Annotated in this window: 105 protein-coding genes and 2 pseudogenes (2 of these 107 cut by a window edge); 69 read left to right on the forward strand and 38 right to left on the reverse strand. The window is 43.6% G+C overall.

Annotated features, from left to right (window positions below; translation table 11 throughout):
* The 5 genes in view from AC3CID_RS19285 to AC3CID_RS19305 are tightly spaced (at most 19 nt apart) and all read left to right on the forward strand, a layout consistent with a single transcriptional unit that may run on beyond the window.
* Positions 1-364, forward strand: the final stretch of a protein-coding gene (locus AC3CID_RS19285; RefSeq protein WP_488527943.1) for a MotA/TolQ/ExbB proton channel family protein. Its footprint begins 1,013 nt before the window's first position; the window shows 364 of its 1,377 coding nt (coding positions 1,014-1,377); its start codon lies off the left edge, out of view; the stop codon is at positions 362-364.
* On the forward strand, positions 364-924 hold the full coding sequence (locus AC3CID_RS19290; RefSeq protein ID WP_010429842.1) for a MotA/TolQ/ExbB proton channel family protein: 561 nt from the start codon (positions 364-366) through the stop codon (positions 922-924). The genes AC3CID_RS19285 and AC3CID_RS19290 overlap by 1 nt, the downstream gene beginning before the upstream one ends.
* Positions 921-1,325 (forward strand): ExbD/TolR family protein, encoded by a 405-nt coding sequence (locus tag AC3CID_RS19295; RefSeq protein ID WP_004731145.1) that lies wholly within the window; start codon positions 921-923, stop codon positions 1,323-1,325. The genes AC3CID_RS19290 and AC3CID_RS19295 overlap by 4 nt, the downstream gene beginning before the upstream one ends.
* Before the next feature lie 19 nt (positions 1,326-1,344).
* Positions 1,345-1,965: an energy transducer TonB gene (locus tag AC3CID_RS19300; protein WP_488527944.1), complete on the forward strand. Its 621-nt coding sequence runs from the start codon at positions 1,345-1,347 to the stop codon at positions 1,963-1,965.
* Positions 1,962-3,140: a tetratricopeptide repeat protein gene (locus AC3CID_RS19305; RefSeq protein ID WP_428786030.1), complete on the forward strand. Its 1,179-nt coding sequence runs from the start codon at positions 1,962-1,964 to the stop codon at positions 3,138-3,140. Before AC3CID_RS19300 ends, AC3CID_RS19305 begins: the two co-directional genes overlap by 4 nt.
* 174 nt (positions 3,141-3,314) lie before the next feature.
* Here the strand turns inward: AC3CID_RS19305 and AC3CID_RS19310 are convergent, their stop codons facing one another.
* Positions 3,315-3,635 carry a hypothetical protein gene (locus AC3CID_RS19310; RefSeq protein WP_428786029.1) on the reverse strand — a complete coding sequence of 107 codons (321 nt, stop codon included), beginning with the start codon at positions 3,633-3,635 and terminating at the stop codon, positions 3,315-3,317.
* A gap of 399 nt (positions 3,636-4,034) precedes the next feature.
* Here AC3CID_RS19310 and AC3CID_RS19315 point away from each other — a divergent pair, with 399 nt between their 5' ends.
* From AC3CID_RS19315 to AC3CID_RS19355, 9 genes are all read left to right on the forward strand, one after another.
* Entirely contained in the window at positions 4,035-4,664 is a 630-nt protein-coding gene (locus tag AC3CID_RS19315; protein ID WP_428786028.1) for a PepSY-associated TM helix domain-containing protein, read from the forward strand.
* Positions 4,665-4,761: 97 nt separating this feature from the next.
* On the forward strand, positions 4,762-5,280 hold the full coding sequence (locus AC3CID_RS19320; RefSeq protein ID WP_061025159.1) for a DUF2271 domain-containing protein: 519 nt from the start codon (positions 4,762-4,764) through the stop codon (positions 5,278-5,280).
* Between the two features lie 100 nt (positions 5,281-5,380).
* On the forward strand, positions 5,381-6,217 hold the full coding sequence (locus AC3CID_RS19325; protein WP_065206166.1) for a DUF4198 domain-containing protein: 837 nt from the start codon (positions 5,381-5,383) through the stop codon (positions 6,215-6,217).
* A gap of 115 nt (positions 6,218-6,332) precedes the next feature.
* On the forward strand, positions 6,333-6,668 hold the full coding sequence (locus tag AC3CID_RS19330) for a hypothetical protein (RefSeq protein ID WP_488527945.1): 336 nt from the start codon (positions 6,333-6,335) through the stop codon (positions 6,666-6,668).
* On the forward strand, positions 6,665-7,258 hold the full coding sequence (locus tag AC3CID_RS19335) for a DUF6162 family protein (RefSeq protein WP_171312834.1): 594 nt from the start codon (positions 6,665-6,667) through the stop codon (positions 7,256-7,258). Before AC3CID_RS19330 ends, AC3CID_RS19335 begins: the two co-directional genes overlap by 4 nt.
* A gap of 49 nt (positions 7,259-7,307) precedes the next feature.
* Complete coding sequence (locus tag AC3CID_RS19340) at positions 7,308-8,243, forward strand: metal ABC transporter solute-binding protein, Zn/Mn family (protein WP_488527946.1); 936 nt, start codon at positions 7,308-7,310, stop codon at positions 8,241-8,243.
* On the forward strand, positions 8,243-8,977 hold the full coding sequence (locus tag AC3CID_RS19345) for a metal ABC transporter ATP-binding protein (protein ID WP_428784995.1): 735 nt from the start codon (positions 8,243-8,245) through the stop codon (positions 8,975-8,977). Before AC3CID_RS19340 ends, AC3CID_RS19345 begins: the two co-directional genes overlap by 1 nt.
* On the forward strand, positions 8,977-9,852 hold the full coding sequence (locus tag AC3CID_RS19350) for a metal ABC transporter permease (protein ID WP_488527947.1): 876 nt from the start codon (positions 8,977-8,979) through the stop codon (positions 9,850-9,852). The genes AC3CID_RS19345 and AC3CID_RS19350 overlap by 1 nt, the downstream gene beginning before the upstream one ends.
* 2 nt (positions 9,853-9,854) lie before the next feature.
* Positions 9,855-10,778, forward strand: a complete 924-nt coding sequence (locus AC3CID_RS19355; protein ID WP_488527948.1) for an ABC transporter substrate-binding protein — start codon at positions 9,855-9,857, stop codon at positions 10,776-10,778.
* A gap of 126 nt (positions 10,779-10,904) precedes the next feature.
* Here the strand turns inward: AC3CID_RS19355 and AC3CID_RS19360 are convergent, their stop codons facing one another.
* Positions 10,905-11,135, reverse strand: coding sequence for a DUF2986 domain-containing protein (locus AC3CID_RS19360; protein ID WP_065206160.1), 231 nt, complete (start codon positions 11,133-11,135; stop codon positions 10,905-10,907).
* Positions 11,136-11,232: 97 nt separating this feature from the next.
* Between AC3CID_RS19360 and AC3CID_RS19365 the strand changes: the two genes are divergently transcribed.
* Positions 11,233-11,748: a GNAT family N-acetyltransferase gene (locus tag AC3CID_RS19365; RefSeq protein WP_372244827.1), complete on the forward strand. Its 516-nt coding sequence runs from the start codon at positions 11,233-11,235 to the stop codon at positions 11,746-11,748.
* A 2-nt stretch (positions 11,749-11,750) separates the two neighbouring features.
* Positions 11,751-12,146 (forward strand): nitrous oxide-stimulated promoter family protein, encoded by a 396-nt coding sequence (locus AC3CID_RS19370; RefSeq protein WP_171312824.1) that lies wholly within the window; start codon positions 11,751-11,753, stop codon positions 12,144-12,146.
* Positions 12,147-12,304: 158 nt separating this feature from the next.
* On the opposite strand, the gene AC3CID_RS19375 is transcribed toward AC3CID_RS19370, so the two are convergent.
* Positions 12,305-13,702 carry an MATE family efflux transporter gene (locus tag AC3CID_RS19375; protein WP_428786336.1) on the reverse strand — a complete coding sequence of 466 codons (1,398 nt, stop codon included), beginning with the start codon at positions 13,700-13,702 and terminating at the stop codon, positions 12,305-12,307.
* 50 nt (positions 13,703-13,752) lie between these two features.
* On the opposite strand from AC3CID_RS19375, the gene AC3CID_RS19380 reads away from it, so the two are divergent.
* The 3 genes and pseudogenes from AC3CID_RS19380 to AC3CID_RS19390 all read left to right on the forward strand — a co-directional run bounded on the left by AC3CID_RS19380 (position 13,753) and on the right by AC3CID_RS19390 (position 15,636).
* A complete protein-coding gene (locus AC3CID_RS19380) occupies positions 13,753-14,646 on the forward strand; it encodes a helix-turn-helix transcriptional regulator (RefSeq protein ID WP_114635309.1) in 894 nt (297 codons plus the stop codon).
* 120 nt (positions 14,647-14,766) lie between these two features.
* Positions 14,767-15,153 (forward strand): annotated as a pseudogene (locus AC3CID_RS19385) (winged helix-turn-helix domain-containing protein).
* 147 nt (positions 15,154-15,300) lie between these two features.
* Entirely contained in the window at positions 15,301-15,636 is a 336-nt protein-coding gene (locus AC3CID_RS19390) for a winged helix-turn-helix domain-containing protein (RefSeq protein WP_017079269.1), read from the forward strand.
* 165 nt (positions 15,637-15,801) lie between these two features.
* On the opposite strand, the gene AC3CID_RS19395 is transcribed toward AC3CID_RS19390, so the two are convergent.
* Both AC3CID_RS19395 and AC3CID_RS19400 read right to left on the reverse strand, forming a co-directional pair.
* A complete protein-coding gene (locus AC3CID_RS19395) occupies positions 15,802-16,953 on the reverse strand; it encodes an MFS transporter (protein WP_017079268.1) in 1,152 nt (383 codons plus the stop codon).
* Between the two features lie 270 nt (positions 16,954-17,223).
* Entirely contained in the window at positions 17,224-18,249 is a 1,026-nt protein-coding gene (locus tag AC3CID_RS19400; RefSeq protein ID WP_017095742.1) for an AraC family transcriptional regulator, read from the reverse strand.
* 303 nt (positions 18,250-18,552) lie between these two features.
* Here AC3CID_RS19400 and AC3CID_RS19405 point away from each other — a divergent pair, with 303 nt between their 5' ends.
* Both AC3CID_RS19405 and AC3CID_RS19410 read left to right on the forward strand, forming a co-directional pair.
* Positions 18,553-20,154 (forward strand): long-chain-fatty-acid--CoA ligase, encoded by a 1,602-nt coding sequence (locus tag AC3CID_RS19405; protein WP_488527949.1) that lies wholly within the window; start codon positions 18,553-18,555, stop codon positions 20,152-20,154.
* Entirely contained in the window at positions 20,147-21,796 is a 1,650-nt protein-coding gene (locus tag AC3CID_RS19410) for a GMC family oxidoreductase (protein WP_488527950.1), read from the forward strand. Before AC3CID_RS19405 ends, AC3CID_RS19410 begins: the two co-directional genes overlap by 8 nt.
* 132 nt (positions 21,797-21,928) lie before the next feature.
* Here the strand turns inward: AC3CID_RS19410 and trxC are convergent, their stop codons facing one another.
* Positions 21,929-22,363 carry a thioredoxin TrxC gene (trxC, locus tag AC3CID_RS19415; RefSeq protein WP_488527951.1) on the reverse strand — a complete coding sequence of 145 codons (435 nt, stop codon included), beginning with the start codon at positions 22,361-22,363 and terminating at the stop codon, positions 21,929-21,931.
* Positions 22,364-22,485: 122 nt separating this feature from the next.
* On the opposite strand from trxC, the gene AC3CID_RS19420 reads away from it, so the two are divergent.
* The 5 genes from AC3CID_RS19420 to AC3CID_RS19440 all read left to right on the forward strand — a co-directional run bounded on the left by AC3CID_RS19420 (position 22,486) and on the right by AC3CID_RS19440 (position 26,558).
* Positions 22,486-23,583 (forward strand): beta-ketoacyl-ACP synthase 3, encoded by a 1,098-nt coding sequence (locus AC3CID_RS19420; RefSeq protein WP_488527995.1) that lies wholly within the window; start codon positions 22,486-22,488, stop codon positions 23,581-23,583.
* A gap of 22 nt (positions 23,584-23,605) precedes the next feature.
* On the forward strand, positions 23,606-24,070 hold the full coding sequence (locus tag AC3CID_RS19425; RefSeq protein WP_488527996.1) for a GNAT family N-acetyltransferase: 465 nt from the start codon (positions 23,606-23,608) through the stop codon (positions 24,068-24,070).
* A 99-nt stretch (positions 24,071-24,169) separates the two neighbouring features.
* Positions 24,170-25,402: a glycosyltransferase family 4 protein gene (locus AC3CID_RS19430; RefSeq protein ID WP_488527952.1), complete on the forward strand. Its 1,233-nt coding sequence runs from the start codon at positions 24,170-24,172 to the stop codon at positions 25,400-25,402.
* Between the two features lie 245 nt (positions 25,403-25,647).
* Positions 25,648-26,127, forward strand: coding sequence for a YeeE/YedE family protein (locus AC3CID_RS19435; protein WP_488527953.1), 480 nt, complete (start codon positions 25,648-25,650; stop codon positions 26,125-26,127).
* The gene (locus AC3CID_RS19440) at positions 26,127-26,558 is read left to right on the forward strand and encodes a DUF6691 family protein (protein ID WP_488527954.1); all 432 of its coding nucleotides are present in this window, start codon (positions 26,127-26,129) and stop codon (positions 26,556-26,558) included. The genes AC3CID_RS19435 and AC3CID_RS19440 overlap by 1 nt, the downstream gene beginning before the upstream one ends.
* A gap of 118 nt (positions 26,559-26,676) precedes the next feature.
* Here the strand turns inward: AC3CID_RS19440 and AC3CID_RS19445 are convergent, their stop codons facing one another.
* Entirely contained in the window at positions 26,677-27,552 is an 876-nt protein-coding gene (locus tag AC3CID_RS19445) for an endonuclease/exonuclease/phosphatase family protein (RefSeq protein WP_488527955.1), read from the reverse strand.
* Between the two features lie 303 nt (positions 27,553-27,855).
* Here AC3CID_RS19445 and nrdD point away from each other — a divergent pair, with 303 nt between their 5' ends.
* Positions 27,856-29,976 carry an anaerobic ribonucleoside-triphosphate reductase gene (gene nrdD / locus AC3CID_RS19450; RefSeq protein WP_248386904.1) on the forward strand — a complete coding sequence of 707 codons (2,121 nt, stop codon included), beginning with the start codon at positions 27,856-27,858 and terminating at the stop codon, positions 29,974-29,976.
* A 124-nt stretch (positions 29,977-30,100) separates the two neighbouring features.
* Positions 30,101-30,571, forward strand: a complete 471-nt coding sequence (gene nrdG, locus AC3CID_RS19455) for an anaerobic ribonucleoside-triphosphate reductase-activating protein (RefSeq protein ID WP_017632438.1) — start codon at positions 30,101-30,103, stop codon at positions 30,569-30,571.
* 165 nt (positions 30,572-30,736) lie between these two features.
* Here the strand turns inward: nrdG and AC3CID_RS19460 are convergent, their stop codons facing one another.
* A complete protein-coding gene (locus AC3CID_RS19460; RefSeq protein WP_473578233.1) occupies positions 30,737-32,164 on the reverse strand; it encodes an MATE family efflux transporter in 1,428 nt (475 codons plus the stop codon).
* 90 nt (positions 32,165-32,254) lie between these two features.
* Here AC3CID_RS19460 and AC3CID_RS19465 point away from each other — a divergent pair, with 90 nt between their 5' ends.
* The 4 genes from AC3CID_RS19465 (at position 32,255) to AC3CID_RS19480 (ending at position 37,103) form a co-directional block, all read left to right on the forward strand.
* Positions 32,255-33,115, forward strand: a complete 861-nt coding sequence (locus AC3CID_RS19465) for an AraC family transcriptional regulator (RefSeq protein ID WP_488527956.1) — start codon at positions 32,255-32,257, stop codon at positions 33,113-33,115.
* A 186-nt stretch (positions 33,116-33,301) separates the two neighbouring features.
* On the forward strand, positions 33,302-34,486 hold the full coding sequence (locus AC3CID_RS19470; protein WP_171328638.1) for an amino acid aminotransferase: 1,185 nt from the start codon (positions 33,302-33,304) through the stop codon (positions 34,484-34,486).
* 11 nt (positions 34,487-34,497) lie between these two features.
* Positions 34,498-35,184: a putative ATP-dependent zinc protease gene (locus tag AC3CID_RS19475; RefSeq protein ID WP_054546836.1), complete on the forward strand. Its 687-nt coding sequence runs from the start codon at positions 34,498-34,500 to the stop codon at positions 35,182-35,184.
* A gap of 311 nt (positions 35,185-35,495) precedes the next feature.
* Positions 35,496-37,103, forward strand: a complete 1,608-nt coding sequence (locus AC3CID_RS19480; protein WP_108209197.1) for an ABC-F family ATPase — start codon at positions 35,496-35,498, stop codon at positions 37,101-37,103.
* A gap of 205 nt (positions 37,104-37,308) precedes the next feature.
* On the opposite strand, the gene AC3CID_RS19485 is transcribed toward AC3CID_RS19480, so the two are convergent.
* Positions 37,309-37,833, reverse strand: coding sequence for a hypothetical protein (locus tag AC3CID_RS19485; protein ID WP_017087055.1), 525 nt, complete (start codon positions 37,831-37,833; stop codon positions 37,309-37,311).
* 99 nt (positions 37,834-37,932) lie between these two features.
* Positions 37,933-38,331 (reverse strand): YgiW/YdeI family stress tolerance OB fold protein, encoded by a 399-nt coding sequence (locus AC3CID_RS19490; protein ID WP_108209198.1) that lies wholly within the window; start codon positions 38,329-38,331, stop codon positions 37,933-37,935.
* Between the two features lie 296 nt (positions 38,332-38,627).
* Here AC3CID_RS19490 and AC3CID_RS19495 point away from each other — a divergent pair, with 296 nt between their 5' ends.
* From AC3CID_RS19495 to modC, 4 genes are all read left to right on the forward strand, one after another.
* Positions 38,628-40,100 (forward strand): cobyric acid synthase, encoded by a 1,473-nt coding sequence (locus AC3CID_RS19495; protein WP_237298141.1) that lies wholly within the window; start codon positions 38,628-38,630, stop codon positions 40,098-40,100.
* A 182-nt stretch (positions 40,101-40,282) separates the two neighbouring features.
* Positions 40,283-41,041: a molybdate ABC transporter substrate-binding protein gene (gene modA / locus AC3CID_RS19500; protein WP_237298140.1), complete on the forward strand. Its 759-nt coding sequence runs from the start codon at positions 40,283-40,285 to the stop codon at positions 41,039-41,041.
* Positions 41,042-41,740: a molybdate ABC transporter permease subunit gene (gene modB, locus AC3CID_RS19505; RefSeq protein WP_004731040.1), complete on the forward strand. Its 699-nt coding sequence runs from the start codon at positions 41,042-41,044 to the stop codon at positions 41,738-41,740.
* Positions 41,737-42,843 (forward strand): molybdenum ABC transporter ATP-binding protein ModC, encoded by a 1,107-nt coding sequence (modC, locus tag AC3CID_RS19510; protein WP_004731038.1) that lies wholly within the window; start codon positions 41,737-41,739, stop codon positions 42,841-42,843. Before modB ends, modC begins: the two co-directional genes overlap by 4 nt.
* A gap of 451 nt (positions 42,844-43,294) precedes the next feature.
* On the opposite strand, the gene AC3CID_RS19515 is transcribed toward modC, so the two are convergent.
* Complete coding sequence (locus tag AC3CID_RS19515; RefSeq protein ID WP_004731036.1) at positions 43,295-43,732, reverse strand: DUF3069 domain-containing protein; 438 nt, start codon at positions 43,730-43,732, stop codon at positions 43,295-43,297.
* A 131-nt stretch (positions 43,733-43,863) separates the two neighbouring features.
* Between AC3CID_RS19515 and AC3CID_RS19520 the strand changes: the two genes are divergently transcribed.
* Both AC3CID_RS19520 and AC3CID_RS19525 read left to right on the forward strand, forming a co-directional pair.
* Entirely contained in the window at positions 43,864-44,835 is a 972-nt protein-coding gene (locus tag AC3CID_RS19520) for a GGDEF domain-containing response regulator (RefSeq protein WP_017073502.1), read from the forward strand.
* Positions 44,836-44,912: 77 nt separating this feature from the next.
* Positions 44,913-45,923 (forward strand): Solitary outer membrane autotransporter beta-barrel domain, encoded by a 1,011-nt coding sequence (locus AC3CID_RS19525; protein WP_237290158.1) that lies wholly within the window; start codon positions 44,913-44,915, stop codon positions 45,921-45,923.
* Between the two features lie 32 nt (positions 45,924-45,955).
* Here the strand turns inward: AC3CID_RS19525 and AC3CID_RS19530 are convergent, their stop codons facing one another.
* Positions 45,956-47,197, reverse strand: a complete 1,242-nt coding sequence (locus AC3CID_RS19530) for a GGDEF domain-containing protein (protein WP_171308635.1) — start codon at positions 47,195-47,197, stop codon at positions 45,956-45,958.
* Between the two features lie 338 nt (positions 47,198-47,535).
* Between AC3CID_RS19530 and AC3CID_RS19535 the strand changes: the two genes are divergently transcribed.
* From AC3CID_RS19535 to AC3CID_RS19575, 9 genes are all read left to right on the forward strand, one after another.
* Positions 47,536-47,904, forward strand: a complete 369-nt coding sequence (locus AC3CID_RS19535) for a late competence development ComFB family protein (RefSeq protein WP_004731025.1) — start codon at positions 47,536-47,538, stop codon at positions 47,902-47,904.
* Positions 47,905-47,943: 39 nt separating this feature from the next.
* On the forward strand, positions 47,944-48,225 hold the full coding sequence (locus tag AC3CID_RS19540; protein WP_004731023.1) for an HlyU family transcriptional regulator: 282 nt from the start codon (positions 47,944-47,946) through the stop codon (positions 48,223-48,225).
* A 300-nt stretch (positions 48,226-48,525) separates the two neighbouring features.
* Positions 48,526-50,076, forward strand: a complete 1,551-nt coding sequence (gene pntA, locus AC3CID_RS19545; RefSeq protein ID WP_237288875.1) for a Re/Si-specific NAD(P)(+) transhydrogenase subunit alpha — start codon at positions 48,526-48,528, stop codon at positions 50,074-50,076.
* A gap of 10 nt (positions 50,077-50,086) precedes the next feature.
* Positions 50,087-51,466 (forward strand): Re/Si-specific NAD(P)(+) transhydrogenase subunit beta, encoded by a 1,380-nt coding sequence (gene pntB / locus AC3CID_RS19550; protein ID WP_017079246.1) that lies wholly within the window; start codon positions 50,087-50,089, stop codon positions 51,464-51,466.
* Between the two features lie 356 nt (positions 51,467-51,822).
* Positions 51,823-53,295 carry a sensor histidine kinase VxrA gene (gene vxrA, locus AC3CID_RS19555; RefSeq protein ID WP_102462008.1) on the forward strand — a complete coding sequence of 491 codons (1,473 nt, stop codon included), beginning with the start codon at positions 51,823-51,825 and terminating at the stop codon, positions 53,293-53,295.
* Positions 53,270-53,929: a response regulator transcription factor VxrB gene (gene vxrB / locus AC3CID_RS19560; RefSeq protein ID WP_009845363.1), complete on the forward strand. Its 660-nt coding sequence runs from the start codon at positions 53,270-53,272 to the stop codon at positions 53,927-53,929. Before vxrA ends, vxrB begins: the two co-directional genes overlap by 26 nt.
* The gene (locus AC3CID_RS19565) at positions 53,929-54,816 is read left to right on the forward strand and encodes a DUF2861 family protein (protein ID WP_017082176.1); all 888 of its coding nucleotides are present in this window, start codon (positions 53,929-53,931) and stop codon (positions 54,814-54,816) included. Before vxrB ends, AC3CID_RS19565 begins: the two co-directional genes overlap by 1 nt.
* Before the next feature lie 50 nt (positions 54,817-54,866).
* The gene (locus AC3CID_RS19570) at positions 54,867-55,997 is read left to right on the forward strand and encodes a conjugal transfer protein TraF (protein ID WP_145565385.1); all 1,131 of its coding nucleotides are present in this window, start codon (positions 54,867-54,869) and stop codon (positions 55,995-55,997) included.
* 41 nt (positions 55,998-56,038) lie between these two features.
* Complete coding sequence (locus AC3CID_RS19575) at positions 56,039-56,191, forward strand: YoaH family protein (RefSeq protein ID WP_004731009.1); 153 nt, start codon at positions 56,039-56,041, stop codon at positions 56,189-56,191.
* Positions 56,192-57,021: 830 nt separating this feature from the next.
* Here the strand turns inward: AC3CID_RS19575 and AC3CID_RS19580 are convergent.
* Positions 57,022-58,329, reverse strand: a complete 1,308-nt coding sequence (locus AC3CID_RS19580; RefSeq protein ID WP_488527957.1) for a GGDEF domain-containing protein — start codon at positions 58,327-58,329, stop codon at positions 57,022-57,024.
* 385 nt (positions 58,330-58,714) lie between these two features.
* Between AC3CID_RS19580 and AC3CID_RS19585 the strand changes: the two are divergent.
* The 3 genes and pseudogenes from AC3CID_RS19585 to AC3CID_RS19595 form a co-directional block, all read left to right on the forward strand.
* Positions 58,715-58,939, forward strand: a pseudogene (locus tag AC3CID_RS19585) (hypothetical protein); the annotation flags it as partial.
* A gap of 201 nt (positions 58,940-59,140) precedes the next feature.
* A complete protein-coding gene (locus AC3CID_RS19590; protein ID WP_473578218.1) occupies positions 59,141-60,232 on the forward strand; it encodes a nucleoid-associated anti-phage protein in 1,092 nt (363 codons plus the stop codon).
* Positions 60,233-60,237: 5 nt separating this feature from the next.
* Positions 60,238-61,533, forward strand: coding sequence for an anti-phage protein (locus AC3CID_RS19595; RefSeq protein ID WP_488527958.1), 1,296 nt, complete (start codon positions 60,238-60,240; stop codon positions 61,531-61,533).
* 1,062 nt (positions 61,534-62,595) lie between these two features.
* Here the strand turns inward: AC3CID_RS19595 and yciH are convergent.
* Both yciH and AC3CID_RS19605 read right to left on the reverse strand, forming a co-directional pair.
* Positions 62,596-62,907, reverse strand: a complete 312-nt coding sequence (gene yciH, locus AC3CID_RS19600; protein ID WP_009845368.1) for a stress response translation initiation inhibitor YciH — start codon at positions 62,905-62,907, stop codon at positions 62,596-62,598.
* A 3-nt stretch (positions 62,908-62,910) separates the two neighbouring features.
* The gene (locus AC3CID_RS19605) at positions 62,911-63,279 is read right to left on the reverse strand and encodes a DUF3319 domain-containing protein (RefSeq protein WP_004730993.1); all 369 of its coding nucleotides are present in this window, start codon (positions 63,277-63,279) and stop codon (positions 62,911-62,913) included.
* Between the two features lie 100 nt (positions 63,280-63,379).
* Between AC3CID_RS19605 and AC3CID_RS19610 the strand changes: the two genes are divergently transcribed.
* On the forward strand, positions 63,380-64,348 hold the full coding sequence (locus tag AC3CID_RS19610; protein WP_488527959.1) for a tyrosine-type recombinase/integrase: 969 nt from the start codon (positions 63,380-63,382) through the stop codon (positions 64,346-64,348).
* 221 nt (positions 64,349-64,569) lie between these two features.
* Here AC3CID_RS19610 and AC3CID_RS19615 read toward each other — a convergent pair whose 3' ends face one another.
* Both AC3CID_RS19615 and AC3CID_RS19620 read right to left on the reverse strand, forming a co-directional pair.
* The gene (locus AC3CID_RS19615; protein WP_065206115.1) at positions 64,570-65,565 is read right to left on the reverse strand and encodes a D-alanine--D-alanine ligase; all 996 of its coding nucleotides are present in this window, start codon (positions 65,563-65,565) and stop codon (positions 64,570-64,572) included.
* A 179-nt stretch (positions 65,566-65,744) separates the two neighbouring features.
* Positions 65,745-66,308, reverse strand: coding sequence for an SPOR domain-containing protein (locus AC3CID_RS19620; protein WP_004730988.1), 564 nt, complete (start codon positions 66,306-66,308; stop codon positions 65,745-65,747).
* A 216-nt stretch (positions 66,309-66,524) separates the two neighbouring features.
* On the opposite strand from AC3CID_RS19620, the gene AC3CID_RS19625 reads away from it, so the two are divergent.
* The gene (locus AC3CID_RS19625) at positions 66,525-69,206 is read left to right on the forward strand and encodes a bifunctional acetate--CoA ligase family protein/GNAT family N-acetyltransferase (RefSeq protein ID WP_237288879.1); all 2,682 of its coding nucleotides are present in this window, start codon (positions 66,525-66,527) and stop codon (positions 69,204-69,206) included.
* Here the strand turns inward: AC3CID_RS19625 and AC3CID_RS19630 are convergent.
* Positions 69,198-70,085, reverse strand: coding sequence for a LysR family transcriptional regulator (locus AC3CID_RS19630; protein ID WP_237288880.1), 888 nt, complete (start codon positions 70,083-70,085; stop codon positions 69,198-69,200). The genes AC3CID_RS19625 and AC3CID_RS19630 overlap by 9 nt on opposite strands.
* 224 nt (positions 70,086-70,309) lie before the next feature.
* On the opposite strand from AC3CID_RS19630, the gene AC3CID_RS19635 reads away from it, so the two are divergent.
* Positions 70,310-72,445 carry a TonB-dependent hemoglobin/transferrin/lactoferrin family receptor gene (locus AC3CID_RS19635; RefSeq protein WP_237288881.1) on the forward strand — a complete coding sequence of 712 codons (2,136 nt, stop codon included), beginning with the start codon at positions 70,310-70,312 and terminating at the stop codon, positions 72,443-72,445.
* Positions 72,446-72,800: 355 nt separating this feature from the next.
* Here AC3CID_RS19635 and galE read toward each other — a convergent pair whose 3' ends face one another.
* The 4 genes from galE to AC3CID_RS19655 all read right to left on the reverse strand — a co-directional run bounded on the left by galE (position 72,801) and on the right by AC3CID_RS19655 (position 78,462).
* Positions 72,801-73,814: a UDP-glucose 4-epimerase GalE gene (gene galE / locus AC3CID_RS19640; protein ID WP_237288882.1), complete on the reverse strand. Its 1,014-nt coding sequence runs from the start codon at positions 73,812-73,814 to the stop codon at positions 72,801-72,803.
* A gap of 85 nt (positions 73,815-73,899) precedes the next feature.
* Positions 73,900-75,873, reverse strand: coding sequence for a diguanylate cyclase domain-containing protein (locus AC3CID_RS19645; protein ID WP_237288883.1), 1,974 nt, complete (start codon positions 75,871-75,873; stop codon positions 73,900-73,902).
* Complete coding sequence (locus tag AC3CID_RS19650) at positions 75,873-76,409, reverse strand: YfiR family protein (RefSeq protein WP_237288884.1); 537 nt, start codon at positions 76,407-76,409, stop codon at positions 75,873-75,875. Before AC3CID_RS19650 ends, AC3CID_RS19645 begins: the two co-directional genes overlap by 1 nt.
* Complete coding sequence (locus AC3CID_RS19655) at positions 76,399-78,462, reverse strand: TonB-dependent receptor plug domain-containing protein (RefSeq protein WP_488527960.1); 2,064 nt, start codon at positions 78,460-78,462, stop codon at positions 76,399-76,401. Before AC3CID_RS19655 ends, AC3CID_RS19650 begins: the two co-directional genes overlap by 11 nt.
* A gap of 170 nt (positions 78,463-78,632) precedes the next feature.
* On the opposite strand from AC3CID_RS19655, the gene AC3CID_RS19660 reads away from it, so the two are divergent.
* The 3 genes from AC3CID_RS19660 (at position 78,633) to AC3CID_RS19670 (ending at position 81,263) form a co-directional block, all read left to right on the forward strand.
* Positions 78,633-79,376 carry a 5-oxoprolinase subunit PxpA gene (locus AC3CID_RS19660; protein WP_017064591.1) on the forward strand — a complete coding sequence of 248 codons (744 nt, stop codon included), beginning with the start codon at positions 78,633-78,635 and terminating at the stop codon, positions 79,374-79,376.
* A 176-nt stretch (positions 79,377-79,552) separates the two neighbouring features.
* Positions 79,553-80,320: a 5-oxoprolinase subunit B family protein gene (locus AC3CID_RS19665; protein ID WP_237288887.1), complete on the forward strand. Its 768-nt coding sequence runs from the start codon at positions 79,553-79,555 to the stop codon at positions 80,318-80,320.
* The gene (locus tag AC3CID_RS19670; protein WP_488527961.1) at positions 80,313-81,263 is read left to right on the forward strand and encodes a 5-oxoprolinase subunit C family protein; all 951 of its coding nucleotides are present in this window, start codon (positions 80,313-80,315) and stop codon (positions 81,261-81,263) included. The genes AC3CID_RS19665 and AC3CID_RS19670 overlap by 8 nt, the downstream gene beginning before the upstream one ends.
* Before the next feature lie 219 nt (positions 81,264-81,482).
* Here AC3CID_RS19670 and AC3CID_RS19675 read toward each other — a convergent pair whose 3' ends face one another.
* From AC3CID_RS19675 to AC3CID_RS19685, 3 genes are all read right to left on the reverse strand, one after another.
* Positions 81,483-82,937: an FAD-dependent oxidoreductase gene (locus AC3CID_RS19675; protein WP_488527962.1), complete on the reverse strand. Its 1,455-nt coding sequence runs from the start codon at positions 82,935-82,937 to the stop codon at positions 81,483-81,485.
* A 532-nt stretch (positions 82,938-83,469) separates the two neighbouring features.
* On the reverse strand, positions 83,470-85,908 hold the full coding sequence (locus AC3CID_RS19680; RefSeq protein WP_488527963.1) for an ABC transporter permease: 2,439 nt from the start codon (positions 85,906-85,908) through the stop codon (positions 83,470-83,472).
* Position 85,909: 1 nt separating this feature from the next.
* On the reverse strand, positions 85,910-86,584 hold the full coding sequence (locus tag AC3CID_RS19685; RefSeq protein ID WP_004730959.1) for an ABC transporter ATP-binding protein: 675 nt from the start codon (positions 86,582-86,584) through the stop codon (positions 85,910-85,912).
* Between AC3CID_RS19685 and AC3CID_RS19690 the strand changes: the two genes are divergently transcribed.
* The 5 genes from AC3CID_RS19690 (at position 86,583) to mrdA (ending at position 94,493) form a co-directional block, all read left to right on the forward strand.
* Positions 86,583-87,200: an arylesterase gene (locus tag AC3CID_RS19690; RefSeq protein WP_004730957.1), complete on the forward strand. Its 618-nt coding sequence runs from the start codon at positions 86,583-86,585 to the stop codon at positions 87,198-87,200. The genes AC3CID_RS19685 and AC3CID_RS19690 overlap by 2 nt on opposite strands.
* Before the next feature lie 81 nt (positions 87,201-87,281).
* Positions 87,282-88,481, forward strand: coding sequence for an enoyl-ACP reductase FabV (fabV, locus tag AC3CID_RS19695; RefSeq protein WP_171314447.1), 1,200 nt, complete (start codon positions 87,282-87,284; stop codon positions 88,479-88,481).
* A 178-nt stretch (positions 88,482-88,659) separates the two neighbouring features.
* Positions 88,660-90,567 carry a bifunctional diguanylate cyclase/phosphodiesterase gene (locus AC3CID_RS19700; protein WP_488527964.1) on the forward strand — a complete coding sequence of 636 codons (1,908 nt, stop codon included), beginning with the start codon at positions 88,660-88,662 and terminating at the stop codon, positions 90,565-90,567.
* A 119-nt stretch (positions 90,568-90,686) separates the two neighbouring features.
* On the forward strand, positions 90,687-92,342 hold the full coding sequence (locus AC3CID_RS19705; RefSeq protein WP_237288892.1) for an ABC-ATPase domain-containing protein: 1,656 nt from the start codon (positions 90,687-90,689) through the stop codon (positions 92,340-92,342).
* A gap of 252 nt (positions 92,343-92,594) precedes the next feature.
* Positions 92,595-94,493, forward strand: coding sequence for a penicillin-binding protein 2 (mrdA, locus tag AC3CID_RS19710; RefSeq protein WP_488527965.1), 1,899 nt, complete (start codon positions 92,595-92,597; stop codon positions 94,491-94,493).
* A 90-nt stretch (positions 94,494-94,583) separates the two neighbouring features.
* Here mrdA and AC3CID_RS19715 read toward each other — a convergent pair whose 3' ends face one another.
* A complete protein-coding gene (locus tag AC3CID_RS19715; protein ID WP_065206102.1) occupies positions 94,584-95,204 on the reverse strand; it encodes a DNA-J related domain-containing protein in 621 nt (206 codons plus the stop codon).
* A gap of 308 nt (positions 95,205-95,512) precedes the next feature.
* Positions 95,513-96,352, reverse strand: coding sequence for an isopenicillin N synthase family dioxygenase (locus AC3CID_RS19720; protein ID WP_004730947.1), 840 nt, complete (start codon positions 96,350-96,352; stop codon positions 95,513-95,515).
* Between the two features lie 202 nt (positions 96,353-96,554).
* On the opposite strand from AC3CID_RS19720, the gene AC3CID_RS19725 reads away from it, so the two are divergent.
* Entirely contained in the window at positions 96,555-97,163 is a 609-nt protein-coding gene (locus AC3CID_RS19725) for a DUF2238 domain-containing protein (RefSeq protein WP_488527966.1), read from the forward strand.
* 98 nt (positions 97,164-97,261) lie between these two features.
* On the opposite strand, the gene AC3CID_RS19730 is transcribed toward AC3CID_RS19725, so the two are convergent.
* From AC3CID_RS19730 to AC3CID_RS19750, 5 genes are all read right to left on the reverse strand, one after another.
* On the reverse strand, positions 97,262-97,513 hold the full coding sequence (locus AC3CID_RS19730) for a hypothetical protein (protein WP_017082269.1): 252 nt from the start codon (positions 97,511-97,513) through the stop codon (positions 97,262-97,264).
* Between the two features lie 21 nt (positions 97,514-97,534).
* Positions 97,535-98,443: a DMT family transporter gene (locus tag AC3CID_RS19735; protein WP_488527967.1), complete on the reverse strand. Its 909-nt coding sequence runs from the start codon at positions 98,441-98,443 to the stop codon at positions 97,535-97,537.
* Positions 98,444-98,508: 65 nt separating this feature from the next.
* Positions 98,509-100,200 carry an SgrR family transcriptional regulator gene (locus AC3CID_RS19740; protein WP_488527968.1) on the reverse strand — a complete coding sequence of 564 codons (1,692 nt, stop codon included), beginning with the start codon at positions 100,198-100,200 and terminating at the stop codon, positions 98,509-98,511.
* A 154-nt stretch (positions 100,201-100,354) separates the two neighbouring features.
* On the reverse strand, positions 100,355-100,588 hold the full coding sequence (locus AC3CID_RS19745; protein ID WP_004730938.1) for a DUF3389 domain-containing protein: 234 nt from the start codon (positions 100,586-100,588) through the stop codon (positions 100,355-100,357).
* A 77-nt stretch (positions 100,589-100,665) separates the two neighbouring features.
* On the reverse strand, positions 100,666-101,091 hold the full coding sequence (locus AC3CID_RS19750) for a hotdog fold thioesterase (RefSeq protein ID WP_004730936.1): 426 nt from the start codon (positions 101,089-101,091) through the stop codon (positions 100,666-100,668).
* A 188-nt stretch (positions 101,092-101,279) separates the two neighbouring features.
* On the opposite strand from AC3CID_RS19750, the gene AC3CID_RS19755 reads away from it, so the two are divergent.
* Positions 101,280-102,068: a M48 family metallopeptidase gene (locus tag AC3CID_RS19755; RefSeq protein WP_065206097.1), complete on the forward strand. Its 789-nt coding sequence runs from the start codon at positions 101,280-101,282 to the stop codon at positions 102,066-102,068.
* Positions 102,069-102,153: 85 nt separating this feature from the next.
* Here AC3CID_RS19755 and AC3CID_RS19760 read toward each other — a convergent pair whose 3' ends face one another.
* Positions 102,154-103,236, reverse strand: a complete 1,083-nt coding sequence (locus AC3CID_RS19760) for a site-2 protease family protein (protein ID WP_372243735.1) — start codon at positions 103,234-103,236, stop codon at positions 102,154-102,156.
* Positions 103,237-103,592: 356 nt separating this feature from the next.
* Here AC3CID_RS19760 and AC3CID_RS19765 point away from each other — a divergent pair, with 356 nt between their 5' ends.
* The 3 genes from AC3CID_RS19765 (at position 103,593) to AC3CID_RS19775 (ending at position 108,049) form a co-directional block, all read left to right on the forward strand.
* Positions 103,593-104,840 (forward strand): porin, encoded by a 1,248-nt coding sequence (locus tag AC3CID_RS19765; protein ID WP_104215379.1) that lies wholly within the window; start codon positions 103,593-103,595, stop codon positions 104,838-104,840.
* Between the two features lie 14 nt (positions 104,841-104,854).
* A complete protein-coding gene (locus AC3CID_RS19770; RefSeq protein WP_488527969.1) occupies positions 104,855-107,260 on the forward strand; it encodes a VolA/Pla-1 family phospholipase in 2,406 nt (801 codons plus the stop codon).
* Between the two features lie 231 nt (positions 107,261-107,491).
* On the forward strand, positions 107,492-108,049 hold the full coding sequence (locus tag AC3CID_RS19775) for a PhnA domain-containing protein (protein WP_004730927.1): 558 nt from the start codon (positions 107,492-107,494) through the stop codon (positions 108,047-108,049).
* A gap of 72 nt (positions 108,050-108,121) precedes the next feature.
* On the opposite strand, the gene AC3CID_RS19780 is transcribed toward AC3CID_RS19775, so the two are convergent.
* Positions 108,122-109,036 carry a LysR family transcriptional regulator gene (locus AC3CID_RS19780; protein WP_171310532.1) on the reverse strand — a complete coding sequence of 305 codons (915 nt, stop codon included), beginning with the start codon at positions 109,034-109,036 and terminating at the stop codon, positions 108,122-108,124.
* Positions 109,037-109,267: 231 nt separating this feature from the next.
* Here AC3CID_RS19780 and AC3CID_RS19785 point away from each other — a divergent pair, with 231 nt between their 5' ends.
* Genes AC3CID_RS19785 through AC3CID_RS19795 form a run of 3 tightly spaced genes read left to right on the forward strand, consistent with a single transcriptional unit; the run spans position 109,268 to position 111,720 of the window.
* The gene (locus tag AC3CID_RS19785) at positions 109,268-109,480 is read left to right on the forward strand and encodes a DUF1656 domain-containing protein (RefSeq protein WP_054546893.1); all 213 of its coding nucleotides are present in this window, start codon (positions 109,268-109,270) and stop codon (positions 109,478-109,480) included.
* Positions 109,481-109,490: 10 nt separating this feature from the next.
* A complete protein-coding gene (locus tag AC3CID_RS19790) occupies positions 109,491-110,351 on the forward strand; it encodes an HlyD family secretion protein (protein WP_488527970.1) in 861 nt (286 codons plus the stop codon).
* A 13-nt stretch (positions 110,352-110,364) separates the two neighbouring features.
* Positions 110,365-111,720 carry an FUSC family protein gene (locus AC3CID_RS19795; protein WP_488527971.1) on the forward strand — a complete coding sequence of 452 codons (1,356 nt, stop codon included), beginning with the start codon at positions 110,365-110,367 and terminating at the stop codon, positions 111,718-111,720.
* Positions 111,721-111,810: 90 nt separating this feature from the next.
* Here the strand turns inward: AC3CID_RS19795 and AC3CID_RS19800 are convergent, their stop codons facing one another.
* The 4 genes from AC3CID_RS19800 to AC3CID_RS19815 form a co-directional block, all read right to left on the reverse strand.
* Positions 111,811-113,097, reverse strand: coding sequence for a DEAD/DEAH box helicase (locus AC3CID_RS19800; RefSeq protein WP_004730920.1), 1,287 nt, complete (start codon positions 113,095-113,097; stop codon positions 111,811-111,813).
* Positions 113,098-113,240: 143 nt separating this feature from the next.
* A complete protein-coding gene (locus AC3CID_RS19805) occupies positions 113,241-113,981 on the reverse strand; it encodes a DUF1223 domain-containing protein (RefSeq protein WP_488527972.1) in 741 nt (246 codons plus the stop codon).
* Positions 113,982-114,196: 215 nt separating this feature from the next.
* Positions 114,197-114,385, reverse strand: coding sequence for a hypothetical protein (locus tag AC3CID_RS19810; RefSeq protein ID WP_488527973.1), 189 nt, complete (start codon positions 114,383-114,385; stop codon positions 114,197-114,199).
* Between the two features lie 312 nt (positions 114,386-114,697).
* Positions 114,698-115,343, reverse strand: partial view of a TerC/Alx family metal homeostasis membrane protein gene (locus AC3CID_RS19815; RefSeq protein ID WP_029222116.1) — the 3' portion only. The gene runs 356 nt beyond the window's last position; 646 of the gene's 1,002 nt are visible here — the last part of the coding sequence; its start codon lies off the right edge, out of view — the gene reads right to left on this strand; the stop codon is at positions 114,698-114,700.

Here is a 115,343-nt window from a genome sequence, read left to right on the forward strand (position 1 = left end):
CGTCGTTGATGAACAGACTCATTTAGAGAAAGGTTTATCGATGCTAAAACTTCTAGCAGCACTCGCACCAATGTTGGGTCTTTTAGGCACCGTAACCGGCATGATCGAAACATTCCAAGTGATCACACAGTTTGGTAATGGCGACCCTAAAGTTATGGCTGGTGGTATTTCGATGGCGCTTGTAACAACGGTACTTGGCCTAGTTGCTGCAATGCCATTGCTATTGGCACATAACATTCTTAGCACTCAGTCAGAGAACATTCGTAATATTCTTGAGAAGCAGGGTATTGGCCTTGTTGCTGAGCAGGCAGAGAAAACAGTTGAATCAAAAGCTGTCGTTTCACCAGTTGGGACTGCTGCGTAATGGATATTTTGTCGGGTTCTCTATTACCAGCGAGTTGGTTAACGAGTGACTGGCTGCTGTCTTTATCAAGCTTTATGGAGCAGGGCGGTTTTGTCCTGTGGTGGCTAGCGGCTGTTGTCCTAGTGTATTGGGTGCTTGTGGTAGAACGCGTGCTTTATCTTGCGTTCTATTTTCCAAAGCAACGCCAAGCTTGGATTGCAAAGTGGCATGAAAGAGAAGATCACTCTTCTTGGCATGCTAAAGCCATTCGTGAAGGTTGGTTAGGCCAAGCGAGTATCTTACTTAACCAAAACTTGAATTTTATTAAGCTGTTAGTCGCTATTTGTCCGATGTTGGGCTTGTTAGGCACCGTAACCGGTATGATCTCTGTTTTTGATGTCATGGCGACTCAAGGAAGCAGCGATCCTAAATTGATGGCTTCAGGCATCTCGTTGGCAACGCTGCCAACCATGGCGGGTATGGTTGCTGCACTAGCGGGCATGTTTGTTCACGCTCGCTTAGCGAAAGTGTGTAACCGCTTAGAATTGAAATTAGAAAAATCTTTAAGGAGTCAACGATGAGACTCGGTCGACGTCATTCAAAAAACGAAGAGGCTCAAATAGACCTTACTTCGATGCTTGATATTGTCTTTATCATGCTTATTTTCTTTATTGTGACCAGTTCATTTGTTCGTGAATCAGGGGTTGAAGTCAATCGCCCACAAGCGTCTAACGTAGTAAGCCAAAAGGATGCGGGTATCTTTGTTGCGATTACTTCTGCGAATGACATCTTCATAGATAAACGTGTTGTAGATGTTGAACGTGTTCAAGCGACATTAGAACATTTATTGCTAGAACAACCTGATGCTTCTTTGGTTATTCAAGCGGATGAGCACGCTTACAACGGTACTGTTGTTAAAGTGATGGACGCCGCTAAAGGTGCGGGTGTTAAAAACATTGCGCTTGCTGCTGAAAAGCGATGATCTTGGAGGATCTTCATAAATGATTCGCCTATTTCTTGCTTTACCGCTAGCGGGGGCATTGGGTCTAGCGCTGTTTTCTTTCATGGCTTGGATGGTTGATAATGGCCACCAACGTTCACCAGATAACAGTGAAACGTTAAGTTTCAACATGGTGATGGTTGAAGCTGAACAAGAAGTCCAGAGAAGACAACGTGCAGTTCCTGAACAGCCAGAAATGCCAGAGCCGCCACCAGAAGCGCAAACGTCTCAGTCACAAGCTGAAGTCACGCCTTTGAATTCGATGTCTTCGCTGCCTTCATTGGATTTGAATACATCGATTGATGGCCTAGCGATTAATGCGCCGACATTTTCTGATTTTGGGTCAAACCAACAGGCTATGCCTCTGTATCGAGTAGAACCTCGTTACCCAGCAAAAGCGCTTAAGCGTGGCGCTGAAGGTCATGTCATTATGTCTTTTACTATCGATGAGACGGGGCGCCCAGTTGATATTCAAGTCACTGACGCAAACCCACGTCGTATGTTTGAACGTGAAGCGATGAGAGCACTTAAAAAATGGAAATATCAACCGAAAGTCGTCGATGGAAAAGCGATAGCTCAGGTTGGTCAAACCGTGAAACTAGAGTTTAAGTTGACAAAATGATGAAACAGATATGGATATTAGTGGGCTTGTTGTTAATGCCCCTTACAACACAAGCAAAAGAGCTAACTCAATATACTGCTATTCGTGTTCAAAAAGCGCACAAGCTTGCTCAAGATGAACAGGTTAAACAGGCGATTGACGTTCTTGCAGGCTTGGAGCTTTCTAAAGGCTACGACAAAGCGTACGTAGCTCGTATGCTTGGTGTGTTTTACTGGCAAGATGGCAAAACCGACACGGCAATTAAGCAGCTTACTTATGCGGTCGACAGCAATTTGCTGGTTGATGAACAGGCTTGGATAACGAAACGCATGCTGGCTGATTTGTTGTTGAACGATCAGCAGTTTAAAAACGCGCTTCCGCACTACTATCAGTTAGTGAAAACAGCGCCAGAAAAAGAAAAGAAAGATACGCTTTGGATGCGAATTGCACAAGCTGAATACCAAATTGAAAACTGGTCGAAAGTCCTAGTTGCCATCGGTAATCGAGACAAATTCAATTCAAAAGCAGAGTTGTCGCCTCTATCGCTAAAATTGGGCGCACAGCTTCAGTTAAAACAGTGGAAGCAGTCTATTCCGACACTGGAAAGCCTCATTGAACTTCAACCAAAGAAAGATAACTGGTGGCGTCAACTTGTCGGTATTCAGCTAAGATTGGAACGTAATCGTGATGCATTGAACACGTTAGCACTGGCTGATTTACAAGGCGTTGAGCTTAAAAATTCGGATCGCCGTTTATTAGCACAGCTTTATGCCAAACGAGGTATTCCAGAGCGAGCTGCTGAAGAAATAAGTAAGTTAGATGACGCGAACAGTGACGTTCAACTTCTGGCTGAGCAAGCAACTTACTGGCAGCTAGCTAAAGAGTGGGACAATGCCATTGAAGTGTGGACATTAGCGTCTAAAAAGGACAATCAATACCACTGGAATGTGGCACAGCTATTGGTTCAGCAAGGTTACTACGACCGAGCGCTTGTTGTTTTAGACAAAGTGAAAGACAAAAACAAACAGGCCGACGTTGCATTAGCAAAAGTGCGCTCATGGTATAAGTTAAAGAACTTAGATAACGCCCTTGCTCAAGCGAAGCGTGCGAACAACATTGAACCATCTTCTGAAGCAAAAGGTTGGATTAAATATCTGACTCAGCTAAGAACTGTGAGTGGTAACGGAAACGTCTAACTGCTGATAGCTAAAAAAGAAGATAAGAGACAGCACATAGAAGCTAGAAATAAGAAAAGCAAAAGGGTGTCATTTGATCGTTCAAATGACGCCCTTTTTTATATATTGAATAAAATTGAGCCTTAGTGCTTCATTAGGCCTTGGTGTTTGATCGAGGTATGAGCAAAGGCAAAACTAAGGGCTACACATCTCGCCACTGTGCGATCCCGCGATGATCATTCCTTTTTGGTCAGCAACCCAGTTGATAGTGCAGTCACGATAGGGATTTTTGAAAGCATGTTGTGTTTCGCCATTCTCGAGTGGGGTTTGAGTTTCTACCCAAGCAAACGTTCGCGACTCCCAAAATGAAACAGCTTGAGAGTGAGGCGTTAAATATAACTTTTGGGCGTCGGCAATATTGGAGCCGATATAACTCTCGATATGTTCGTCAGTGCCGATAATTTGGCTAGTACAAGCCGTTACCAACATGGCAAAAACTAAAATAATAATACGCATTTCAAAATCCTTTTAAACATGTATCGCCATGCTCGTTTTATAGACAATAAGCTTAAACTACTCTTGAACAGATCGTGATGTTAATGATCTTGATAGTGATCTCAGTTCTAAATACTTCCAGTTTTCCTTCCTTGAATGCACGGTGTATCCACCTACTGGTTTCTATCTATGATCTTTCGGCTGAATCAGATTGACGTTTTAACCAGTTATTACCGCCAACTCTACTCTGTTAACAAGATTTACATGTTAACAGAGTAGATAAACAGTTCGATTACTTCCCATGTAATGTTATGTAAATTTCCTTACGCTGCTCGGCAAACGTAAACAATGTAAATTGAATGCCAATACGAATGATTATCAACTAAATTGACGCCATAAAATTTATAGGTATTGGTTTGTATGTCGTTAAAAAGTAGGGCGGTTCAATCATGGGCTCGTCGACTTCATGTTTATATTTCAATGGCGCTTCTGTTCGTTGTTCTTTTCTTCTCAGTGACAGGCATCACCCTTAATCGCCCTGAGTTATTTGAATCAACACAACCCAATATCCAACGGTCTACGTTAACGCTTCCTGCGAATTTATTCACGATACAAGAAGGACGATTGAAAGCCGACGAAACGACCTTTGAAACGTTTTTGTTTGAAGAAGCCAACTTATCTGGCGTTCCTTCAGGTTTAGACATCTACGCAGAGATTGAAAACGGTGAGTTGCTCATCGGCGAAGTGTCTATGGACTTCAAAGGACCAGGCTACAACGCCTCTGTGTTCGTTGACGTGACGTCTGAAATGGTGGAAGTCGAAACCACCAATTACGGCATTATCGCGCTTTTGAACGACCTACACAAAGGCCGTAACAGCGGTGAAGTTTGGAAGTGGTTCATCGATATCACTGCTCTGCTGATGATCTTTTTTGTGCTGACTGGCGTGTGCTTATTGTTACCTAAGAAAAAAACGCTCAATACCTCCATTAAATGGACGGTGTTTGGGTCTGCAATCTCTCTTGCTATCTATTTTGTCGCCGTACCTTAATTCTTAATTAGCTTGATCAATCAGGTTGATGAGTCAGCTTGGTGAATCAACTTGAAGAGCGAATTAAAGGTTAAACGGATTTAAAAGGTTGTTAAACATGAAAAAAATGAACTGGAGCAAGGCGCTTCTTGCATTATCTCTTTTGCCAAGCCTAGGTATGGCACAAGCGATCCCTGATACGGCAAAACTTGATGTGAACTTTAAGCTTCCAAAGATTGATACCTCTATGTACGCACGTCCTTATGTGGCGGTGTGGGTAGAGAACAGCGAACGAAAGTCAGTGAAAACCATTGAGCTTTGGGTCGGTAAAGATGAATGGCTTAAAGATTTACGTAGCTGGTGGAGAAAGGTTGGGCGTTACGATCGTGAATTGGTTGATGCAGTGACGTCTGCAACGCGCCCTGCTGGCCAGTACCGCTTCGTTTGGGATGGTAAGAGCGATGATGGCCAAACTCTAGAACAGGGCGAGTACACGGTTCATATCGAAGTTGTTCGCGAACACGGTGGCCGTAATTACCTTCGTCAAAAAGTATCGCTAACAGATTCAAACGCTTCTTATGAGCTAAAGGCGACGGAAGAGACGGGTGAAATCACTCTGAACTACATCGCTAAATAGTAAGCACGAATAGCAAAAGCAAACTGAACAGAATAGACAGCAATCATCGTAGGCTCAGATAGAGCGACACGGCTAACAATTATAAATAATGGAATTGAACATGATGAAACAAACAAAAATCAAAGCACTTGCTCTAGCGGGTGTGATGGCATTCGGCCTAGCCGCAACGACAACAGCGCAAGCTCACCCGCGTTGGATACTACCATCTCACTTTACTGTATCGAAAGAAGGCGGTGACTGGCTAACGTTCGACGTGACTGCATCTCACGGTACGTTCGTTTTCGATAAGCCAGCAGGCAGTGAAAACGCTCATGTCATCATGCCAGACGGTCGCAGCGAGCGTCCAAACTTTGTTGTTCGCGGTAAACGTCGTTCAATCTTCGACTTCTATTTTGAAGAAGAAGGCACACACAAAGTGGCGATCAACAATGAGCCTTCTTACTACACGCAATACAAAGCGGGTCGTCGTGACACAGTGAAATGGATCAAAGCAAACAAAGCGGAACGTGATTCAGTTCTTCCTGAAAAGTCGCGTGACGTGGTAACACAAATCAGCTTCACTCGTGCAGAAAGCTACATCACAGTGGGCAAGCCATCGGATTCAGTCTTCAAAATTGAAGGCAAGCTACTTGAAATGAAGCCAGTAACGCACCCTTCAGACATCATTGAAGGTGAACCAGTGACTTTCCAATTCTTCTACAACGGTGAAATCCAGAAAGACGTGAAAGCGGAGATCACTCGAGAAGGCACGCTTTACCGTAACCACCAAGAGCAGATTGATGTTGTGAGTAACGAGAACGGTGAAATTACCTTCACTCCAGACGTAGCGGGTCGTTATGTAATGAAAGCGAACTACAAAGGTGAGTTGATTGACAACCCACTGGCAGACAAAGCAAGCGCGAACGTTCACCTAACGTTCGAAGCATTGCTTCAATAATCTGTGATATCGGGGCTCGATTCCTGATTAAGCAACTAAAAACTTAAGGGCTCATTTGAGCCCTTTATCGCTCAGTTAACTTCTGAGAATTTGCACTGTGGCTAGGGTACGAACCATGACAATAAAAACAAAACTAAAATCGATAATCATTCCATGCTTGGCACTGGGACTTGGTTTCGCGGCATTACCTGCGCAAGCACACTTTCCACTGATGAGTTGCTGGTTTGAAGGCAAAACCGTGGCCTGTGAAGCGGGTTACTCTGATGGTAGCAAAGCGATTGATTACGCGGTTGAGATGTACGACTACGAAGACAACTTGATTGCAAAAGAGATGACAGATAAACGCTCTATCGTTGAATTCCCAAATCCTGACACTGAGTTCTACCTTGTATTCGATTCAGGCCATGAGTTTCCTGTTGAAGTCGATGTTGTTGAGATCAGCGAGAAATGATGATTCAAGGCGTACGTGCTGACACGGGTGGCAGAGAAGGCAAATGGGTAGGGCTTATCATTGTGTTCATTCTGAGCTTTGCTACGGTCGCTATTCCATTTCATCAAGCAGAATCCCACGTAAAAGCGGTACTTGATCATCAAATTCTGGTGACCGATGTTGAACAAGAAAACTTGGCAATGTTGTCAGAGCTGCGTTTAGCGCATGAAGAGATTCGCGACCTGCGTATGGACTCTGATGGCGAATGGCCAAGTGTCGTATCACTTAAAGATGAATGGGTCGCGCCATTTGTTGAAGACCAGAGTTGGAAACGTAAAGGTTCTCATACTTGGTTATTGGACGAGCGTGGTTACTACTTTTCTACGCCAAGCGAATACGCGACACCAAGTGAACAAGCTGCACAAAGCGATCATGGCTTTGCTGATTCCTTTATTTTAAACGCGAACATCGTTTCTCCTGAAATCTGGATTTTCTTTGGTGGCGTAGCAAGTCAACCGACTAATTTTGATGAGAACACACTGGAATCTGCAGGCTGGAAAATGGTCGTCAATGAATCAGAAGTTGAGCAGCATGATGCTTCTTCACATTAATCCCGGACTCTCGAAAAACAAAATGCTCACTAATAATAAGAGATTTACTATGCGAATTATGACTCTGTTCATGTCGTTATTGGCGGTGTTCATGGCACCCAATGCATTGGCAAAAGAATACAAGATCGACAGCGACAAGCTGACGATTGGCATAACCCTTCAGCCTTACTACAGCTACGTAAAAGCGGTGGTGGGTGACAAAGTGAACATCCTTCCATTGGTTGATGCTGGCTTTAATCCGCATAACTACTTGCCACAACCGAATGATTTAAAGCGATTGAGCCAGATGGATGCGATCGTGGTAAACGGTATTGGTCACGATGACTTCGCGCTTAAAGTGATTTCAGCCGCGCAACGTGATGACTTAGTGGTGATCGAAGCGAACAAAGAAGTGCCTCTACTTCCAGCATTAGGTCAGTCTGTTGGTCAAGGTGCAGTGAACCCGCATACGTTTGTTGGCCTTTCTACAACGATTCAAAAGGTTTACACGATCGCGAGCGAAGTATCTAAGCTCGACCCTGACAACGCGGCGTTTTATCGTAAGAACGCGCGTAAATACGCCAAGAAATTTCGCTTTATGAAGCGTGATGCGATGTTGTCATTAGGTGAACTCGATACATCAGGCATGAAAGTGGCGACCACGCACAATGCTTATGGGTACATTCTGCAAGAGTTTGGTGTTGATGTCGCGGCGGTGATTGAGCCAGCACACGGTGTTGAGCCAAGTGCGAGCCAACTGCAAGATACGATCGAAAAGATCCGCGCTTCGGGCATTGATGTTCTGTTCTATGAGCTCAACATGCCAAACCGCTTTGTTGACACCATTGAAGCGGAAACAGGTGTTCAGCTTTACCGTTTTTCTCACATGACGCATGGCGAATATGAAGACGATAAAGTGGAAGTTGAGATGAAGAAAAACCTAGAAACGTTAATCGAAGCAATGAAATTTGCGGCGGCGAACCAAGTTAAAAGCGGGAACGCATAATGTTAGGTCCATCAATCTCAATTAATAAACTCGGCCTGCAATACGATAACAATGTGATTCTTGATGATATCTCGCTAGAACTTAAAGCGGGTGAGTGTCATGTGATTATGGGACCAAACGGTGGAGGCAAAACTTCTTTGTTGCGATCTGTACTTGGACTTACGCCTTTCTCTGGTCAAATCAATATCCACTGGCCAGAAAAGCCAAGTATTGGTTACGTTCCTCAAAAAGCGACCTTCGAATCGAGCTTACCTCTGACGGTCATGGACTTCGTGTTGCTTAACCAAACTCGAATTCCGCTATTTTGGCGTCGTAAGTCCAAGCAATTGGATCTTGCATTAGCACAATTGGATCGCGTCGGTATGGCGACACGTAGCGATCGCCGAATGGGACAGTTGTCGGGTGGTGAGCAGCAACGTGTGTTGTTTGCTCAAGCGTTGTTGGATAACCCAAGCTTACTGGTGTTGGATGAACCAACGACCGGTATGGATGAGCAGGGCGTTCGTTATCTTGAATCTCTAATTCGTGAATGTGTTGATGAAGGCCGTACGATCCTTGCGGTTCACCATGATGTAACCGCAGTGCGTCGCCTTGAAGCGAATGTGCATGTTGTGAATCGATTCTTGGTGGATAGTGGTCCACATGAACAGGTACTACATCCAAGTAAGATTGAGAGTCTATTCCAGCACTACAGCAGTGGCGCAGCTATCGTTAAATCGAAGGAGGTTGCGTAATGGAATGGTTACGACAACTTGCCGCAAGTGGCGTTGAAGCGGGTTGGTTATCAGACAGCTTCATGTATGCGTTCATGGTGAATGCCTTGGTTGCGGCGCTATTACTTGGCCCGTTATTAGGTGGCCTTGGTACTTTGGTGATTGCAAAGCGTCTCGCTTTTTTCTCTGAAGCGGTAGGTCACGCCGCATTAACTGGTATTGCTATCGGTGTTTTGCTTGGTGAGCCACCAGAAAACCCAATTATTGGTCTGTTTAGTTTCTGTATGATCTTTGCTTTGCTTCTTCATTTTGTAAGAAACAGAACCAATGTGCCATACGATACTTTAGTCGGAGTTTTCCTTGCGCTAGCATTGGCAGTAGGCGCGGCATTGCTGATGTACGTAGCACGTAAGATCAATATCCACATGCTTGAGAACGTGTTATTTGGATCGATTCTGACAGTAACAGACCAAGATTTAGCAATTCTCGCAGGCAGCTGCGCGATCATCATTTTGCTCTTGATACCGACGTTCAACCGCATTCTTTTGACTTGTATTAGCCCCGATATTGCCAAGGTTCGTGGCTATAACACCAGCTTCTACGACTACCTGTTTGTCATGATGATCACTCTAGTGACGATTGCAGCGGTGAAAATAGTGGGTGCGGTTCTGGTTGGCGCGTTATTGCTGATTCCTGGAGCTACGGCTCGATTGCTGACTAAACGCATGGGCAGCTTTGTTTTGTTGTCTGCGTTACTGGCAACCATCGCGTGTTTGGTCGGAACAGTATTACCGATGGAACTTAAACTGCCAGTACCATCCGGTGCTTCAATCATCATCGTTTCTGCAACGTTTTTCCTAGCGGCAACGCTATACCGAATTGTAAGAAAGGCATAATCATGACTTCTTTAATGAATCGTATTTCAAGTTCACTAAAAGCAACGGCTCAAGTGAGTGCGGTCAGCAGCATGTTGTTAGGTGCCTCAATGGTGTCTTTCAGCGCTAATGCCGAAGATATCCTAACCAGTACGCCGGTGACCTATGCGTTGGCGACTGAGCTCACCAAAGGCACTGACATTACGACTGAATACTTACCACCAAAACGCTACGGTATTGATCGCTTGCCTAATTGGTTTGGCACTAAGGGGGCGAGCAAAGTCCTTCAATCAGGAGAAAAGGCGACCGTAGCATTAACGCTGTCATCTATCTGGCAAGCTGATCCTACATTTGTATACGCAAGACAAGGCAACATCCGTTTGGTAGAGGTGGATGCGGCTCAAGCGACTACTCCACGAGCACAAGGTGTCGCTGCGCTGACGTTATCAAATGGTGAAGTGTCTAAGTACGCGTGGTTAAACCCGACAAACTTAACGCGTATGGCGGCAATTGTGGCTGATGACTTTAAGCTATTGTGGCCAGCGCAAGCAAACACGATTGATAGCAACTTACAGCGTGTAATGCTTGATGTTCGTGAACTGATTAACAAACAACAAGCGGTATTACTGGATAACGACGTAGATTCAGTGTTGTTGCTTTCAGAAAGCTTGGAAGATTTTGCTTCGGGTAGCCAACTGTTTGTTGAAGCGCGTATGTTCAAAGCAGAACTGGAATGGACAGAGCAAGATAAAGCGAAACTCAAAGCGATGTTTTCAGAAGATGACGCGTTATGGTTAGTCACAGCGAAAAAGCCAACGACGTTGATTAAGTCGCTGGTACCGAATGAGCGAATTCTTGTTGTTGATTCCGTAGACCGTTGGGGAAGAGCAGGGATTAACGCAAAAACGCCATTTGCTCGCTGGGAAGTTGAGCCTTTCAAAGGTTAAGTGGTTAAAACAATTTAGCTAATAAACCGCTCGTTCAAAAAAGCAGCCCAAATAGAGGCTGCTTTTTTTGTTCTTGTCCGTTGGCTCTGGTCAGAGTGCTGGGCAAGAATACTGCGAGTTTAAAACTTACTCTGCAGCTTTTGTATCTTTAGTTTCGATACCAGCTTCTTCAGATTCAACAGAAGCTTCTACCGATCCTTCCGCTTGCTCTTGAGCGGCTTTTGCTTGCTCTTCAGCTTCCATTTTTGCGCGGTCAGCTTTAGAAATATAGCGAGGCTTGTTGCTACCATGCAGTTTAGACGTCGCCTGTTTCTGTCTTTTCTTTAGAATTTGATTGATTTTTTTCTTACGGTTCATTGCTGCATAGCCTTGTATTTAGTTTATGCGGTGGAGGATAATCATTTTAGATCTAGAACTCAATATTTACATGGTATTCAGCAAGGAAAATATCACTATGCAGGCAGTCGAGACCGCACGTTTAAGATTAAGAATGAGCACACCTCAAGATGCGGCGTTTATCCAACGATTATATGGCTCAGAAGATTTCCTGCGTTACATCGGAGACAAGGAAATTACAGATACTGGCAAGGCTGTTGAATACATCGAAAACAACATTCTTAAGATGTATAGAGAGAAGGGTGTGTGTTTACTGATGGTCGAAATGAAAGAGTCTTCAACGCCAATCGGTGTCTGTGGTTTGATTAAAAGAGACACACTAGAGGCGCATGATATTGGTTATGGTTTTGTCCCTGAAGTCTATGGGCAAGGTTTTGCATTGGAAGCGGCGCAAGCGATAATTGAACAAGCTCAACATAATGCTGATATCGATCATTTAGTTGCCATCACGACCTCTGATAATATTCGAAGCATCGCACTGCTGACTAAGTTGGGTTTTGTGTTTGAGCGAGTCGAGGACGTGTTAAGTGAAAACGTCAACCTCAACCTGTACGGTTTATCACTGAGTAATTAATCATGTTTCAACATAACAATATTCTGCAAGGCGAACTCGCAACCGAGTACAAAACTGTTATTGCGATGGTGCACATCTATTGCAAAGATCACCATGGTGCGGTTCGTCAAAATAACGCGTTATGTGAAGAGTGTGAGCAACTGTTGCGTTATGCAGAGACGCGACTTGATCGCTGTCCTTATGGTGAGGCGAAACCAACCTGCAATAAGTGTCCAATTCATTGCTATAAGCCTGACCCTAAAGAGCAGATGCGTTTAGTGATGCGATATGCTGGGCCAAGAATGCTACTCAAGCATCCGATTTTAGCGGTACGACATTTGATACATGAGAAGCGGAAAGTGCCAGAGAAGCCATTGCCGAATGTGTCGAACCGCCATATCCGAATGAATAAGAAGTAACACATTGTTTACTGTGTGAAAGTATGTGTAATGTGAAAGTAATCGAAACAAAAAAGGTCTGATTACTCAGACCTTTTTGATGTAGATACACTTCTATCTAAGCTTGAATGCAGCTAGGTAGCTAGGTAGCTAGGTAGCTAGGCAGGTAGACAGGTAACTTATGCCGCTTGAGGCTCGTCGTAGGTCACTGTGAGGTTGTTGATCCAGCGTCGGCTCAAGTATCGGTGCGAGCATATAGCTAACTTCACCACTTCTTCTACCAACATCAGACCATAGATGTATTTGAAATCCCATCCAGCGACAAACGCACTGTAAACACATACTGGAATACCCACCATCCACATCGCGATGAAATCCATTCGCAGGCAAAAAGCGTTATCACCACCAGCACGAATAATACCGTTAATGATCACCATGTTGAGCATGCGAATGACTACCGCAAAACACATAATAGTCATTGCAGGTGCAGCGAGTGGGTACAATGCATCGGTAGAAAGGTTTAGCCATGATAGAACATGTTCTTTACCCATAAACAGTAGCAACCCAACGACCGCGCCAAAACCAACGACGGCTTTAATGAATGTTAGACCCATGCTCATCGCGTCATCAAATTCATCACGGCCTAATGAATGGCCTAACAAAACAGAACACGCCACTGAGATACCAAAGAAGATCGAGTAACACAGCGATTCAAATGGTGCGAGCATCGAGAACACGGCAAGCTCAGTCGTGCCCATGTGACCGAAGATCATTTGATATGCCATGGTACCCATTGCCCACAACACAGCATTCATCGTCAACGGCAAAGCAATGCGACGGTAAGACAACCACAATGACGGGCGATGTGGTGAGCTCGGTGTCGTTAATAGCCAATGTTTACGCATACGCATGTAGCTATACATTAAGCCCACTTGAATCAATCGCGCTAAGGTTGTTGCCAATGCCGCACCTGCTACGCCCATTGCTGGAATGCCGAAAGCACCTTTAATAAGAACGAAGTTAAGCGCAATGTTGAGTGCGATGGTAACGCCACCTAATAATAGCGGAGTTACGGTGTCACCTGATGAGCGCATGCTAGCTTCTACCACGACAACAATGTGAGTCAGAAGTAGAACAGGGAAGCCATACCATAGGTAAGTCGCACCAAGTTCAATCACGGTTTGATCGCTGGTTTGCAACATCATTAAAAACTGAGAACCAAGAGTGATGATTGCAGTAACAGGCAACAGAACTTTTAAGCCAAATATCATCGCAATCGAGGATACTGTTCGTGCGCTTTTTCGGTCATTCTTTCCCCAGTATTGAGCGACTAATGTACCGTTTGCTGAGGCCAACCCTGCCATAATCATAATCGCAACGAAGTGCCATTTTGACGCAATTCCCACAGCAGCAGCTGCTTCCATACCATAATCACTGACCATTAATACGTCAGCAAGGGCAAGAATAGCGACAAGCGCACTTTGCAAAGCAACAGGCAAACCAAGTTTAACGATACGAGGTAAGATGCTCTCTGGCTTGTTATTCATAGATGAGTTAGGGTTGATGTTAGTTGTCATAAGCTCTCCGATTTATGGCAGAACTATAGTGTTTTGAGCGAAGTAACAACATGTTTAAAAAACAACAAAACCTGTGCGAATCCGTCATTGATTCAATGAGACCAAAATCAACTTGGCACGATGATGTTTTTCTCGCTGAACAGTGCAAAGAACGTTTTTTGACCGTTGAAGATATTCCAGAGATGAAAAGCTTTGGTGTCTATATGGGCGGCATGGCGAAGCTATATGATGGCTACTGGGTTGAGCGCGAATCCGTTAATGTTCATACGTTGATTTTTACTCAAGAAGGGGGCGGAATTCTAACCACTTCAACTTCGGTACAAGCGATTACGCCTTATACGCTGGTGGTTCTTCCTGCCGAAACCCCATTTCGTTTTGAGCTTGATCCTCAATACAACTATTGGAAAATGGCGTGGATGCTGACGCCCGATACGCAGCAATGGCAGCACATAGCAAGTTTAGGTCAGGGGATAGTGCCGTTCGGAGAGTGTGAGCAGATCTGGTCATTAATGAACTTGGTTTACTTTGAGATAGGCGGTAGAGCCAGTTACCGTAAGTTACTTTTGAGTGAAATCATCCGAACGTTGACGGGGTTTGAACCCAAATCGACCAGCACCACAGCACGTGTTCAAGCACTCTATAACGAGATTGAAAGCAGTCTGCACCAGCCATGGACCGTCGCAGGGATGGCCGAAAGGGTGTTCATCAGTGAAGAGCAGCTCAATAGAGTCACCAAGACGCTATTCAACCTGTCACCACGCAGTAAATTGATTCAATTACGCATGGATAAAGCCACCAGTTTGCTGAAATATCAAGATTGGTCAGTCTCTATGATTGCGAATCGGTTGGGCTACAAAGATCCTTATAACTTTTCACATCGTTTCAAAAAACATTTTGGTCTGTCACCCAGCCAGTATCGAAAAAGCCATCGACTTCTTGGTTAGCCTTGCTTATTTCCTCGATCAATTACGCAAGATCAAGCTTTGCAGTAATATTACCGTATTGAGCTATCTATCAATTTAGTATTTTTACTCTATTCGGTACTATTGGAAATATCCAAGAGGGTGACTGCATATGCAATGCGAGGAATTAATGCACCAAGTTATCAGTGAGACGGATGATTTAGCTCTTCCGTCGAAGCTCATTTTAAACAATAAAGAGTTTCAATCAGGCACTAAAATCGTACGCAAGCAGGGTTGTGGTTCAATAATAGGAACGCTTGCTGAGCCTCATCGTAAAGTACTTTTCTATCTTTACCTGAACAGAGGCCAAGTGGTGAGCAAGCAAATTTTGAAGCGTGTAGGCTGGGCTGGTAAAGCGGTGACATCTGCATCTGTGTTGGTTGCTATTTACGAGATAAGAAGGATTCTTGACTGCCGTTGTATACAAACCGTTTCCAACGAAGGGTATGTCATGGAGTAATAAATAATCTTCTATTGATATCCTGTTAATATATTAATAATAAAAATTTAATCTCTTTACCGTACGAATTCCATTGATTATCGTCAAATCTAAAACGTCCACTTATAAGCGACGTTATATAAATACGATCGAATCTGACTTTGTCGCTGGCTATATAGTAAGGGAATGATATAAAAATGGACTCTTATCCTGCAATAGAAACGAACCACTCTGAAAACAACGTAGTACTTGAACTAAACGGTAAAATTGTTGAACTCAACACCAAACTCATTCGCAATGTTGAAAATGGTTACGTACTGGCTACCATGCCTTTGGCGTACCGAAAGATCATTTTATTTATGAATCGACATCGAGGTGAACTGTTCAGTGTTGGCCAATTAAAGAAGATTGGCTGGGAAAGTGAGAAAGTGACCAACTCATCTGTGATTGTTGCGATATCCGAAATTAGATCATTATTCGGAGACGGATTAATCATCACGATTACTGGTGAAGGTTACGTATTTCAACCTTAACCTTCTGAAATAATAGATTTTATTGCTATTTGCTATTTGCTATTTGCTATTTGCTATTTGTCGATCTTTCCTCCAGGCGACATAAAACAAAAAGGGCTCTTAATTTAGACGGGAAGTCATAACTAAGAGCCCTAGTGATACAGTTCTTGTGCCTGTCTATTCCATTTACTCGCCTGCAATCTGTAGAGGAGAACGTTTTAGGCTAGCAATTAGCATGTAGATGGTTGTAGCGAGTAGAGACGCGAACAGGTAAGTGAATAAGCCTGCTTGTGAATCCATAAAGCTATCCGCAACCAATGGCCCTGCTACAGAGCCGATGCTGTAACACAACAACATAACTTGAGTCACTGAAACTAAGTAGCTCGGGTCTAAGTTACGACAACCCAAGTTAATCGCAATTGGGTAAAGTGCAAAGGTCGCCATACCTAAAACAAACAAGCTCATACCAAGAACGTAAAAATCATGGTTGATAGTGAGCACACCAATGCTTGCAACCCCTAGCAGGCAGAACAGAGCCATTAATAACACTTGTCCTATGTGGTGAGACAACCACGTCACCATTGGTTGAACGGCCATACCACCCATAATCACTAACGCCATCAAACCGCCAATGTCTTGGTGTGCGATGTTGCGCTGAGCGAGTTCTACAGGCATCAATCCGTAAATAGACCCAAGTGTTAACCCAGATACAATACAGCCAATCAAAGCGCTGTGACTTAGCTTGCTGATTTGTTTCAGTGATAAAGACTGCGCATCGTGAATTTGTGGTGCTGTTGCTTGTCCGTACATCAATACAATGATTGCTCCAAACAGCAAGGTGAACATTGCAATGAAAGGCACGCCGCCCGTAATACCAAGGTATCCGATGCCAAGTTGACCAACGGCCGAACCGCCATATAACGAACACATGTAAACCCCTAAACGTTTCGCACGTTGAGATTCTTCACCGCTCATTAGCCAAGATTCCACAATCACAAAGATCCCAGCGACTGATACACCCGCGACGAAACGAGCCAACAACCAAACTGATTGATGTGGCGCCAACGGTAATACAAGAATTGTTGCGATAAATACGCTAAGTGCAATGACGAAAGCGTCTTTGTGACCAACGCGAGCGATCGCACGCTCAATCAATAACGTACCCGCTAAAAGACCTGCATAAAAGGCACTCGCCAACCAACTCGATAGATTACTGTCTAAGCCATACTCAGACAGCATTAATGGTAATGAACTCATTAAGTAGCCTGAAGCGATCGCGTAAAAAGACAATGCAATAACAGGAACAGTTATGCGAGTTGTTGGTTGGATGTTGTCCAATGCAGGAGCCTCTAAATAGTAAAAGAAACGATGAATTTTCCGCGACTATGGGGGAGAAACTGAATTGGGTAAAACGAATAAAAATGGTCGTTAAGATAAAAGAAATTTATCGTGTTTGTTGGCTAAAATACCGTTGTGATATTTCATGTTTTCGCGATATTTTCTGCGGTTAAATAGCCGATAAAGCGTTGTTCAAACGACTATTTAATTTGAAAGACGGAGAGAGATTCGTTGTATTCATCAGATTTTAATTTAGGGCGTTTAATCGTGTTAGACCACTTCTTTTCGGTATTGTCTGGGCGAGCTGCCGCTCCACCTACGAAAGGCATGCCGAAAGTTCGCACTGTCCGAAAAACCCACTCTATCGGAGATCTCTTCAATACTCATATGCGTCGATGAAAGATAGTGTCGAGAGAGGTGAAATCGCACGTGATCCAATATTTTCTGATAGCTCGTGTCTGCAGCTTTAAGGTGTCTACGTAGTGTTCTAGAAGACATTCCTAATTCTGTGGATAGCGCCTCAATGGAAGGGTAACAGCCAGGCCTTTCAATAAACATTTGTGAGATCTTCTCTTTAAGGCTGGTGGGCGCGCTGACTCTAGCCAACATGTCGTCACAAGATTTCAAACACATTTGTAAGGTGATTGGGTTAGCCGTTGGTAAAGGTGAATATAGGCGTGTTGCATCGAACTGCCATTCAAGCTGCTCGCAATCAAACTCTACACGGCAACGGAAAATCTCCTGATAGAGATCGCCATAAGTAGGTTTAGGGTAAGGGAAGCGGATCACAAGAGAGGGAAACGGCTGTTGTAGCACTTCTTCACACAAACTTTGAATGGCGGAAAACCAATACTCACAACAGAAAGGCAACAAAGAGTCGAGCTCGATAAGTTGCTCAGCGCGAAAGTATCCGGTTTGATGTTCAACGGACATGGTCTTCTTGAGAACAGGGCCCGCAAGACGCAGATATTTGAAGCCCATTAAAAGAGCGTCTAACAGTGTCTCACTGCTGAACACTGCGTAACCCAACACACCAAAATCACTGAATCGGGCTTCCTGTCCAACTTTTAGTCCTAGCCCCTCTACGTTGGAACTCTCAAGCGCGTTACTGAACACCGCTAATTTTTGTGCGAGCGTGATGTGGGTATCTGGCGTATTAAGCTGGAACTCATCGATGTTACTGCCTTTCAATAACGTATCGACCGTCAAGGATGATGAAAAATAGCGAGACAATAGTTGAAGATCAAGAATTCCAAATGCCTGCATATCCGGTTCGTAAACTGCGGTGTATTCCATAATATGCCTCTTGTTGAGTGTTCTTATTCTATCTTAACCACGGACATCTTTTCGTCGGCTGTGTTGCAATTATGTCCGAATATCACCGTTTTTTGTCTTTTTGCAACCTTTGCAGAGTGTTATCAAAATGTTGTAATTTAATAAGTCATACACGGACACGTGTGCATAGGGTCGAAATAACAATAGATTAGAAACGAAAGCAAAGAGCAAATGAACATAGGTTAAACACATATTCGAAACAAAACACAACAACGTCTACGGTGACCGTGACTAATAGGTCTAAGCCGAATAAGGAGATCATGGATGCACAATCTTGCTGTTAACTTGGAGCGCAGCGCTTCGCTTTTCCCAAATAAAGTCGCTCTGCGAATGGGGACGGATGAAGTCAGCTTTTCTCAGTTGGAACAACTTTCTGGAAACGTCGCCGCTAATTTAAAGAGGCTGGGGCTCAAGAAAGGAGATAAGGTCGCGTTGTCGTGTCCGAATGTCACGTATTTCCCGATTGCCTATTATGGAATTCTGAAAGCAGGCTGCGTCGTGGTGCCTTTGAACGTGTTATTTAAAGCAAGAGAGATCGCTTACCACCTTAATGACTCGGACGCGAAAGCCTATTTATGCTTTGAGGGCAGTGAAGAGCTGCCCATCGGTCGTTATGGCTTACAAGGTTTCGAACAGGCAAACCATTGTGAGCACTTTGTCGAGATGCCCATCCCAACCGGCGCAGACACGACTTCAGAAAGAAACGAGCAGCATGAATCAATCGCTGACTGGTTAGCACAACCTTTGATCCCTTTTGAGTCTGTGGCTTGCCATGGTGATGATACCGCTGTGATTCTTTATACTTCAGGTACGACAGGTCAGCCAAAAGGCGCAGAGCTTTCTCACACCAATATGCAAACCAATGCCATGTCGTCACAGTATCTAATGCGATTGGAGTACAGCGACACCACAATGGCCACACTGCCTTTATTCCATAGCTTCGGCCAGACGGTCATGATGAACGCGAGTGTGCTAACAGGGTCGACCATGGTGTTGATTCCGCGTTTCGAACCGTCACTGGTGATCGAACAGATCATTAACCATAAAGTAAGCGTGTTTGCGGGCGTTCCAACCATGTATATCGCACTATTAAAGGCGGGAGAAGACTCCTCTAGTAGTTTAGAAATAAGCAAACGCTCTGAACAGGTTAAACACAGCTTGAGGTTGGGTGTTTCTGGCGGTGCTTCTATGCCACTTGAGGTTATTCGACAGTTTGAGTCTCGCTTTGAGCTTCCAGTATTAGAAGGCTATGGTTTATCAGAAACAGCGCCAGTTGCGACCTTTAATCATATTGATGGTGACCGATTGTCTGGCAGTGTGGGTCAACCTTTGTGTAGTCACCTTATCAAGATCACTGATATACAAGGCAACTCAGTCGCCATGGGTGAATTGGGCGAAGTCTGCATCAAAAGCCCAAGTGTCATGAAAGGCTACTATCAAAGGCCAGAAGCTACGGCGGAAGCCATTAGAGATGGTTGGTTCCTAACCGGAGATATCGGACGCACCGATGAGCACGGCAACTTGTTCATTGTTGACCGAGTCAAAGACATGATTATCCGTGGTGGTTACAACGTGTATCCGCGCGAAGTTGAAGAAGTTTTGATGTGCCATCCTGATGTCGAAATGGTCGCGGTTGTGGGTGAACATCATGATCGCCTAGGCGAGGAGATTCACGCTCATGTGGTGCTTCACGAACATACGCAATGTGATAGTGCAGCTCTGATTACATGGTGTCGTGAGCAATTGGCCGATTACAAATATCCGCGTAAGGTATTCATTCGCAAAGCCTTACCCATGACAGCAACCGGCAAAATATTGAAGCGCGAATTGCACCCACTAGAAATAGCGGAGATGACTAATGGATAGTTATGATTTTATTGTTGTTGGCGGTGGTTCAGCGGGGTGTGTCATGGCTTCTCGGTTGTCGGAAGATCCTAATGTCACTGTTTGCTTGTTAGAAGCGGGCGGTAAAGACACGAGCCCATTCATTCATACACCCGTTGGCGTGGTAGCTATGATGCCAACCAAACTCAATAATTGGGCTTTCGAAACCGTTGAACAGCCGGGTTTAAATGGTCGTAGAGGTTATCAGCCAAGAGGTAAGACACTTGGCGGGTCTAGTTCTATCAATGCCATGATGTACGCTCGTGGGCACCGTTCCGACTACGACACATGGGCAAGCTTGGGTAACACAGGGTGGAGCTATGATTCTTGTCTGCCTTACTTCAAGAAAGCCGAAAACAACGAAGTTCATCAAGATGAGTTTCATGGTCAAGGTGGTCCATTAAATGTGGCGAACCTTCGATCGCCGAGCCCAATGTTGGAACGTTACTTAACAGCGTGTGAGTCGATAGGGGTTCCTCGTAATGAAGACATCAACGGTGCGGCACAATTTGGGGCGATGCCGACTCAGGTAACTCAAATTAATGGCGAACGATGCAGTGCTGCTAAGGCTTATTTAACGCCAAATCTATCGCGTTCAAACCTTACAGTGGTGACAAAAGCAACCACGCATAAGGTCTTATTTGAAGGCAAGAAAGCGGTTGGCGTTGAATATGGCTCGGACGGACAGCGTTATCAGATCAGATCCAACAAAGAGGTGATTCTATCTGCTGGTGCATTTGGTTCTCCCCAGTTGTTATTACTGTCTGGTGTCGGCGCTAAAGCTGAACTAGAGGCGCTCGGAATTGAGCAGGTTCACGAACTACCCGGTGTCGGCAAGAACCTCCAAGACCATATCGACTTGGTGCATTCGTACAAGTGCAGTGAAAAGCGTGAAACCTTCGGCATTTCATTGCAAATGGCTTCTGAAATGACCAAAGCTCTGCCGCTATGGTACAAAGAACGCCGTGGCAAGATGAGCAGTAATTTTGCAGAGGGGATTGGTTTTCTTTGTTCCGAAGATCATATCGCGGTGCCGGATTTAGAGTTTGTATTTGTGGTCGCTGTTGTCGATGACCATGCACGAAAAATCCATACTAGTCATGGTTTTACCTCTCATGTCACCTTGTTGCGACCGAAGAGCCATGGCAGCGTAACGCTTAATAGTAATGATCCTTATGATCCGCCCAAGATCGATCCTGCGTTTTTCAGTCATCCTGAAGATATGGAGATCATGATTAAGGGCTGGAAGAAGCAGTATCAAATGTTAGAGAGTTCGGCGTTTGATGACATCCGTGGCAATGCTTTCTACCCAGTGGACGCCAGTGATGACAAGGCTATCGAGCAAGATATTCGCAACCGTGCAGACACTCAGTATCACCCGGTCGGGACCTGTAAAATGGGCCCTAACAGTGATTCATTAGCCGTGGTAGATAACGATCTTAAAGTCTATGGGTTGAATAACTTGAGAGTCATTGATGCTTCTGTGATGCCGACATTGATTGGGGCAAACACCAACGCGCCAACCATTATGATTGCTGAAAAAGTCGCAGATCAAATCAAAGGGGAATACGGGTTAGGTCAGCAAGAATCTAGTATTCAAGCGAAAGGCGAAGCTGTGGTTTAATTCAAGAAGTTAAGTGATAACCATAAATAAAACAGTAGGTTAGATAGTCTTGATTTGATAAGACTCTCTAACCTATTTTTTGTACGCTTGCTTCAAGCACAAGCTAAATCAAAAGCGATATAAAATACGGGTCTACTTGGCCAGCGCTTGATTAAGCCATTGATCAAATTGGCCTTTTGGTAACGCACCGTTAATCGTATCGACACGTTTGCCATCTTTAAACACCATCACCGTCGGAATACTTCTGATTTGGTACATCGCGGCAAGCTGCTGCTGAGCTTCAGTATCAATCTTAACGAATCGAACATCTCCCGAACGCTCTTTAGCAACGTCACTGAACACTGGCGCAAAGCCAACACATGGGTTGCACCATGTTGCCCAGAAATCGACAACCACAGGCTGTGAACTGTTCAAAATAGATTGGAAATTCAATGATGTGCCTTCAATTGGCGCGCCATCTAGTAATGCGTTTTTGCATTTACCACAAGTTGGGCTTTCTGAAATTCTTTCTGAAGGAACGCGGTTTATGCCATTACAAGAAGGGCATCGTGTGTTGAATGTAGACATAACTTTCTCTTTTTATTGTAACTCCGTTGCTAACGCGATTTACGAATCACGCACGGAGCGCTTATACTGTTTAAAACTAGAATACGATACTTAAATAAAAACAAACAATAAACAGGTAAATGATGACAAAATTTTACGCCGAAATTACTGGCTGGGGAAAGTGTCTGCCACCAGCCGTGCTGTCCAATGATGATTTAAGCACTTTCATTGATACGTCTGACGAGTGGATTCGAACTCGAACTGGTATCGAAAACCGTCGTATCAGTCATGTAAATACCTCTGAGCTAGCGACTATTGCAGCGAAACATGCCATGGCGTGTGCTGGCCTAACAGCCGAAGATATCGACCTCGTGATCATCGCGACGTGCAGCCCAGACTCCCTTATTCCAAATACCGCATCTAAGGTTCAACAGAACTTAGGCATTAAGAGTGCAGCGGCTTTCGATCTTAACGCAGCGTGTACTGGCTTCATTTACGGTGTCGAAACGGCGACTCGACTGATTCAGGCTGGTAATTACCGCAACGCCATCGTTGTGGGTGCTGAGCGTCTGTCATTCTTCATTGATTGGACCAAGCGTGACACTGCAGTTCTTTTCGGTGACGGCGCTGGCGCTGTGGTTCTATCTCGCACCGAAGAACAAGTTGGCTTACAAGAAGCTCAGATCGGTTGTGACGCCGAAGGCCGCGATATTCTAGCGGTACCAAAATTCGGTACGTCTATGGACCGCTTTGCTGCTGACAACGGTTACTGGGACTTTGACTTCGTTGGTAAAGAGATCTTCAAACGTGCAGTGAAAGGCATGGGTGCAGCGGCACACACAGTATTGAGCCGCACTGGTATCTCAACCGACAACATTGACGTTGTGATTCCGCACCAAGCGAACATCCGAATCATTCAAACTCTGTGTGATATGGCGGGTATCGATCGCGATAAAGCGTTTGTTAACATCCAAAATTACGGCAACACATCCGCTGCGACTGTACCAATCGCATTGTGTGAATCGCTAGAGCAAGGTTTCGTTAAGCCTAACGACAACATTCTTGTAGCGGCATTTGGTGCCGGTTTAACGTGGGGGGCTGGCCATATTAAATGGGGTAGCCGTGTTGAGCCGCTAGGTCAATCAGATGCTAAGCTTCCAGAAGCCGACAAATCTGCTTTAGAGCTTCTAGAAAGAGCCATTTTACACTGTAAAACGCGTCCCAATTCTGAGAACGAGTAGCAGCATGGCGCAAGTTCGTTTTATGACAGAAGCCGACCTCGATGGGGCGGCTTTAGTTCACAAAGCTACTTTTGTTCGACAACAGCACTCTAGAAATTGGTTACAATGTAACTTGAACGCTTCACCACGCTTTCTTAACTTTGTTGCTGAAAGCGATGGCGAGATCGTGGGTTACATCATCTGGGTTCAGAAAAGCGGGTTTAGACCAGAAGCTGTTTTAGAACTAGAGCAACTTGCCGTGTTACCAAGCGCGCAGGGGCAAGGATTGGGTAAAACGCTGATTCTAGATTCCCTGCCGCAGGTAAAACAGCATTTGGCGGATCAAGGCTCGACACTCAAACACGTGCTAGTGACCACCAGAGCAGACAACTTTGCACAAAAGCTTTATCAGTCTACGTTGGGTGCAGAAGTCGAAACCACGATTTCAAACCTGTACTCAGCTGATGAAGTACTTATGATCGCTCGCAATGTAGGTGAGCGAATCTGATCGCTGAGTTTTTAGAACTAATTATAATCAGCGGTATAAATCGACTTACGTTTAATTAGGGACTTCTACAGTCCCTTTTGTTATTTCTTAGGAAGTGTTTTGAAAAAAGTTTTAGCAATTGGCTACGTTTGGCCAGAACCGAATTCATCGGCAGCTGGCAGCCATATGATGTCTCTTTTACGTCTGTTCAAGAGACAAGGTTGGTCCGTTGAATTTGCAACGCCAGCTCAAGAAACCGAGCACATGATCGATCTCTCTGAAGAGGGCATCTCGAGCCAATCCATACAGTTAAATTGCGATAGCTTTGACCAGTACATCGAAGAGCTGCAACCCGATGTCGTGATGTTTGACCGTTTCATGATGGAAGAGCAGTTTGGTTGGCGCGTGGAAAAAGTGTGCCCGAATGCATTTAAGTTACTGGATACGGAAGACTTACAGTTCCTACGTAACGCGCGCCATGAAACAGTTAAGAAAGAGACTGAACTGACCAAAGCGCATTTGTACAGTGACTTAGCGAAACGTGAAATTGCTGCGATTCTGCGCTGTGATCTTTCGTTGATCATTTCAAGTTACGAGATGGATCTGCTTCAATCTGAGTTCAATATCGATCCTAAACTGCTTCATCACTTGCCGTTCATGGTTGATCTTAATACTCTACCTGAAAGCACGAAAAGCTTTGAAGAACGTAAGCATTTCATGACGATAGGTAATTTTAGACACGCACCGAACTGGGATGCAGTGCTTCAGTTACAAAAGATTTGGCCGAAGATTCGCAAGCAGTTACCTGACACTGAACTTCATATTTACGGATCTTACCCGCCGCCGAAAGCAACGGCTTTGCACAACCCTAAAACCGGTTTCCATATCAAAGGTTGGGCTAAAGACGCTCAAGAAGTGATGGAACAGGCACGTGTGTGTGTCGCGCCACTGCGTTTTGGTGCGGGCATTAAAGGTAAGTTGCTTGATGCGATGAAGCTTCAAACTCCAAACGTGACCAGTGAAATTGGTAGTGAAGGCATGTTGCCGCAAGGTGATTTGCAATGGCCGGGCGCGGTGGCTGACGATATTGACGAGTTTGTTGAACAAGCTGTTGCTCTTTATAACGATGAAGAGAAGTGGCTTAAAGCACAAAGCCAATGTCATTCAATCCTTGAAGCGCACTACGATCAGAATCAACTCGGCGACACATTGATTGAGCGATTAACTGCGTTAGAGTCTGATCTTGAATCTCATCGACTGGATAACTTCTTTGGTTCGATGCTTAAGCACCACAGCATGGCGAGCACCAAGTATATGTCGCAGTGGATAGCTGAAAAAAACAAGACTAAGTAACAGACACAATAAACCGAATCAAATCATAAGCCCTTAGGTTAACGCCTAGGGGCTTTTTTCATGCAGGACGCTTATTAATTCCAGACTTACAAACCGAAACATACTAGCAATACATTAGCATTGACTAATTCATATTTATTAGTAAACTCTAATCTAAGTTTATTAGTAAAGTCTAATTTAAAGTTGCGACGAGTTAAATTTAAGCAGTAACGAGTTAGATTCACGTTGTTAGATAGGAGAGGTCGGTGGTGAGTTTAATACCTTGGGATGCATTGTTCGGTGGCATGTTGTTAGGCGCGTCGGCCATTATTCTTATGTTAGGAATAGGGCGAGTAGCAGGAATTAGCGGCATTGTTAGTCGACTATTGCCATTAGGTGCGAACAATAGTGCAAGTAAGGCTTCTCAATCAGGTTCGGACAACAACGTTGAGAAGACCGAAAAGCACTGGCGCATCGCCTTTGTTGTGGGAATGGTCGCAAGTGGTTGGCTATTGATTCCGACGGGTTACCAACTTCCACAGTTAGAAGAGATGAATCTTGCTTTAGTGATTATTGCCGGTCTTTTGGTCGGCTTTGGTACTAAAACAGCGAACGGTTGTACTAGCGGCCACGGCATTGTGGGAATGGCACGCCTGTCTAAACGATCTATTGTTGCTACCTGTGTGTTTATGGGTGTGGCAATTGTAACCGTGTTTATCAAGAACCTGATTGGCTTGGGGGCATAATGAAAAACGCTTCATTTACTATCGTTATCGGTTTGGTCGCAGGTGTTCTGTTTGGGTCAGGAATGATCATTTCAGGCATGGTTGATCCTGAGAAGGTACTCGGCTTTTTAGACATGACCGGTAACTGGGACATTAGTTTGGCATTCGTCATGGGCGGCGCGCTGTTGGTCTTCGCTCCGTTTTATCATCTGGTCATTAAAAAGCGTACTAAAGCGATCAATGGTGAGTCGTTAGATAGCCGTAATAATCCACTAATCGACAGAAAGTTGATTCTAGGTTCAACAGCGTTTGGCTTAGGCTGGGGGATTGCAGGCTTTTGCCCTGGCCCTGCGGTAACCAGCCTAAGTGGCGGCAACCCGACGGTATGGGTGTTTATGGTCAGCATGCTGGTGGGAATGTGGCTGGCGGGTCGTACGAACAAAACCTGTTAGTAGTAAGCTTATAGCTGATTACATTGGCTTTGACGTTATTCTTTCTGAGCTGACCAAGCATAGAGGCTGACTCGCTTTAATTAGAAAGCCAGTCAGCCTCTTTTTATATCTCTATCTACTATTTAATAGTCGTTGAAACTGGGCAGTGGTCACTGAGTTTGTAGTCCAACACATCTTGCGTTTCAAATACCTTTTGCTTCGCAGGAGTAGCATCTAAGGACTTGCTTACCACAATATGGTCTATTACTGAACGGAACTGGTGCGTGCGGTGGTTATTACGATTTGAGCGAACCTTACAATCTGCTCGAGTTTTTCTTGTTGCCAATTGAGCATCGGTGTTTTGCGTCATATCTTTCCACATCCAATCTCTTGTATAGGAGAGGTTGTGGTTAAAGTCGCCCAGAATCGCGTAGTCTTCGCTTTTACGTTCTCTTTGCTGTATCCATTTATTCAATTGTTGAGCTTGGCCTTTGAGCCTTGAACAGTCACGGTTAGATTTATACGCGCCGCTGCAACCCGCCTTTAAATGCACTGACAACATGTGAATTGGCTTTGTATTTGTTTCTACAACCATATAGCTAGCAAACCTAAGCTTGCTGTTGGCACTCGTTTCCAGAGGAAAGTCAGCGTAGTCAGTGAGAGCGATTCCCTTACGCACCGCGAAGCCCGTATATTGGTTCACTTCTTTGAATTGTCGGTTACTGTTTTTTGGCAATGAACGATCAGACATCAAGATTTCATATTGATCGCCCGCGATGCGCTGAATGGCATTTATGTCATCGACTTCTTGAAAAGCAACGACATCCGCATCTAAGGATCGGAAATACTGTTCGAGTTTATCGAAATCCGCTTGATCACGTTGGGCAGAAAACTTATTCACAGCCACATTGGTTGATAACCATTCGATATTCCAACTGGATATGGTCAAAGGTTCAGCAAATACGTGGCTACTGAGTAAGCAACCTAGCATTACCCACTTTTGAAGTCGTTTCATTCCAAATATCCCTAATTTTGTCGTCCAATATAGTTGAGCCGTTATCCTACAACACTTACCGAAAATTCAACTCTTTTTAGCAGTTTTTTTATTGTTACATTGTTTCTTTTCGACTTGAGAACTCACGTAATAATATTGGATTTATCTTGTTCAGCGTGCGCGTTTTATTGATCCAAATCAATACTCAAAGTTGGTGGTTCTCGTTAAATACGCCACAATATCTAGTGTTAGTTAAACGATAAATCGCTCTATATAGTGTGTTTGTGGATAAGTCTGTGAATACCTCAAGAGTAAGGAGAAGTGGTGAAATCAATCGTAATCAAGCGTGATGGCTCAAGAGCTCCATTCAGTAGAGATCGCATCCAAGCTGCAGTGGAAGCAGCATCAGACAAAGCCGATAAGGAAATTGCTATTTATGCTCTGAATGTGGCATTAGCAGTTGAGTTGAAGCTCGAAGACTACGATGAAGTTCATATCTCTGAAATTCAAACCATGGTCGAGAACGAGCTAATGCAGGGACCTTATAAGTCTTTGGCTCGTGCTTACATTGAATATCGTCATGACCGCGACATCGCACGTGAAAAGCAAAGCGCTTTAACGCGTGAAATCGAAGGTTTAATCGAAGAAAGCAATGTTGATCTGATCAATGAGAATGCCAACAAAGACGGTAAAGTTATCCCAACTCAGCGTGATTTGCTGGCGGGTATCGTGGCTAAACACTATGCGAAAACTCACATTTTGCCGCGTGACATCGTACAAGCTCACGAATGTGGTGACATTCACTACCACGATTTAGATTACGCACCGTTCTTCCCAATGTTTAACTGTATGCTTATCGATCTGAAAGGCATGTTAACGCATGGCTTCAAGATGGGTAACGCGGAAATCGACACACCTAAGTCTATTTCTACGGCGACAGCGGTAACCGCGCAGATCATCGCACAAGTGGCAAGCCATATTTACGGCGGCACAACGATCAACCGTATCGATGAGGTTCTAGAACCTTACGTAATGGCGAGTTACGAGAAGCACTTATCGCTAGCAAAAGAGTGGGACATTCATAGCCCAGAAGCTTTCGCTATCTCTCGTACCGAGAAAGAGTGTTACGACGCGTTCCAATCTCTGGAATACGAAGTAAACACACTTCACACCGCTAATGGTCAAACACCATTCGTCACGTTTGGTTTTGGTCTTGGCGAAAGCTGGGGTTCGAAACTTATCCAGCAATCTATCTTGAAGAACCGTATTGCAGGTTTGGGTAAGAACCGCAAAACAGCGGTATTCCCTAAACTGGTATTTGCAATCAAAGATGGCTTGAACCACCAGAAGCAAGATCCAAACTACGACATCAAGCAATTAGCGCTTGAGTGTGCGTCTAAGCGTATGTACCCAGATATTCTTAACTACGACAAGGTCGTAGAAGTGACAGGGTCATTTAAAACGCCGATGGGTTGCCGTAGCTTCTTGAATACTTACGAAGAAAACGGTGAGTTGATTCATGAAGGACGTAACAACTTAGGTGTAGTTAGCTTGAACTTGCCACGTATCGCGATTAACGCAAAACAAGATATGACTAAGTTCTACGAGCTGCTTGATGAAAAACTGAAGCTGGCTCGTCGTGCTCTAGAAACTCGTATTTCTCGTCTAGAAAACGTGAAAGCGCGTGTTGCGCCAATCCTATACATGGAAGGTGCGTGTGGCGTTCGCTTGAAAGCAGACGACTCTATCGCCGATATCTTCAAGAATGGCCGTGCGTCTGTTTCTCTTGGTTACATTGGTATCCATGAAGCGATGACAGCACTTTACGGCACTGACGTTCACCTGTACGACGATGGCGAAATGCGTGCTAAAGCGCTTGAGCTGGTGGAGTACATGAAACGTGAAGTGGAATTTTGGACAAAAGAAACGGGTTACGCGTTCAGCCTATACGGCACACCGAGTGAAAACCTATGTAGCCGTTTCTGCAGCATCGATACCAAAGAGTTTGGTGTGATTGATGGCGTAACAGACCGTGGTTACTACACCAACAGCTTCCACTTAGACGTACAGAAGAAAGTGAACCCATACGACAAGATCGATTTCGAGATGCCTTATCCAGAAATCTCTAGCGGTGGTTTCATCTGTTACGGCGAATTCCCGAACATGCAGAAGAACATCGAAGCGCTAGAAAACGTATGGGACTACAGCTACACACGTGTTCCTTACTACGGCACCAACACGCCAATTGATGAGTGCTACGAATGTGGCTACAACGGTGAGTTTGACTGTACAAGTAAAGGCTTTACATGTCCTAAGTGTGGCAACCATGACTCAACCAAAGTGTCGGTAACGCGCCGCGTATGTGGTTACCTTGGTAGTCCTGATGCACGACCGTTTAATTTCGGTAAACAAGAAGAAGTTAAACGCCGCGTGAAGCATCTTTAGTCAGGCCTAAGAGCATTAGAAATAAGATTGGTATCGGCTCAATGTCGATACCAATTCATTTGTTTCACTTCTCGCTACTTTCAAGTTAAACCATTAAGCAATCACGAGTTTTCAATACTGCCTTATGAATTATCATCAATATCACCCAATCGACGTTGTAAACGGCCCAGGAACACGATGCACTTTGTTTGTGTCGGGTTGTGTGCACCAGTGTCGCGGGTGTTATAACCAGTCGACGCAAAGGTTGGACTCTGGGCATCTGTTTACTCAAGAACTCCAAGACCAAATTATTGCTGATCTGAACGATCCGCGGATCAAACGTCGTGGCTTATCGCTTTCTGGTGGCGATCCAATGCATCCGGCGAACGTGTCTGAAGTGCTTAAGCTCGTTCAGCGTGTAAAAGCGGAGTGCGAAGGCAAAGACATTTGGATGTGGACTGGCTATGAACTCGACGAACTCGATGATAAACAGAAGCAAGTGCTTGAATACGTAGATACTTTGATTGATGGTCGCTTCGAGCAAGATAAAGCGGATCCAATGTTAGATTGGCGTGGTAGTTCAAACCAAATCATCCATCGATTTACTGACTTATAGCTTTACTGACTTATAAGATTTGTTCTGATTCAGGACTCTCGTAACAACAATACACTCGCAAATAGAAAAAAGGGCTTCATCATTAGCGTAATGCTACAAATCAGCCCTTGGGTGTGAGTTCTTTTTAATCTATCGCCCGAACGTCAGTGTCGGTTTGGCGCCTGTCTAAATAGGAATATGCTCAGGCTCGTCGATTAGGTTGTTTATCCATTTCTTAGATTGAATCCGTTGGCTCGTCAGAACTATTTTGGCTAGCTCTTCGAGTAACACAATCATCAAAACCCATTCTAACGGCCAACCCAACACTAGCGCAGTAAAGTAGGCAAGGGGAATACCAATCGCCCATTGGCCAAACAGGTCGATGAAGATGCTGTAGTTGATGTCTCCACCACTTTTCAGCACGCCGCCAATGCCAACCATATTGAAGACTCTCAGTATCATGCCGAGTGCCATGACTAAGGTAACGTTGACGGCCGTGTCTTTGAACTCTAAGTGTGTAAGCTCGATCATGTACACGATCGCGGGTTTAGCAAACCAGCACATCAAGGCTAACAGAGCCGCAAGCCCACAGCTGACCAAAACATATCCCCAAGCGGTATTCTCAACACGTTGATAGTTCTTTGCGCCGATCTCGTTGCCTAAAATGATCGAAGCAGAAACGGCAAAGCCCATGAACGCCGAGATCAAGATGCTTTCTACTGGTGATAACAGTGAAATGATCGCAAGCTCGCCAACGCCCATCTGACCAACAATAACGTTATAAATAAGAATTCCGCCAGCCCATGCAGTGTCATGAACCAACATAGGAATCGCTATCTTGAAATACTTCTTTCTATGCTTAGGCAATATTGCATCACGCCAACTGCTTAGTGTCGGGAATAGGTGAGCGTAGTGTTTCTTCGCCATGATAAGCAGCGCAATCGTTTGAAAGAATCGAGAAACCGTAGTACCAATTGCCGCGCCAACCACACCCAGTTCAGGAAAGCCAAATAAACCGAAGATCAGCAATGCATTGAGAATCGCATTGATGAAAATTGCCCAGATGCTGATCTTGGTAGGTAGCTTGGCTTCGCCGACCGATCGCAGTGCGCTTTCTAGTGGCACTACTATCGCGGTACCAATAAGGCTGGCTCCTGTTATCCAAAGGTAATCCGTTGCCAATCGGACGTAATCAGGGTCTGAGGCCACTACAGACACCACTGATTCAGGAACCAATGTATAGATGAACACAAAGGGGATGATGGCAAAGATCGACAGTGCCCATGATTGCGCTAGTGTGCGTCGAATTCCGTTGAAATCTCCCGCGCCAAAATATTGCGAAGCTAGCACGCTCACGGCTCCACTAATCCCCGACACCATGATCAAGTTGAAGAAGAAGATACGGTTGCCAACGCCAACCGCGGCGGTTGCAGAATCACCAAGCTGATTGACCATAAAAATATCGACCACGCCAAGCAGTGAAAACAACATGGTTTGCAACGAGACTGGTAAACCGATGTGCAATAATTTTTGCCAAAATTCTTTGTCTAAATGACGATATGTCGAGAGCATCGCATTTCCCCTCCAGTGAATATGTGAGAAGTTTATCGGCATTTGTTTTGTCTGTATTGTTCCTGTTCATCACAAACTTTTGCCAAACTATCTACTTTAGTGGTCTGGCAACCTGAATGAGCTAGCAGTGGAATGATTGAGAAACAAGAACGATATGAGATTTCAGACAAGACGCATCAAGAGTTTGTCGATCAAACCCATGTCTTGGCATTTGAAGAGCTCGGTATCGTTCAGTGTGGGACGGCGTCATGTCGAGACTTTTTTTCTGTCTATCGCAAGAATCAACAGAAACACATGCTGTTGTATACCGTGAGAGGTAAGGGTTGGCTCGAAAGCGAAGGATGTCGCTATATTCTAGAACCGGGCTCGTGCATTACGGTTCCAGCAGGTATTGAGAATGGCTTTGGTATTGAAGAAGAAACATGGCAGATCGCGTGGATCTTTCTCTCGCCTGATAAACAATGGGAAAATGTCGTCAGTGATGAAGTGAGTTATACGCTGTCTCCGGCAGCAGAAGTCGTCTCGTCGTGCATTCACACTCTATTGAGAAGCATTGCCTTACCCGTCGATTTGGGTGGAGCGATTGCTATACATAGCGTTGCCCAAATAGAATTCATGATTAATGCGCCGGTCCCGCAGCAGCAATCACGAAATTTAATTCGCTTAAGACGCGTGTTCGACAACGTACAAAAGCAGCTTCACAAAGAGTGGAACGTTCATGAACTCGCGAACTTATTTCCATGCTCAGAGCCGCATTTCCATCGCTTGTGCCAACGTTATTATTCTCATAGCCCTATGACTCACATTATGCGCATGAGAATGGAGTACGCGGCGCGATTGCTTAGGTCGAGTGATTGGTCGATTCAACATATCGGTGAGATAGTTGGCTACCCCAATGCGGCTAACTTCAGTACCCGATTTAAGGCGTGGTCGGGAATGACACCAAGGCAATTCAAACAGAGCGCTTCATTGAAGTCGTCACAAAAGACTTAACAATAAGCCCGTTTATTTTGTGATTGGTCATTAAACACCCGAAATATTCACTTTATCTTGGCTTAAAATGACCAATCTCTGATTACTTATGGTAACTAAGCTCTTCTATTAAAAAATGTTTCTGATTTTAGTACGAAAATGTTAACGTGAAATTCAATACTTGAATTTCAAAGGGTTGTGACTTTCATGTTTTCACATCTACCAAAACCAACTTTAGATCCAATTTTATCTCTTTCTGTCGCTTACCGCGGCGATCCTCGTACTGACAAAGTCGATTTAGGCATTGGCGTTTACAAAAACGACCAAGGCGAAACACCGATCATGAAAGCCGTTTCTATGGCTCAAGACATTGTTGTCGATACTCAGAAAACCAAAGCTTACGTTGGCCTAGCAGGCTGTGAAGAGTTTAACCAGAGCATGGTTGATCTGCTGCTTAAAGGGACTTCTGCAATGGATCGTGTTGCCGCGATTCAAACACCGGGTGCAAGTGGTGCACTTCGTATGTTGGGTGACTTAATGAAAGTTTCTCAACCAGACACCACGGTTTGGATTTCAAACCCAAGCTACGTTAACCACAAACCGGTAATGGAAGCGGCAGGCTTAAAAGTTCGATACTACAATTACTTCAGTCCTGAAACGAAGCAAGTTGATGTTGCAAGAATGATGGAAGACCTATCAACAGCGGGTCCATCAGACGTTGTACTACTTCACGGTTGCTGCCATAACCCAACGGGTGCTGATATCAACTTTGAAGCGTGGCAGGAAATCACCAAACTATCTCAGAAAAATGGTTTCTTACCGTTCGTTGATATTGCCTATCAAGGCTTTGGTGACGGCCTAGAAGAAGATGCAAAAGGTCTTCAACACATGGCTAACAACGTTGAAGAAATGCTGATCACAACATCTTGCTCGAAGAACTTCGGTTTGTATCGTGAAAGAACGGGTGCTGCGATCGTTATCGGTAAGAACAGCGAACACGTTGGCAACGCAAGAGGCAAGCTTCTTACGCTGGCTCGTTCAACTTACACTATGCCGCCTGATCACGGTGCTGCTCTGGTTAAAACAATTCTTCAGAATCAAGAGCTAACGAAGATTTGGAAGCAAGAGTTGAGTGAAATGCAGCAACGTTTGTTAAATCTGCGCCAAAGTTTATGTGATGAATTGCGAAATACTTACAACACGTCACACTTTGACTTCATTGAAAGCCATAAAGGTATGTTTAGTGTACTAGGCTTTAAAGAAACTCAAATGAATCAATTACGTGAAGAATATGGAGTCTATGGTGTTGGTGACGGACGCATCAATATCGCAGGCCTTTCTGAATCCCATATTCCTTATGTAGCTAAAGCGATAGCTAACGTTTCGAAATAGAAGGTGACTGAATGTATAATTGGAAAGCGATTGTAGTCTTAATGCTAAGTGGTGGCCTGTTTGCTTGTTCGACGACGACTCAAGTTCCTGTCGAGCCAGAGCAAAAGCCTCAAGTAGAACAACCCGTTGTGGATGACTCTTCAAAGACTGAAGCAACTGAAGGCGAGAAAGTAACGGAACCTACAGAGAAGCCTGAAGAAGTAAAACCAACTGAGCCAGAAGTTAAACCTGAGCCAGTTGAAAAGCCACCAGCAAAACCGTTAAAAACGGATGATGGAAAACTGATTCTTGGTGAAGAAGAGTGGGTGTTTGTTCCTGGTTTGAAAGAAGCATTTAAAGCTCGTATTGATACAGGTGCAACAACATCTTCGATCAGTGCTGTAGATATCGTTGATTTTGAGCGTGACGGAAAAGACTGGGTTAAGTTTAAAATTGAGCATGACGGTATCACAACCAAAGAGATCAGTTTACCGGTAGAGCGTTGGGTTAAGATCAAGCAGTCGAGCGCGGAAGGCACACAGCGACGTGCTGTTGTCGTCGCTTCAATTCAAATCGGCGATCTGAAAGACAAAACTGAGTTTACGCTAGCAGACCGAACGCATCTTTCTTTCCCTATTCTATTGGGTAGAAGCTTCTTTAGAGATGTTGCGGTAGTGGATGTAAGTCAAAAGTACGTTCAAAAGAAAATTACTAAATAACGGTTCTTCTCATAATCAAGGCTTTTAGACTTGAAGAGAGATAGCTTTAACAGAACACTTTAGTGTCGATAAATAGAATCCCCGTCAGTTCAACTGGCGGGGATTTTTCTATTTACACGTTAATAACGTATGAAAAGCATCTAAATGGTCTATGTTTACCATTCGTTTACGGTTTGGCCTCGACAACGTGATCGAGATCTCTATATAATCCGCGCTTCGATTTTTGTTTAATCCATACTTTCGTACTTCTTATTTAGGTTCTTGAAATAGCCTAATAATTATCTGTCAGTACACGCTTAGGAATTAGTTCTTTGATATCTACCGCGAACATCACAATGCAATTTGGCGCAGAGCCGCTGTTTGAAAACATCTCTGCTAAATTTGGTAACGGCAACCGCTATGGTTTGATCGGCGCCAATGGTTGCGGCAAGTCAACGTTCATGAAAATCCTAAGTGGTGCATTAACGCCAAGCTCGGGCAACGTTTCTATCACTCCAGGAGAGAAACTGGGTGTGCTAAGCCAAGACCAGTTCGCTTTTGAACAATACAGCGTTATCGACGTTGTGATCATGGGTGACAGAAAACTGTGGGAAGTAAAACAAGAACGTGACCGTATTTACTCTTTGCCAGAAATGAGCGAAGACGATGGTATGAAAGTCGCTGAACTTGAAAGTGAATTCGCTGAAATGGATGGCTACACAGCAGAAAGCCGTGCAGGTGACATCCTAATTCAAGCGGGTATCGAAGAAGAGTTCCATTTCGGCCTGATGCAGCAAGTTGCTCCAGGTTGGAAACTGCGTGTGCTTCTGGCACAGGCTCTATTTGCAAACCCAGATATTCTGCTTCTTGATGAACCGACCAACAACTTGGACATTCATACGATCAACTGGCTTGCTGAAGAGCTAAACCAGCGTAAATGTACAATGATCATCATTTCGCATGATAGACACTTCCTGAACTCTGTGTGTACGCACATGGCTGATATCGACTACGGTGAGCTACGTGTTTACCCTGGCAACTACGAATACTTCCTAGAAGCGTCTGGTTTGATTCGCGAGCAACTTCTAGCAAACAACGCTAAGAAAGCGGCTGAAATTAGCGAACTTCAAGATTTCGTTAACCGTTTTGGTGCAAACGCATCTAAAGCGAAGCAAGCAAGTTCACGTGCTAAGAAAATGGACAAAATCACGCTTGATGAAGTGAAATCATCGAGCCGTATGAGCCCATCAATTGATTTTGGTGAGGGCAAGAAATTACACCGTCAAGCGCTTGAACTTAAAGAGCTTAGTCACGGCTTCGATGGCGAAACACTGTTTGCTGGTGGTAACTTGCTGCTTGAAGCGGGTACACGCCTTGCTGTTATCGGTGAGAACGGTGTGGGTAAAACCACGCTGCTACGTTGCCTAGTTCAAGAACTAGAGCAAAACGAAGGTATCGTTAAATGGTCTGAAAACGCATCGGTAGGCTACTGCCCACAAGATAGCACGACTGACTTTGACAACGACCTGAGCATCTTCGATTGGATCTCTCAATGGCGTACAGTGAAGCACGATGACCTTATGGTACGTGGCATTCTAGGTCGTTTATTGTTTACCGCTGATGACGCGAACAAGAAAGCGCGTAATTGTTCAGGTGGTGAGAAGAACCGTCTGTTATTCGGCAAGCTAATGATGCAAGACATCAACGTGCTTGTAATGGACGAACCAACGAACCACATGGACATGGAAGCAATTCAAGCGCTTAACGATGCGTTGAAGGTTTACACTGGCACACTTATCTTCGTAAGCCATGACCGTGAGTTCGTTTCTTCTTTGGCGACACACGTTATTGATGTGAAAGACAAGCAATTGGTTAGTTTCCAAGGTACTTATGAAGAGTACTTAGATCATCAGAAAAAGATGCTGATGGTTGCTCTATAGATGCAAATTGCTCGCGAAGCCTTAATGTGGCTAAAGCGAGCGATAACAGCGAATAATAAAAAGCCCCGAGCATGATTGTGCTCGGGGCTTTTTAAATAGTATCTCTGTATCACTACTTAGAAAGGGAATTTAGCTTAAAAGTCGACCCTAGCTTAGAAACAGAACTTAACTAAGGCAACTAATTCAGTTTAGCAGCCGATTCAGTTTAGAAGCCGAATCGAGCAGACATTAAGATTTGGTGGCCATAAGTACCATTGTTCCGCAGATCTACACCAACAGAAAGTTGATCGGTTGAGTGAAAACGAGCACCAAAACCAACAATTGAGTTGCTGTTATCGTTATCAATCAGTTGACCAAGGCGAGCGTTGACTTCAACATTTGCAATGATCCAGGCTTTTACGCCGATGTTTACTTCCGTTTTAATGTCGTTTTCATCGTTTCGCTCGATGTTGTGTAATAGCATCTGGCCATAGATATCGGCAAACTGTCCAATCGGACCATTAAAGCCAACACCAGCTGCAGCATCCCAGTCACTTTCGAAACCACTATCAATACGACCGATAAAATGAGCATTTTGAGTAAATAGTGTTGTGAACTCACCACCAAACGTACTAGGGCTAGCCCCCATGCGTAGCTCGAATGTGTTGTAGTTAAAGTTGTTTGCAGACGCAGAGAATGAACACAGTGCAGCTAGTCCTAAAAGGACAGTCTTATTCGTGCAACCTAGCATGGTGACTCCATATAAATTGTATTTTTCGGCAGTATAATACAAAAAAGCCTGCAATATGCAGGCCAATTACTTGAAGTCAGTATGTTTTGTATTTATCGCTTATAGAACTTGGATATGATCCACTTCGATTTCCGGTGTCTTGCCGCCTTCATATTCGCCGAAGATGCGTACTTTAGTATCAGCAGTTAGCGGTTGTGCTAGGCGGATATCATCATCCAATTCGATTTGAATTTCACTCTGCCCATCAGAGAAGACAAATGTATCATTCTTTAGCTGACGAACAATCTTGCCATCTACAATCGCTTCTTGCTCTGCGAACATGCTTGTGTCTGCAAGTAGTGTCGCAACAGAAACGGTTTCAATCGGCCCTGTGTAAGCGATAGCGCTCTCGTGCTTGCTATTGCTGTTGTGGGTATTGCTGCTGTTGTGGTCACTAGCCATTGCGAAAGTAGGGGCAAGGATAATAGTAGATGCGATAGCTAATACAGTTTTTTTCATGGTGAATCCCTTAATGTTGTTTTTAGTAGAAACGTTTTTCTGAATTTGAAACGTTTCTTTTCGTTAGTACGTTTTATTTGTTGATGCGCTGCTTATTGTTCATAAGCTTCGTTTCGATGGAGCCATTAAACAACACCGGGGTTGAATCCAGAGTGAGTAACACATTCATTTTCCATTCATTTTATTGAGCATCTACTCGGCAATGACGTTAAGATGGAGGCAGAGAAATATTGCGTACAGCTATAAATTGAACATTAAGAAATTAAGAAATTAAGAAATTAAGGATTTAAGTACAGATGCGATCACCGTTAAACGCCCTTATGGTTCAAGGGACAACGTCAGATGCCGGAAAAAGTGTTTTGGTGGCAGGTTTATGCCGTGTTTTGGCAAGGAAAGGAATCAAAGTGGCACCTTTTAAGCCACAAAACATGGCGTTAAACAGTGCGGTGACAAAAGATGGCGGCGAAATTGGTCGCGCTCAAGCCGTTCAGGCGCAAGCTTGTAACATTGAACCCACTGTTCACATGAATCCGGTATTGCTAAAACCCAATTCAGATACTGGCGCACAAGTGATTCTGCAAGGCCGAGCGATCAGTAACATGGAAGCTACGGGCTATCACGATTACAAGAAAGTGGCGATGGATACCGTTATTGACTCATTTGACCGACTTTCTGACGAATACGAAAGCGTGATGATTGAAGGGGCGGGTAGCCCAGCAGAAATTAACCTCCGCGAAAATGATATTGCGAACATGGGATTTGCTGAAAAGGCGGATATCCCTGTGATCATTGTTGCTGACATTGACCGTGGTGGCGTTTTTGCACACCTCTACGGCACATTAGAGTTGTTATCTGAATCTGAACAAGCTCGCGTAAAAGGCTTTGTGATAAACCGCTTTAGAGGCGATATCGCGCTACTTCAATCTGGACTTGATTGGCTAGAAGAGAAAACCGGCAAGCCAGTGATTGGTGTATTGCCATATCTCCATGGTTTTAACCTAGAAGCGGAAGATGCCATTACCTCAGCTCAAGAGTCTGACGGAGAAGCTAAGCTTAAGGTGGTGGTGCCAGTGCTAACCCGAATCAGCAACCATACGGACTTCGACGCGTTAAGACTTAATCCTTCCATTGATTTACGTTATGTCGGTAAAGGTGAACGTATAAACAATGCAGATTTGATTATCTTGCCGGGTACAAAATCGGTAAGAGCTGATTTGGATTACCTAAAACAACAAGGCTGGGATAAAGATATTCAGCGTCATTTACGCTTGGGCGGCAAAGTGATGGGTATTTGTGGTGGTTACCAGATGCTAGGAAATATCATCCACGATCCAGATGGGGTTGAAGGTGAGCCAGGAAGCAGCGAAGGGTTAGGATATCTCGATACTGAAACGACGCTAACACAACAGAAAACCTTAACAAACATGCGCGGCACCATGACACTTGATGGTAAAACAGCACAAGTAAAAGGGTATGAGATCCACGTAGGTAGGACTGATGTCAAAGAAATAGCATTACCGGTTCAGTTAGAATCAGGCAGCCTTGATGGCGCTGTGAATCAAGATAACTCAATTTTTGGTACTTACCTGCATGGCGTATTCGATAACAGCGATGCGTTGTCGCTTATTTGCGAATGGGCAGGAGCCAACGATGTAACAGCGATTGACCATGAACAGCTTAAAGAGCTGGGTATTAATCGAATCGCTGATGCCATCGAAGAGCATTTAAATCTTGATTTGCTTTGGCCGGAATTAACCATTTCGGTCTGAATTAAAAGCTTTAGCCTGAATTCAAAAGCTTATGTCTGACTCATTAGCTTATGTCTGACCTAATAGCTTCAGTTAGAGTTAAAAGCTTTAGCTTGCGTTAATAGCTTTAGCTTTCGTTAAACCGTTGAGTCTGTCTTAAAACGAGCTCAAGAACTGAAACGAACAATAGATAAGTGATCACAATGAAAAAGCGAGTCATCCTTTTAACCATCGCCTTAACTTCGGCATTGAGTTCTAGTCATCTTTTGGCTGCGGAAAAGCTACGAGTTTACGCTGCATCGTCGATGACGAATGCGGTTAACTTGTTGGTCGAAGAGTTTGAGAAAGATCATTCTGTCGATGTTATTCCAGTCTATGCGAGCACGTCATCTTTGGTACGCCAAATCGAAAGAGGCGCGCCAGCAGACATATTTATCTCGGCAAACGAAAAATGGATGACGCATTTAGTCGATCGTCAATTGGTTTCTAGTGACAATGTCACAAACTTGTGCGAAAACGAATTGGTGCTAATTTCCCCGAAAGAGACGCCAATATCGTTGGATCTCTCAAACGGTGACCAATGGGCTAAACTACTAACGAATGAAAGACTTGCGGTTGGTAACACCATGTCGGTTCCTGCGGGTATCTATGCGAAAGAAGCGCTAGAAACGTTAGGTGTATGGGACGATGTGAAGACTCGATTGGCACTAAGTAACAATGTTCGTATGGCATTGGCTTTGGTAGAGCGTAGTGAAGCTAAGCTTGGCATTGTCTACAAAACAGATGCGTTGCTTTCTAAAGAAGTGAACCTAGTGTCGACGTTCCCATCAAATTTACATACGCCAATACGTTACCCTGTAGCGAAATTGAGCGATAAAGTCGTCGCAGAAGAGTTTTATACTTTCCTAAATAGCGGAAAAGCGAAGGACACCTTGAACAGTTTTGGATTTGAAGTGCGTTAAATGATGTATTTATCGGAATACGAATACCAAGCCTTAATGCTGAGCTTGAAAGTCGCTGGTTTTGCCATCTTGTGGCTTATTCCTATCGGCATCGGCTTAGCATGGTTGCTTGCTAAGAAACAATTTGTGGGTAAAAGCATTGTAGAAAGTATTGTCCATTTGCCTTTGGTACTTCCACCTGTGGTCATCGGTTATTTGCTGCTAGTGATGATGGGCAGGCAAGGCGTTATTGGCTCTTGGCTTAATGACGTGTTTGGTATCGTATTCAGTTTTAGCTGGAAGGGCGCGGCACTCGCGTGTGTTGTTGTCGCGCTGCCATTGATGGTTCGCTCTATTCGCCTGAGCCTAGAAACCGTAGACAGTAAACTGGAAGAGGCCGCAGCCACATTGGGCGCTTCACCTCTTCGCGTGTTTTTCACCATCACTTTACCTTTAATGATCCCTGGGATCATTACCGGCACCATGCTTTCATTCGCAAGAAGCCTAGGTGAATTTGGTGCGACCATCAGCTTCGTTTCAAATATTCCCGGTGAAACTCAGACCATTCCATTGGCCATGTATACCTTTATTGAAACCCCTGGCGCGGAAATGGAAGCGGCGCGTTTGTGTGTCATTTCAATTGTGATAGCGCTTGGTTCATTAATGCTATCTGAGTGGCTCAACAAAAAGTCAGCAAAACGCTTGGGAGGAAATGCATGAGTGCTTTGATCCTTCAATATCAGCAACAGCTTGGTGAAACCTTTTTCGATATCGACTTAGAACTCCCTAGTAGCGGCATTACGGCGATTTTTGGTCGTTCTGGTGCGGGGAAAACATCCCTCATCAATGCGATCAGTGGCCTTAAACAGCCGGACAAAGGCTTGATCAGCGTATCTGGAACCACTCTGTTTGATAGTCGTAATGGCATTAATTTGCCAACCCACAAACGCAACGTTGGTTATGTGTTCCAAGAATCGCGATTGTTCCCGCACATGAAAGTCGCGGCGAATCTTAAGTACGGCATGAAAGGTGCTGACAAAGCGCACTTTGAGCAAATAGTCTCGCTGTTGTCTTTGGACTCATTGCTTGATCGCTATCCAGCTCGTCTGTCTGGCGGTGAGAAGCAACGTGTGGCAATTGGACGTGCTTTGTTGTCTAAGCCGAGTATTTTGTTGATGGATGAACCATTGGCCTCTCTCGACTTACCTCGTAAGCGTGAAGTGATGCCGTTTCTGGAAAACCTTTCTGAAACAGTGAATATTCCAATCATTTACGTTACGCACAGCCTTAATGAGATCCTACGCTTGGCCAATCACCTTGTGATCATAGAGCAAGGTAAAGTCATTTCGTCGGGTGTGACGGAAGAAGTGTGGGCTTCAAGAGCCATGCAGCCTTGGCAATCATTCTCAGAACAAAGTTCATTGTTTGAGGGGACGCTGGCTGAGCACAATGACGATTACGCACTATCGCGACTGAAGCTTGGTAAATCGACATCGTTGTGGGTTCAGAAGGTGTCGAGCGACATTGGGGCCGCAGTAAGGTTACAAGTTAGGGCAAATGATGTCTCTATCACGCTAGAACAGCCGCAAGGCACTTCGATACGTAATATCCTTCCTGTGACCATTAAAAGCGTAGAGACGCACCAGCAAGGCTCAAATAAGCAGAGTGTTGCGGTAGAGCTGGAGCTAGAGCCTGGTTGTTACTTGTGGGCGACCATAACCTTGTGGGCTCTGGACGAGTTGAGTTTGGAAATCGGTCAGCAAGTCTACGCTCAAATTAAAGGCGTGAGTGTCGCTCAGCGAGATATTGCCGTCACGCACTGATTCAGGCGCGACCTTTGAGGCAATGAGTGAGATAAGTTCGGTCATTGTCTTTTCTATGTTTACTGCTTTTCAGCGGGTTTAACGTTTGTCAGTGATGCTTACTGCTTGTTTGCGATACTTACTGTTTGTCTGCAATATGAATACTTGTCCGCGATATGAATATTGATCTTGATTCCATGAATGGATACATGCGTCATTTTTTTACGGTATAACTGCCAGCTTTACGCCACACTGTATGAGTGTTAAGGCATATTAATTATTTGTAGAATGTCAAAAGCGACACTGACAAGAGCTTCAGTGGCAAAAAACACAAAGATATTGTGAGCGAAGCTCTCAAGCAACGAACAGAAAAAGCTGCAGGCACAAAAAAGCCGCATGTTTTAAATAACATACGGCTTAATCATTAAGTTTTCGTTAAACATTCAACCTAAATTTAGGTGCGATGAATAGCTTAGCGGATGAAAACTTCTTTGAAATCACGCTTCAAGATAGCATCACGGCGCGCTTTCTTGATTTGCTTAGCCATGTCTTTTACACAGTTATGTAAAATTTGGTCAAGCAGTTGAGCTCGGTACTCTTCTTTTTCTTCATCAGACATGCCTTCTGGAAGTTTAAGAGTAGGGAACTCCTCCATCATGTTTACACCAGCGAAAGCTTGGCTAACAGAGATTAGAGCGTGGAATTGCTCAAAGTTGTCTAAAACATTTTGTGCGCTTGCTGGAAGGCTGCTCCAAGTTTCACGCACTGCTTCTTCAGACACCTCATGAATAGAAGTAACCATGTTGTGCATCTCTTTAGGCACTTCATCAAATTCGATAACTTGGCGAAGCTCTGGTGAGATAGTGGTTAAATCGATTTCTTGTACTTCGTTGTTTGTAGCGTCTGACATAGTATTTCTCTTTAAAAAGAAACAATGCTAAAAAGATCTGTAAAAAAGTCAATATAATATAGAGATTAGGGCATGATTTAAGCCCAAATTTGAGCTACTTTGAATATTCAACACTAGATAAAGGTGATGTGATGATAGAAAAGGGATCTTCGATGCGCATATTGCTGGTTGATGATGTTCAACTCGACCGGATGCAACTTGCTATTCGACTTAAGCAATTAGGACATATTGTTGAAGCTGTTGGCAGCGGAAAGGAAGCCCTGAATGTTTATTCTGATTTTGATCCTGAACTCGTATTGCTCGATATCAGTATGCCAGACATGGATGGTTTTGAAGTAGCTAATGAGGTTCGCAGTCGATTCCCTGAATGGGTTCCTATCATCTTTTTGAGTGGTCACGAAGAGCCAGCAATGATCGCTAAGGCGATTGATGCGGGCGGTGACGATTACCTGATTAAGCCAGTTAACAAAGTTGTTTTGAATTCCAAGCTGATCGCAATGCAGCGTATCGCGCACATGCGACGAGAATTAAAGCAGAGTACTGCCAAACTCGAAGAACTCAACATACTCCTACAGCAACAAGCAAACGAAGACGGTCTCACCAAACTGTATAATCGTCGATATATGGACACTAAGCTTGAAGAAAGTATTGCATGGCATGGAAGGCGTAATATACCCATGACAGTCATTTTATTAGATGTAGACTTCTTTAAGCCTTACAACGATAATTACGGGCATATTCAAGGGGATACCTGCTTGCAAGGCCTTGCCACGACCTTAAAGCAACTCTTCGTTCGTGCGGGTGAGTATGTAGGGCGTTATGGCGGTGAAGAGTTTGTTTTGATTCTGAGTGATACCGACAGTGAAACGGCTAAGTTACAAGCTATCCGAGTCAAAGAAGCGCTGCATGAAATGAATTATGCACACGATCATTCAACGGTATCTGATAGGGTGACAGTGTCACAAGGTGTGTTGTCATTTGTACCCGGAGGTGATGAATCTACGGCCTCTATTTACGACAAGGTTGACCAGGCGCTTTATCAAGCAAAGCAAAGTGGTAGAAATACCTTTATACAGCGAACTATTTTGGAGCTTGCACGTTAGTTGGTGAGCTCTTTTAGATAATTGAATTTATACTTCTAATAGCATTGAGCTAGGAAGCCGATTTAGTGATAAAAGAAATGCCACATTCAAAGTTATGCTCTAGGGTTAATATAAATAGGGCAGCCATACTTCCACTGCTTTGTTTTATCTTTCCTACAATAGGTAATGCAAATTCGTTGACAGATGCATTCAGAAAGGACATCGAACGAACATTCGCGACGAGCGTACTGCTTAACGACACCGACGTGTTTACCTTTGGTATTAATAATTTTGATCCAAACAAAGTCTTTAGTTTAGATAACGAAGATATTGGTTCAAAAGACTCTGTAAGTCGCAGAAAAGATATTACTTCAATCAGCCTTCCGTATACGTTTGAACTACCTGAATATATTGAAGATAATCATCAAGATATAACATTGCGTTTGTCTGCACTGCGTATTGAGAAGGACATTTCGTACGCGTCTACGGTGAAAAGCGATTTTCAAAAAGAATCAGTCATTTCTGGCTATGTAGAATTTGCGAATGTATCCCAATTAGATGAGCACTGGAGTTTCAGTTCTGCTATTGGTAACCACATCTCTTATTACCGTAACGACTTCGAATATCGTTCATCATTGCTTGAGACTATTAAAGATCAATTGGATAACGTTTATCTCAATACCGATGCATGGGCTTACATCATTGAACCTAAAATTAAAATGACCTTTGAAGACAAGAATGACTGGGGAAAATACAAGTTAAGTACTAGTTGGCATTACTTCAATGGTATAGGTTGGGGAGAGGCTAATAATGGCAACGTTGGATATCCCGAAGGTTGGTATATCGCCAATGAAGCCAAGATTTTCTATGACTTAATACGCTGGGATAAGAACATTACTTCTATGTACTCCAGTATAAGAAGAATTGATATCGGTGGTGATACCGTTGCTTCTATGGGTACAACGTCATACTACGAAGGCAGTGTAGGTTGGCTACTCAACCCAAATCTATTTAACGACTGGGTTGATAATGTTGGAATTGGGTTTACGATCAATTACGGAAGTAGTCTGAAAGGAGGGAGCTTAGTTATCTTCTTCAACCAAGATTAATCTCACTCTAGTCTAGTTATCGACACTTACGTTTAGCTATCAACACACAGCTTGTTTCGGCCGGTTTCTTTCGCTTTGTAGAGTGCCTTGTCAGCAAGCTTCAATACTTCTTCAGGATGCTTGGTGGTTGTGCTATCAGACAGTCCAATACTTACCGTCACGTTTACCACTTCCGATGGTTTCCCGTTCTGACCACGATTTTTGATACCCACTTCATGGTCATCAGGGCGCTCGAGGCTATTTCGAATGGTCATGTCGTAGTTTTGGATCTCTGAAATCAGAACTTGAAGGTGCTCTTTCACCTGTTCCGTGTATTTGCCTTTAAAAATAATCGTGAACTCTTCTCCACCATAGCGATACGCTTTCGCACCACCGGTGGTTTCTCTAAGAATACGAGCCACCAGTTTCAGCACATCGTCGCCAATGTCGTGGCCATAGGTATCGTTAAATTTCTTGAAGTGGTCGATATCAACCATAGCCATCGAATATTTACGACCTAAGTGCTTCATATCGACTTCTAAGGCGTGTCGACCTGGGATGTTAGTCAGTTGGTCATTAAACGCCATATCGTGGCTAGCAGACATCACATAGACGATGATCAACGTGCCTGATAAGGAGAACATAGTGCTAGAGATGTACTGCACGTCAAAGAAGATGAACGTACAAGAAGACAGCAAGATAGTGCTATAAACGACAACATCAATAGAACGGTTGTACACCAGCACTAGGATGGCTGTAAGGCCAAGCAAGCAAAGGCTATACAACACCAAAACAAAAGGCAGTTTGGAGAAGTCTCTAACAATGAACAGTAGGCCTTCACTCCATGATTCAAAACCGCCAGCATGGAAATGAGAAACGATCAATTGCGCCCAAACCATAAACAGCACGAGAACGATGGCGTAGAGGAGCATCGACTTTGAATTGACACCGTTATCCGGGAAGGCATACACCAATAAGCAAGTAACCGGTACTAATGCCGCAAGTAACGACAGCTCTAATAAGGTGGTTCCGGTGTTTAAAGGGGTCTGTAAGCGAACTTGGATGATCAAATAGGCTACTAGCATGGTTAATGACACCATGGCCATGCGCCCTTGTCTGAATGTATGGCATAGCAAAACGGCAACGCTCAATAAGATATATGGAAGGTTGCTAGCAAACCCTAGGTTTGAATCCGTCACAAGAATGACGTTGTTCATACCAGCGAGTAAAATTGCCAATAAAAATAGAGGGAAGCAAAATCGAAACATGCTCGACGTTACAAAAGAAGATGCCATTTACGTGGTGAGCCTAATTATACTGATGATCTTATAATTTAATTTTATACGTAGGATACGGTTAAACAAGCGAATGCCAAGCTTTTTACTTAAATTAGAGCAAAAACATAGTCATAGGCCGCTAATAGTGCAACCATTTTTATATGTATTTGAGTTGCTATTAACCATAGAACCAACTACACAGTATATATGAGAAATTAATTAGTCGTTATAGTTAGTTAACATGCAGTTAGTAAATCTGTAGTAATGAGTAGGGTATAGTAAGGTAACAATATGTAGGTCGTTGCCAATCAGGCTAGAACTCGATCTGTCGTGATAGCTACAAATGGAGGTGTGGTATGCAAATTAGTGTTGATGTTCACAACTATATGGAAACGCTGGTGGGTCAGGTCTTGGCTACCGAGGAGTATGTGTCTAGTTATAACAACGAACAGTTGGCTGATCTCGCGTGTTTGGCTTTAGGTCAACTTAAGCCCATCTATATTCGTTTCGATATCGATTTTCTTTCGGCATTGCCAGAAGACAAATTGGTACTCTATAAACGAAATAGTGAGATCGCGGTCAAGAATGCAGAAAGTATGATCATTGACGATAGAAGACGCGAACGTGACGACAATGTGCCCGTTATCTTTAGTCAACACAATTTTGATGATGACGTAGAATTGCAGTGGTATGAAAAGCCATTGTTGAACCGTAAACAGTCGTGATAGTTTAGGGTTAATACGGTCATTTAAGGAGTAAAAAACGTGGGATTCTTTTCTAGATTATTTGGTGGCAAAGAAAAAACCGAACAAAAAGTAGAGATTGAGCCAGTCGAATATAAAGGTTTCAATATCTATCAAGATGCCATTGCAGAATCTGGTCAATACCGTGTTGCTGGGCGAATCGAGAAAGAATTCGACGGTGAAATCAAAACTCATCGTTTTATTCGTTCAGATGTTGTTTCAAACAAACAAGATGCCGATGAATTGATGCTAAAAAAATCGCAGATGTTCATCGACCAAATGGGCGACAATATATTTAGCTAACCAAATAGGGTTAGAATTGATGTTGGTCATAATTTAGAGAGCTTTCAGTGTATATGCTGAAAGCTATTTTTAGTTTTAGGGACAAAGAACAGCTAGTAAGTTGTTATTTAAAGGATTATTTGCAAGTGGTTTGACCTCTTAGTTCGAGACGGTCGTCATTTCTTCAAATGAAGCGCTCAAATTCCATCCAAATCGTTATAAGTAATAACTTTTCCTGTTCTTTGAACAAAACGCTTGAAGTATTAGTTGTCGTTAGATACAAACGAATAAGTCATTCGTGCCAATAGTCAAGGAATCGCTATGCAAATTGGTGTACCAAGAGAAACACTCGCAGGTGAAACGCGAGTCGCTGCTTCGCCGAAATCGGTAGAACAGCTTCTAAAATTAGGGTTTGAAGTTTGTGTTGAATCACAAGCAGGTGCGTTAGCAAGTTTTGAAGATGCAGCTTATGAACAAGCTGGAGCAAAAGTTGTTACTGCAGACGAAGCTTGGAAATCCGATATTATCTTTAAAGTTAACGCTCCGATCGTTGACGAGTCTAAAAACGAAATCGATCTACTTAAAGATGGCGCAACATTGGTCAGCTTTATTTGGCCTGCTCAAAATCCAGAATTAATGGAACAATTGTCCACTCGTAGCATCAACGTGATGGCGATGGATTCTGTTCCACGAATTTCGAGAGCTCAGGCGCTAGATGCATTGAGTTCTATGGCAAACATCGCCGGTTATCGTGCCGTTGTTGAAGCGGCACATGAGTTTGGTCGATTCTTCACGGGTCAAATTACGGCGGCAGGTAAAGTTCCACCAGCGAAAGTATTGGTTGCTGGTGCGGGTGTTGCTGGCCTAGCGGCGATTGGTGCTGCAGGTAGTTTGGGTGCGATCGTTCGTTCGTTCGATGTTCGTCCTGAAGTAAAAGAGCAAGTCGAATCTATGGGCGCTGAATTCTTGGAAGTTGATTTCAAGGAAGATACCAGCGCGGGTGATGGCTACGCAAAAGAGATGTCTGAAGCATTCAACAAGAAAGCGGAAGAGCTTTATGCGGCTCAAGCAAAAGACGTCGATATCATTATTACAACGGCACTGATCCCAGGTCGCCCGGCACCTAAACTGATTACCAAAGAAATGGTAGACAGCATGAGTGCAGGTAGCGTCATTGTGGATCTTGCCGCTGCGAATGGCGGTAACTGTGAATACACGGTTGCAGATCAAGTGATCACAACCGCTAATGGCGTGAAAGTGGTAGGTTACACCGATATGGTTGGTCGACTGCCGACTCAATCATCTCAGCTATACGCGACTAACTTAGTTAACCTGCTGAAACTGCTTTGCAAAGAGAAAGATGGCAACATCAATATCGACTTTGAAGATGTCGTCTTACGTGGCGTAACGGTGGTTAAAGAGGGCGAAGTGACTTGGCCAGCTCCACCAATTCAAGTTTCTGCTCAACCACAACAACAAGCTAAGCCTAAAGCGGTGAGACCTGAACCAAAAGTTCAAGAACCTGTCTCTCCAATTAAGAAAGTGGCGGGTATGGCGGTTGCTGTTGGTGCTTTCGCTTGGATAGCTTCGGTTGCTCCTGCTGCGTTCTTATCTCACTTTACCGTTTTTGTTCTCGCTTGTGTGGTGGGTTATTACGTAGTTTGGAATGTAAGCCATTCTCTGCATACACCTCTGATGTCCGTAACTAACGCGATTTCAGGGATCATTGTAGTAGGCGCACTGTTACAGATAGGACAAGGAAGTGGCGTCGTCACATTCTTATCATTTATTGCCGTATTAATTGCAAGTATCAATATCTTTGGTGGCTTTACCGTGACCAAACGTATGCTTGAAATGTTCCGTAAAGACTAAGGAGTAACAGATGTCTGAAGGATTAGTACAAGCAGCTTATATTGTTGCTGCTGTATTCTTTATAATGAGCTTGGCCGGGTTATCGAAACAGGAATCTGCACGTGCAGGTAACTATTACGGTATTACGGGTATGGCAATCGCGTTGATCGCGACGATCTTTGGCCCTCATTCTGCAGGAATTGTGTGGATCATCATTGCTATGGTGATCGGTGGTGGTATTGGTATCCACTTCGCGAAGAAAGTAGAAATGACCGAAATGCCAGAGCTGGTGGCAATTCTGCACAGCTTCGTAGGTATGGCGGCGGTACTTGTTGGTTACAACAGCTACATTGATGCACCAGAAGCGGCAACGCATGCAGAGCACGTTATCCACTTAGTGGAAGTGTTCCTAGGCGTGTTTATCGGTGCGGTAACCTTCACCGGTTCTATTGTTGCATTTGGTAAGCTTCGCGGCGTTATCTCTTCGTCGGCACTGAACATCCCTCATAAGCATAAGTGGAACCTAGCGGCTATCGTTGCTTCTACATTGCTCATGATTATGTTCGTTAAAGCTGACGGCAGTATGTTCGCATTAATGGTGATGACTCTTATCGCATTCGCATTCGGTTACCACCTAGTGGCATCGATTGGCGGCGCAGATATGCCAGTGGTTGTTTCTATGCTGAACTCATACTCTGGTTGGGCAGCAGCGGCAGCAGGCTTCATGCTTGCGAACGATCTGCTTATCGTAACTGGTGCGTTAGTCGGTTCATCAGGTGCGATTCTGTCTTACATCATGTGTAAGGCGATGAACCGTTCGTTCATTAGTGTTATCGCTGGTGGATTCGGCCAAGACGTCGTTGTGTCTGATGGCGATGAAGAGCAGGGTGAACACCGCGAAACATCAGCTGAAGATGTGGCAGACATGTTGAAAAACTCTAAGTCAGTGATCATCACTCCAGGGTACGGCATGGCAGTAGCTCAAGCTCAATACCCAGTGCATGAAATCACTGACAAGCTAAGAGCGCAGGGTATCAAAGTTCGATTTGGTATCCACCCAGTTGCTGGTAGGTTACCGGGTCACATGAATGTACTGCTTGCTGAAGCAAAAGTACCTTACGATATCGTTCTTGAAATGGACGAAATCAATGATGACTTCGATGAGACAGATACTGTATTGGTTATTGGTGCAAATGACACCGTGAACCCTGCAGCACTTGAAGATCCAAACAGCCCAATAGCTGGTATGCCAGTACTTGAAGTTTGGAATGCTCAGAATGTTATCGTGTTCAAACGTTCGATGAACACAGGTTACGCCGGTGTGCAAAACCCACTGTTCTTCAAAGAGAATACGCAGATGTTGTTTGGTGATGCTAAACAGAGTTGTTTAGGCATTCTAGAACATCTATAGAAAGCACTTTCTAATCTCTTGCTAAGAAGTTTTTTAAGAAGATTTCTAAGAGTTTTCTGAGGGGTTTTCTAATAGTTTTCTAAGTGTTTTCTAAGCACCATGTAATAATCAGACTAGGAGCTCATTTGAGCTCCTTTTTTTGATCCTCAGAACTAGTCTTAATCCAAGCCCACAACAAACAGGGCAAGGAAACCCATTCGAATGATGGCTGGATTCATCAATCAGCTAGCGAGTACGCCTGTGCAACACAATCCTAATATGATGGAATTTATCGCTATAACTCACCATTCCCACTGTTTTTCATGCGGTTAAAAATTTATCTTTGATAGCGAATGGTATATATTTGTTTGATCTATATGAATTTGCGTTGGTTTGTGATCATCAAAAGAACATTTACTCTTCTTATCGCGACGTTATCTGTGTCTGCAAACGCGCTTGCTGACTCTTTACCTGAGCGTATCGATAATTTCACCAAACTCTTTGATCATGAAACCGCAATCGAATCTTATGATATTCGATTGTTGCAGGCTGATTATCCAACACGTTTGATCATGCCGTCTTCTATGCTGCCACAAACCGCAGAGTACCCATTAAAAGACATACAGCGCTTATACCAGTTATCAAAAACCTGTAGCGGGAAATTACCGTTAAGCCCGTTGATCACTGAACCATTGGTCTTTACTCGTGCAATGTGTAAAGGAACGAAGCTTTCTGATCGTTGGTTTAGCCGTAGTGGCTTGATTCACCCTGGTGGTGGTTCTTATGCGGCGCGATACGTAGAGAAGTATCCTGACAAGTTCGACTCTTTGAAACGCTTTATGCATATTCAAGAGCGTCCAAACACTGAACATGATGAACTGTTATCTCGTTTACAAAATATGGACAGTGAGGCCATCACGGCACTGTTAGCCGGTTCGAGCATGTTTGTCGAGCTTGACGAAATGTGGGTAAAACGCGGCGACAGATATTACCTGTACAAAGAATCAGACTGGAATGAAAACGCGACACTTGCCGGCTTATCGTTCAGTTTATCTTCAGAAGGCAAAAGCTGTTTTGTTCAGCGCGGTAATGTATGTTGGGAGATAGAAGATCATTCAGAGCTTCTGCAAGTCGCTATGTTTATCTTGGTGCTCGCCAACATCATGCTTGTTTTGGGGTGGGCGGTTTACCGTTGGAACAGTAAGAAACAAGAGATGAAGAGCCGCATGCTGGTGCTTCAAATCCTAACGCACGAATTAAGAACGCCGATTGCAAGTTTGTCATTGACGGTTGAAGGGTTCAGACGTGAGTTCGAACACTTACCAGAATCGGTATATGATGAGTTTCGTAGGCTGTGTGAAGATACACGCCGTTTAAGACAGTTGGCAGAAGCAAGTAAAGACTATTTGCAATCAGACAACCAACCGCTCGCAACAGAGTGGGTACCAAGCGTAGAAGAGTGGCTTCAATACAAAGTTGAAGAAGAATTTGCACCGGGCATTGAACTCCGTGTAAACAAAGATATTGCTGCAAAAATAAACGTATATTGGTTAGGAACGTGCATCGACAACCTGATCAGGAACGCCGTGAAATACGGTGTCGCACCAGTGATACTAGAACTGAATACTTCTGACAAGAAGCTGACATTCAAAGTTATAGATAATGGAGACTTGTCCCGCAAAGATTGGGGGCAACTAAGAAAGCCATTCGTAAGTAAGAGTGGACTCGGTTTAGGTCTGACGATAGTGGAATCTATGGTCGGAAAAATGGGCGGTCACATGACGCTTATAGGCCCCCCAACAACATTTATTTTGGAGATACCTTGTGAAACAGACATTGCTTCTCGTTGAAGATGATAAAAATTTAGCTGACGGTTTATTAGTTAGCCTTGAGCAAGCTGGATATGAATGTTTGCATGCAGAACTGATCTCTGAAGTTGAAGGCTACTGGGAACAAGCGGACCTAGTGATTCTAGACCGTCAACTTCCTGATGGTGACTCAGTAGATTCACTTCCAGGTTGGAAAAAAAAGAAAGACATCCCAGTTATTTTGCTAACGGCTCTCGTAACAGTAAAAGACAAAGTTGCGGGCCTAGACTCAGGTGCAAACGACTACCTAACTAAGCCTTTCGCTGAAGCTGAATTGTTTGCTCGAATTCGCGCGCAGTTACGCCTGCCTGATGCTGAAGATCAAGACGCATCAAAAGTGATGGCTCAAAATCTGGTTATCGATAAAGCGACACGTGAAGTGTTTTTCAATGAACTGGAAGTCACGTTAACGCGTACTGAGTTCGACCTGCTGCTATTTTTGGCAAGCAACCTTGGCCGTGTTTTCACACGTGATGAGCTGCTTGACCATGTATGGGGTTACAACCACTTCCCAACAACACGTACGGTAGACACGCACGTTCTGCAACTAAGACAGAAACTGCCGGGTCTAGAAATCGAAACGCTGCGTGGCGTTGGTTACAAGATGAAAGCGTAATGAAAAAAGCCTTACTTCCACTATTAATGTTGTCTTGCGTGGTGAATACCGCGCAAGCTGCAGATTGGTTTAAGAGTAGCGATACTCTAACTCAAGTTCATAAACATCTGTTGGATAATGACTTACCTCAGATGTTTGATTCACTAGTGGAAGTTTGGCAAATCAACTCTTCTCAATCACGAGAAGATCACCTCAATGAGCTGTTCGATCAAGCATTGAACAAAGATTGTGGTAAAACCCTCACCAGAAAAACACTCCCAGATTGGATCAGTTCAGTCGTCGTTAAAAGACACATCATTCAAAGCCCTGGCCGAGATACTTTTCGCGTATCGATTGATGTTGAATCCGAAAACAACATTCAAGATATTACCTTCGAGAAATGGGTCGATAAGATTGTTTCATCGGACAGTGAGCTAACCAAAGACAGTGAAGTGGTAAACAACGCATCGGTGAGCCTATACCGCAAGCGTTACAATTTAGCATCTCAACTTGAGTCAGGCCTGTATCGTTTAAGTGTGAAAGGCGATGGCGGTAATTCATGGAGTACTTGGATTATTCTTGGTGACGTTGCTTTTCGTCAGCAAGTTCGTTGGGCATCAAAAGACACGTGGCGCATCGATAAAAAAGAACTGCTGAACCCTTATTGTCCGCTTCCTAAGCTCGAAATTGGTTTGTACGATTACGTCGATGAACACTATGAGCAGGTGTGGGGCAAGAGCTATGAATCTGATTATCCAATGAACCTCACTGGCGAAGAACTTCCAAATGATCGCTATGTTTTGGCGGTTTCAATGGTGCATTCACGCTGGCAAGGTGACATAGCGATAGAACAAGCACAAACTATCAGTAAAACTTATGATATTTCTAGCGAAGAAGAGTTAAAGTAATTTAGAATTGAGCCGTTAACTATGTAAGGGATCTAACAAAGATAAACGGCATGAAAAATACGACTAAACTACTCGCAGCATCAATTGCATTCGCCAGTCTTCCTCTTTCAGCAGCAAACTACGCCATTGAAGCGCGTGGTGATGCGATGGGTGGTGTTGGTGTTGTTTCAGCAAACTTCCTAACCGCTCCATTCTATAACCCAGCACTTGTTGCCATTTATCGTCGTAACGATGATATGGGAATGATCACGCCAAGTTTTGGTGGTAGCTATAACGACCCCAACGACATGAAATCGAACATCGATGCAGTGCTTGATGCTTCAGGCAGTGATATTACAGATGGATTGAAGAAGCTTGATGGTAATCAAGCGAACTTTGACTTAGGTGGCGTCGTAGCTTTTGCACTGCCTAATCAATTTGTCGCTGCGAATATATTTGGTAAAGCGTACACTGAAAGTTTTGTAACACCAGATGTGTATACGGCAGGAAGTGACGCGGATAATTTGCAGCGTTCGGCAGTAGAAGCGGTTTCAATTGGAGTCGCTGAAGTTGGTATATCCTTAGCGAAGTATCAAACTTTTATGGGGCAGCACTTATCATTTGGCATCTCACCAAAACTCCAGCGTATCTACACGTACAATTATGTTGCGTCGGTAAACGACTATGACTTATCTGACGTACGTGAAAATGGTGATGGTGACACGACGTTTAACGTTGATGCTGGCGCACTGTGGTTTTTTGGCCCGTTTAGAGTTGGATTCGCAGCGACTAACTTAATCTCTCGAGACATCGAGACAAAAGACTCTACAAAAGAAATCGTTCCCGGACATTCAGTTGGGGGCAAATACGCCTACAAATTAGAGCCTGTTTACACTGTAGGGGCGGGTATCGTTTCTGACTACTTTACGTTGAGTGTTGATTATGATTTGAATGAAGCTGAGAAGTTTACTTCGTTTGCTGATAACGAACAGATGATTCGTGTTGGTACCGAAGTCGATCTTCTGCGTCAGCTTAAGTTAAGGGGAGGGTACTACAAGAACCTAGCTTACTCTGATTCGGAAGGAACAGTCACAGCCGGTATTGGTATCTCGCCACTCAACTTGTTCCAGTTAGATCTAAGTGCAAACTACACAAACGAAAATGCAATGGGTGCTTCAATCAATTTCCTTGCTAGTTACTAACAGTCCTTATATAGTTCTGCTCCTAAATAAAGGAGCAGAGCATGCTAAACGACTTACCAACCCTTTCTCACGAAGAACAACAGAAAGCTGTTGAACGAATTCAAGAAATGATGACTCAGGGCATCAGCACAGCACAAGCTATCAAAATCGTTGCTGAGCAAATTCGTGAAGAAATGAGTAATAAAGAAGAGTAGGGCATCAGCCCTTCTTTTTTAACACCTTAGTGCACTATAACTAAATATATTACCCTCTAGTATATTATCTCGTACATCCGAACTCTTTAGTTACCCTAAAACCCGATCTTCCAAAAATCCTTAAATGCCTTATATTCAGTCAGTTACGTCGGAGTAATCCACTTTTCAGGCTTTCCTTGGCTTTGAGTTGTAATTAAATTACAGCAAGATATGAAAGTAAAACAATTGCCACTTTAGGTGTCAGTATTTATGTCGCTGTGCCTAAGTGGTTCAATATATAGCGTTTTTTAAGGCTAGTAACGTTGTAACTTTTATTTTTAGAGGATACGAGTGCGTGAATGTTCAGAAGCAGACAAATGAGGATTTCATCTAAAAACAGTGCGAGATAAGTGACGACGGTAATGTTCAAAACCGATACCGCGAGTGACTTACCACCCCTTATCGCAAGCTTTACGAGCCAAATATGTGACTTTAAGAACAAGTGCTTAGGAAGCTTAGAGGCGCAAGGAAGAGCTGTTTATAGAGCGATTCAGGAACGATACATATCAACCTGAGAATGCTATTGATGACGTTATTACAGATGGTTTTCTAGCAAACGGTGTTATAGCAGATGGCGACAGCGCGCTTATAGGCATACGAATCGATTTGAGTTCTGATGAGACAGCAAAGCTTATGGGCTTGTTTAGTCAGCGGTTAAAAATTTGATGGGTGCTTAAGTGGAGAGCAGATATCGACTGGGTATTAATGGCTTGTTGATTGAGTATTAGCAGAGAGTTGATTGTGTAGTGGCCCAGAGTTGAATGTGTAACTGCAGTCCAGTCTAGCGAGCCTTAATAAAACGTAACGACTTGGTTTCGTCCGTTGTCTTTCGCTTGGTAGAGCGCTTTGTCTGCACGTTTGATGGCAGTGCGTATCGATTCATGCTCCTTAAGCTGCGTTACTCCAGTCGAAGCCGTTACTTTAAGCGCTTTAGGCCAAGGGCTTTGGTCCATTGCTAGGTAAAAATTATCGATAGATTCGTTACACTGTAGCGCAGTTTGTTCCAGGCAAACGAGTAGAAACTCCTCACCACCCCAGCGATAAAGCAAGTACTGCTCACCAAGGCTCTCGTTCGCCGTTGCGACAAACTGAATAAGTACTTTGTCACCCACTTCATGGCCATGTTGATCATTGATCTGCTTAAAATGGTCTAAATCAAACAACGCGATGTGAATGGTTTTTCCTTGTTGCGCCAGCCATTCGAAATCATAGAAGGTATCTAACGCTTCGGTTCGGTTTCTACATCCGGTCAACGGATCGGTTGTTGCCTTTACCTTGAGCTCTTCAATTTCTTCGGTCAAATGCCGTTGTTGCTCTGCTACACGCGTTCTGCTTCGCTGTGCGATGTGTAACGCACAACCTACATAACAGATGGCATACGTCACCCATAATCCAATTAAGAGTTCACCTAACAAAGCTTTGCTGATGATTTTACCGTGGAAAACAATGCTCGAGATCTTAATTGAATGGTGCCCATCAAGCGTGCTGGCTCCGAGCCCGAGCTCAACAGAAACCGCGTTTGTAATGTCTACCGCGCTACTAGTAATAGGTTGGTTGTAATGATCGATCCACCAAAAAGGGACGTTGAAGTAGTTTAAGTCGATGTAGTTTTTATCTGGTAGCGAGAAGTCTAAGCGATTGAACTTGTTCGACATAGCATCGCCTTTCACGCTGTAATTCTTGTCGTAATTACGAATGTAGAAGCGAAACCTTGGGTCTTCTTGGCCTTGGTAATCCATATTAATGGTGACCGAATCGTACGTAGAGAGATCGAGCCCTTTACCTTGTGTCGATATAACGAATTCAATTTCACAGAAGGGCAAGCTATAGGTTCGTTCAAAGTCACACTGTAACTCAATTCCATCTTCTGTCTTATGTAATAAGCCTATGGTGCCACCATCGTGGTCTCTGTCTGTGTTAACGCGTGTAGGGTATTTGTCTGGTGTAATAACGTAGCTCTTATTCATGAGCGTATTAAAAGAGATCAACGACACTAGCGTGATTGCTAGGCAAAAAATCGAAAGGAATATGTTGAGTTTTCGGAATGCTTTGTCGCTCATGATACTAACCCGTACACGTGATTCGAATGTAATGCGCAATGCCTTAGAGTTGGCGCAATCGGAGATTAGAGTATTAGCATTGATAAAATTGCTACACCCAGAACTTACCCAGAATTGACGGTTATACAGGAAAGCGCACCATTAGACCAAATTCAAGTTTAAAAATTGAACGCAGCCCCTTGATTCTGAATGTTATTTGTTCAATAAGTGCGGTTTTTACGGGGGTAATAATTTAACTGTATATTTATACAGTTAAGTTTAAAGTGGCTTGGTTTGTTGTAATCAGAGCGGTGTGCGGGTTTTATGGCGTGATAACGAGTCACGAGGCCACTGCTACTGTTCATCAATTAAAGTGGAAGGCTAATTATGTTGCAGTGTCACTTTTCAAGCTCAATTTTATCGAAACACTTTGTTGTCTATGAGAGCGTTCGTACCACTCATCTTGTCTTTCATTCCCAATTACGCGTCATATATCGAACAAGGCTTCAATGCACTGCAGAACATCCCCAACCCTTATTGGTTTGTCGTAGGTTCCGTTGTTGTCGATACGCTAGGCATGCGCGCTATGGTGCGATACCTACTTGAATACTACTCATCTCGATTGAAGGCTTTCCTTGATGCGTTAATCATTGCACTTATTACAAGTTGAGTCTCAAGCCTTGGCACAATTGCGGCTTTGAAAACAGACATCACACGTTTGGTGGCCAACTAACCTCCTCTTAATAATGGGTAATCTATCACTAGATCATGGCTAAATTAAAAAGTAATCACGTGATTAAATCCTAGTTAAATCTGAAACTTGCATGATAATATCCACAAAATTTTTATTGATTCACTGGTTGGATAGAATATGGCAACTCCATTAGTTGTGATAAATGCAATTGCTGCAGAAGTTAATAAACGTGATGGCCGCTTCGACTTTGAGTTTGGAGACGTCTGGGATAATGGAAATGCACATGCTCTTAATTTTGTTCAAGAAATAGAAAAGAAATTTAGTCGTAAGTCAAAAACTTACGGCTTTTTGAGTGTGGATAAAGGAAGAAACTCAATACCAACACTATTGACCAATTTCAATAGTGGAGATGAGGGGGTGTTTGAAAGCACGACTAAAAGTATGATGGAAAGGCTCAAGTCTTCGCTAAACGAGGATGGGCGTGGCAATACTCAAGTTGGACACATGGTTTTTGTTCACTATTGTAATGAGGGTGAAGAAGAAGATCTTGGGCGCCTTTTAGTTGTTATGGTAGATAAAAAAGATGTATTTGATTTCGGTGAAGGACTTGTTCCGAAGAGATTCAAATCTATTGATGTAGACACATTACGACAAGCTGTTTTGTATGACCTAACTTTGTTCGATTATGTATATCCAGATCATGTCGCAGAGCACCAAGACAAGGCATATCTGAGGTTTATATCGGGCCGTTCTAAAGGGCAGTTTTTTCGAGAAGCTCTTGGCACGAATGACATGATCGACAATACTGTGAGTGTATCCAGTATTTTTGATGCGATAGAAGGTTTTGCGAAGACTCTAGGCTTAAGAGGAGCACATATTCGTAAGCTTCAAGGCGAAGTTGAATTATTGATTAATGATAAGAAAGGCGAGCAAATTAGTGTCAATAGTATCGCTAGAAGAGTTATTGCGAATCTCCCTGAAGGCCATGACGATTCAACAACTGAAAACTTCGTGGAATACATCAATGAAAATGGTTTCAAAATTAGTGAGATTTTCGATGTAACCCGAGGGCAGTTGCAGAAAGCAACCAATATTGAGGGTCAAAAAGGGCAGGAATATTTTTACCGAATCAAGAAAAGTGCTCTTGGCGCTTCTGATGACGTAGACAAGAGCATTCGATACGATGCCGAGACTAGAACTATTTATATAGAAGTACAAGATGAAGATCAGCATCGTGAATTATTGGAAGCATTGCCGGACAAGGATTAAGTCTGATGTATGACTCAAGTCATCTGTTTAGCTCATTCATCAAGGATGGTGAGCAAACAGAGTATGACAAAGAAATAGACCTTTATGCATTCGAGCTTGATGCGAGTAAAGCTGAATGTAAGGATTTTGACCATCTTTTGAAAGCCTTAAGAGAGGTCAATAGCTCATGTGAATTAGAGGTATTAGACAAGAAGCTTTGCCTTGAGTTTGAGGCGGGTAATGAGCATTGGGCAAACGGGTGTGAAGCTTTCTTCTATTCGACTTTAGATAACTTCCTTCGGCTCTGTGTCAAAAAGAAATGCATCCCATCTAGTTTTTGTATTTTGGATAAAAAGTTATCGGAAAAAGATATCGACGATGATGATCTATTAAAAAAAGTAATCCAAGTGGCAAGGTGGGTTGAGCTGCTATCTGACATGGCAGACCATACCCAAGAGAATAATGTTTTTGTATTCTTCGTGCACCATAAAGAAGGCAAGACTAAGCCCTATAAGATAAGTCCTTTTGCAGACTTAAAAGTAATTGATAAGCTTGAATTAGATTGCGATAAGGCCAGGTACGACCGTTTACACGGGAGCTGGCATCTAGAGGACGCCCAAACAAAAGATAGACAAAGCGTCATGCTGGTTTCTTTCGCTGAGATTATGTCTTCAATGGAAGACGGCGATAATCCATTTGAAATATTTTTATCAAATACAAAAAAATTCCATGACAGGTATAGTGAAAACTATGAAATCTATGTGAATAGATTCACTGTAGATAGTCAGCTTAGAGAGATTGATGAACAACATTTAAGCTTTGTGGGTAAGCTTCAGGATTTAATTACTTCTTCACAAACGAAAGCTTTCGCATTACCAGGAGTTATGGTTGCTATCGGTGCTTTAGCTCGGACAAATAACTTCTTAGGGGTTGTAGCGATTGTTATAGGAATTGTGATGACTAAAATATTAATCACTAAATCTAATCAACTTATCCGGGAAAACTTAGAGCATTTTAAAGATACTTTTGATAGAGCATTAGGACATTATGTAAAATCAAGGACTGAAGCTGAAGAAGTCAAATCACATGCAAAAAAGGCACAAGAGAAGCTCAATTCCCAATTAAAGAAAGCCAACGAAAGCGTCGATTTTATCGATACTATGTCCCAGTGGATGCTTTGGGCTGGTCTTGGGTTAGCACTCATGATGTTTATATTAGTGCTAAGAGCTGATTACTCCAGCCAAGTAGAATCAGCTTGGGTTTGGGGTACAGAAGTTTCAAAAATGGCTTTTAGTTGGCTCAAAGCTAAAATTACAGCCTAATAGGTTAAGGTGCATCATGTTTCTCTATCTTAGTTTTTGACTTTTGACGAGGTTAAATCCTGACTGAATAAGTGAGTTGGAGAGCGAATAACGTTATTTTGTCTGAGGGTTGCACCTAGTCTTATTTGAATTTAGTCGGCACCTAAGGTTGCGCTGGCATACGACGAGCTGACGATGTTCGTCGCGCAAATACGCAAAACTGAGCAATTCTTTCGGATTAAACTCGCGTCGTTCAACGTGACCAAGGTAGCACGGTCAAAGTGAACCCTAAATCTATTCCAACGATGATCTAAGGGCAAATAACCGCGAGCGTGGATGTTTGTGAGTTTCGGTAAAGTAACTTAGTCCATGTAAACATGTCTATTCGTGACATTACGTAGATCTGAGGAACACAGAGTAATCCAACAATCTAGCCAACAAACATAAACTTAGAGCGAGCTGTAAGTTTGGTTTAAAAACTCAGCATGGAAGTTTACAGACGAGCTCGTGCGAGAAAACTTAACTTGCTTAGCGGATAACTCAAAACAGAATTCAACGTGTGTAGCCAACAAGAAACACGGTGGCGTGTGTGAAATCTGAAAAAGAAACGACAGCAATGCCCACAAGGTTTACACACAGCGCGTTGAATTATGAGTATAAGAAGATGTAAGTCAGACAGACAGAACAAATGTTCTCGTTGATCGGCTTTGTGTTAACGAATCATGTAGATGTTGGCCACACGTATAATGATTGGGTTAAAAGAGCGTTTAGAGAATGCTGGTGAACTCAATACGCTTGAGGCTCCAGTTGTATTAAGGGTTTAAGGGAAACGATGATAAGAATAACTTTGGAAAATAGTGACATTACAACTTTGCGCTTACACCATCACTGCGTATTATGTACGTTATGTTAAATTGGTTTTGGTGTTTATAAGGCAGGTATCTTTGTGTGATGCCCTGCCTTTATTTGGTGTCGATATTCTCTGAATTATACTGTGTATTTAACCATATTGGCTATTTACCATAAAATACCTAATAACCAGTGATAATAATCTTCGATTTTACCCCTGGCATTAGTTAGAGCTTAACCGCCAGCAAATTTAACTTTGTAGCCTTTCTTTTCAAGGTGCGCTTTGAGCTTGTCACGAGCGTCGCCTTGAATCTCGATGTTGCCATCTTTTACTGAGCCGCCGCAGCCACACACTTTTTTGAGTTCCGCTGCCATTAGTTTTAATGGTGCGTCATCTAGGTCTAAGCCCGTTACGATAGAAACGCCTTTGCCTTTACGGCCTTTGGTTTCTTTTTGGATTCGAACGATACCATCGCCTTTAGGACGTTGGACTTTCTCTTCTTCAGGTTTAATGCGACCTGTTTCTGTTGAATATACTAGGCTCATAAATTACTTCTTTTGTTGCTCTGCTTTTTGTTTTGCGAGTAAGTAAGCTTCTATATGACGCTGGATTGCAATCTTGCCGCCTTTGATAAGACGCCCGTTAAACATGCAATACCAAGCGTTAGGCTCACCGGTGTCATTTTTGATCTGATAGCCGTTGAAGTTTTCAGTTAGGCCACCAGTTCCTCTCGACTTATTTAATGCAGTGAACTCTTTAGGGTCAATAATAGACGCCGTGTCAATCCACCAATCAATACTCTTCTTCACGGCAGCTAGGTTGCCCTGAATAACATTGTTTTTTAACTTAGCACGCCAAATGGTGTTATTCGCATCCATCGATTGCAGATGGACGCTACGGTAAATTGAATTAGCCATATCTATTAATCATCTTTTTGTTTTCACTGTATTAATCATAAGTATACTTATAATGATATCAAGCATAATATGGTAAAAACACCTGTCGAGGTACGGTAATTTGCGAAAAAAAGTCCCTATTTTAACCGACTCTGTGACAATTAATTCATTTGTTGAAAAATTGAACAGGCACGCGACAATTGAAATTATAGATGAGTTAACAGGATATCAGTACTCTCGTAACTCACTGCTGGGTATCTACAGTGATTGGAATCGCTACCATGCGTTCTGTACTAAAAACCGTATCAACACTCTCCCAGCCTCTATTACTGCTGTTCGTCGTTTTCTTGAGACGGAATCCAGTGACAGAAAATACGCATCTTTAAAACGTTACACTGCAACGCTTAGTTTGTTGCATACTGTGTTGAGCTTTGCCAACCCAATCAAGCATAGACAAGTTCGTTTTGCCCTGCTCCACTTGCAAGCTCAAATGGCTGGCGACGCTAAGCAAACCAATGCCATGACATCTGCACACCTCGCTGAGTTAAACACGTTACTTTCAAATGAGAAATCGAGCTTAAAAGAGATCAGAGACATCGCCATTTATAATGTGATGTTTGAGTGTGCTTTAAAACGGTCAGAACTTAAGGCGTTATCAATGGGTAATGTCGAGTGCGTTGAAAACGATTACCAGATTACAATAAAAGATTCAGTGTATCGGCTGTCGCAAGTAACAAGTGCTGCACTTCAGCGTTGGTTTGCGTTTACTGGGACACAAGACGAGTTACCCGTGTTTCGTGCTATAGACAAGCATGAGAACATTAGTCTGCAACCTTTAGATGATTCGTCGATCTACAGGATATTAAGAAGTGCAAGCGACCTACTTCAACTCGCAGAAAACCACCATTTTTCAGGGAATTCGATTCGTGTGGGTGCCGCACAAGAGTTGTCAAAACAAGGTCTTAAGGTGAGGGAGATTCAGGATTTTGGTCGTTGGCTCAGCCCTGCAATGCCTGCGCAATATGTGGGTTACTCGGGGACGGCTGAGACTGAGAAGATGAAGTTTAAAACACTAGTGCCTTGGCAATAAACTGACTACCTGTTGGCATTAAACCAATAGTACCTTGGCTGTACTTTTTGAATAGTTAGCTTTTAATAGACAGCTAGTTAAAAAACGGTGTGATCAATAAACGACTGGCTTTAAAAAAAAAAGCTCGGACTCTTAAAAAAATAGCGCCTTGGCGGGTAAGCTCAAGGCGCTATTTTTTATTTAGCCAGTGGTGTAAGACTCGCTAAGATATTTTGGAACAACTAAGAAATGCTTGTTCTCACACAGTTCTCTAGGAACTGGCTGAATTTGTGGCCATCATGTTCAACCATTTTAGGGAACATGGAAATTGGTGTCATACCTGGGAAGGTGTTGACTTCATTCAGGTAGATCTCGTTGTCTTGTGTTAAGAAGAAATCGATACGAGACAAGTGACGAAGCTTCATTTGGGTGAATACTTTGCGTGCACTGTCTGCAATTAACTCTAGTTGTTCGTCTGTTAAGTTATTTGCTTCAACTTCGGTAATTGAGTGACTGTCTGAGCTGTATTTCTCTTCGTAAGAGTAAAATGCGCCATTAGGTGCAATCACCTCGCCCGGTTTGCTGATGTGTAGCTCACCATCGATTTCATAAGCGGCAACTTCTAGCTCTCTAGGCACAACTGATTTCTCAACCAGCACTTGATCAGAGAAGGTAAACGCCTTATTGATCGCTTCGCTTAAGTCTTCCACTTGGTTAACTTGGTAACAACCTACAGAAGAACCTTGACGAGCCGCCTTCACGAACACTTTGCCCCAATTTTCAAAAGCTTGAGTCGCTTGTGAATGAGCTTGGTCGTTGTTGTCTGATAAAAACAGATACGGCGTGTTTGGGATGCCGAGTGCGTCGTACCAAAGCTTTGAAGTGATTTTGTTGAAGCTGTTGTTGCTCGCTTCAGAACCACAGCCTAAGTACGGGATCTTAGCCATTTCAAACAATGATTGAATGTCACCGGTTTCACCCGGGAAGCCGTGAATACAAGGCGCAATGAAATCGACTTTAGACTCGAGGTTGTCGCCACGTAAGGTTTGATTATTGATATCTAGATAAACCAATTCACCTGAATCAAGACACCAGCCTTCGTTTTTAATTTCAACTCTGACAACGTTAAAATCTGCAACGCTATTCAGTTGTTCAAAAAGGTAATTGGCTGAAATTAAAGAGACTTCATGCTCTGAAGATCCACCGCCACAAAGTAGAAGGATGTTAATGGTGTTCATGGGTAAATTCGGTCCTTGAAACTAGGAATACTGACTTCAATGATAAACAAAAGTCGAAATAGGTACAGTGTTTTGAACGTTAAAATTGTGTTCGAAAGATCGAGCGATTAACTATTAAACAAAACTGCTGGTCTTAAAACAAAAGAAGGAGCATTTGCTCCCTCTTTCTGAATTAAAACTTAGTTCAACTTGTTAAGCGTTGGGTATTCAGAGTTCTTGATGTCATCAATGCTCTTAACAAACGGCTTCAAGTTTTGGAAAGTGGTTGGCAGCGTTGAGATTGCCTTTTTAGCTTCTAAGCGTGTTGCGTAATCACCGTAAAGTACGGTGAACCACTTAGTGCCGTTAACCATTTTGTAGTTTTCCCAAACTGGTTGAGAAGTCGTAGGTAGCATTTTCACGAAAGAATCGACTTTACTCTGGCTGCCAACAGCAACAACTTGAACCGTGTAACCAAAACGCTGGTTCATATCTTGTTGTTTCTTCGTTGGGCCTGTTACTACTGCAACTGGCTTAGCTTTAGTCGTTTGAGTGACTTTCTGCTCAACAGGTTCGGTTCTGATCACGTTGACAACGTTTTCTTCAACAACGCCTGTTTGCTCAGATTGAGATACAACTGGAGCTTCAACTTTTGCCGTTTTGTACTCTTCTTGATAACTATCTGAAGTTACATTTGTAACGTAGTCGTCAGATACACATGCAGCCAAGAGCAGTGGCAAAGTCACAATTGCAAATTTTTTCATGGAAAGCTCTATATCCTTAATAATAATTACTATAAATCATGCCGATACGTCGGTTTAGAATCAAGTTAACTTTGAGATTATACACCATTAGTGGGTGACCTATTTCACAAACTTTATGCAGTGTTTGCTTATTCATCTGAATTCGGTGAATTTGCCATCAACCCGCGAGTGAAAAGTAAGTTACGATGAACTTACGTGCATTGCTAGGATATGTCTATGAATCATCTTGATCCCCTCCTTAAACCCCGTTCAATCGCTGTTGTTGGTGCTTCTCAACGAGAAACGCGCGCGGGATATATCGTCATGAACAATTTGTTGCATGGGGATTTTAAAGGTGCGGTGATGCCCGTTACGCCAAAATATGACTCGGTGGCAGGCGTACTCTCATACAAGAACATTTTGTCACTGCCTATCGTGCCTGACCTTGCGATTCTCTGTACCAATGCGACCCGTAATGTGGCCATTTTTGAAGAGCTGGCCGAGAAAGGCATAGCCTCTGTCATTGTGCTTTCTTCCGACATGCAGCAACAAAGCGATAATGGCGAAACGTATGATGCACGATGCCTAGCGATTGCTAAAAAACACAACATTCGGGTGCTTGGCTCCAATAGCTTGGGGATTATTGTCCCTTGGTTAAATTTGAATGCCTCTTTTTCTCCGGTAACTGCGCTGCCAGGTAAAATCGCCTTTGTTTCTCAGTCGGCTGCAGTGTGTACCACGATTCTCGATTGGGCGAACGACAAAGAGATTGGCTTCTCAGCGTTTATCTCGATAGGCAATGGCAGTGACATTGAATTCTCGGAACTCTTGGATTATCTGAGTACCGATTCTCACACCGAAGCGATATTGCTTTATGTCGATAGCATTACTGATGCGAGGCGCTTTATCTCTGCAGCGCGTGCAGCGTCACGCAATCGACGAATTCTAGTACTAAAAGGCGGGCGTACCGCGAAAGGCCGAGCAGCGGCCATGGCACATACCGGTGGTGCCGATACCTTAGACATTATCTATGACTCTGCGATCCGACGTAGCGGTATGTTACGAGTTAAGAACTTACATGAACTGTTTGCTGCGGTAGAGACACTGACTCATTCAGTGCCCTTGCGTGGCGAGCGTTTGGCTATTGTTACCAATGGTGGCGGCCCTGCAATTATGGCCGTGGACACCCTATTTGACCGCGGCGGTAAGCTCGCAGAATTATCTGAAGATACGCTCGATAAACTCAGTAAGGTTTTGCCATCGAGTTGGTCTCATAGCAATCCTATCGACATTGTTGGCGATGCCGGCGATCAACGCTATATCGACACCATAAACATCTTGCTCGATGGTGATGAAGCGGATGCCATTCTTATCATGCACAGCCCTTCTGCGGTCGCACATTCAGCCAAAACAGCAGAGCGAATTATTGAGGCGATTAAAAAGCATCCTCGCCACAAGCGCTTTAATATCTTAACGAATTGGTCTGGGGAGTTAACCGCAAGGCCAGCGAGAAAGCTGTTTACGGAAGCGGGTTTCCCAACCTATCGAACGCCTGAAAGTTCAGTGGTCGCATTCATGCACTTGGTCGAGTACAGACGCAACCAACGTCAGTTAATGGAAACGCCGACCACGGCAGAAAAAGTGCACATTGAAGACTTGGCAGATGCCAAACATTGGATAGAGCGCCAACTACTGGATAAAGAAACAGTTAGTCTTGATACCCATCAAAACAGCCAGTTTTTCAAGCACTTCAATCTTGATGTGTTGCCAACTTGGATAGCTTCCGACCCAAGTGAAGCGGTGCACATTGCTGAAACGATCGGTTACCCGGTCGCCGTAAAACTTCGCTCGCCAGACATTGCGCATAAGTCGGACGTTCAAGGTGTGATGCTCAATTTACGAAACAGTAGTGAAGTCGCGAATGCCGCTCAGGCAATTCTCGATCGATCTCAATTGTCGTTCCCTACTGCTCATATCCATGGCTTGTTGATTCAAGGTATGGCCAAGCTTGCAGGCGGCCAAGAACTGCGAGTTAAGGTTACAACGGATGAAACCTTTGGCCCTATCATTTTACTTGGCCAAGGTGGCTCTGAGTGGGACGAATCAATTGATGCCGCGGCTGCTTTCCCACCGCTTAACATGACACTGGCGCGTTACTTGATCATTAGGGCGATAAAAAGTGGCAAGATTCGCCTGCAAAAACTGCCTAACCCGATCGACATTGAAGGTCTCTCTGAGTTGCTGGTTCGTATATCGCAAATGGTAGTGGATTGCCCCGAAATACATGATTTGGATATCCACCCAGTACTGGCCAATGGTGACAAGTTCACGATATTAGATGCCGATATCATCTTGAAAGCGTACGAAGGCGATCCACAAGAACGTCTTGCGATTCGCCCTTATCCGGTCGAGCTTGAAGAGAATATCGTACTCAAGGACGGCACCGAAGTGTTGCTACGCCCTATTCTTCCTGAAGATGAACCGCTTCATGCCGATTTTATTAATCGCGTCTCTAAAGAGGATCTTTATAAGCGTTTCTTTAGTGATGTTGGTGAATTCAACCATGAGGCATTGGCAAATTTTACTCAGATTGATTTTGATAGAGAAATCGCGTTTGTGGTGGTTCGTAAGGAACAAGGTGTGCCTGCGATTATTGGTGTATCGAGAGCGCTAATTAACCCAGAGAACACCGATGCCGAGTTCGCGATTCTGATACGTTCCGATCTGAAAGGTGTCGGCTTAGGTCGTATTCTTATGACTAAGGTTATTGATTACTGCCGTGCGAAGCAGACTAAACAGATGTCGGGCATGACGATGCCAACGAATAGAGGGATGCTGACACTAGCTCAAAAGCTCGGCTTCGAGCTAGATATCAGTTTTGAAGATGGTACTGCAGATATGGTGTTACCGTTACTTTAACGCCCATGTCTTTTTAAGATGTTGGATACACCAAGACTTGGCGTCGCCCATTTTGTTGCGTCGCCAAGCCATGACGATATCGATCGGCTGTGGTTCTGTACCCGAAATCTGCTGTAGAACGCCAGATTCAATCAAAGGCTCGGCAATAACACTCGGTAAGGTGCCAATCCCTAATCCAGTTGTTAGAGCCTCCACCTTTGCAGGGAAGCTCGTTACGGTTAAACGGGGTTGTTTCTCTAGAATATTGATACTTAATGCCGGTTGATCGCGTGCAGTATCCGCAATTGCAATAACCCTGTAACTTTCCCTCGCTTTTTGATCGAAATCGCCAGAGCGCTTATGAACGTAGTGGTTTGTTGCAGCAACCCATACCATTTCCATCTTACCAATGATGTCACTTTTCATATCGTTTGGAATCGTGTCGAGCTTGGGACATACCAATAAATCGGCTCGGCCATCTGTCAGGGATTCCCAACATCCGGCTAAGATCTCTTCTTGTAAGCGAACACGTGTTTTGCTGATTTTCCCTAGTTCGTCGACCAACGGGAAGAAATTGGCAATAGGAATGATGCCATCAAAGGCAATGGTTAAATCTAGCTCCCAGCCATTAGCAAGAATACTCGCATCGTTAACGAGTTGTTCAGTGGCACCAAGAATGATTCTACCTTGCTCTAATATTAACTGCCCCGCTTCCGTGAAATTTGCACGGTGGCCTGAGCGATCAAAAATCATGATATCTAAGTCTTGCTCTAACTTCTGTATTTGATAACTCAATGAAGAAGGCGCTCGGTCCAGTTCATTCGCTGCAGCTGCGAAACTCCCACGACGATCAATGGCATCTAATATGTGTAATGCTTCAAGTGTTATTGGACTATGCATAGCTTTCCTACTTTATAAATGAGACTTGAATCACAAAAACAGAAGCATTCAGGCTATGAATGGAACTGTAAAAGTCTTTTTAATACAGATATTTAAGATTATTAATTATGAATTAGTTGATAAGATTGAAAATTATTTAAATGCAAATAATAGTAATTATCATTTAGATCCAATATTATCTTTCGCAAATCAAGATAATACTATGGAACTAAGGTAACTATCAGATGTATAAGCAATCCCTACTCTCTGCTTCAATCGTTTTAGCGCTTTCATCAACATCAGCCTTTGCTGACGATTATGCCCTATTTGATGAGGTTGTTGTATCTTCGACTCGTACTAATCAACAACTTGAAGATGTTGCTGCATCGGTAACTGTGATTAACGATAAAGATATCGAAAAAAACATGGTAACGGATGTAAACGATTTATTTAAGTACACACCAGGTGTCACCGTCACTACGAATTCTCGTCAGGGGATTCAAGGTATTAATATTCGTGGTATGGAAGGTAACCGAGTAAAGGTTATCGTTGATGGAGTATCACAAACTAGCCAATTTACCCCGAGTGGTACTCAGTCATATAACTTCATCAACTCTTCGCGCGTTGATATTGATACGGACATGTTGAAGTCTGTAGAGATAGTTAAAGGTGCGGCTTCTTCTCTTTACGGTTCAGACGCTATTGGTGGTATTGCTGCGTTTGAAACAAAAGACCCAAGTGACTTTTTAAAAGGCAAAGATTTCGGGGGGCACGCGAAGTTCAACTACTCTTCATCTGATAACACATTTAGCGAATCTGTTGCCTTAGCGAATCGTATTGGAGATCTTGAAACGCTAGTTGCTTATACTCGCAGGGATGGTGAGCAAACTGAAAACTTCGGTACACCTAATGAGCAAGACACTCAAAACAACAACTTACTGGTTAAGCTTCAATATCAATTAAATGAACAACATCGTTTAGAATTCTCAGGTAATTTTATCGAGAATTCAGGTGATACCGATTTAAATAGCTCAAGCTACACCGGTTACACTGGCGAAGATTCGACTAGTCAACAACAAATTGGTATCAAACATATTTGGGATGCTAACTTAGCGTTTGCCGACACCGTTACTTGGCAAGCTGACTGGTTGAGCAAAGAAGAAAATGGCGTAACTAATCGTACATCTAAGGGTGGTAGTATGTTCTTACCGCCAGCTGGCAACGTTCAGAAAAAGGACTATATCTACGAAGATAAAGGTTACCAGCTTGATGTGCAATTCGATAAGTTCTTCATGACAGGTAATGTAGAAAATTACTTTATCTATGGTGCTTCATATTCGGACAAAGATATTAAAAACGTTAATAACGAATATAACTCAATCAGTGCAGACCAAGTTATCTTCTATATTCCTTCAGCATCAGAAAGAAAGTATGGATTTTTTGCACAAAATGAAATGACGATCGGAAATTGGATGATTACTCCGGGGGTTCGTTTTGACGGCTTTGAAACGGATCCTGGTAATACAAGCCAAAACCCAAGTGGAAACCCTGAAGAAGCTTATGCAAAATATTCAGACTCAGCTGTAACTGGACGCTTAGGTACAACTTACACGCTTAATGACGAAAATAAGATCTTCGGTCAAATTAGCCAAGGATTCAGAGCTCCTGATTTCCAAGAGCTTTACTATTCATTTGGTAATCCAGCTCACGGTTATGTTAATGCCCCTAACCCAGATTTAGAAGCTGAAGAAAGTATTTCATACGAGCTAGGTTGGCGCCACAACACAAATTATTCATCAAGTGAAATCGCTATCTTCTACAGCGACTATGATAACTTTATTGATACTCAGCCTGTTAGTGGTTCTGGCTCTCCTATGGATCCGACAGTCTATAAGAATATCAACATTGATGAAGCAGTAATCAAAGGTATCGAGGCTTCAAACACGTTGTCTTGGAATAGCTTCATGCCGGTACAAGGTGTGAGTACCCGTGTTGCAGCTACGTACACAGAAGGTGAAGACGGTAAAGGTAACCCTCTTAACAGCGTGAACCCTTGGAATGCTGTAGTTGGATTTAACTATGATGCTCCTTCAGCATTATGGGGTACATCACTTAACATTAGTTATACAGCTGGCAAGAAGTCTAGTGATATAAATAGCGCGGGTCTAAAAGACGAAATTCTACCGACTGATTCTGCAACAGTAGTTGACCTAACTGCATACTACTTGCCGATGAAGGATCTTACGCTTAGAGCTGGTCTTTTCAACGTTACGGATGAAGAGTACTATTCGTGGAATGATGTTCGTGGATTCTCACAAGAAGATAAAGATTACACGCAAGCTGGTCGTAACTGGTCAATCACCGCTAAATACGAATTCTAATTCGTTAGTAAGCTGAACCACAGAAACGTATACAGCAGATACTAAAAAGCCAGCTAAACGCTGGCTTTTATTATTTCACTAAAAATTGTATAAAAAAGGGATAAAGTGAAATTACTTCTCTGCCATCTCTTTCTTAACCATTACTGCAGCAGCAATGATGAAAGTGATAATTAGGCCTAGTTCCATGATTAACTCCAAAGAAAATTAACATTAAACATATAATTCGCGAGCATGATAACAACAACCGATACAGAATGATACTTTTTAACCACTAATTCACTTTTTATTCGATTTAGATCAAAAAAGATGCCCTAAAGCATCTTTTTGTATATTAATCATTCATGAAACTACTAGATCAGCCAGGGAAACCATTAGGATTCGTTGACTGCCAGCGCCATGTATCTTCCGTCATTTCAGTCAATGTACGCGTCGCATTCCAGCCGAGCTCTTTCTGAGCTTTAGCAGGGTCTGCCCAACATTCTGCGATATCACCTGGGCGACGATCGACCAGTTGATAAGGGACTTGTTTACCGCTCGCTTTCTCGAACGCTTTAACCATATCTAATACACTCGAACCGTTACCAGTGCCAAGGTTGTAGATATGAAGACCGTCTTTACGCCCTACTTTCTCAAGCGCTGCGATATGACCATCAGACAGATCCATGACGTGGATGTAATCACGAACACCAGTCCCATCTTTTGTTGGATAATCGCTACCAAATACCGATAGGAATTCACGGCGGCCCACGGCTACTTGAGAGACAAATGGCATTAGGTTATTTGGAATACCTTGCGGGTCTTCACCTAGCTCACCACTTGGGTGTGAACCTACTGGGTTAAAGTAACGCAGCAGCGTAATGCTCCAATCTGGATTGGCTTTTTGGAAATCGGTTAAGCACTCTTCAACCATTAGCTTACTACGACCGTAAGGATTGGTTGCGCTTGTTGGAAAATCTTCGGTGATAGGCACACTCGCAGGATCGCCGTAGACCGTTGCTGAAGAGCTGAATACTAAGGTTTTCACACCAGCGTCACGCATTGCATCAACAAGGACTAACGTGCCGTTGACGTTATTGTCATAGTATTCAAGAGGCTTAGCCACAGATTCACCAACCGCCTTTAGGCCAGCGAAATGAATAACTGCTTCAATGTTGTGTTGCTTCATGGTTTCAGTCAAAAGCGCTTTATGACGAACGTCACCTTCAATGAAATTAGGGCGAACACCAGATACTTTTTCGATACGCTCTAGAACGCTTGGTTTACTGTTATACAAGCTATCAAAAAGTACAGGTGTCATTCCTGCGTTGATCATCTGGATACTTGTATGGCTACCGATGTAACCCATGCCACCTGTAACTAAAACATTCATGTTTAGCAGACCTTTTAATTAAAAATATTCAACCTATCACTTATGATACAACAACTTAGGTAGAGGTCACAAACGCCTACGGCTATTAACTATCACGAGAGAACACAAATTGACCTTTTCCTTTGCGTTTTGCTTGGTACATCGCCTCATCGGCAACCTTTAGGATCACGTCTATATCACGCTCTGAACCATCAACTAAGTGTATGCCCAAGCTCGCTCCAACATGAAGCGAGCGCTGTTTATGGGTTACTTCTTGCCCGATCAGCTCCAACAGTCGCTCCGCTAACTTTGCTAACAAGACTTTGTTGGTTTGTTTAATAATAAGAACAAATTCATCACCCGACAAACGTGCTACCAAATCTCCTGCACGAACTTGAGATAACAACCGGCTCGATACTGCTTTGAGGATTTCGTCGCCCGCATCGTGTCCATAGTTATCATTAACGTGTTTAAAGCCATCGAGATCCAAATAGATAACCGCGAAGTGTTGATTAGAATAATGGCTAGACGTGACGACATCATCCATAACTTTATACAGCTGAGCTCTGTTGGCCAAACCCGTTAATGCGTCGTGATGAGCCAAGTGTTCGAGCCTTTCCATCTCTTTGACATTAGATAAATCAGACAATGTGAGTACCATATCAAACTCGTCTTTCTCGTTGTCTGACGAAACTCGATTCACTTTTACAAACATTGGAACCAAAGTGCCGGATGCACTCTTCTCCCATACCTCGCCTTGCCACTGGCCATAATTTTCCAATGAGCTGCGAATTGTCGGCATTAGGGATGAAAACTGTTGCCAAGAAAAAACGTCAAATGGTGTTTTGCCCACCAGCAGATCAGCGTGATAACCAAGAAGTTGGGTGACCGCTGGGTTGACCATGGTAATTACGTTGGATGAATTCAGTACGATTAAGCCGTCTTTACTGTTCTCAAAAACACCCGCTGCTATACGCTGGCGACTCATGGCCGTTTCTATCCCCGTGACATCTTGGATTGCATAAAGAATACGACCGTGCTTTGACAACGAACGGCTACTCACACGAAGCCAGCGTTTTGAGTGAAAGAGATCGGTGGTTTCGAGTAGTTCGTCATTGAGCTCAATATTAGCGTCGATAACCTCTTGTAAGAGCCCAGTTTGCTTTGTCGCAATCAACTCTTGGATCAATAAATTTTCAAGAAACGCTTCGGTACATTTAAAAATGTCACGAGTGGCAGCGTTCGCATGAACGATGAACCCTTTTTCATCGGCTACCAACAACGAGTGCTGAACAGTTTCAATTACCTCATTTGCAAACGACTTTTCTTCTTGTAGTTTATCGAGCGTAAAATTGATTTGGTTGTCACGATGTTGAAGTCTTTCGAGCATGGTATTAAAAGCTCGGACCAGATCCCCTATCTCATCGTGGTTCGTTGCGACTAATTTTTGTTGTTCTGAACGACGTTCAACAAAGGCTTGCATCGCCTCATTAAGGTCAAACATCGGTTCGATAATCAAGCGTTGAACCAATTTGACCAGTACCCCGCCTAAGATCACTAGAAACAGCAAATAGACGGCTGCAACCTTAAAAATATTCGTTAAGATCGTATTAAACGTTTCTTTTGATATTGTCACCCTCAAGTTAGCGATCACAGCGTCGTCCAGCGTCACCGGAACAAGCAAAAAGATGAAATTCTCGGAGATGGCAAATTGGTGATCCGCGATGTCATTTAATTCATCTGTATTCGGTCTTGGAACTAGCGTATTACTGACTTGATAACTCGCAAAAAGCTGTTCATTAATGTCATAGAGCTTCACCCTGACGATATCTTTATCCGCAACGAAGGCTGACAAAATCTCCTGAGCCGAAGATTTATCCTCAAATAGAATCGCAGCTTGTAGGTTATAAGCAACACCTTGTGCCAACACTTTAACTCGCTGAATAAGACTCTCTTTCTCTCGCTCAAAAGTGACAGTGTAATTAACTGATTGAATCGTCACAAAAGTAACCGCGATGAAGATGACAATCGGTAATATCAGCTTGTTTTTAATCGATAAATTATTAATGAAAGACAACATTATTGGCCCTCCACTATAGCGATTCGTAACAGGTTTGAGCCGATGACGTATTCACCGCGTCTTGCATTCACTAAGTTGATCTTAGGCTTTAGCTTATTATCGATGTGCGTTAGCTCAATGACTCCTCCCATGTCCGTAAAGTTTGGGATATCGCTAATCGTCACAGTATGTGGTGAGTGGGCTTTACGGCTAAATTCATCATTATCGAGATCAGATAGATAAGTGATATCACACTTAGGAGTCACCAATTGATGAACTTGAATAGCAAGAGAACGAATAGATTTTCCTTGTGTAATCGACGTCAGTGCTTTGCTTACCTTCTCATCGCCAATCACACAGAAGTTAACCGTATTCATGGTGCTTTCGTCGTTCCAACGAATAAAGTTGGCAATTCTAAATAGGTACACCGCTTTCACTTCATAAGGCTTGAAGCTAGCCGCCGATGTATTCAAAGGCACAATAAACATAGCTAAAGTGGCAAGGCTGAGCTTAGTAAAACCAAGCTTAATACGGTACTTGCGCCACTTAGAATTCATGAGAGACCCTCACATATACGGACTCTTGGTTAACACTTTTTTCAGACGTGAACTCAGCTTGATAACCGTCACTCTTACCAATGTTTTCAACGACCACTTCAATTAAAGGTGCTGCGGATGATTTTTTCCATGCAAGACGTGCATCAAAAGTTATTTCATGTGGGTAAGATTGCCATTCGTATTGAGTGCCATCGCCTGCTATCCAATAGTCTGGGTAATTCACGTTAATGTATTGGCCGATAACATCGAATTGCCAGCTATCGGTGATATTCCACATCAACTGTGCCGTGGCTAAATGTTCATTATCAATGTCATGATAGACGCCAGTTTGTGGGCTAGATTTAGGGTCATCACCCTTGTTTTCACCCTCTAACGTTGAATAGGCATAACTCAGGTAACTGGTGAGATCTTCTGTAATTTGATAACTTGCGCCTAACTCTAAGCCATAGGTTTTCGCTTTATAATCATCAGATAATGCACCGACATAGACATGATTCGCGGGGATATCATTCGGGTCATAGCTGTGGAAGCGTAGATTGTCATGTTCACTCAGGTAGATTGTTGCATCGAGCTCGAAATTTGAATTGTTAGAGTAACGATACCCCATTTCAGCCGTTATGACGTCCTCTATTTCAAGGTTAGAGTTTGATTTATAGACATCCAGATAACTGTCGTTTGAATCGGTATTATAACTGTTGAAGTAGTATGTAGAGTTTGAATCCATATATGATGGTGCAACCACTGCACGGCTGAGCCCCGCCCACACAGAATGACGTTGAGTTAACTTATATAAACCTCGCAATTGAGGTGAAAGCTCAGTTGAATCATTCTGTGTAAAGTGCTCGACCTTGGCACCAATAGTAATAGATAGCGCTTCCGTCATTTGAATTTGAGACTGTATAAAAGCGTTCGCAATATAATCGTTGGCAGATTGGATATTGTAGGCTCGACCTTCGTAATCGGGATTGTACCAATCAACCTCCGAAACTTGGCTAGACGAGAAATCAAGATACATATATCGCAGGCCACCACCGAGTGTCATCTGATGCTTTGCAGATAGCTGGTTGATATAGGTCGAGTCAAAATCGAGGGTCGAGTAGCTTCCCGGAGCATCTGGCGCGTTATCCTCATTATATTCCCCCCATAACGAATATGAGAGTGTCGAACTTTCATCAAAATGGCGAGAGTCGTTGAATTGGACGTAAACAGATTGGCTCTTGTTATCGAAATCATTGGCTTGTGAACCGACAAACGAACCTGAGTTATCATATTGGAACGTATAGAGTTCCGACTCGTAAAAGCTTTTCTCGCCGCCGATACGCAATGACCAGTTTTCTTCAGTATTACTTGGTTGAAACACCATCCCAGCCGTTTGCGCTTTCCATTTTTCAGATTCGTTTGTGCGATACGTGGGTTCTTCTCGGTACTTATAGAATGCACGCGCATTCACATCGTCATTCAAGCTTAAACCCTGACGAACACTAAACTCGTAATTTTTAGTATTAGAGGCGACACCAGAGAGATACGTCCCTTGAGTATCATTGGCAGACTTAGTAATGATATTTACCACACCATTAACCGCATTGCCTCCCCAAATCGTTCCGCCGGGGCCTTTTAATACTTCGATACGTTCGATGTCGGCAAGTATATAGTCAACATCGCTCCAATACGTGCCGCCATAGACTGGGCTAAATAAGCTTCGTCCATCCATCATCACGAGCATTTTGTTATACAGCCCATCATGAAAGCCGCGCGTCGAAACAAACCACGAGGTCTCGTTAAACTTAGTCACTTTGAGGCCGGGTACTAGCGTCAGCACTTCCGCAATGGTTTTAGCCCCACTGCGTTGAATTCGCTCATTAGAAAGTACATAAACCGATGAGGGAATGTCGGCAAGTTTTTGTGTCACTTTCGAAGCCGTTTCCATCTCAACATCTAACATAGACAACTCTTCAAGGCTCATCGACATGAGTTGGTCTAAAGAGTTTTCTTGAGCAGCTACAAAAACAGGTGTCGTTAATGCTAGTCCTAAGCAAACCTGGCGCGATATCATGTGCTCACCTAATATACAGATAGATATTAATCCTTTAATCAATAGTTCAACTATATATGAAATGCCATACTGGTAAATTTTCGGTGTCGAAAGTTTGAGTCAGGTCACTGTTTATTTATGGCATTTATAAGACCGTCATTACTTACCTCAACGTAAAGGATTAGCACCACGTGACAACGAAGATTTTGCTTAATTGCGACATGGGAGAAAGTTTCGGCAATTGGAAGATGGGCGATGATGAGTCGGTCATGGAATGGGTCGATATGGCAAACATCGCTTGTGGCTTTCACGCGTCTGATCCGCACGTTATGTCCAAGACTATTAAACTGGCACAGCACTATCACACCCAAATAGGTGCTCACCCTGGTTATCAAGATTTAGTCGGATTTGGTCGCCGTTCTATTCCGCACACCATGGATGAGATCAGTGAACTGGTTTGTTATCAAGTCGGTGCACTACAAGCCCTTTGCCGATATCACCATGCATCTGTTGGTTATGTGAAACCTCATGGCGCCCTTTACAACGATATGATGGCGAACATTGATGTGTTTAATGCGGTAGCACAAGCCGTCGCTGAATTTAACATCCCCTTAATGATCCTCTCTTCGTCAGACAATCAGCAGTATTTAGATATTGCTGACGATCATGACTTACCCCTCTTGTTTGAAGCGTTTGCCGATCGTGCATACTTGAATAATGGGCAGTTATCGCCGCGAACACAAAAAGGCTCGGTTTACGTCAATCAAGACGACATCTACAACCAAGTCATGCAAATCATTAACTACGGTTCGGTCACGACCATTGAAGGTGAAAGACTGCCTATTGAAGCCGATACCATCTGTGTTCATGGTGATAACCCCCAATCCATCGCACTAATTAGAAAAATCAGACAAGACCTCAACGCTTTTAACTAATATGAAGCGTGTGATTGGTATGGCGCATGGCCTTATCGCTCGCCTTACGAGCACTTAACCAATTGCTCGTAAGGTCTAATTGCTTTGTATTGGTTTGGACACGGAAGTTAGAAACGCCAAATACGCAAATAAAAGGCAGTAAGTAAATCAAAGGCAAACAAACGTATGGAAACGAAATGACGACGAATCAAATTGAATTCAATATAGCGCCAGTCGCAGAATGCAGTGTTTTGGTCACCTTGGCGCTATCGCCTTCAAATAATCAGTCTAGCGCCGAATATGCGCAGTACATGGCTCACTTTTCCGATGCCATTCGCCAAAATTTAGCATCGGTGTTGATGAATGTGACGCCGGCTTACCAAACAATATTGGTCGATTACCTACCTTATCGAATATCAGAACAGCAGCTCATGGAACAACTCAACGCCTTGTTGAGTCATGCTATTTCGTCTTTCTCTAGTGTTATTAACACGCGTAACACTATCGAGCTTCCCGCCTATTACTCACCAGAAACAGCACTCGATTTAGACCGATATCAAGCCAAAGGCATCTCGCTGGATGAAATCATTCAACATCACACCTCACAAACATACAGCGTCAGTGCGATTGGGTTTACGCCTGGCTTTGCGTTTATGTCTAATGTGGTCAGCGAGCTTGCTTTGCCTCGTCATTCAACCCCACGTTTAAGTGTACCGAAAGGCAGCATCGCCATCGCGGATACGAAAACGGCGGTGTATCCTTCGGACTCACCGGGCGGTTGGAATATTATTGGCAATTGCCCGATCGCACTGTTTGATCACAGCCAATTGAAGAACGCTGATACCACGCAAACGCCGCTGTCTCTACTTAATGTCGGTGATACGGTCCGTTTCATCGCGATTTCAAAACAAGAATTTGTAGAGCTTAGGCTTATGGAGATTAGTGGAGATGTCGCTAATGGTTAATACAATAGCTAAACCAACACTAACAGTGATTAAACCCGGCCCGTTGAGTTTGATTCAAGACTTCGGACGATTTGGTGTCGCTCACCTCGGGTTGACACAAGGCGGTCCTGTTGATGATTACTCATATAGCTGGGCCAATCACCTGCTCGGAAACCCAGTCAACCAAGCGGCGTTGGAAATCACGCTTGGGCAATGTGCGTTACGAATCGATTTTGATTGTGAGATGGCATTATGTGGTGGCGATTTACAAGCGAAGCTCGATGGCAAACCACAGTCGAACTGGCGTACTTTTCAAGCTTTCTCTGGGCAAGTTCTCTCATTTGGTTTACCTAAAAATGGTCTAAGGGCGTATTTAGCCATTAAGGGTGGCTTCGATGTTCCATCAACTCTTCATAGCTGTTCTACGGTGACTCGAGAAAAGATTGGTGGATTAACGAAAGATGGAGAGCCATGCCAGCAAGGGCAACAAATTGCGTTTACCCAACACAAACTCTCTCGCCTGTTTAAAGCGTTGAGTGTCACCTTCCGATACACGCCTAATTACAACCTACCAGTGAACCTGCGAGTGATTGAAGGCTATCAAAGCGAACTATTCTCCGAGTCAGCAAAAGAGACTTTGTATAACGCGCAGTATCACGTTGACCAAAATTCAAATCGCATGGGTTATCGACTGAGTGGTGAATCGGTTGATTCACCTGATATTTCGCTATTGTCAGAAGGCATTGCCTTAGGTGCGATTCAAATCCCCCAAGATGGGCAACCTATCGTGTTGCTTAATGACAGACAGACTATTGGTGGCTACCCAAAGATTGGATGTGTCGCCAGAATCGATTTACCGCGCTTAGCACAAGCCAAACCTGGACATGCGATATCATTCAGCAAGGGAGATCGCTTAGGCTTACAAGATGTTTGGTGCCAATGGGCTCAATTTTTCGGTTATTAGTTTTTGCTCTGTAGCTATGTAACTCTGTAGTTATGTCGCAAAGAATCTAAGAATCTAAGAATCTAAGAATCTTGAAAGAGTTAGCCAGGAAGGTTTCGTTTGGAAGATGTAGTTCAGGTAATTGACAAGATACAAGCAGGCGTTGCAGTTAAAGGTTCGGCTTACCTGTCAAAGTAAGCCGAATTGAAGATGTTCAGCGTAGTCGATTATGACTGAGTATTAAGCGTGATCTTGGCCTGACACCTTTGCAAGGGCTTCTGGGTATCCACGTTCTTGTGTCAAATCTATCGCTCTATTCTCAATGTCACTTAGATTAAGTGACATTGTCACTGAGTGTGTATCTTCAATCGATACTGACTCTGCGACATCAAACCAATGCTCAGCGACCTTTTGTGCAGCCTCTAGGGTTGAAGAAGCTTTCACTACTTCAAGTCGAGCATAGCGATCACCACAGAATGAAACGTCTGAAGCTCTTAAGCTCGGATCGGTTCCCGGAATCTGTTGTGCTCCAAACAAAGGCTTGCCACCTACCAATGCAGAGCTGAAACTTGGGATGAACTGAGACATATGCGTTATCGCTGCGCGAGTTCTTAATCCAAGCTGCTCTTCACTCCAACCAGATACGATTTTCTTAAGAAGCTTAGAAGGCAGCTGAGGCTGTGATGAATCTGTTGATGAAGAAACAAGCCCACCCTCAAACAGAGTAATCCCTTCTGTCATACCGTGAAGTTGGAATACACCATCAGCGTACGGTGTTAATTGAGCCATGCCTTGTGGTGTGCCTCTTGGGCCATGGAAGATAACCTCTGGCCACTCTTCCTTACATTCTTGTGAATACGGCCACTGCGTAACGTATGCGGCTTTGAACTCAACCAGTCTTTGCTGTTTAGAGCCGACAAAGTCATCCACAATGCCCGTTTCAAAGCCACTTGCATTAATCAAGTAATCGGTCGCTAGGTGACAGCTTTGGTTTTCGGCATCGGTATAAGTCAAAGACCAGCCTTGCTCTAACGATTCAACAGATTGCAATCGGCTATTGGTTAACACGGTGCAATTAGACTGTTGCCCCAAAGAGAGTTGAGCGGTTGCAGAGAGTCGGAATACACTCCAACCATACTCTTGAACCATAGCAACAGGATACTTAAGGGTTTCTAGATCCGTATGTTTAGCGAAAGGAATACACCACTCATCAAGCGATGTTGGTTTCAGAGGCTGTGCTTGGGTAGCAAGTGCTAATAACTCATCTTTACTATACAGCTTGTAATACTCTTCCGGTTGACCAAGCACTTGGTTGCTTTTATCTTGATTAACAAGCTCGGCATAAGCGTTCTTGATTATCTTTAGACGCGGAAGCAGATCCAACGGCTCTCCACCATCACTGTGTGGAACAGCAATAATTGTCGGACGAATATTGAGCGTATGAGGAAACAAACGAACGGTATCAATTGACTGCTTGAGCAACTGAAGACATTGCTCTACAGAAATATCTCGATACAAATTGCCACCAGCGTGCAGATGGCAAATTGGTGGACCATTAACCAAACTCGGTCCTTTTTCCAAGATAGTGACCTTATAACCCAACTCACTAAAATGAATCGCGCTCGTGGTTCCGGCAATACCACCACCAACAATGGCAATAGAAGGCTGATTTGTATCCGTTTTGTTGTGGTTCATCGTGTTCTATAGAATATGATTAACTGCCACTATTCTACTTTTGTTCTGCTACGAATTAAAACACATTTTTATCAAGGTCTTAGATAGGCAGTATTTAATATCTATGTAAAAAACCTAAATAATCTCTTGACTCAATAACTCAAGATTGAGTTTTAAAGGTTATTATAACCGTCACATTTGTCCTAAGTGACGCCACATAAAGGCTGCCTCAGTACTCTTAAAACATAGAGGTTAACTTATCCCTAAAGTTATCCACCGTTTTTGTGGATAACTGTTGATAACGTTCTTGCTAAGTTGCGCAAACCCTTTGTTTACAGGGACTAACCGCTGTTCATTAAATCGGCATTATTACGGGGTTAGTTTTAAAAAATGCTGAAAAGAGTGGAGAATAAGGTGCGATATTCGTTACTTGTGCTACGCATTGGTCAAATAAAAAACGGTCTAAAGCGACGCCTTATAAATAGTGCATAACTAAATATAAATAATGTCACTTTTAGACCGTTTTAAGCATTTGGTTAGATCTCGCTAGCGACTAACCAAAATCCTTGTTTACTGGTGCCAACAAACGTTTGATTAAGCTATTTACTACCGCGGCCAATGTGATGAACGTTAGCACGGGTAGCGCCATCCACAGCATTGGGTGGAGTGAAGGTTCTAACTCGAAGCCAAAGTTCATTACCCCTGCAACACTGAGTTCAGAACCCAGCGCAGCAATTGACCCAGCCACTAAGGCCATTAGCCCGTATTCACACCAAATGGTGTTAAGAATTCGCTTCTTGCTCGCACCTAAAGTGCGGTACAAACGTATCTCTTGTTGTCTTTGAGACAAGCTCAATCGCAACAGAGTAAAGATTAGCAACAACCCTGCTATCACACCCAGAGCCGCAAGTACGGTTATCGACCAAACAATCTGTTTGAGCAACTCTTGGATCTTGCTACCCATCTTACGAATATCCATCAAACTCACGGTTGGGTGATTTCGAGAGAGTTCGTTGAGCATCTGATTATGTTGTTCTTCTAGTCGGAAGCTGACGAGCCAAGTAGAAGGAATAGAGCTCAAGACATCTGGCGTAAATATGAAGTAGAAGTTCGGCTTCATTTCTCGCCACTCTACTTTTCGGATGCTGTTCACCTTGGCAGAGACATTCTGGCTGTTGATTGTGAACGATAACTCATCGCCAATCTTTAGACCCAGCTGCTCCGCGACATCGGATTCCACAGATACGCCCTGCTCTTGTGTCCAGCTGCCTTCTAACACTTCATTGTACTCAGGAAGGCTATCTCCCCAAGTGAAGTTGATTTCGCGGCTTAGTGCATCTGTTTCTTGTGAGGTATCACTGTATTTTGCCGCTTCAACGCCATTAATGGTCGTGAGTCTTCCTCGTATAATTGGAAACGCTTGAGTACGCTCTACTCCGTTTGCATCAATCGTCTCGAGATAACTGTCTTTCTCATAGCTCGCAATATTCAGCGCAAACGCATTAGGTGCGTTCTCGGGCAAGGTTTGTTGCCAATCCGACAACAAGTCACTTCTCACAAGCCATATGATCGATAGCAGCATCAAAGATAGCGCTAGAGAACCAAATTGAATCCCTGTTGCTAATGGTGTGCGATTAATTCGGCTCAATGCCAAACGCATAGATATCGACGTCGGCAGCTTGCCGACCAAACGCAGAACAAACGTACTGACAATCGCGAGCACTAAGAACAGGCATGCGATACCTGCTAGAACTATCCATACCAACAGATTGTCGCCGTACATCAGCATCATTGGAATTATAGGTACCAGCAATAACAAGTATTTCTTGTAGCTTTCATTTGATTGATGACTTGATTGAATCACGCTGATTGCCGAAGTGTTGACCAAGCCAATTAACGGAATACCAAGAGCAGGCACACCAATGAGGATACTTGATAAAATCGCCAAAATGACAGGTTCAATACCATAGCTAGGAAGTGGTGTTGGCAACAAATCACCTAATGGTATACGAAGTAGAAACTCTAAGCCGACCCCTATTGTAATTCCTAGTACAGCGCCGATGGCCACTAACAGAGATACCTGTACAAACAACCATTTAATGATCCATTGCTTGCTTGCGCCTAAACTCTTAAGCATCGCAATGGTTTTACGGCGACTCGCAACATAATGTTGGCAAGTAAGTACCAAAGTGGTCGCCGCCATGATCACAACGATAGCAACCGTTAGCGAAAGATATTGAGTTGTGCTCTCGAACATGTCGTTAGTGCGACTCGCTGAATCTTGCGTGCGCCAGCGATCGCTCGGTGTCAATTCTACGCTGTCTTGCGCGGCTTTCAGTTTTGTATCATCACCGTTTAGAAACAGCCTAAAGCTTACGCGACTGCCCGGTTGAATCGCTCCAGTGGCCTCGATATCGCTGGTATGAATTAGCACAGCAGGCATTTGTTGGAATGGGTTAAAGCTCAAACCTGGCTCTTGGGTGATACGCCCTGTTATCGTTAAATCGGCATCGCCAATAGTGACATTGTCACCAATTTCAACCTCAAGCTGTGCAAATATACGCTCGTCTAACCAAAGTTCACCTGGCGCAACATGGTTACTAGACACATTGTCCGCACCTTCTAGTATCATTTCTCCACGTAATGGGTAATTACTTTCAACCGCTTTCACCGTCACTAGCTGCATCGAGTTATCACTGAATGCCATCGTTGAAAAACGGGTCAACTGAGAGCTTTTTAACTGTTCAACCTGAGTGAGGTCCAGCAAGGGTTGCGGGATTGGGTTTGCTGAGATAAACACGCTATCGGCAGTAAGCGCATCTTTGCCCTGTTTAACAATCACCTGCTCCATACGTTCGGCCAATGCCGACAATGCAAAAACACACGCAATGATCAGTGTTAATGCTATGGAAACTGGCCATAACTGACCGTGTCGAATCTCTTCGATACTCCATGAGAACAGGCGTTTATTCAGTCCGTTTGATGAATTCAATTTAGACTTCCTCTATCTGACCGACATGCATCTTAAGTGTTCGTTGGCAACGTTGTGCGAGTTTAGGATCATGCGTCACTAGAACAAGCGTTGTGCCATGTGATGAGTTCAACTCAAACAACAACTCGACAATTTTGGCTGCAGTTTGTTGGTCTAGGTTGCCTGTGGGTTCGTCAGCAAAAAGGATTTTTGGCTTGATCATAAAAGCTCGAGCTAAAGCGACTCTTTGTTGTTCACCGCCTGATAGTTGAGATGGCAGGTGATCAAGCCTGTCTTTTAAGCCCACTGATTCAAGCAAAGCCGTCGCACGTTCGATGTCTTCGTCTTCCCCTTTAAGTAGACAAGGAAGCGTGACATTTTGCAGCGCAGAAAGGCTTGGGATTAATAAGAAGCTTTGAAATACAAATCCTACCGATTCACTGCGGATCTTAGCCCTTGCTTCATCATCAAGCTGTGAAAGTGGCTGCCCTAATAAACTGATTTCGCCTTTCGTTGGCACATCAAGCCCTGCAAGCAATGTCATTAGGGTTGATTTACCTGCGCCAGACGTGCCGACAATCGCGACAGTTTCACCTTCACGAATATCAATATCGACGTGCTCTAGGATTGTTAAATGTTCTTGATTAGTAGACACTGTCTTCGAAACAGCTTCAGCTTTAATGATGGATGTATGCATGACTCGACTAATTTCCTTTTTATTCTTTATTATATTTTCAACCGCTTCTTTGGCTCAAGATACCGAGTTAGATTCTAAGTTACTGGTACTTGGTGATAGCTTGAGTGCTGGTTATAACATGGACATCAAACAGAGTTGGCCAAGTCTATTGCCAAACGCATTAGCGAAGCATGACAAAACAGTTACCGTGGTAAACGGCAGTATTTCGGGCGACACAACTGGCAACGGGTTAGCTCGTTTACCACAATTACTCGAAGAACATGCTCCAGACACTGTTCTTATCGAACTCGGTGCAAATGATGGCCTTCGTGGCTTCCCACCTAAGCTGATGTCTGCGAACCTTGATCAAATCATTGAGCAGATAAAAGCTGCGGGCGCCAAGCCAATTATGATGCAGATTAAAATCCCACCGAATTACGGTAAGCGTTACAACCAGCAATTTGAATACGTTTTTGCAGCGCTTGCTGATCAACAAAATGTGCCGCTTTTGCCGTTTTTCCTAGAGCATATCATCCTTAAACCTGAGTGGATGATGAACGACGGACTGCATCCAAAACCAGAAGCTCAACCTTGGATCGCTGAATTCGTCGCCGAAGAATTATATCAGTATCTTTAAGTTTTAATGGTCTAGCTCAATAAATTTTACACAGCTTTACGTTAGCCTGAGTGCATATCACCGTTAACTGTAAGGTTATTTATGCTGATCGAACCTATTATCAAGGGTGTGGTAGCCAAAAGCGCTCACCCTCTTGGCTGTCAAGAAGCTGTAAAGCAACAAATCAAGTTTGTTAAGAGTGCGCCGCAAATCAAAGATGGCCCCAAACGAGTACTGATTATCGGCGCTTCCTCAGGCTTCGGCCTTGCCGCTCGTATTGCCGTGACCTTTGGCGGTGCAAAAGCTGACACCATCGGCGTCTCATTCGAGCGCGGTCCTAACGAAAAGTCCCTCGGTAGTGCTGGTTGGTACAACAACATCTACTTCAAGAAAGAAGCCGAACGAGAGCAACGCACTGCTATCAACATCGTTGGCGATGCATTTTCACAAGAAACACGTACACAAGTTGTCGAAGCCATTGAAACCTACTTCGAAGGTGAAGTGGATCTGATTATCTATAGCTTAGCGGCGGGCGTTCGACCTAAGCCAAATACTGATGAGCTTTGGCGTTCTGCCATTAAGCCTATTGGTGAAAGCGTTACCGGCGCGACTATCTCGCTAGAGCACGACAACTGGGTGACAGACACACTTGCGGCAGCGACGGAAGAAGAAGCCGAAAGTACACTCAAAGTCATGGGCGGCGAAGATTGGGAACAGTGGATAGATGAGCTCATCAACGCTGAATCCATTGCCCCTGGTTGTAAAACCATCGCATTTTCCTATGTTGGTCCAGAAGTCACGCACCCTATTTACTTAGACGGCACTTTGGGACGCGCTAAAATAGACCTTCATCAAACCAGCCATGCGCTGAATCTTGAACTAGCAAACTTCGGCGGTAATGCCTACGCAACTGTGTGTAAGGCACTCGTCACCAAAGCCAGTGTATTCATTCCGGGATTAAGCCCTTACCTACTCGCTTTATATAAAGTGATGAAAGAGAAAGAGACCCACGAAGGCTGTATCCAACAAATGCAGCGTCTGTTTAGTAGCAAACTCTATGGTCAATCAAAAGTCCCTCTGGACGGCGAACGCCTAATTCGGATGGATGAATGGGAACTCGATCCAGAAACCCAAGCCCATGTGACTGAGCTACTTGAAGCTATGGATGAAAACAACTTTCAAGCAATTGGCGACTATCAAGGATTCAAAGAAGAGTTTTTACAGTTGAACGGTTTTGCTCAACCATCGGTAGACTATAAACAGAAACTTAACACTGAAGATTTTATAAAGTTAAAGCCTTAATCGAAACTTATCTCATTACTGAGACCCAGATTCACATTTGAAAACCTCTGCAATTTTGCAGAGGTTTTTTTGTGCAACATTTCTTATACTTAGTAAAAGTAAGATTCACAGTTTATTTGGTTCATCTTAATTAACACAGGATGTGTTGATGCATTTAGCATAATTGACTCGGAGTCATATGAAGAAGATAAAAACGATAGACTTAGATATCCCTGACGATATGGCCTCCAGCTGGCAGAATATTGTCGACCTCTTGGCTCAAATCACCAAAGTGCCTGCCGCACTTATCATGCGTGTTCACACCAACTATATTGAAGTCTTCTCTACCAGTCACAGTGAGAATAACCCTTACAACAAAGGCGATTCTGAAACCTTAGGAAATGGGCTTTACTGCGAAACGGTGATGGAGTCTCAGCAACAACTTGTGGTGCCCAATGCGCTTGCCGATCCTGATTGGAAAAACAACCCCGATACAAAGCTTGGCTTAATCTCTTATTGTGGCATTCCGCTATTTTGGCCTAACGGCGAATTGTTCGGCACCATTTGTATCTTGGACTCGAAAGAGAATCACTATACGCCTACCTATATCAAGCTATTAGAGAGCTTTCGTACCTCGATAGAGTCCCAGCTTAAAACCTTGTTTCAGCACGCTAAGCTCACCCAAATGAATCGTGACTTAAAGAACCGGGTCTACACTCGCACTAAAGATCTTGCGAGCCTCAATTATTCTTTAAACCAAGAGATTGATAAGCGAAGAGCGGCTGAACAAAAGATAAACTTCCAAAAGAATCATGACATCGGCACCGGTTTTTTGAACCGAACCGCATTCGAGTCTCGCCTAAATAACAAACTATCGTCACAACAAAGGCTGACGGACAGTTCATTTGCGGTTATTCATATAGGGTTTACGAATGGAAGGCGCATACAGGCTCGATATGGCTATGACGCTTTAGACCAAGTGTTGGTTGAATACCGAAAACGTATCGACAGTGTCTCTGATATCGAGGTACTAACTGCACGCCCTACTTCTATCGATCTCGTACTGGCGTTCAGCGTAAAAGATTTGCACCAACGCTTAGAAGAACTTTGCCAGACGCTCGTTAAGGTCGGCCATTCAGAGTTCGATATCGACAGTGACAAAGTACATTTGCATGCTTTTATCGGGATTGCGATTACTGATAACGAAGACGATGCGGAAAGCATTCTCCAGAAATCATCAGAAGCCATGCTCGCCTGTAAAGATTCCGGGCAAAAATTCGCTTACTACTCTCAATCTCATACTGAACAACAAAGTCACATCAATAAGATCGAAGGTTATTTGCTTCAAGCCGTCCGTAACGATGACCTCATGCTCTACTTTCAACCTAAGGTATGTCCATTAACGCATCGTTGGGTTGGTGCTGAAGCCCTACTACGTTGGCGTCATCCAGTTTTAGGTGATATCTCCAACGAAACCTTGATACATATGGCCGAGCAAAACGGTTTGATTTTCGAAGTCGGAAGCTTTGTTCTGCGTAATGCGATTGAAAAAGCGAAAGAGTGGTCGCAATACGTTGAAGATTTCAAGATGGCTGTGAATGTGTCTGCAATTCAACTCAAGAACGTGCACTTTGCGGAACAAGTGGTTCACCTACTCGAAACCTATCACCTAGAACCTCATTTTTTGGAACTCGAGGTGACAGAAAGTGGCCTGATTGCCGATGAAGTTGTCGCGAAGAATACCTTAGAATCGCTGCATGACATTGGCGTTACATTGTCACTGGATGACTTTGGGACGGGCTACGCCTCTTTCAGTTATCTCAAGAAATTTCCGTTCGATACGATTAAAATTGATAAGAGCTTCATCGATCAGATGCTTAACTCACACGAAGACTCGGAAATCGTTCGTTCTATTGTCCAAATCGCGAAGAAGCTCGACCTAAAAGTCACGATTGAAGGGATAGAATCTGAAGTTCAGGAGCAATTTATTATCAACGAGGGCTGCGATGTGGGACAAGGTTACCTTTATGGGCGGCCAATGCCGAGCCAAGAATTCGAACACAGTTTAATCAATCAAAACTATTTGGGGACAACCCGTTACGCTTAAAGCAAAAAAGAGCAGTTTGTTTTGGATTTAGGCCACCTTTCTCTTTACTCTAAAGGTGGTGATTTTTATAATCGCCGCCTTTCTGTTTTAATCTTCCCTTTATATAGGCATTCCTCGTTATGGATCAGTTGACTGCAAAGCTTAAAAAGCTCGAAAAACAAAACTTCCGCGCATATCAACAAATTAAAGGTCAATACGACTTTGCTGATTTCGAATTACACATCGACCACGTTCAAGGTGACCCGTACGCATCTTCTTCACGTTTTCGCGCAACACGCGCCTGGTCGTTAACAGGGTTAGGTTGGCTGAAAGAAAAGTCTTACGAATACCAAGTAGCAGCGCGTGATTTCATTGCACGTAGCTTCTCTGAATTTGCTAAGCAAGAAACGACTGTGTCTATCGCACTAACAGGCCAAACTGTTTTGGATAACACATCTGTGGTTTTCACCGAGCACGGTATCGAAATCCGTTTTCGTATCAACCTACCTGCTGATGGTCGTAGTATTCTTGCAAAGAAAGCAATCAACATCATTACATTCTATTTGCCTAAGTTTATTCGTCGCGCAACGCTTGAACGCGAACTCAACATTGAAGCGATGATTAAGCATTGTGAAGCCGTTGAAGACCAAGACGCGTTGCGTGCTCAATTGGAAGAAAACAACCTAGCGGCATTCGTAGCAAATGGCAGCGTATTACCTCGTATTGCTGGTAACTGTGACCTACCAATGAAAGGTGCGGTGCCTTTCTCTGCTCCAGAATCGTTGAGTGTTACGTTAAACACACCGAACAAAGGTGATGTGACTGGCCTAGGCATTCCAAAAGGTATCACGCTAATCGTTGGTGGTGGTTTCCATGGTAAATCTACGCTGTTGAACGCCGTTGAACGTTCTATCTACAACCATATTCCTGGTGACGGTCGTGAAGGTATCGTGACTGCGACTGATACAATGAAGATCCGTGCTGAAGATGGCCGATGTGTTCACAACTTGAACCTATCAAATTACATCAACCATTTGCCGATGCAAAAAGACACGTCTGATTTCAGTACACAAGATGCGTCTGGCTCGACATCGCAAGCGGCTTGGCTACAAGAATCAATTGAAGCAGGCGTTCAAACGCTACTTATTGATGAAGATACGTCAGCGACTAACTTCATGATTCGTGACGAGCGTATGCAAGCGCTTGTATCAAAAGGGGCTGAGCCTATCACTCCACTTGTTGACCGTATTGGCCAACTTCGCGAAGAGATGGACATCTCAACTATCGTGGTAATGGGTGGTTCTGGTGATTACTTAGATGTTGCTGACACTGTGATTCAAATGCACGACTACCAAGCGGTAGACGTCACTGAAAAAGCACAAGAAGTCATCGCTCAACACCCTACTCAACGAACTAACGAATGTGAGACAGCATTAGAAACGTTTGTTCCTCGCTCGTTAAACCGTGCTGCACTGATGAACATTCTTACTGACGGCAAATTCCGAGTTAACGCGAAAGGCAAAGAGTCACTGCGTTTTGGTAAGGAATTCGCTGATCTTTCTGCATTAGAGCAGTTAGAGTCAACATCAGAAGTGAACGCGATTGGTTGGGCATGGTTCCAGTTTGCACAAACTCCGGGTTGGTCAAACAACCCTGCTAAAGAGTTTAGCGCTATCTTAAGCGATGAGTGGCACGTTAATATGCCAAACTACGGTGATTTAGCGAAACCAAGAGTATTGGATGTAATGGCCGCACTAAACCGTATGCGTAAATCTCAGTTCAAACCTTCGAACTAAGTTAGATCCAAGCATCATAAATTGTATGGACGGCCCTCATTGTGAGGGCCGTTTTTTTATTCGCTAGCTCTATATCTAGATCTAAAGCCTTAAGACCGTCTCCTGCCTCACTTTTCTTGTTTGACGATAAAACCCACCAATATTGTGCTTATCCTAAAAATCATGACACAGCTTTTACAAAACTATGGCGATATTCATATAAAGTTCCGACTCGACAAGTGTAACCAAATGTAACAACCCTTTGAGGCTTCAATGAATCATAAACGCGTTAAGATGCGTGACCATAAAAAAGAAGTAAATCTGTTCAAAAACCGTGTAACCGTTGCGTTTTGTGGGATCTTGCTGTTCACTCTTGTCTTAGTCGGCAACCTTTACCGACTTCAAGTCGAAAATTTTAAAAGCTATCAAACCCGTGCCGATGGCAACAGAATCAAAGTATTACCTATTCCCCCGACTCGCGGGCTTATTTACGACCGCAATGGTGTGTTACTCGCCGAGAATGAACTTGTCTTTAATCTGACGATGATTCCAGAGCAAACTGATGACGTCGATGCAATGCTTGCCAAGTTGGACAAATACATCCCGCGAGAGGCTGAGCAGATTGCTCGTTTCAAAAAGCGTTATCACAACACTCGCCGTTTCAAATCGGTCACGATCTTAGAGAACCTAAGCGAAGAGGAAATTGCTAAGTTCTCAGTGCACCAGTACCAATTCCCCGGCTTATCGATCGATACCAGCTTGAAACGATTTTATCCAAATGGAGAGGTACTTACCCATGTCTTAGGATATGTCGCACACATCAATGATAGCGATCTTAAGAGACTAGAAGAAAAAGGCATCGAAGCGAATTATCAAGCGACGACCATTATCGGTAAGCTTGGTGTTGAACGTTATTACGAAGATATCCTCCACGGTACCAAAGGTTATCAAGAAGTCGAAGTAAACAGCCGTGGGCGAGTCGTCCGCACCATTGAGTATGTAGCTCCGGTAGCAGGAAAAGATATCGTTTTAAATATCGACCTCGAACTACAAAAATACGTATTCGACCAGCTTGATCACCGAACAGGCAGCGCGGTCGTTCTAGATCCGAAAGACAACAGTGTACTTGCAATGGCATCAAGCCCAAGCTACGACCCGAACCTCTTTGTCGACGGTATTTCTAGCAAGAACTATCAGCGTTTATTGAATGATCCTGCTCACCCATTGGTAAACCGCACTACTCTCGGCGTTTATCCTCCGGCATCTACCATCAAACCATTTATGGCAGTCGCTGGCTTGCAAGAGCATGTCATCTCTGAGGATACGATTCGTAATGACCACGGTTCATGGCAAATTCCTGGTTCTAAGCGTAACTCTAAATCATGGCGAGACTGGAAACGCTGGGGTCACGGCCCTGTCGACGTTACTCAAGCCATTGAAGAGTCAGTGGATTCGTTCTTCTATCAAACCGCTTTTGACTTGGGCATTGACCGTATCTCAAGCTGGATGAATCGCTTTGGTTTTGGTGAACCTACAGGTATCGATATCTATGAAGAGAGTACCGCCAATATGCCAACTCGAGAATGGAAGATGATGCGCTATCGTACCCCTTGGTATCAAGGTGACACAGTCCCTATTGGTATTGGTCAGGGTTATTGGACATCTACGCCAATGCAACTGGCAAAAGCGACTTCAGTGTTGGTCAATCATGGAAAGGTGATGCCACCTCATATCCTGAGAGCAATCTTGGATCATGGTGAGGACTTTGACACACAACAACTCGTTAAACCTGAACCTATGCCATCTATCACTGAAGTCCCTAACAAAATATGGGATGTACCCATCAATGCAATGAGACTGGTAAACCACGGCAGTCGAGGTAGCGGCAGGCGCGCATTTAAGGGAACCAACTACACTAGCGGCGGAAAATCAGGTACGGCACAAGTATTTGATCTTGCGAAAGATCAGGTCTACAACTCGAAGAAATTGGCTAAGCATTTACTCGACCATGCGCTTTACACGGCCTTTGCACCTTATGAGCACCCTGAATACGTCGCGACGGTGGTCATTGAACACGGTAACGGAGGTTCAAAAGTTGGCGCGCCATATATCCGTAAAGTACTCGATTATGCATTTGAGCATAAAAGTGGCCAAAACAAAGATAACTCCTAATACCAAGAAAGCCCCACTCTAGATTCATAGTATGGGGCTTTTTATTTAAGAGTTGCATTAGACGTAGACGTAGCTAGAGACTTCGTTAGGTTACGAGCTTCTCAATATATGCCATGCTTCGCACAATGTCTGAAACTTAGCCGTGTTGCCCTCGTCCCGATCTGGATGCCAGCGCAAAGCCAATTGTCGCCAGCGCTTTCTAATCTCATGATGAGTCGCGTCCAACGGTAACTCAAACAAGTTTAACGCTCGGCTTCTATCCATATCGAGCTCATCACCACCGACAAACTTTCTGTACCGAGTCCAGAACTCGTTCAGCAGCCTTTTGACTTCGCCCTCGTCCGCTTCATAGTTAATCCAATTAATGTAGTATTCTCGAAGTGGGTCTTGATGATCGATGCTGTGACTGCTTCCGTGATAACGACCATTCATCAATTCAATGTCCATCGCTTGGACTTGTAGCCAACCATCAGGGTGTAAGGTTTCTTGAAGCTGATAAAGCGCATTCATGATGAGGAAGTTCTTTTTAAACAACTCTTTCTCAGGTGCTGGGTCTAGCACCGGCACAAATCCAAGGTCGTTAAGGTGAGCCGCCAATGTGTGTACTTTCCAGCCGCTTGGCTTTTGCTTAAGCACTTCCATAATCGGCCAAAGCAATGGGTTCTCCATATGGCAATGGAAGTTTGCTCTCACCTCTTGATGATTCGACATAGTGGACTCAGTTAGATTTTCTGTATTAATGGATGACTAGGGCATTGGATACAATGAGCAACCTACATCATAACCAGTGGCGTATCTCTTTTAATTGAAAGCGATTTTCCGCGATTTGTCGAGCTAATGGACCAACAACTTTCAAACGCTTGGCTCAAAGGCACCCTTTCATCATTAAATTGAAAGTCATTAAGTGGGTGTAAACGTCATCAATGCAGAAGTGAGCCTGCGATACCGATACAAAAAAGGTCAGCAATTTAGCTGACCTTTGATATCTATACCAATTTTAGCACGACATATTTCGCTAACTAGATAACGCCAAGTTCTCTTAGGCGCTCCATTAGGTACTCGTTTGCTGTGTACTTTTCTGACAGCACAACTTCCGGTTTCGGGTGAAGGAATAGAGGCAAAGAGATACGAGATTTCTCTTGGCGTTCACCTGATGGATTGATTACACGGTGAGTTGTCGATGGAAAGTAACCACCCGATGCCTCTTGAAGCATGTCACCAATGTTGATGATCATGTTGCCGAAGTCACACGGAACATCTAACCACTCGTCGTTTTGAGCTTTAACTTGAAGGCCTGGCTCGTTTGCTGCAGGAAGAACAGTCAGTAAGTTGATGTCTTCGTGTGCTGCTGCACGGATAGCGCCTGGCTCTTCGTCACCTTGCATTGGTGGGTAGTGAAGAACACGAAGCAGAGTCTGCTCACTGCCGTTGATCATTTCAGACAACGCGATAGAGAACTTCTCTTGTACTTCTTTAGGAGCATGAGCTTCAACCCATCCTAGAAGCTCTTGAGCAAAAGCATTTGCACGTTGGTAGTAATCTAGAATCTGTTCTTTCAGCTGCTCAGGAATTTGGCCCCAAGGGTATACGTGAAAGTACTCTTTGATGTCTTTTACAGTGTGGCCCTTAGCAACTTCAGACACTGATGGTGGAAAATATCCATCTTGTGTTTCAACATTAAAGTGGAAGTTTTCTTTCTCCTCAGAGATGAAGAATTGGTACCAGTTTTCGTAAATAGACTCAACAAGCTCTTTCGGGATTGGATGGTTCTTAAGAACACCAAAACCAGTTTCACGTAGAGAGCGAACAAATTGTTCTGCTGCGTCGTCAGCAAGGTAATCAACAGTTTCCAGTTTCATGACTTTTCTTTCTTGTTATGTAGTGATGAAGCGATTTTAAGGATCGCTTTGTTGTAAATCAAACTTTTGTGAAACTCTCGCAACCGTTTGTCTAGATACTGGGCGATAACGCCAGTTTTCAACAAATATGGGTACTAGAGCTCAATTGAACACTGTTCAATATTGTGTAACACTATTAAAAACTTCGACGAGAGATCTCGATATGACAATTACGCCACTTGCTCAAAATCGACCATTACTTTCATTAACGACGCTTTATCTGATTGTGTTTCTATTTTCAGCGTTTGCTCCCTCTTCAAGAGCAGTATGGATTGCCGAAATTGTTCCTGCTCTCGGTATTCTTGTCGGGATTTGGTGGCTATCCACCAAGCTCACCTTCACTAAGACTGCCTACGTTTTAATGTTCATCTGGTTGGTTCTGCATACGATTGGCGCTAAGTACACTTTCGCTGAAGTCCCCTTTGATTGGTTTAATAACCTGATTGGATCTGAGCGTAATAACTTTGACCGTGTCGCGCATTTCTCTATTGGCCTTTACGCCTACCCACTCGCCGAGTATTTGATGCGCAAGAAACTGGCTCAACCAGTACTGGCATGTTTCTTTGCCTTATTTGCGATCATGAGTGTTGCCGCAGGTTACGAAATTATCGAGTGGTGGTATGCCGAGATTGCAGGTGGTGATGAAGGTATCGCGTTCCTTGGCTCACAAGGTGATATTTGGGATGCGCAGAAAGACATGCTGTGTGATACAACGGGTGCTATTGTCTCGCTATTACTTCTGAAACTTCAAGGGCGAGTTAGAGCTCAATAGTTCGTGGATAGCCCGCTCAACTTCTTTCTTATAAGCTAATAAGTTAATTAGTCGATTTAAATGCCACACACAAACTGTGTCGTGGCATTTGTTCTTTTCTACTTCATAGTCACCTTGCCACCCACAAACTTGTAGGCTGGCGTACCTCGAACCAAGGTATCTCGCGCGAATTCAATCCCACATTCAGGGCACACACATGGCTCTTTAGTGAAATCTTCAACAATACGTTCCTTAAAACACTTCACGAGTGCACCTTTGCCACCTTTCCGATACTTAAAAAGTTGCGTTTTGCATTTCGCACAGAAAATCTGAACCGTTTTGGTCGGTTGCTTCTTATTTGGTTTAGCCATAGAAGTTAATGATTGAACTCTTTATTTCTTAAGTTTAGGTGCGACAAGAACCAAGCTTATCCCGAGTAAAATAACGGTCGATGAGATAATGAATTGCATGGTGACCGGCTCGGAGAGTAACAAGACGCCACCGAGTGTCGCGATAACCGGCACAGAGAGCTGTGCAATGGATGCGACCACTGTATTAAGCTTTTTCACCACGTAATACCACAAACTATAACCCACACCAGAAGCCACCGAGCCCGATATAACCGCGTAAATCAAACCTTGCTCAGTGATAGAGACTTGAGGCATTGCATTAGGTATTACAACTAGAAGGCTTAAACCTGCAAGGATAACTAGCGAGCTAAATCCAAAGTTAGCGGTCGTCGATTGCAGTGCGTTTAAAGATTTCTTTCCTGCCAATGTGTAAATACCCCACCCAACTCCTGCCAGAGACATAAAGATGATAGAAACTAAGTCTGGTGCCTGTGTCGATTCAGTTGGCATTAACAAGTAAACAAGCCCTGCCACCGATAACAAACATCCGCCCCACTCAAGTAATGACATTCTGTTTCCAGAGAACAAGTGCGCGGCAATCATCGTAAATTGTACTGCGACAAACAGCACCAGCGCACCGAGACCTGCGCCAAGCTTTAAGTAAGCGAATGAAAAGCCAAACATATACACAAGCAGTGACAATATTGATGTGAATTGAAACTGTGACTTTAGCTTTGTATATACCGATGTGCTGTTGTTTGCTAACTCCTGTTTATGCTTAGGTTGGGCAGATAAAGTGAATAAAATCAGAAGTGTAAGCGCACCAGACAAGATGCGCACGATCGAAAAGCTCAAAGGATCAATCGTTTGATCCATTAAAGCCCAGCGACACAAAACTGAATTAGCAGCAAAGGCCACCAGCGTAATAAATGTAACCATCACAGTTTGCATCGTTTTGTCCTAATTGAGTTGTTTGGTCCTAATAAGTGTTCTTGGGTTTCAATCAACGTTGGATTTCAATCAACGTCAGGCTTCACCCAAACTTGGCTAAAGTCGAACCAGCCTAATGCATTACACTTTGCGTTCTGCAGCGTACCGCATTGGTCTTTGTTTACACCTAGCCAACAGTGAAACATAGGGATCAACTGATTGCTTTGCACAAGTTGTTTCCCGAGTTGTCTTGCTGGGAATTGCTCAAACTCGCCCGAGCGCCAACGATCAATCATGTGACACCATTGGTCGAAGTCTTCAGCTGGGCTAGATTCATCAAGAAAACTGTAATCCATTAACCAACCAGCCAATGCATCGTCTCTGTTGTTTGCGATACCCATAGGATTAATCCAAATATCAACATTATCGGCGTGTGGGGGAGCAGTTTCGTAACCGATAAGCTCAACATCGACATTATATTGCTTCAACATGGTGACAATCGCTTTGGCAAGTGTTGGGAACATCGGGTGTTGGCATTGGTACGCCAATCTAATGGTTGGTTTCGCATTTGCTGGTGGACAGACTGGCGTGTTTAACTTTATGTCATACCAGCCAGGTTTTATCCCATAGGCGTGTAGAACGCCCAAATCGATGACGGTCTCTTTTGGGATATGAACAAACAGATCAGCTGCATTCAATGCGTTAGACAAAAACTCCGCCCATGCGGGATCTTGTGCAATGCCCTTCTTTCTATTCAATAGTAAATACGTACAACCGGGATCAAGCTCTACTTCATCACTATCACCACGGTCGGCCATTACCGGTTTCGAAAGGCTTGGGTAAACCATAGAGGAATACGCTTCATCAACCACCCAAACCTCAACGCGATCAATCAACGGCCTGAAACCAAAGTATCCGTTGAAAGCCGTTAGTACGAGTTGCTTCTCATCGTTCTTCTCAATGCGATACGGCCCCGTACCAATTGGTCGAATATCGTAGTCTTCGCCACGTAAAATCATCGGTAAAGTGACCTTAGCGACCGATTCCGTGAGCGCGAGTGGGAAATACTTATCTGGGCGCGTTAAGAAGACATCGACCACGCAATTTGCGGGTGAAGAGACATCTTTAATATGCGAGAACAAATTGAGTGGTTCGAGCGCAAGAAGCGTGTCGACAACATGATTCGTTAATAGAGGCTCCCCGTTATGAAAACGGACACCCGGCCTTAAGAAGAATCGCCATTGATAGTCACTGATTTTTTGCCATGAATGAGCAAGATCGGGTTGTAACTGATCATTTTCATCCAATCGCGTTAACCCACTGAAGACTTGGCAGGCAATATGCTGCTCTGAACGTCGCATCGATTTTGTCGGGTTAAGCATTGAGAGCGGTCGATAATAAGGAAGACGAATGACCTGCTCACCTTCTTGATATTGCACACCCAAATAGTTTTGAATAACCTGAGTAAGCTTGGCAGCATTGTGGTCAAGCACTGACAGCGCCTGACCAATTTTACCTTCCTGTAAGTACCGCCTCGCTAAGTTTTCACTGACATCGCAACGATTCTGCTTAAAGATAAGTTGAGATAACTTACCTCGGCCAGCCGCCGGTAGCCACTCTACCCAGCCTTGTTCTTCAAGTTTGTTGAGTACCATTCTTGCATTACGACGGGTACAACAGAGTACATCTGTTATGTCATCGAGCTGAACATCAGAATCTTTACCATCGAAGTATTCAAACAGAGTTTCAAATTGAACGCGAAGTCTTGGGCTGCTCATAAAGAGGAAAACTTATTCAAAGGACATTGGATTCAGTTTCCCTATTTTAAGACGTAAAATCAATCTTACTGACGTGTTTTTATTGCGAATTATTGGGTATGACGTCCCAAGATGTTATTCAAACAGAATGGCTAAGTACTTTTGCAGCATACGGTTACATCACATCGCAGCCGATTTCATTGGCGATGTCACGAAGCTGTTGTTCATTATCTAATTTAATTGACCACTTGCACTCAGAGCCATTCGCCGAAATGACATTTGCCCCTTTTCCAATTAATTGAATCGCATCAACTTGGGCTTGCAGCGTGACTCTATGTTCACCATCTAAACGAACAACCAGCTCATGTGCGGTTGCGATAACTTTTCCACTTTTAAACGTTATGACCATCGGTTTCTCTAGCTACTTCTTTTAAATACAAATTACTATTATTCAAAATAGTACACAGTTAACTGCTTCCTTCTCTATTATCGCTTATGTTTCTTCACGGCAATCGTTAATCGACTCGTACACACTAAGCGTTGACGCTCGTCAGTGATATTGATTTGCCATACTTGGGTAGAGACACCCAGGTGAATAGGTTCAGCCGTACCGATAACATGGCCTTCACGCATTGATCTTACGTGATTCGCGTTGATATCTAAGCCAACGCAATAGTAGCCTTCTGGTACGCAGAAATTAGCCGCCAATGAGCCAAGCGTTTCAGCTAGCACAACCGATGCGCCGCCATGAAGCATGCCTAGTGGTTGGTGCGTAAAATGACAAACCGGCATGGTTGCCACTAAGGAATTATCGTTTACCTCTGTGTAAACAATGTTGAGGTGCTCAATTAAGGTATTTTTTGAGGTCGCGTTGAAGGTATCTAGGTCAACGGGCTTTTTCCAAATACTCATATGGGTTCCTTAATTATTGACTTTATTAGTGCGTGAATCGCTTTATTAGTAAGTGAATAGCTTCATTATCGTTAATAGTGATCTTAACGATAACAATGTTTTTAAATACAATACTTATCTTACAGCTCTTAGTTATTACGCAAGTTGATGTTAACATGCATAAAAACCGAATACACAGAGGATATTGTATGACGTCATGGATGAAGTTTGCCTCGCTTCTCACACTTGCAGGCCTAACCGCATGTAGCGCTTCCCCGACAGGAAGAAACCAATTACTGCTTTTTTCTGATCAAGACATGTCTCAACTTGGGGCGCAATCTTTTGAACAAATGAAGAAAGAACAGCCAATAAGTAAAGACGCGAAAACGAACGCTTATGTACAGTGCGTTGCAAATAGCATTACTCAACATATTCCAAAACAAGGCTTTAGTGAATGGGAAGTTGTTGTTTTTGATAGTGACCAAGTGAATGCCTTTGCTTTGCCGGGTGGCAAAATTGGCGTGTACACAGGGTTACTTAAGGTAGCGGTCAATCAAGACCAACTCGCAACGGTTATCGGACACGAAGTGGCTCACGTTCTCGCTGACCACAGTAATGAGCGTCTATCTCAGTCTCAAATCGCTAATACTGGTTTATCCATTACCAGTGTTGCGTTAGGCGCATCAGAATACAAACAGTACCAAGGAATGACAATGGCTGCCCTAGGTTTAGGTGTTCAATACGGGGTTATTCTACCGTATGGCCGAACTCAGGAATCAGAAGCCGATGTTGTTGGTTTAGAATATATGGCTCAGGCAGGGTTCGATCCTAAACAGAGCGTCGACTTGTGGCAAAACATGGCGAAAGCATCAGGTGGTAGCCAACCGCCAGAATTGCTGTCTACGCACCCTTCCCACAGTACGCGTATCAAAGATCTACAGGCGACGATAAAAACGTTACCTAGTTCGGGTTCACTAAGACCAAATTGCAAAGCGTAATCTAACATTCGTTTAGACGCTAAACTTCGAATACAAAAATGCCCTATCCGTATTGGTTAGGGCATTTTTTTGTTTTTGATTCTTGTTAAGTACCAAGAATTTGCAATGGTAGGCTTAATAGCTGATCACCCGTAGATGCAAAATACCAGATAACACCGATCAAACTACTCACTAGACCTACATACCAAACAAACGACACGACTTGACCGTATTTGTCTAATGGCAGCAAGTGACTGTGGTGACGCCCTTTCCATTCGAATAGTATTTCCACACTGCCCATAATCAATAAGAAACCAAACAAGGTTAAGTTCAGCTGGTAACTCAATACGACGCCAGCAACCGCTGCTGCAACACAAAGTACAATGCCAAGCACGCTGTTCATCGAAAAGCTGATACTTTTCAGCACATGTCCGCCATCGAGAGGCAAAATCGGCAATAGATTAAACAAGTTTAATAATGCGTTAAATACTGCAAGCCCGGCGAAGAACATTTCGCCAGTCGCCCAGTACAACACCATAAATATCAACGAAAGTATCAAGCCAAACAATGGTCCCATGATCGAGATCACCACATCTTGCCATCGCGTATTGATCTTTTCGTCGGATAACGCCAAGCCACCAAGGAACGGTATTAAGTAGATGCCTTTGGTCTTCATTCCAAAGTATTTCATTGCTCTAATGTGGCCATATTCATGGAACATTAAACAAGCGATCAAGGCTAAAGCGAACTGAATTGAAAATAGCCACGAATAAGCGGCTAAACTCGCAGAGGCAAGTACCACCTTGATTAACTTGGCACTCTTAAGGGCTTTCATTCCCAGCGAAACTAACCCGATTAAGCTAAAACGTTTCTCTGGTTTTGGTGCGACAACCGGGGTTTGTTGCTCGATATCTTTGGTGTTTCGATTGCCTTCGGTAACGATTTGGCCATTCACGGTCGCTTTATAGGTCATCTCAAACGGTTGCCACTGAACGGCCGCCTCAACGTGACACTGCAACGTTTCCTCACCTGCAAGCAGAGTAAATGCATGAGCTCGAGCGTCATCTTGATCTGTGGTTGCGTCTAATTGGGACACCAAAGTATTGTCCCAGTACAACTGTTGCCACCCTGCCATTGACCCCTCTAAACGAAGTGGTTTTCCAAGAAACTCTATCGCGAGTAATTCCAAACTTTAATTCCAATTTAATGACTATCAATATGAATCGATATTATGCCGATTTAGCGATTAACGGTAAACATAAACAAAGTTGTTACATATTGAGCAGTTGAACACTATTTATACCAGCACCTAACATAAACATTCTGGTCACACCTCCAACCACACATAAATCATTGATTGTAATTATATTATTAGTGTTAGAGTGCCGCCCCTCAAAAATATTACTTCACAAAATGACAACTCATTCTTTGACTTTATATTAAACATGAATTTAACATGCTATTTACATTAGAGCTAGAACACCAACAACGCTCAGTGTGTTTTCAACAATAAGAATGAGATTTGATGCCCTAGGAGGGTCAAGGATGAAAACAATACAACGCTCTCTCGTTTCACTTTCTGTGCTATTTGCATGTAATTCACTTGCGGCTGGTTTCCAAGTTGCTGAGCACTCTGCCTCAGGTCTTGGTCGCGCATTTTCAGGTGAAGGTGCTGTAGCTGATAACGCGAGTGTACTAGCGAGAAACCCCGCCGCAATGACCCTATTTGATACAGCCCAATTTTCAGGCGCGGTTTCTATCGTTGATCCAGAGGTTAACGTATACGACGTTGATGCTAACGAGCATTCAAAAGATGTTGCGCCGTTGCAAGTAGTACCAGCCGCATATTACATCAGCCCAATCAACGATAAATGGGCTTGGGGTATCGGTATGTTCACCAATTATGGTGTTGCTACGGATTACCCTGATGACATCTCGGCAGGTGATATGGCTGGCGATACGTCGCTCCTATCTGTCAATCTAAATCCAAACATCGCATACCGTGTAAATAACTCATTTAGCATCGGTGGTGGTCTAAATTTAGTTTACGCAGAAGCTGAGTTGACTCGCCATAAAGGCGAGCTTGCTAACTTTGTTGGTGGAAATCCATCTGACAAACTTATAGGCATGACCGGTGAAACATTTGCCTATGGTTGGAATGTTGGTGCGATGTATGAACTGAACGAAAACAACCGCTTTAGTATCGGTTACCGCTCCTCTGTTGACCTTGACTTTGATGACGGTGAATTCACCAGTTACGACTCAGGTAGGGCAACATCTCCCAAGGTTGATGGTCGCTTACAAATCGAGCTGCCTGCAATCTTAGAGCTTTCTGCATTTCACCAACTTAACGAACAATGGGCAATTCATTACGGTTGGCAACAAACTGATTGGAGTACTTTCAAAGAGCTAAAAGCAACGAGTCCAGATTGTACCGATAACGGTGTGGCTGGCCAGTGCTTCTATAAACCAGAAAAATATGAAGACAACAATCGATATTCATTAGGTGCGACCTATAAACTAAACAGCAAGTGGACATTAAGAGCTGGTTACGCTTATGACGAACAAGCTGGTGAAGCAACTCTCAGTATCCCGGATAGTGACCGTATGTGGTATAGCGCTGGTTTCACTTATGCGTGGAGCGAAAACATGACTGTCGATGCCGGATTTGCCCTTGTAGTAAGTGATGAAGGTGAGTTCACAGAGACAAATGGTGCTCAGCAAGAAAGAACGTTCGAAGCCGAAGGTACCGCTTATCTTTCGTCAGTTCAGCTTAATTACACATTTAACTAAATCAGGGTCGCATCATGAAACGTAACTTTAAGATCTCTCTATTATGTTCCGCGATTCTGCTAGCAGGTTGTGGTGACAATACTGAAAGCTCGGGGACAAGTAACCAACAACTCGAAGCTTATTTAGAAACTTCTTTAGCAAGAGCTACAACGCAAAAAATGCTCTTGCAAGGCAGTAACGCATCTGTTCCTTTAAGTAATAACCTATTATTCGACTCTACAGATGGAACGTTAGCGATCCCTACTGGTGGAGACGAGAGCATTTCAAACCCAAAAGCAGCACTGAACTATGCCGATGGTTTTTCCACAAGCATGCCAATTTACATCGAGTTTGAAGGTGATGGTTTTGGTGATACCCCTGGAGTTGTTACTTCTGGAGTTACATTGTTGAAGCTTTCAAAAAAGCTAACAGACACATCCACAGCGGCTCAAGTACCAACACCTGTTGCTAGCTCTGAATACACAGTTTACAAAGTAGGCTCAAACCTAGCAATTACACCGAATACTCCTTTTGATGAGAAGTCTGAATATTTGCTTGTTATTACTGATGACGTTACAGATTTAAATGGTAACCCAGTAGGTACATCGCAAAGCTATGCGGCTCTCAAAACAGCAACGAAAACATACACCACCGGAGATCTAGCGAGTGCGCAAACTTTAATTAAAGGCCAAGAAGCAATAGCAACTGCTGTCGGTGTTGACGCCAATAAAATTGTCTATTCAGCTTGGTTCACTACAACTTCCGTTGGCGATGTACTTGCCTCGACAGCATCGTTGATTGGTGGAATGATTGATGCTGGAGCCCCACTTTCGACTTATTGGAATGGCAGCGCAAATCCAAATAGTGTCGATCTGTCAAACGCTTATAATCTTAGTCTAGATTCTTCATCAACAGTTCCGTTTGCCACAGCAATCGCTGCCGATGCAAACTTCAAGAAATATCTCGGAGATGATGACGTTACAGAAACTGCGACCTTAATTGGCGGAATAAACCTCCTCTACTCTAATGGTGGTATCAGTACTACAACTGTAAATGTGACTAAAGGTACCATTCAGCTTCCTTATTTCTTGGAAACAGATCCAAGTAAGTTTTCTGTTACACCATTTGCCTCAGCGTTGGACAGTTTAGCTGTTATCAAAAGCGCACTAACGGATAGCTCTACAAGTTCTTTCGTTGGTGGAGAGTTGGTTAAATTAGGATTAGACCCAGCAAATCTTAGCGCAGCTGATGTCACGACTTTAATGGGAAAAACACTCACAAAGGACGCAAGTGGAGCAGCTCTAGATAGTGAGCGCATTGTCACTCAGTATTCACCAATACCACAAATTAAATCACTTGAAGCTGTTGATGTGCTTTTGTTTACACCCACAACTGGCACGCCTTCAGGTGTAGTCATTTATCAGCACGGTATTACCTCTGTAAAAGAAAACGCGTATGCATTCGCTGCTAATTTAACGGCCGAGGGTCTTGCAGTGATAGCGATTGATCACCCTATTCATGGCTCGCGTTCGCTTGCTGGCGGTGCTATATCAACTAACGATAATGCACTGTACTACTTGAATCTAAGTGCTTTGCCTGTTGCCCGTGACAATATTCGTCAAAGTGCGCTTGATGTAATAGGTCTTCGTATGGCACTTGAAAAAGTGGGTAATGATTTTACTGGTACACCATTAGCCGGAGTTGATGTAAAAGACACAACCGTTAAGTTTATGGGCCACTCATTGGGCGGCATTACCGGATTTACTTCTGTTGCTACATCAGAAATTGCTGGCACACATAAATTTAGCTCGGCGGTATATGCTAATTCAGGTGGACACATTGCTGAATTGTTGTTCGCATCGGAAACCTTTGGCCCTGAAATTAAACATAACTTGGCTAAACAGCTGAATACGGTTTACAAGGATTCAGTCGCGACAGCTTGTGCAACCAACAACATTAAAGATGGTGATTGTTACACCGCTTTTGCTACTGGAAACCCAACCAGCGCTGCAGCTATTGAAACTGAGTTAGTTGCATTTAAAGTCGCCGCTCAAACCCTTATTGACACTGTCGATCCACATTCACTAGCAAACACTGAGGATCTGTCATCATTCAGATCTAGCTACCCAACGTTGTTGATCCAGTCGCAAAATGACAAAACGGTTCCTAATACCGGAATTGCGACATCTTTTACGGCTTCATTTGTTGGTTCTGAAGGCTTAGATACAACGTTAGGGTTGAGCGACTCTACAAAAGCGAGTCCTTCAATTGGAAACCGTGTGTTTGTTCAGTATAACGAAACGGCTAAGCACTCTACGATCATTGGACCACAAGCAGACCTTTCTGATGCCTCTCATACTCTATCAATGAGAGCTCAAGTAACTGATTTCTTGAAGTCGGATAGCCTTGATACAGCAGCACCGAGTGCACTATTGGAGTAACTCAAACTTAAGTACCTTTTAATGAAACCAAATGCCAGCCTAACCGCTGGCATTTTTGTATCTATCGACATCCCATTGTCCCTAGTTAACCGTTTGCATAAACCGCTAAAACACAAATGGTTGATCTCAGCTAAAATTAATCAAGACAGAATACCGTACGACCTCTTTCTTTATTGTAAATAAAGTGGATAATAGCCCCGTAATTTAATACCTAATAAATGTGAGTCCATTATGTCTTCTGAAGCTACGATGCTAGAACGCTGCCAATCTAAATGTGAACTATGTGGTTCTGATTCTTCTCTTACTGCATACGCAGTACCGCCACACAGCCACGTAACAGTGGATCACGGCATCATGGTATGTGACAAATGCCTGGGTGAGATTGACGATCCAAAAGATATCAACCACTGGCGTTGCCTAAGCGACAGCATGTGGAGCCAAGAAGCGCCAGTTCAAGTAATGGCGTGGCGTCAACTTACTCGTCTGAACTCTGAAAGCTGGGCGCAAGACGCGCTAGACATGATGTACCTTGAAGAAGAAACATCAGTTTGGGCACAAATCGGCATGTCTGCTGATGACAAGCCTCTTGATGTGAACGGCGTTGAACTTAAAAAAGGTGACGACGTAACAGTAATCAAAGACCTGCCAATCAAAGGTACTAACCAAGTGATTAAGCAAGGCACTGTTATCCGTGGCATCAGCGTTGGTGACGATCCTAAGCTTGTTTCTGGTAAAACAAACGGCGGTCAATCAATGTACGTAATCGCTGAGTTCTGCCGTAAGAAGTAATTCTTCTTTTCGCTGAACAAAATCTAAAAAGGCGCTAATGAATAATTAGCGCCTTTTTAATATCTCAAATTTTCACGACTTAAAACTATCAATAAGTTGCTCGCGGTACTCTTTAATAACCGACACCAAAGAACCTTTGATACCACTGATTTGTTTCGAGTGCGGACACCACAACGCGAATCCAAATTTGAATCCTTCCACCATTTGCGCAGAGTGAATGGGCTCTATTGAATGTTTTGAAAATTCAGAGTCGGTAAAAAATGCCTTAGGAAGAAGTGCCCATCCAAAACCCTCTTCAAGCATTTTGATCACTAACGAAAGCTGATCAATCTCTTCATAGTCAGAGCTCACAATAATCTTTTCAGACATCCCTTCATCAATCAGAGACCTCAATACGAACTGTTTTGAGTTCCTTAGTGCGACTAATACTTCGTCTTTATTTATATGTGATAGTTCTCCACCTTTTTGTCCGAATGGGTAGAACTCAAAGTGTCCAAGGAAGGTAGAATCAAAACTATGCATCGCTCGGCTATTGTGAGCATTCACAAGTCCAAAGTGATATTCCCCACTTTGTATTCCTTGTTTAATTTCGTTCTTATTCCTAACCAGAAAGTTCACTCGCATCATTGGGAAATCGTGCTTAAGTCGTTTACGTATATCCACCAAAACACGTTGTGGAACGAAACTAGAATACGCGATTGTTATTTTCTCTAACCCACCATAAGAAAGGCTCAACGCTACTTTGTCAAAAGTACGAGCTTGCTCAATCGTCTGTTTTGCGTAGTGATAAAGGAGGTGCCCGTCCTCCGTTGGTTCAACAGAGCGGCCAACTCTTTCAAAAAGATGCACAGCAAGATGATCTTCCAAATTTGTAATAACCTGGCCGACGGTCGTTCTGTGCTTGTTGAGTTTTACTGCTGCTTTGCTGAATGACCGTTGTTCATAAACGGTCACAAACGCGAGAAGTTGTTCAATACTAAAGTTCATTTTGATGTGCTTACTTTCTTAGTCATGCATATGAAATAGAAAAATATCTACTGCATCAGAATAATAATGATAAAAAGACGGATCTAAATAGGTAATGATTTGTGCCTTTTGCTAACTCTTCTTTCTAGTATATACCTACCTACGTTTGATGGATCCGATCCTCTATATACGATTATTAACATTGCCATAGTTCCTTTATCGTAACCTTCTTCAAACGATAGAGACAGACCCATGAACACAATGCCACATGAACTCGTGTGGGGTGAGATCTACTTCCCGCCTTTGCTTTTGGTTATCGCGTTAGCGTATGTATTGACGATATTGACTGGCTCAATCGCGACAAAACTTGGGCTACATAAATATGTCGCTTTTCCTGCAATAGCCGAAATAAGCTTAATCGTTATTTTCGTCGGCGTTATCGGCCAATTTATTACCATTTTCTGAGGCATTCACCTTGATTAAACGTTATCTCATCACGCTACTACTGGTCGTTGCCGCAAGCTCTGTGGTTTATAGCTATTACCAATCCTATTCAAGTAATCCTTGGACTAGAGATGGTCAGGTCAGCGCATACATCGTTTCGATTACCCCTAGAGTCACCGGGCAAGTAACCAAAGTCCATATTGAAGACAACTCACAGGTAGCTAAAGGGGATCTACTGTTTGAGATCGACCCAAGCATTTATCAGGTAGCCTACAATAAAGCACTCGCGACACAGAAACAGGCTCGCGCGCTCTTAGCAAAAGCTAAAAACGAAGAGCAACGCGCGTTGAACTTAGAAAAAAGAACGCCTGGCGCGCTGCCAGTGCTGACCTTGAATAACCTGAACAATGCGGTTGAGACAAATGCAGCTAACGTTGCACTAGCAAAGGCCAATGTTGAAGAGGCACATTTAAATCTCAAATACACCAAGGTGTACGCTCCAACGAATGGCTTCATCACGAACTTAAACCTACGTGAAGGTTCTCAAGTTGTTGCTAATACCCCTGTGGTGGCATTAATCGATGAGGATAGTTTTTGGATTGAAGGTTATTTCAAAGAAACTGATCTTGTGAACGTTGCACCAAACGACAAAGCTATCGTCACGCTCATGATGCACAATGATGTTCAATTAAAAGGCCATATTAAAAGTATTGGTTTTGGCATTGCGACACAAGATGGCAGTACTGGTAATAACCTTCTTCCCAACGTGAACCCAAATTTTCAATGGATTCGCCTCGCTCAGCGTATACCAATTAAAGTAGTACTCGATAACGTGCCTGAAGACTTGCAACTTCGTGTCGGCATGACAGCTTCAATCAAAATAATCAAATAGTTGGATGGCATTTATGTTCAGTGCATCGACCAAAGAAGCAATTAAGGCTTCTCTCGCGATTGTTATCTCTATCTGCCTTGCGTTGTGGTTTCAGTGGGAGAAGCCCTATTGGGCGGCAATTGCGGTTGCAGTCATGGCATTGAACGAGAGTTTTGCCCATTCAATAAACAAAGGCCATAACCGATTAATGGGAACCTTGTTAGGGACGGGTTATGCCTTTTTCTTAATAGCGATGTTTTCTCAGGACCGCTTTCTGTTTCTGATGTTTTTCACCTTATTTCTCGGTACATGCATCTTCATGTCGAGTGATGAAAAATACGGTTATGTCTTTTCTATAGGCTTTGCTGTCTGCTCCATCATCTCTTGCATGGGCGGATTCGATAACCAAATTACATTTTATTTTGCGGTACTACGAATACAAGAAACTTTGCTAGGCGTTATCACCTTCTCAATTGTTTATCGTCTAATCTGGCCGGTAAACACTGAACAAAACTTCGTACAACGATTTGAAACAAGCAGAGAAACGCTGATAACAGCAATGAGCAACACTAACAACTTAGATATAGAAGCATTGGAGTCCAATACCGCTAATATTGAGAAGCTTTATCAACTGTTAGATTTACCGCTCACTGGCAGTTATCACCTAAAACAAAATATCCATGCGTGGCGTTTACGAGTCCGTGAAATGGCTCATATTCAAGATCGTCTGCTTGAACTCGCCTCGGATGAACTGACTCAACCTATTGATTGGCCAATTCTCACCGAAAAAATGGAAAAACTAGAGTTAATGGCGCCGCACTTATCATTGATTGATGATGTGCCGTTTGTGAAGATTGAGAAGAAAAACGTTTCTTGGCACCATGAGCACCGTACCTTTGTTCAACACCTGGATGAAGATGGGAGAAAAGTCTTACAAGGAGTCTCGATGTTCGTAACGTCGCTACTGGTTTGGATATATCTACCTGTGCCGGGTGGTTTTATTTTTCCGATGATTGCAGGCGTATTTTCTTCCATGTTGCCGACGATGCCACCAAGTGTTATCAAAGATGCGTTTTTCGGGGTGATAGGCACAGGTACCATTATTTTACTTCAATACATCTTTATCATGCCGATGATGACTGAATTGTGGCAATTGGCACTGTTTTATTTCATTAATAGCATGGTGATATGGAAAGTGTTCGCAACGCCTAAACTGATGGTACACCGAATACTTGGCATTAACCTGTTGGTCGTCCTTACATCTGGCGCGCTCAATCTAACACCGGTTTATCAGATTCAAACACCTTTGCTGATGTTAACCACACTGCTCATCATTTTAATGATAGGCAAATTATTTACTGACCTCTTTAGAATCAAGAGTGTCGTTTAATCTCGTTACGCGGATGCGCTAAACTTGGAATATGAAAACAAAAAGGCGCAATTAAGCGCCTTTAGAAATTCTATTTTTACTGACTCAATATCAGTTGTTTCTCAACCAAACATCTTGGTTTTTAGGTGCTTTCTTCTTTTTCTTCTTGCCTGTACCAGCCGGTGGCGCAACGGGTTTTAATGCAGCAACAAGTTCAGCGGTTGCCTCTTCATCCACTTCAAAACCTTCAATTTGCTCACGCTCAAGACGGATTTTGTTCTTCTTCTCAATGATTGTGAAGTGATGGTAATCTTCGTGGTCGATCAAAGATAGCGCTAGACCAACCTCACCCGCACGACCACTTCGGCCAATACGATGCATGTAGTCTGATGGGCTACGCGGTAGGTCAAAGTTGATTACTACAGGTAGCTTTTCGATATCCAGACCACGTGCCGCGATGTCTGTCGCGATAAGAACGTCAATCTCGCCAGATTTAAAATCTTCAAGGATACGAGTACGTGAACCCTGCCCTTTATCACCGTGGAATACTTCTGCGATGATACCGCGCTTGTATAGCTTGTCTGCAAGGTGCTCACAGCTGTTTTTCGCGTTTACGAAGATCAGTGCTTGGCGCCACTCGTGTTGTTGAATCAGGTGCGCTAGCAATGCGGTCTTACGACCTTTTTCTACTTCGAATACACGCTGAACCAGAGTGCTCGCATTGGCACTTTGAAGTTGAACTTCAATTGGATCATTCAGTAGTTCGTGAGTCAGCGTTTTAACTTGCTCGGGGAAAGTCGCAGAGAACAACAAGGTTTGTTTTTTGCTTGGCAGAAGTTTCAAGATCGCGTCTAGTTCTTCTGTAAAACCAAGGCTTAACATTCGGTCAGCTTCATCAAGCACTAACGTTTTTACTTTATCTAGCTTGATAGCGTTGCTTGAGATCAGATCCAGCAAACGACCCGGTGTTGCCACCAAGATATCTGTGCCACCACGTAGCGCTTGCATCTGAGTGTTCACCGACACACCACCGAAGACACAAACGGTTTTGATTGCACCGTTGAAATGCACTGCGTAAGACTTAACGCTGTCCGCCACTTGCTTAGCAAGTTCACGAGTAGGAACTAAGATAAGACCAGACACAAAGTTACCTTTGCCTGCTCTGCGGTCTAAAGGTGCATCTTCATGGATTTGTTGTAACAGCGGCAGTGCAAATGCTGCGGTTTTACCTGAACCCGTATTTGCACCTGCAATTAGGTCGCGTCCTGCTAACACACTTGGAATAACTTGCGCTTGGATAGGCGTTGGCTGTTGGTATTCAAGCTCTGTTAAGCGAGCCATCAAAGGAGAGATTAAGCCAAGATCAGAGAAGTTGGTTGGTGTTGTGGTGTTAGTCATTAATTGCAGGAACTCAAAGCTAAAATAATAGCGCGCTATATTAACGTATTTCAGCAGTATTACGTAACTAAATCGCCCCTTTCTCCCGTGTTTCAGCGATTAAGCCCCTCTAAAACACATCCAGATATCAAGTTATCGCAAATTTAGTTAAGCCACCCCGCTACCGTTTGCTCTGGAGCATACGAGTTAGGCTCTGTTAACCACACGGCTACTGCGTCAGGTGTGGCAACTAACGGGGAGAAGTCGATATTGAATTGCCATTTGGATTCACCACGTTGATAGCCATCGTAAACCACGACAAAATCGTGCTCAAGTTTCTTACCTCTGTTCTCGCCCGCTTTAACGCTGGTGACTTCGTTCATCGCCAACAAGGCAATATGAGCGACATAATCCCCTTTGCTTTCGTAACTCACGTTGAACGTATCGCCTTTATGGTTCACTGTTAATTTGGGATTAGTTTGTTGTTGGAGCGAAGGCAACGTTCTGTCTAGCCAATTAAAGTAACCACGCCACTCTTTTCCATCGACAACAAAGCCCGGTGTATAAACGCCACTTGTTACCCCATAAGCTTTGTATAAACGCTGCTTCTGACTGAATGCCTTGCTGGCGAACTTGTCTCCCCAGCCTAAGTAATCCCAGTAGTCTACGTGATAAGCAAGCGGTATGACCTCGGTCCAAAGTTTTGGATGATCTGCAAAAGTACTAAGGTACGTGTCAGCAGGCGGACAACTAGAACAACCTTCAGAGGTAAACAGCTCAATAACCTGAGCAGGCTGGCCTTCGTTACTCCAGGTTTGTGCAAACGACACAGAGGAATAGGCGCCGATCGGTAAGGCAAATAAACAAAGTTTAATCAATGATGAATTGCGTGTGGCGTGTGACATACCGAGATCCTTGTACAAAGCGAATTTACTGGCGCTCAAATAAAGACCGTTATGCCTAAGTATTTCTTTCAGGTGATGAGTTTCTTTCAGGTGCTGGGTTTATTTCAGATACACAGCTTGTTTTAGATGCACAGCTTATTTCAGATACAAAAACGCCAGCTTTAGAAGCTGGCGTCTTTTTTAAAATTCTATATTTTTACATGTTAACGCAGAGATTAACGGTTGATACCGATATCGCGTTGCATGTGACCAGATAGGTCGCTTACGTAGTAACTACGTGGAGAGTTGTCTACGAAAAGAATATCGAAAATGTGTGCAATCAATCCTTTGATGTTAACCGAGTAGGTCTTCTTATCCATAGAGTTAGGAACAGCGATAGTATTCATTTGCATTGCTTGAGCCATGATTGCCTCTCTATAAATTTGTTTATGTGGTTCGTTCTGATGACAAGAATAATAGGTGATCTTTTGCAGGTTAAAAAATGACTAAAATTAGAAATTCAGATTAGTTTTTCTAATAAAACAAATCATTAACAACGCCTCGAAATACATATTCACGCTTGATGAGTAAAAATTCACAGTAGTGCCTAAATCATGCATTTAGTACAAATAACCCTCAAACAACAGCGGTCAATGTCACAAAAAATTTACATAAATAAATTTCAAGCTTCATTGACCACCTAATTATTATCGAGTTTTCGATAAGTTATTTTTGTTTTAATTTACTTGTTCAATGTCTGGCTTCTTCGCATAAATCGACGCTATAACCGCAATCGTCATAGTAGAAATTAGAACAGCTAACGACCAATACGTTGGGATAGCCCACTCACTGTCAACTAATAGCATTTTCACACCAATGAACACCATGATGAATGCCAGTGCAGGCTTCAAGTAGATGAACTTATCCATCATGCCTTGCAGAACAAAGTACAAAGAACGAAGGCCAAGCAATGCAAATACGTTTGCAGCCAGTACTAAGAATGGCTCTCGCGTAACGGCGAAAATTGCAGGAATAGAATCCAGTGCAAACATGACATCCATAACCGCAATGGCACCAATCACCAACATCATTGGCGTGAGTACCCATTTAGTGCCTTGCTTGATCATCAACGCGGGACCATGGAAGTCTTCTGTCACAGGCATCACTTTACGAAGTAACTTCTCAGGTAGCGTATTCACACTCTCCTCTTCGCCCTTGTCTAGCGCCAGTTTAATACCCGTACCAATTAGGAACGCAGCAAATACATAAAGCACCCAGTGGTATTCAGCCAATAGCTGAGCACCTAATGCGATCATAATTGCGCGAAGCACCAATGCACCAATTACGCCCCAAAGAAGCGCACGAGGTCTTAGATGCTCAGGA

It is taken from the genome of Vibrio sp. QJM3NY_21, from assembly GCF_057785975.1.

Excerpts from the sequence above, each read along its gene's own strand:
- AC3CID_RS19310 (WP_428786029.1), bottom strand. The coding sequence starts at position 3,635 with ATGCGTATTATTATTTTAGTTTTTGCCATGTTGGTAACGGCTTGTACT.
- AC3CID_RS19360 (WP_065206160.1), bottom strand. The coding sequence starts at position 11,135 with ATGAACCGTAAGAAAAAAATCAATCAAATTCTAAAGAAAAGACAGAAA.
- AC3CID_RS19320 (WP_061025159.1), top strand. The coding sequence starts at position 4,762 with ATGAAAAAAATGAACTGGAGCAAGGCGCTTCTTGCATTATCTCTTTTG.
- AC3CID_RS19300 (WP_488527944.1), top strand. The coding sequence starts at position 1,345 with ATGATTCGCCTATTTCTTGCTTTACCGCTAGCGGGGGCATTGGGTCTA.
- trxC (WP_488527951.1), bottom strand. The coding sequence starts at position 22,363 with ATGTCTACATTCAACACACGATGCCCTTCTTGTAATGGCATAAACCGC.
- AC3CID_RS19445 (WP_488527955.1), bottom strand. The coding sequence starts at position 27,552 with ATGAAACGACTTCAAAAGTGGGTAATGCTAGGTTGCTTACTCAGTAGC.
- AC3CID_RS19390 (WP_017079269.1), top strand. The coding sequence starts at position 15,301 with ATGGACTCTTATCCTGCAATAGAAACGAACCACTCTGAAAACAACGTA.
- AC3CID_RS19490 (WP_108209198.1), bottom strand. The coding sequence starts at position 38,331 with ATGAAAAAAACTGTATTAGCTATCGCATCTACTATTATCCTTGCCCCT.
- AC3CID_RS19770 (WP_488527969.1), top strand. The coding sequence starts at position 104,855 with ATGAAACGTAACTTTAAGATCTCTCTATTATGTTCCGCGATTCTGCTA.
- AC3CID_RS19460 (WP_473578233.1), bottom strand. The coding sequence starts at position 32,164 with ATGCCGATAAACTTCTCACATATTCACTGGAGGGGAAATGCGATGCTC.
- AC3CID_RS19355 (WP_488527948.1), top strand. The coding sequence starts at position 9,855 with ATGACTTCTTTAATGAATCGTATTTCAAGTTCACTAAAAGCAACGGCT.
- AC3CID_RS19475 (WP_054546836.1), top strand. The coding sequence starts at position 34,498 with ATGTATAATTGGAAAGCGATTGTAGTCTTAATGCTAAGTGGTGGCCTG.
- pntB (WP_017079246.1), top strand. The coding sequence starts at position 50,087 with ATGTCTGAAGGATTAGTACAAGCAGCTTATATTGTTGCTGCTGTATTC.
- AC3CID_RS19515 (WP_004731036.1), bottom strand. The coding sequence starts at position 43,732 with ATGTCAGACGCTACAAACAACGAAGTACAAGAAATCGATTTAACCACT.
- AC3CID_RS19800 (WP_004730920.1), bottom strand. The coding sequence starts at position 113,097 with ATGACTAACACCACAACACCAACCAACTTCTCTGATCTTGGCTTAATC.
- AC3CID_RS19650 (WP_237288884.1), bottom strand. The coding sequence starts at position 76,409 with ATGAATTCTAAGTGGCGCAAGTACCGTATTAAGCTTGGTTTTACTAAG.
- AC3CID_RS19780 (WP_171310532.1), bottom strand. The coding sequence starts at position 109,036 with ATGAACTTTAGTATTGAACAACTTCTCGCGTTTGTGACCGTTTATGAA.
- AC3CID_RS19805 (WP_488527972.1), bottom strand. The coding sequence starts at position 113,981 with ATGTCACACGCCACACGCAATTCATCATTGATTAAACTTTGTTTATTT.
- AC3CID_RS19620 (WP_004730988.1), bottom strand. The coding sequence starts at position 66,308 with ATGAAAAAATTTGCAATTGTGACTTTGCCACTGCTCTTGGCTGCATGT.
- AC3CID_RS19655 (WP_488527960.1), bottom strand. The coding sequence starts at position 78,462 with ATGATATCGCGCCAGGTTTGCTTAGGACTAGCATTAACGACACCTGTT.
- AC3CID_RS19750 (WP_004730936.1), bottom strand. The coding sequence starts at position 101,091 with ATGAGTATTTGGAAAAAGCCCGTTGACCTAGATACCTTCAACGCGACC.
- AC3CID_RS19420 (WP_488527995.1), top strand. The coding sequence starts at position 22,486 with ATGACAAAATTTTACGCCGAAATTACTGGCTGGGGAAAGTGTCTGCCA.
- AC3CID_RS19575 (WP_004731009.1), top strand. The coding sequence starts at position 56,039 with ATGCTAAACGACTTACCAACCCTTTCTCACGAAGAACAACAGAAAGCT.
- AC3CID_RS19590 (WP_473578218.1), top strand. The coding sequence starts at position 59,141 with ATGGCAACTCCATTAGTTGTGATAAATGCAATTGCTGCAGAAGTTAAT.
- AC3CID_RS19485 (WP_017087055.1), bottom strand. The coding sequence starts at position 37,833 with ATGCTAGGTTGCACGAATAAGACTGTCCTTTTAGGACTAGCTGCACTG.
- AC3CID_RS19340 (WP_488527946.1), top strand. The coding sequence starts at position 7,308 with ATGCGAATTATGACTCTGTTCATGTCGTTATTGGCGGTGTTCATGGCA.
- AC3CID_RS19720 (WP_004730947.1), bottom strand. The coding sequence starts at position 96,352 with ATGAAACTGGAAACTGTTGATTACCTTGCTGACGACGCAGCAGAACAA.
- AC3CID_RS19715 (WP_065206102.1), bottom strand. The coding sequence starts at position 95,204 with ATGTCGAATCATCAAGAGGTGAGAGCAAACTTCCATTGCCATATGGAG.
- AC3CID_RS19330 (WP_488527945.1), top strand. The coding sequence starts at position 6,333 with ATGACAATAAAAACAAAACTAAAATCGATAATCATTCCATGCTTGGCA.
- AC3CID_RS19630 (WP_237288880.1), bottom strand. The coding sequence starts at position 70,085 with ATGCATAGTCCAATAACACTTGAAGCATTACACATATTAGATGCCATT.
- AC3CID_RS19345 (WP_428784995.1), top strand. The coding sequence starts at position 8,243 with ATGTTAGGTCCATCAATCTCAATTAATAAACTCGGCCTGCAATACGAT.
- AC3CID_RS19740 (WP_488527968.1), bottom strand. The coding sequence starts at position 100,200 with ATGAGCAGCCCAAGACTTCGCGTTCAATTTGAAACTCTGTTTGAATAC.
- AC3CID_RS19745 (WP_004730938.1), bottom strand. The coding sequence starts at position 100,588 with ATGGTCATAACGTTTAAAAGTGGAAAAGTTATCGCAACCGCACATGAG.
- AC3CID_RS19365 (WP_372244827.1), top strand. The coding sequence starts at position 11,233 with ATGCAGGCAGTCGAGACCGCACGTTTAAGATTAAGAATGAGCACACCT.
- AC3CID_RS19465 (WP_488527956.1), top strand. The coding sequence starts at position 32,255 with ATGATTGAGAAACAAGAACGATATGAGATTTCAGACAAGACGCATCAA.
- nrdG (WP_017632438.1), top strand. The coding sequence starts at position 30,101 with ATGAATTATCATCAATATCACCCAATCGACGTTGTAAACGGCCCAGGA.
- AC3CID_RS19410 (WP_488527950.1), top strand. The coding sequence starts at position 20,147 with ATGGATAGTTATGATTTTATTGTTGTTGGCGGTGGTTCAGCGGGGTGT.
- yciH (WP_009845368.1), bottom strand. The coding sequence starts at position 62,907 with ATGAGCCTAGTATATTCAACAGAAACAGGTCGCATTAAACCTGAAGAA.
- modA (WP_237298140.1), top strand. The coding sequence starts at position 40,283 with ATGAAAAAGCGAGTCATCCTTTTAACCATCGCCTTAACTTCGGCATTG.
- AC3CID_RS19570 (WP_145565385.1), top strand. The coding sequence starts at position 54,867 with ATGAAAAATACGACTAAACTACTCGCAGCATCAATTGCATTCGCCAGT.
- AC3CID_RS19645 (WP_237288883.1), bottom strand. The coding sequence starts at position 75,873 with ATGTTGTCTTTCATTAATAATTTATCGATTAAAAACAAGCTGATATTA.
- fabV (WP_171314447.1), top strand. The coding sequence starts at position 87,282 with ATGCTGATCGAACCTATTATCAAGGGTGTGGTAGCCAAAAGCGCTCAC.
- AC3CID_RS19495 (WP_237298141.1), top strand. The coding sequence starts at position 38,628 with ATGCGATCACCGTTAAACGCCCTTATGGTTCAAGGGACAACGTCAGAT.
- mrdA (WP_488527965.1), top strand. The coding sequence starts at position 92,595 with ATGAATCATAAACGCGTTAAGATGCGTGACCATAAAAAAGAAGTAAAT.
- AC3CID_RS19615 (WP_065206115.1), bottom strand. The coding sequence starts at position 65,565 with ATGAACACCATTAACATCCTTCTACTTTGTGGCGGTGGATCTTCAGAG.
- modC (WP_004731038.1), top strand. The coding sequence starts at position 41,737 with ATGAGTGCTTTGATCCTTCAATATCAGCAACAGCTTGGTGAAACCTTT.
- AC3CID_RS19530 (WP_171308635.1), bottom strand. The coding sequence starts at position 47,197 with ATGGCATCTTCTTTTGTAACGTCGAGCATGTTTCGATTTTGCTTCCCT.
- AC3CID_RS19765 (WP_104215379.1), top strand. The coding sequence starts at position 103,593 with ATGAAAACAATACAACGCTCTCTCGTTTCACTTTCTGTGCTATTTGCA.
- AC3CID_RS19735 (WP_488527967.1), bottom strand. The coding sequence starts at position 98,443 with ATGCAAACTGTGATGGTTACATTTATTACGCTGGTGGCCTTTGCTGCT.
- AC3CID_RS19380 (WP_114635309.1), top strand. The coding sequence starts at position 13,753 with ATGTTTAAAAAACAACAAAACCTGTGCGAATCCGTCATTGATTCAATG.
- AC3CID_RS19635 (WP_237288881.1), top strand. The coding sequence starts at position 70,310 with ATGTATAAGCAATCCCTACTCTCTGCTTCAATCGTTTTAGCGCTTTCA.
- AC3CID_RS19425 (WP_488527996.1), top strand. The coding sequence starts at position 23,606 with ATGACAGAAGCCGACCTCGATGGGGCGGCTTTAGTTCACAAAGCTACT.
- AC3CID_RS19595 (WP_488527958.1), top strand. The coding sequence starts at position 60,238 with ATGTATGACTCAAGTCATCTGTTTAGCTCATTCATCAAGGATGGTGAG.
- AC3CID_RS19785 (WP_054546893.1), top strand. The coding sequence starts at position 109,268 with ATGAACACAATGCCACATGAACTCGTGTGGGGTGAGATCTACTTCCCG.
- AC3CID_RS19665 (WP_237288887.1), top strand. The coding sequence starts at position 79,553 with ATGACGACGAATCAAATTGAATTCAATATAGCGCCAGTCGCAGAATGC.
- AC3CID_RS19730 (WP_017082269.1), bottom strand. The coding sequence starts at position 97,513 with ATGGCTAAACCAAATAAGAAGCAACCGACCAAAACGGTTCAGATTTTC.
- AC3CID_RS19440 (WP_488527954.1), top strand. The coding sequence starts at position 26,127 with ATGAAAAACGCTTCATTTACTATCGTTATCGGTTTGGTCGCAGGTGTT.
- AC3CID_RS19400 (WP_017095742.1), bottom strand. The coding sequence starts at position 18,249 with ATGGAATACACCGCAGTTTACGAACCGGATATGCAGGCATTTGGAATT.
- galE (WP_237288882.1), bottom strand. The coding sequence starts at position 73,814 with ATGAATGTTTTAGTTACAGGTGGCATGGGTTACATCGGTAGCCATACA.
- vxrA (WP_102462008.1), top strand. The coding sequence starts at position 51,823 with ATGAATTTGCGTTGGTTTGTGATCATCAAAAGAACATTTACTCTTCTT.
- AC3CID_RS19295 (WP_004731145.1), top strand. The coding sequence starts at position 921 with ATGAGACTCGGTCGACGTCATTCAAAAAACGAAGAGGCTCAAATAGAC.
- AC3CID_RS19350 (WP_488527947.1), top strand. The coding sequence starts at position 8,977 with ATGGAATGGTTACGACAACTTGCCGCAAGTGGCGTTGAAGCGGGTTGG.
- AC3CID_RS19675 (WP_488527962.1), bottom strand. The coding sequence starts at position 82,937 with ATGAACCACAACAAAACGGATACAAATCAGCCTTCTATTGCCATTGTT.
- AC3CID_RS19670 (WP_488527961.1), top strand. The coding sequence starts at position 80,313 with ATGGTTAATACAATAGCTAAACCAACACTAACAGTGATTAAACCCGGC.
- AC3CID_RS19290 (WP_010429842.1), top strand. The coding sequence starts at position 364 with ATGGATATTTTGTCGGGTTCTCTATTACCAGCGAGTTGGTTAACGAGT.
- AC3CID_RS19565 (WP_017082176.1), top strand. The coding sequence starts at position 53,929 with ATGAAAAAAGCCTTACTTCCACTATTAATGTTGTCTTGCGTGGTGAAT.
- AC3CID_RS19690 (WP_004730957.1), top strand. The coding sequence starts at position 86,583 with ATGACTCGACTAATTTCCTTTTTATTCTTTATTATATTTTCAACCGCT.
- AC3CID_RS19705 (WP_237288892.1), top strand. The coding sequence starts at position 90,687 with ATGGATCAGTTGACTGCAAAGCTTAAAAAGCTCGAAAAACAAAACTTC.
- AC3CID_RS19625 (WP_237288879.1), top strand. The coding sequence starts at position 66,525 with ATGAATCATCTTGATCCCCTCCTTAAACCCCGTTCAATCGCTGTTGTT.
- AC3CID_RS19810 (WP_488527973.1), bottom strand. The coding sequence starts at position 114,385 with ATGGCTCAAGCAATGCAAATGAATACTATCGCTGTTCCTAACTCTATG.
- AC3CID_RS19535 (WP_004731025.1), top strand. The coding sequence starts at position 47,536 with ATGCAAATTAGTGTTGATGTTCACAACTATATGGAAACGCTGGTGGGT.
- AC3CID_RS19685 (WP_004730959.1), bottom strand. The coding sequence starts at position 86,584 with ATGCATACATCCATCATTAAAGCTGAAGCTGTTTCGAAGACAGTGTCT.
- AC3CID_RS19375 (WP_428786336.1), bottom strand. The coding sequence starts at position 13,702 with ATGACAACTAACATCAACCCTAACTCATCTATGAATAACAAGCCAGAG.
- AC3CID_RS19405 (WP_488527949.1), top strand. The coding sequence starts at position 18,553 with ATGCACAATCTTGCTGTTAACTTGGAGCGCAGCGCTTCGCTTTTCCCA.
- AC3CID_RS19305 (WP_428786030.1), top strand. The coding sequence starts at position 1,962 with ATGATGAAACAGATATGGATATTAGTGGGCTTGTTGTTAATGCCCCTT.
- AC3CID_RS19520 (WP_017073502.1), top strand. The coding sequence starts at position 43,864 with ATGATAGAAAAGGGATCTTCGATGCGCATATTGCTGGTTGATGATGTT.
- AC3CID_RS19325 (WP_065206166.1), top strand. The coding sequence starts at position 5,381 with ATGATGAAACAAACAAAAATCAAAGCACTTGCTCTAGCGGGTGTGATG.
- AC3CID_RS19700 (WP_488527964.1), top strand. The coding sequence starts at position 88,660 with ATGAAGAAGATAAAAACGATAGACTTAGATATCCCTGACGATATGGCC.
- AC3CID_RS19605 (WP_004730993.1), bottom strand. The coding sequence starts at position 63,279 with ATGGCTAATTCAATTTACCGTAGCGTCCATCTGCAATCGATGGATGCG.
- AC3CID_RS19775 (WP_004730927.1), top strand. The coding sequence starts at position 107,492 with ATGTCTTCTGAAGCTACGATGCTAGAACGCTGCCAATCTAAATGTGAA.
- AC3CID_RS19470 (WP_171328638.1), top strand. The coding sequence starts at position 33,302 with ATGTTTTCACATCTACCAAAACCAACTTTAGATCCAATTTTATCTCTT.
- AC3CID_RS19795 (WP_488527971.1), top strand. The coding sequence starts at position 110,365 with ATGTTCAGTGCATCGACCAAAGAAGCAATTAAGGCTTCTCTCGCGATT.
- AC3CID_RS19315 (WP_428786028.1), top strand. The coding sequence starts at position 4,035 with ATGTCGTTAAAAAGTAGGGCGGTTCAATCATGGGCTCGTCGACTTCAT.
- pntA (WP_237288875.1), top strand. The coding sequence starts at position 48,526 with ATGCAAATTGGTGTACCAAGAGAAACACTCGCAGGTGAAACGCGAGTC.
- AC3CID_RS19335 (WP_171312834.1), top strand. The coding sequence starts at position 6,665 with ATGATGATTCAAGGCGTACGTGCTGACACGGGTGGCAGAGAAGGCAAA.
- AC3CID_RS19725 (WP_488527966.1), top strand. The coding sequence starts at position 96,555 with ATGACAATTACGCCACTTGCTCAAAATCGACCATTACTTTCATTAACG.
- AC3CID_RS19370 (WP_171312824.1), top strand. The coding sequence starts at position 11,751 with ATGTTTCAACATAACAATATTCTGCAAGGCGAACTCGCAACCGAGTAC.
- AC3CID_RS19755 (WP_065206097.1), top strand. The coding sequence starts at position 101,280 with ATGACGTCATGGATGAAGTTTGCCTCGCTTCTCACACTTGCAGGCCTA.
- modB (WP_004731040.1), top strand. The coding sequence starts at position 41,042 with ATGATGTATTTATCGGAATACGAATACCAAGCCTTAATGCTGAGCTTG.
- AC3CID_RS19525 (WP_237290158.1), top strand. The coding sequence starts at position 44,913 with ATGCCACATTCAAAGTTATGCTCTAGGGTTAATATAAATAGGGCAGCC.